Source organism: Streptococcus sp. 27098_8_22, assembly GCF_041432415.1.
Lineage (GTDB): Bacteria > Bacillota > Bacilli > Lactobacillales > Streptococcaceae > Streptococcus > Streptococcus pseudopneumoniae_M.
Genome location: NZ_JAPVZP010000003.1, coordinates 1 through 115,343, shown reverse-complemented (window position 1 = coordinate 115,343; position 115,343 = coordinate 1). Strand labels below are relative to the sequence as shown.

The following is a 115,343-nucleotide window of genomic DNA, read 5'->3' as shown; positions in this document are numbered from 1 at the left end:
GAGGAACGTACAGCCTTTCTAAAACGATTCTTCTTTGAACCAGCACTCAATATCGAAGGAATTCAGTCAGGTTATCAGGGGCAAGGAGTTAAAACGATTCTACCAGCAGAGGCTAGTGCCAAGCTAGAAGTTCGTTTGGTTCCTGGCTTGGACCCACATGATGTTTTGGATAAAATCCGGAAACAACTAGACAAAAACGGCTTTGATAAGGTAGAATTATACTATACCTTGGGTGAGATGAGTTATCGAAGCGATATGAGTGCACCATCTATTCTCAATGTTATTGAGTTAGCCAAGAAATTCTATCCACAGGGCGTATCTGTCTTGCCGACTACAGCTGGGACAGGACCTATGCATACGGTCTTTGATGCCTTAGAAGTACCTATGGTTGCCTTTGGTCTAGGAAATGCTAATAGCCGAGACCATGGTGGAGACGAGAATGTACGGATCGCCGATTATTACACCCATATTGAATTAGTAGAGGAGCTGATTAGAAGCTATGAGTAGAGATATTATCAAGTTAGATCAGATCGATGTGACTTTTCACCAAAAGAAAAGAACCATTACAGCGGTCAAGGATGTGACCATTCACATTCAAGAAGGGGATATCTACGGAATCGTTGGATATTCTGGAGCAGGGAAATCAACCCTAGTTCGTGTTATTAACCTCTTACAAAAGCCATCTGCAGGCAAAATTACCATTGACGACGATGTGATTTTTGATGGCAAGGTGACCTTGACGGCCGAGCAGTTGCGTCGTAAACGTCAGGATATCGGGATGATTTTCCAGCATTTTAACCTGATGAGTCAGAAGACGGCAGAGGAGAATGTAGCCTTTGCCCTCAAGCACTCTGGTCTCAGCAAGGAAGAAAAGAAGGCTAAAGTAGCTAAACTGCTTGACTTGGTTGGTCTTGCGGACCGTGCCGAAAACTACCCTTCACAGCTTTCTGGAGGTCAAAAACAACGTGTGGCTATTGCGCGTGCTTTGGCCAATGATCCAAAAATCTTGATTTCAGATGAATCAACTTCTGCCCTTGACCCTAAGACAACCAAGCAGATTTTGGCCTTGCTGCAAGATTTGAACCAAAAACTAGGTTTGACCGTTGTCTTGATTACACACGAGATGCAGATTGTCAAAGACATTGCTAACCGTGTAGCCGTTATGCAAGACGGTCGCTTGATTGAAGAAGGTAGCGTTCTTGAAATCTTCTCAGACCCTAAACAACCTTTGACTCAAGACTTTATTTCAACAGCTACAGGTATTGACGAAGCCATGGTCAAAATAGAGAAGCAAGAAATCGTGGAACACCTATCTGAAAACAGTCTCTTGGTACAACTCAAGTATGCAGGAGCTTCTACAGATGAGCCACTTTTAAATGAATTGTATAAGCACTACCAAGTAACAGCAAATATTCTCTATGGGAACATCGAAATTTTGGATGGTACTCCTGTTGGTGAGCTTGTGGTTGTCTTGTCAGGGGAAAAAGAAGCCTTGGCAAGCGCTCAAGAGGCCATCCGTCAGGCAGGTGTGCAACTAAAAGTATTGAAGGGAGGACAGTAAGATGGCAGAATTGATTAAAGCATACTTACCAAACGTCTACAAGATGGGTTGGTCTGGTCAAGCTGGCTGGGGAACAGCTATCTACTTGACTCTTTATATGACGGTTCTTTCCTTTATCATCGGAGGTTTCCTAGGACTGGTTGCAGGGCTTTTCCTTGTCTTGACAGCTCCAGGTGGTGTCTTGGAAAATAAAGTTGTTTTCTGGATTTTGGATAAGATTACCTCTATTTTCCGTGCGGTACCATTTATCATTCTCTTGGCAGTCTTGTCACCCTTCTCTCATCTAATCGTAGGAACAAGCATTGGTCCAAATGCGGCTATCGTACCGCTATCTTTTGCAGTCTTTGCCTTCTTTGCCCGTCAAGTACAGGTGGTATTGGCTGAGCTAGATGGTGGTGTCATTGAGGCAGCTCAAGCTAGCGGAGCGACCTTCTGGGATATCGTGGGTGTTTACCTATCAGAAGGACTTCCAGATTTAATCCGTGTGACGACTGTAACCTTGATTTCACTAGTCGGTGAAACAGCCATGGCGGGAGCGGTCGGAGCAGGTGGTATTGGTAACGTAGCTATCGCTTATGGTTTTAACCGTTACAATCACGATGTGACCATCTTGGCAACCATTATTATCATTTTGATTATCTTTACAATTCAGTTCTTGGGAGACTTCTTGACCAAGAAATTAAGTCATAAATAAAAAAGAGCCAGCTGGCTCTCAGATTGAAGAAAAAGTTCGTTGTGGACAATTTTCTTCAATCTTTTTTTTACTAGAGAAAATAAAAAAACTCTTAATACTCTTCGAAAATCAAATTCAAACCACGTCAACGTCGCCTTGCCGTACTCAAGTACAGCCTGCGGCTAGTTTCCTAGTTTGCTCTTTGATTTTCATTGAGTATAAAAATAGCATTATATCTGCATTTCTAAGAGTTTTCAAGATGTAGTAACCAAGCTCCTTTAATTACCGAAAGGGTTTGTCTACCTTCTGAGAGCTTAGTAGCTCTTTTTTTATCACATTTTATCTGCAAATTTTTTACTAAGTTTTTGTCCGATCAAGGCGCCAAGTGAAGCGCCGATGAGAATACTTGCTACAAAGAGAAGAATGGTAGTGAGATTTGCTGCGACCATAATGCGATCGATATAGTCCTGAGATTTTCCACGGGCGACTAGAGTTGCTATATAGGCTTGAGGTGCCAACCACATGAGTAGAATGGGACCAGTAGTACCAAAAGCAAAAACTAGGAAGGAAAGAAGGTTCTTGACCTTATCTTTGTAGTGGCCTAGGTGAGCGATGCCATCTGCTGCAAGACCGCAGATAATTCCTGGCAGAAAGGCTCCAGCACCATGCTTGCTCCCGAGGAAGAATAGAGAAATTACAAGCCCAATCGTTGTAATCGCTCCAAAACGAGGCACTTTTGCTAAAAAGATCATATAGACGCTACCGCCCACAAGAGCAGAAAAGGCAGGGGCGTAAAACATATTTCCAGTGTGGTCGACAAGGTTCCCTAGTAGAACCCCCACTCCGATACAGAGAAAGTAAACAAGAGCAGCTACAAGGGTTGTCAAGATATTCTTTTTCATAAGTTCTCCTTCGTATATCTGATGTTATTCATTGTATCATGCCTGGCTCAGATTGTAAATGCTGGCTTGGAACTAGTATTTATTAGGAAATGTGGTAAAATAAGAAAAAATAAAAGACGAGTGGTAAGAGTATGAAGAATTTAGGAAAAGTTTTTAAAGAGTTAAGGGAGTCCAGAAAAATCTCCTTGAGAAAAGCAACAGGTGGACGCTTTTCAGCATCCTTATTGTCGCGTTTTGAAAATGGTCAGAGTGAAATATCTGCTCAAAAGTTAATCACAGCTTTGGAGAATATTCATGCGAGTATGGAAGAATTGTTATTTTTGGCGAGAGGTTTTCATCAGAATGCCTATTCTGAATTTAGAAACAGAATAGTCGAGGCTATCGACCCTCAAGATTTGACATCCTTGCGCACTATCTACCAGAGAGAATATCAACAACTTCCTTTTTCAAAGGATAAACAGCAACACATTCTCAATGCTATTTTGATAAAATCCTATATGAAAGCTATTGATGAGACGGTTACATTGACCTCTGAGGAAGAAAGAGTCCTACATGATTATCTATTTTCTGTTGAAATTTGGGGGCTCTATGAACTTTCGTTCTTTTCTTCCTGCTCTCCTCTTTTATCAGTCCAGCTTTTGACAAAGTATACTCGGGAAATGTTGCGGAAGTCAGATTTCTTGCAAGGAGTTGGGAAAAATCGGAATATGATGCACACCTTGCTCCTCAATGGTTTTATGGCCTGTATTGAAGTTGATGATTTTACCAATGCCCTTTATTTCAAAAAACAAATTGAAAAGAACTTCTTTGAAGAAAATGAAACCTATTTTCGAATAGTCTACCTATGGGCAGAAGGTTTGCTTGATAGTAAGCAAGGAAGAGCGGAGGAAGGACAGAGAAAAATGGAGGACGCTATCCGTATTTTCGAGATGATCGGTTGTAGCAAATCTGCAGACTATTATAGAAGTGCCATGGAGTGTTGAATATTTGCAACTAGGTGAATTAAATTGAAACGATAGGACTGTGAAGATACTTATTAGTAGTAGAAAATTCTAGCGTTTTCGTTATTCGTTTAATCTGTTGCATATATTCAAAAAAATCTTCTCGTAAGATTCTTGATGCTATAATAGAGCTACCATAAAAGTAGTATGTGAGAAAGAAAGGAATCTATATGAAACTATTACTAAGAAATCAAGCATACAGAGTTTTGAGCTTATCACGATTCTTCAATGCTTTTGGTGCTTCAATTTTCAATCTAGTATTTATCGTCTATGCCTCGACTTTGCCAGAGGCTTCTGTTGCCGTTGCCATGGCGAATGTTGTGATGATGCTTCCAACTCTTTTTACAGTTTTTGTGGGAATTCGGGCAGATTATACCAAGGACAAGGTCAAATGGATGACCTATGTCGGTTTATTTCAGGCGGTTTTATTTTTTCTAGCAGCCTTAGTTGTTCAGCAAGCTAGTTTTTTTGCCTTTTCGACCCTTTGCCTCATCAATGTCATTAGTGATGTAGCCAGTGATTTTGCTGGTGGCTTGCGAATGCCTCTCGTTAAAGAAAAAGTAGCAGAAGCAGATCTGATGGAGGCCTATTCCTTTTCGCAGTTTATTACCTACATCTCTGCGATTGGCGGCCAAGCTTTTGGAGTTTGGCTATTAGGGGTGTCAACACAGAACTTTTCGCTCGTAGCGGGAATCAATGCCATATTTTTCCTAGTGTCAGCTCTCATTCTCTTTTTAGGAAGGGCTGAATTAAGCTTATCAACTCCACTTGTTGATAGTAAATCACTGAAAAATGAGAAACTTTCTATCAAAGATCAATTTTTAACGATCTACCGAAACTTACGTCTCGTTTTTCTTAGAAGTGGACAGAAAAACTTTGGTTTTATGCTCTTTGCTATCTTGATTATCAATGCTTTGGGTGGTGCCTTAGGTGGGATCTATAACATCTTCCTTTTAAATCATTCCTTACTGAATTTTTCCTACAAGGATGCATTGTTTATCTTACAATTGATTACCTTATTAGCAGTTATCATCAGTAGCCTTACGGGCAATGATTATTTTGGGAAGCAATCTCTGCCTAGATTGATGATGTGGGTTACATTAGGAGCAAGTCTAGTTGGTCTATCTAATTTGTTAAACCAAGTCTTGCTCGGGATGCTTTTCGTCTTTTTTACCATGTATGTTTCTGGGAAAATTTCTCCAAAGATCAGTGCTCTGCTCATGAAAAATCTTGCTCCAGAGGTTCTCTCTCGTACCAGTAATTTTTTAGGTTTGTTGTTTACTCTATCTATACCAGTGGGGACAGCCTGTTTTTCACTGGTGGCAGTATGGGATATACAGTTAACATGGGCTCTGTTTGTTGGGCTTTCCTTGCTTGCGATTCTCCTAGCTAGTCTTAACCTCAAAAATGAAATTTAGGTGTTAGTCTTCTTTTCACACTGTCGCTATCCCTTCATTTATGGTAAAATAGGACTATTAAGTTATAAAGAGGATTCCCTATGAAATTACAAAAACCAAAAGGAACGCAGGATATTTTACCTGCTGAGTCTGCCAAATGGCAGTACGTTGAAGGCTTTGCGCGTGAAATATTCAAACGCTACAACTACGCAGAAGTACGTACTCCTATTTTTGAGCACTACGAAGTCATCAGTCGTTCTGTTGGAGACACAACTGATATCGTAACCAAGGAAATGTACGATTTTTACGACAAGGGAGACCGTCATATTACCCTCCGTCCAGAAGGAACTGCTCCAGTCGTTCGTTCTTATGTGGAAAACAAACTCTTTGCACCAGAAGTTCAAAAACCAAGCAAGTTCTACTACATGGGGCCAATGTTCCGCTATGAGCGCCCACAAGCAGGTCGTTTACGCCAATTCCACCAGATTGGTGTGGAGTGCTTTGGCTCTAGCAATCCAGCTACTGATGTAGAAACGATCGCTATGGCAGCCCACTTCTTGAAAGAAATTGGCATACAAGGTGTTAAACTGCACCTCAACACCCTTGGAAATCCTGAAAGTCGTGCGGCTTACCGTCAGGCCTTGATTGACTACTTAACACCGCTCAAAGATAGCTTGTCTAAGGATAGCCAACGTCGTTTGGAGGAAAATCCTCTTCGTGTCTTGGACTCGAAGGAAAAAGAAGACAAGGTAGCTGTGGAGAATGCACCATCTATCTTGGATTACCTGGATGCAGAAAGCCAAGCTCACTTTGATGCTGTTCGTCAGATGTTGGAAAATCTCGGAGTAGACTACATCATCGATACCAACATGGTGCGTGGTTTGGACTACTATAATCACACGATTTTTGAGTTTATCACAGAAATCGAGGGCAATGAATTGACAGTCTGTGCAGGTGGTCGCTATGATGGCTTAGTTGCCTACTTTGGCGGTCCTGAAACTGCTGGCTTTGGTTTTGGACTTGGTGTAGAGCGCCTGCTTCTCATCCTTGAAAAGCAAGGTGTGACTCTCCCTATCGAAAACGCCCTAGATGTTTATATCGCAGTCTTGGGAGAAGGAGCAAATGTTAAGGCCTTGGAATTAGTACAGGCTCTTCGCCAACAAGGTTTCAAAGCCGAGCGTGATTACCTCAACCGTAAACTCAAAGCTCAGTTTAAGTCAGCCGATGTTTTTGCTGCTAAGACTCTTATCACTCTTGGAGAGAGCGAGGTCGAAAGCGGACAAGTGATAGTTAAGAATAACCAAACTCGAGAAGAAGTTCAAGTTTCGCTTGGTGCTATCAGTCAAAACTTCTCTCAAGTCTTTGAAAAACTTGGATTTTAATAGCAGATAAACTGGTCAGGATTTTACTCCTGATCGTTTTCTTTTGCAAAATGACAAAAATCTTAAACTTTTTGACAAATATGCTTGTCAAAAATAAAAAGATGTGTTACAATGAAATCAAGTTAAGAAAAGTATAGCAGAAAGGAACGATTATGTGGGCATTAGGATTTGTACCTCTTGTGATTATGTATTATATCTACCATTCCCAAAAGGTCAAGAAACTAGAGAATAAAATCAAAAGAATTGAGCAAAAAGAGAAAGGATATACAGATATGTCAAGATTATTAAAAGAAATGATTGGGAGAACGCCGGTCATCGTTGGACAATTATTTGGAACAGATAACTGGGAAGTTGTGGATGTTGATGAGGAATGGGTCAAACTACGTCATGTTGATAAAAAGGGAAAAGAAAAATTCAAGTTGCAACGTATTGAGGATATCCAAACCGTTGAATTTGACGGAGAGTAGGTGTGTAACATGCAACTAAAAAATCGTTTAAAAGAGCTTCGGGCTCGCGATGGTCTCAATCAAACCGACCTGGCCAAGCTAGCAGGCGTGTCCAGGCAGACCGTTAGTCTACTGGAGCGAGATGAGTACACGCCATCCATCGTCATTGCCCTGAAGATTGCTCAGATATTCCATGAGCCAGTCGAGTCAGTCTTTCGCTTGGAGGAGGATGAGTGATGAACAAGTATAAAGGGATTTATTATCTATGTATAGTTGTGTTTATCGTTAATCTTTTGGCCATGATTGGAACCCTATTTGGTTGGTTTACTATCGTTGAAAGTAAATATCTCTTCTGGATAAATTTAGTTCTACTATTGGTCTTTAGATGGGTAGAGAGAAAGATAAAGTTTAAAGAGATCGTAAAAGGAGAAAAATTATGAAAGAATTTTTAGCAGGTTTTCAAGTAGATACTGAGAACAAAGAACTTGCAGGTGTCTGTGCAGGTCTAGGAAATTATTTTAATATCCAGATCAACGTCGTTCGTTTGTTGACAGTCTTGTTGTTTCTTTCTTCGACAGAGTTCGGCATTATAACAGTGACTCTCTATGCTTATCTAGCAGGCTGGCTTGGCAATGAGCCATTAGGAGATGGAGCGAAAAAAGCAAGAAACCAAGCTATTATCTTACTTGTTGTTTGTTTGCTTTTGGTGTCACTTGGAACAGAAGGTTTAACAGCTATTTATGAATCAGGGAAAGCCTTTGGTCAGTGGTTGGCCGGATTGGTTTAGAGGGGGATGAAAATGAAAAAGAAACGAGTGCTATATTTATTATTATTGTTTATATCAGCATTTATTACAGGTATGTTTATGGGACGTGCTTTGGCAATGGGAGTCAGTTTCAATCTAACAGATTTGATTCCTTGGTTTTCTGGCTCTAGTTTATTATTGGCATTGATTAGCATCCTTTTGGCTTTCAATTTCCTAAAGAAAAGTAGGGGATTTCACTCCTTGTATCAAGAGGAAATGGATGACAATCTGAATGAAACTTATTATGTGCAAATGTATCGAAATCTTGAGTTTGGAACAATTGCTTCTAACATAGTTTCAGTTACGACTTTGTTAGCATTTTTTATATCGGCGACTGAAGTGCTTATACTTGGTAATAGTTATTTAACCTTAGTACTCTCTTTACTAGGTTTGATGTTGCTATTTGTTGTTCAAAAATATTTATTAAAGACAATTTCGATTGTTCGTCAGTTCGATTTGGCATTTTTTTCCATGCCAAAGGATGTGTTAGATTATGTAAATTCTTACGATGAAGGAGAACGACAAGCTAATTTGGAACAAAGTTTTCGGGTTTTATTCCAATTAAACCAATATGTTTTACATGGTTTGTATATTTTGATTACTATCGTTTCTGTGCTTACAAGAGAAATTCAGTTATTAGCCCTTTTAGCCGTAGCTGTAGTTCATATCTATATCAATTTAATGCAGATACCTATGATAAAACGTTATTTTAAATAGGAGAATATTATGAAAACACTTAAAAATATCGGCTGGTTTACCCTTGCCTTCTTATCGTTTATTATGGTCTATAGCTTTATTCAGAGCATGGCTCAGGTTGCTCTCGGCGCAGGCGCACCTATTTATGGTGTTCTTCCGCTTTATATTTTATTAGCAGGCGCATACTGTTATTTTGTCTATAAGTGGTATAAGATGTCACCTGTAACGATTGGAACAACTGGACTCAATCGATACATCTGGTTGCCTGCCTTGGTATGGTTTCTTGTCATTATTGCTCAATTCTTTTTGCCAGAAGATCCATCTGCCAATCAACAGATTATCACTGAATTGGCCTTAAGACAACCAATTTTCTCTTTCTTTTTAATTGTTGTTTTTGCCCCTCTGACAGAAGAGCTTATTTTTCGAGGAATGCTGGCTTGCTTCCTCTTCCCGAGACAGGATAATGTTAAGCAGACTACTCTCTTTCTACTAGTAACAAGCATCATTTTTGCACTTGTTCATTTCCCTGGAACTCCACAACAGTTCCTAGTTTATGCTTCACTCGGCTTTAGCTTGGGCTTAGCTTATGTCAGCAAGGGTGGTCTGGCCTATAGCATTGCTTTACATGCTTTAAATAATTTAATCGGATTTTTAATGATTCTCATGCTATAATAGACTCAGGAGGAAGTCATGAAACGAGTGATATTATTAGCAGTGATTCAGGCAGTTGTTCTCTTCTTCATTATTGGAGGGCTTGCCTATGCTTTAAAAGGGGATTTCTTTTATAACCATCTAGCAGTTATCTTTGCACCAATCGCAGGTATTATGCGATTTGCGACAGCCTATGCAACGGAGATTGTTCTCCCTAAAAAGGCTGCAGAGATTGCTGAAAAGCGTAAAAAATAAAGAAATACCAAGTAAAATAAGATCCAGCGAATGACTTTGCTGGATTTTTTCATTTATAGCAGGATTCTTCTCAACTTTTCTGATGATTTTCATGAAGAGCCTGCGCTTTTATGGTAAAATAGTAACAGAATAATAGAGGAGATAAAACATGAAACGTAGTATGTATGCTGGTCGTGTTCGTGAGGAGCACATCGGACAAGAAATTACCTTGAAAGGCTGGGTTGCCCGTCGTCGTGACTTAGGTGGGTTAATCTTTATCGACCTTCGTGACCGTGAAGGAATCATGCAGTTGGTTATCAACCCAGAAAAAGTATCTGCAGAGGTGATGGCAACAGCTGAAAGCCTTCGTAGTGAATTTGTCATCGAGGTGACTGGTCAAGTTGCTGCACGTGAGCAAGCCAATGATAAGTTGGCGACTGGTGCAGTTGAATTGAATGTAACAGCTCTTTCTGTACTTAACACAGCCAAAACAACACCATTTGAAATCAAGGATGGCATTGAAGCGAACGATGATACGCGTCTACGTTACCGTTACCTTGACCTTCGTCGTCCAGAGATGTTGGAAAACCTTAAACTTCGTGCCAAGGTAACTCATTCTATCCGTAACTACTTGGATGAGTTGGAATTTATCGACGTAGAAACACCATTCCTTTCTAAGTCAACACCAGAAGGGGCGCGCGACTATTTGGTGCCATCTCGTGTTAATAAAGGGCATTTTTACGCCCTTCCTCAAAGTCCGCAGATCACAAAACAGTTGTTGATGAATGCTGGATTTGACCGTTACTACCAAATCGTCAAATGTTTCCGCGATGAAGATTTGCGTGGTGACCGTCAGCCTGAATTTACTCAGGTCGACTTGGAAACGTCATTCTTGACTGAGCAAGAAATCCAAGATATCACAGAAGGCTTGATTGCGCGCGTGATGAAGGAAACAAAAGGGATTGAAGTAACCCTTCCCTTCCCTCGTATGAAGTATGATGATGCTATGGCTTTTTATGGTTCTGACAAGCCTGATACTCGTTTTGAGATGTTACTTCAAGACTTGACAGATCTTGTCAAGGGTGTAGATTTCAAAGTCTTCTCAGAAGCTCCTGCGGTTAAAGCCATTGTAGTTAAAGGTGCAGCAGACAACTACTCTCGTAAAGATATTGATAAGATGACAGAGGTAGCCAAGCAGTATGGTGCTAAAGGTCTTGCTTGGGTCAAGGTAGTTGATGGAGAATTAAATGGACCAGTTGCGAAATTCTTGACTGGTATCCAAGCAGACTTGACAACAGCGCTTGGTCTTGAAGATAAAGACTTGGTTCTCTTTGTGGCTGATACGCTTGAAGTAGCCAATGCAACACTTGGTGCCCTTCGTGGACGTATTGCTAAAGAATTAGGCTTGATTGATCAGGATAAATTTAACTTCCTTTGGGTTGTTGACTGGCCAATGTTTGAATGGTCTGAAGAAGAAGGACGTTATATGAGCGCCCACCATCCATTTACCCTTCCTCAAGCAGAAACTACTCATGAGCTTGAAGGTGATTTGGCTAAGGTTCGTGCCATTGCCTATGATATCGTCCTAAACGGTTATGAACTTGGTGGTGGTAGTCTTCGTATCAACCAAAAAGAACTCCAAGAACGCATGTTTAAAGCCCTTGGATTCTCAGCAGAAGAAGCAAATGACCAGTTTGGTTTCCTTTTGGAAGCTATGGACTATGGCTTCCCACCACACGGTGGTTTGGCGATCGGTCTTGACCGTTTTGTCATGTTGCTCGCTGGAGAAGAAAATATCCGCGAAGTCATTGCCTTTCCTAAGAACAACAAGGCAACTGACCCAATGACGCAAGCACCATCAACAGTAGCTCTTAAACAACTAGAGGAACTTAATCTACAAGTAGAACAAGATGAAACAAACGAAACTAACTAAAAAGTGGAATCATTATCTTCGCCGCTTTGCTTATCGAGTAAAGATTTTGCGTGTTTTACAAAGTATTTCTCGAGAAAAATACGATGAAAAAATCTCAGCTTCTCTGGTATATGGTTTTCTATCAGCAGTAGCTGTCAATTTCTTTTTCCAACCAGGGCACGTTTATTCAAGTGGTGCGACAGGTTTGGCCCAGATTATATCTGCTCTAAGTAACCACTGGTTTGGGTTTCATTTCCCAATCTCAGTAGCATTTTATGCCATCAATATTCCTCTCATGATTTTGGCTTGGTATCAAATTGGACATAAGTTCACGATTTTTACCTTTATCACGGTATCCATGAGCTCTCTCTTTATCCAGTTTGTGCCGGTGGTGGTCTTAACAGAGGATCCAATCATCAATGCCCTTTTTGGGGGTGTTGTCATGGGGCTTGGAATCGGATTTGCGCTACGTCATAACATCTCCAGTGGCGGAACAGATATTGTCAGCCTAACCATTCGTAAGAAGACAGGTCGTAACGTCGGAAGTATCTCTTTCTTGGTGAACGGTACAATTATGCTGATTGCTGGAGTGACCTTTGGTTGGAAATATGCCCTTTATTCCATGATTACTATCTTTGTCTCGAGTCGTGTGACAGATGCAGTTTTCACCAAACAAAAACGCATGCAGGCCATGATTGTTACTAGCAATCCAGATGCAGTCATTGAGAAGATTCATCATAAATTGCACCGTGGAGCGACTATGATCCATGATGCTGAAGGAACTTATAACCACGAACGTAAGGCTGTTTTGATTACGGTTATCACTCGTGCAGAGTTCAATGATTTTAAACTGATCATGAAGCAAGTTGATCCAACAGCCTTTGTTTCTGTTTCAGAAAATGTTCATATCCTAGGCCGATTTGTCGAAGTCGAAAACTAATCAATTATAAAAATAGATTACAAAAAACCAACTCTAAGCAAAAATGTTAGAGCTGGTTTTTCTTATTTTTCAATGATTTCATGCGCAATCACTTGACGATAGCAGATTTGACGATTTTCTTTGGTATCGCTGATGATTTGCAGGATGGTTTCAAATGAAGTACGTCCCAGAGAGAGGCTATTGATATCCACATAGGCCGCTAGGTTTAATCTTGGATTAACAGAATCAAAGCTGAGTACAGGGATATTGAGATTGTGCTCGTTGAGGTAGTTACAAACACCTTCAGCTAAGAGGCTATCTGTTGTGATAACAGCATCGGTTTTTGGATCGTATTCAAAAAGTTGTTTGCTAAATTTGTATCCCTTTTCTTCAAGAAATTCATCAGCGAAAAAGGTACGATGACTATCAAGAGATAGTTTGTGTTCTTGGAGGGCTTTCTCGTAACCTGTTAGACGATCCTGCGTAACGTAGAGTTTCTTGGTACCACCGATGAAAGCAATGCGGCTGCATCCTTTTTTGATGAAGTATTCTGTCGCATCAAAACCAGCTTGAATATTATCATTGTCAACAAGCGAAATGAAGGGTGATAGTGATTTCCCAAGGATGAGGAAGGGAAATTGTTCTTCAGTAACGAGTTTAACCAAGGGGTCATTTTCTTGGGCATACAAGAAGATAAGACCGTCTACACGCTTTCCATAGACCATCTGTGAAATTGCATTTAAGCGCTCTTTTTCGTCTTTTCCAGTTGCAATTTGGATAGCATAGTGATTTTCTGAAGCAACTTGTGCAATCCCTCTAAGGACAGAAGGGAAGAAAGGATTTTGATAGAAAACGTCTGAATCATCTGGAAGAACCAAGCCGATAACCTGCGTATAACTACTAACCAGGCTTCGGGCATTGAGGTTAGGATGGTAGTTGAGTTCCTTCATAGCCTTTCGAACTCGTTTTTTGGTTTCATCGCTAATGGTTGATTTGTTTTGAATAACACGGGTTACGGTTGAGGGTGAGACCCCTGCAGCCTTGGCCACGTCTTTAATCGTAACAGGCATAATAATCTCCTACTTATGGTAGTCTGGATCACGGAAATGCGTTTTGTAAAAGATAGTGACCAGGTATAGAACAAATAAAATATTTTGAACAGTAATCAAAGTTGCCATGTTTTGCCCCAAGAGACCGAGAATCATGGCAAGTAAGGTTGGTAATCCTAAACAGTTCAAAATGAAATGATAGCACTCTTTGTAGCTTTTAAATGAAAAGAGACGCGATTTTTTCGTGAAGTAGAGCAAGAGGCTAGCACCTAAAGCAACAATAAAAAAATTAAGTCCAAAGAGGAAGCTAGAACCAAGCACAAGAAAGAGACTAATATAGACGCGATTCTGTTGATACCAGTCTTTAGAAATGGCTTGTGTTAAGCTTTCCTTGCTTTGGAAGCTCTCAGTCGTTATCGCGTGATAGCGAATGCTGGTCAATTCTTTTCCTTGCTTGCTGATGATGAGTTTCTCAGGTTCAAAGTTCAGAAGTAATTCCTCAGGGAAGTTTGAACTAGAAGGGTCTCCGATTTGGATAGAAGCTTGATGAGGAGATGAACCTGTATAGCTCAACTTACCATCTACAATCTTTGCATTGGCAGCCAAATCCTGAACTACACTATCCGTCAAAGGAGTGTAGACATCATCGATGAAAGTTTCTAAAGGATAAGTTTCCTGAGAACTGTTCTGGATGGCAATAGGGACCATAGACAAGCTAATCAGGAAAATACTGGTAAAAATCAGTTGAAACCAGTTGAGACCAAAACGTTGAGATAGGGGCTTGCGAAATCCCCAAATACTATTAAAATAAGAAAATGGATATGGTAACATAAATCTCTTTCTATAGGCATTTTTCTATATGAGTATTATATAGAGAAATGTATTTTATTTCAAGCAGGGGAGACAAATCCTTGTTAAAAGTAGACTTTTAATAAAAATTATCAACTAGCCATGAGGGGATTTTCAATAAGTTCTTGTTTTTCATCAGACTATATCAGCACAAGTTCAAAAAAGAAAAAGGGTGGCGGGGGTATATTACCCCTTGTCGCCACCGCTTGTAAGTCCTGAAACGAAGTTCTTTTGCAAGAAGAAGAAAAGTGTACAGATTGGAAGAGCGATGAGGATAGCACCTGCTGAGAAGTAGGCGATCTTCATGTTCTTCACATTGCTAACGAAGGTTTGTAGACCAACGGCAACTGTAAAGTATTCTTTTTCACGAAGCAAGAAACTAGAGAGGATATAGTCTCCGAAAGGTCCCATAAAGGCCCAGAGTGCTTGTACAGCAACCATTGGGCGAACAAGAGGGAGAACGATTTGCCAGAAGCGGCGGAAATGTCCTGCACCATCAAGTTTTGCAGACTCATCAAGAGACATTGGCACGGTGTCAAAGTAACCTTTCATCAACCAAGCATTCATAGGGATACCTCCACCAACGTAGAGGAAGATGAGGAACCAGCTGTGGTTAAGGGCGTTCAACATAAGTGCCATAACGAAGAAGGCAGTCAAAGCGGCCATTGTTGGCACCATTTGGATAATCAAGAAGAAGACCAAACTTTGTTTACGAGCCAAGAAGTTGTAACGGCTATAAGCATAACCAGCAAGTACGATAATACTTGTTTGCACAACCATGGTAATCAAGGCAATAATCAAAGTATTGAGGTACCAAGTACCGTATAAGGTTTCAGTGAAGAGTCCTTTAAAGTTATCAAAATTAAAATCGATGTTGCTGTCTAGTTTAAAGGCTGCCACGTTACCTGCCTTGAAGGCTGACATGATAGTAATCAACAGTGGATAGATAATCACGATTGAAAGGCCAATCAAGTAAAGGTAAGTAAGGGTTTGAGTCAGTCTACGTTTGAGTTTAATTGAGTTATTCATCTTAGACGTCCTCCATATCAAATGCGTGTAGTTTCTTGAATGCGATCATAGAGATTGAGATGACAATGATAGAAATAATCAAGGTAACAGCTGCCGCCATTGAGTATTGAGGTGATGTACCTGTTGTCAAGCGGTAGATCCATGAGATCAAGATATCAGTTGAACCAGCTCCCCCTCCGACAGTACCAGGTCCTCCACCATTGAAGAGGTACATGATAGAGAAGTTGTTAAAGTTGAAGGTGTATTGGCTAATCAAAGTAGGTGCTGCAACAGCCAAGATCATTGGGAAAGTGATGTTGCGGAATTTTTGCCAAGCATTGGCACCGTCAATATAAGCTGCTTCGTAAAGGTCGTTAGGAATAGATTGCAAGATACCCAAAGTCAAAACGTAGATATATGGGAATCCAAGCCAGCCTTGCATCATAATCAAGGCAACCTTAGTCCAAGTTGGGTCTGTTTTCCAAGGAATAAGCGCCCCATCAAGGAAAGGAAGAACCTTAGCAAAGAGAGGGATAACTTGGGTATTGATTGCTCCAACACTATCGTTAAACATGTTTGAGAATGTCAAGATAGTGATGAAGGCTGGGACAGCCCAAGGAAGAAGGAAAATAACACCAAAGATACGTTTTCCTTTGATAAATGGTTGGTTAGCAATGATAGCTGTGAAGATACCAATCACGATCTGTAAAGTTGAGGCAGATAAAGCCCAAATGATAGTCCAAGAAAGAACAGAACCAAAGGCAGAACGGAAGGTGCTCAAGCTCCAAATGTTTGTAAAGTTGGTCAAACCAACCCAGTCTAACAATTTGTTTGGTGGCAAGTGTTGGAAGTCATAGTTTGTGAAGGCAATCATCAAGGTTACGACAACGGGGAAGATGATTGCAAAGGTCATGGCAATATAAGACGGAATAATCAAGAGATAAGGGAAGCCATTTTCATAGATTCCTTTGATCATATCTTTTAGCGTAAGTGGTACTGGAATTCCATTATTAATACGTTTTGCGATAGTATGTGCATCTTTAATATTTGAGAAATAAAAGAGTACATAAACGACTACAAAGATTAAATGGAAGGCACCACGAATCAGCATGAAGAGGGAATTATCACGACCTGGCTTGTCACCAAGAGTAATGAGGTTGCTCAATTCAGGTGCTGCAAGTGCTATAAAATAGAGGACAAAAACTACTGTTACAGCAAGGAAGATAAAACCTTTAGCTTTTTGTTTATTATAGATTTGCCCCAACCCAGGAATCAATGAAAGCAAGGCTGCTTTTTTTGGTTGTTGTTCCATGAGTGCTCCTTTCATAAGATACGAGCGTTGAGCTCGATGCTAATCAGTAAAACTACTGAAAACATTGTCAGTGTATCTAAAAATCAAGGGAGATGTTTGAATTATCTCCCTTGAAGCAATCAATTAGTTACCAAATTTTTGTTGGATTGTTTCTTTGATCAATGTTACAGCATCATTAGCAGCTGTTTTAGCATCTTTCTTACCACTTACAGCTTCAAATAGCATTGTTTTAGCTGGGTCCCAAACAGCTGACATTTGAGGGATGTTTGGCATTGGTTGAGCGTTTTGGAACTGTTTGATAACAGCTGTTGTCAACTCATCGTTTTTACCTTCAGCATATGAACGAGCCTCAGTGTTAGCTGGGATTTCGTTAGTTTTATCATAGAAGGCTTTTTGTTCTTCAGTTGAAACAAGGAAGTCTACAAATTTTTGAGCAGCTTCAAGGTTCTTAGTACTTGATGGGATGATCCAAGCTTTACCACCACCGAATGTTTCATAGTTTTTACCGTTTGGAAGAGTTGGGATAGTCGCAACACTGTAGTTTACTTTAGCATCTTTGAAGGCCTGAGCTTTCCAAGGACCATCAATGATAGCAGCTGTTTTACCTTCTTGGAATTGAGTTTGGATTAGGTTTGGAGCTCCTTCCGTATCTTGCATACCTTTAGGCCATTTTTCGTACCAAGTTTTAGCGTAGTTGATAGCAGTGATAGCTCCTTCGTTTGCAAGTCCGATATCTTTAGGATCTTTACCGTTGTCACCAAATACGTAACCGCCGTTACCAGCAAGAAGTCCGTATGCATAGTAGAAGTTTGTCCAGTCAGCAAGGAAGGCAGTTGTTTTACCATCTTCACCAGCGAAGGCATATTTGCTATCTTTAGCAAGGTTTTCCAAGTCAGCAAAAGTTTTTGGAGCTTCTTTAATCAAGTCTTTATTATAGTACAAAACAAGTGACTCGATAACAGCAGGAGCACCGTAAACTTTACCGTCAGCAGCTGTTACAAGAGATTTAGTTTTATCATCTGTTTTAGCACCGTCGCTCAATTTCACTTCTGAAAGTTGTCCGTCTTTACCAAGGCTACCTACTCGGTCGTATGGTGCCATCATAACGTCAGCAGCTTTACCAGATTGGTTATCTAGAGAAAGGTTATCGAGACCACCCATTTGGTCTCCTGTTTTGATAGTAACTTTTACTCCAGCTTCTTTTTCGTAAGCTTGTGCAGCTGATTCAGCAAATGCTTTATATTGGTCTTCAACGTATAAAGTAAGTTCTTTACCTTCAGATGAACCAGAATCAGCCGCTTTATCAGCAGTTTTGCTTCCGCAAGCTACCAAAAGCAAGCTAGCAAGAGTAGCAGTACCAAGTACAGCTGCGCTCTTCATGAATTTAGTTGACATAGTGTATTCCTCCTAAAGAATAACAAATTTTATAGTCTAGGGAACGCAAACGTTTTCCCTTATGACTTTAGTATAGCACAAACAGAAAACGGTTGCAAGCATTTTTTTGAAAAAATTTAAAAAGCTTGTGACTGGATAATTCTCAAAATTATTTATATAATAGAAGAAAAAGATGTAAACGTGTAAATTTCGATTCAAAAATAATTGAAGGGAAACGATTGCATGATCAGGATGATGATTAAAAGGGTATTCAAAATAAGAATATAGTAACTTGAAGATTTGTCAAAAAAGATTAAACAATAAAAAGTTTTTTAAAAACGCTTGCATTTATTTTAGAAATGGGTTATACTTTAGTTAGCGCAAACGTTTGCGCACAAATTTGAACAATTAATTAAAAAAACACTTGAGGTGCTATTATGAAGAAACGTCAAAGTGGTGTGTTGATGCACATCTCATCACTTCCAGGAGCTTACGGAATCGGATCATTTGGTCAAAGCGCCTATGATTTCGTTGACTTCTTGGTTCGTACAAAGCAACGTTACTGGCAAATCCTTCCTTTAGGAACAACCAGCTACGGAGATTCTCCTTATCAATCTTTCTCAGCCTTTGCTGGAAACACTCATTTTATCGATCTTGATATTTTGGTAGAGCAAGGCTTATTAGAAGCAGGTGATCTTGAGGGAGTAGACTTCGGTAGCAACCCAACTGAAGTTGACTACGCTAAAATTTACTATGCACGTCGTCCCCTTCTAGAAAAAGCAGTCAAACGTTTCCTTGAAGTTGGAGATGTGAAAGACTTCGAAAGATTTGCTCAAGACAACCAATCATGGCTTGAACTTTTTGCAGAGTATATGGCTATTAAAGAGCATTTTGATAACTTGGCTTGGACAGAGTGGCCAGATGCAGATATTCGTGCGCGTAAAGCTTCTGCTCTTGAAAGCTACCGTGAACAATTGGCAGACAAACTTGTTTACCACCGTGTGACCCAATATCTCTTCTTCCAACAATGGTTGAAATTGAAAGCATACGCTAACGAAAACCACATCGAGATTGTGGGGGATATGCCAATCTATGTTGCTGAAGATTCAAGCGATATGTGGGCAAATCCACACCTCTTTAAAACAGATGAAAACGGGAAAGCAACTTGCATCGCAGGTTGCCCACCAGATGAGTTTTCTGCGACTGGTCAGCTTTGGGGGAACCCAATCTATGACTGGGAAGCAATGGATCGCGATGGCTACAAATGGTGGATTGAACGCTTGCGTGAAAGCTTTAAAATCTACGATATCGTGCGTATTGACCACTTCCGTGGATTTGAGTCTTATTGGGAAATCCCAGCTGGTTCTGAAACCGCAGCACCTGGTAAATGGGTGAAAGGACCTGACTACAAACTCTTTGCAGCGGTTAAAGAAGAACTTGGTGACTTGAACATCATCGCTGAAGACCTTGGTTTCATGACTGATGAAGTCATCGAGCTTCGTGAGCGTACTGGATTCCCAGGAATGAAGGTCCTTCAATTTGCCTTCAATCCAGAAGACGAAAGTATCGACAGCCCACACTTGGCACCAGCAAACTCAGTTATGTATACAGGAACACACGATAACAACACTGTTCTTGGTTGGTACCGTGATGAGATTGATGATCCAACTCGTGAGTACATGGCACGCTACACAAACCGTAAAGAGTACGAAACAGTGGTGCATGCTATGCTTCGTACAGCCTTCGCATCAGTAAGTTTCATGACGATTGCAACTATGCAAGATTTGCTAGAGTTGGATGGTTCAGCTCGTATGAACTTCCCATCTACTCTTGGTGGAAACTGGTCATGGCGTATGACAGAGGAACAATTGACTCCTGCTGTCGAAGAAACTTTGCTTGACTTGACTACAATTTATCGCCGTATCAATGAAAATTTGGTAGAATTAAAGAAATAAGACATTATCAGGAGACATAAAAATGTTACCATTAAAAGAATTTGTACAAAATCGTTACAATAAATCTATCGCAGAATGTAGCAATGAGGAGCTTTACCTTGCTCTTCTTAACTACAGCAAACTTGCAAGCAGCCAAAAACCAGTGAACACTGGTAAGAAAAAAGTTTACTACATCTCAGCTGAGTTCTTGATTGGTAAACTCTTGTCAAACAACTTGATTAACCTTGGTCTTTATGACGAAGTTAAAAAAGAACTTGCTGACGCAGGTAAAGAGTTGATCGAAATCGAAGAAGTAGAATTGGAACCATCACTTGGTAATGGTGGTTTGGGACGTTTGGCAGCCTGCTTTATCGACTCAATCGCTACACTTGGATTGAATGGTGACGGTGTTGGTTTGAACTACCACTTTGGTCTTTTCCAACAAGTGCTTAAAAACAACCAACAAGAAACTATTCCTAACGCTTGGTTGACTGACCAAAACTGGTTGGTTCGCTCAAGCCGTAGCTACCAAGTGCCTTTTGCACACTTTACATTGACATCTACTCTTTACGATATCGATGTACCTGGTTACAAAACTGCTACTAAAAACCGTTTGCGTTTGTTTGACTTGGATTCAGTTGATTCATCTATCATTGAAGATGGTATCGACTTTGACAAGACAGATATCGCTCACAACTTGACTCTTTTCCTTTACCCAGACGATAGCGACAAACAAGGTGAATTGCTCCGTATCTTCCAACAATACTTCATGGTTTCAAACGGTGCTCAATTGATCATCGATGAAGCAATCGAAAAAGGAAGCAACTTGCATGACCTTGCTGACTACGCAGTTGTACAAATCAACGATACGCACCCATCAATGGTGATTCCTGAGTTGATCCGTCTTTTGACTGAACGTGGTATCGAACTTGATGAAGCAATTTCTATCGTTCGTAGCATGACTGCTTACACAAACCACACAATCCTTGCTGAAGCCCTTGAAAAATGGCCTCTTGAATTCTTGGAAGAAGTGGTTCCTCACTTGGTACCAATCATCAAAGAATTGGACCGTCGTGTTAAAGCAGAATACAAAGATCCAGCTGTTCAAATCATTGATGAAAACGATCGTGTACACATGGCCCACATGGATATCCACTATGGATACAGCGTAAACGGGGTTGCCGCTCTTCACACTGAAATCTTGAAGAACTCAGAGTTGAAAGCTTTCTACGACATCTACCCAGAAAAATTCAACAACAAAACAAACGGTATCACATTCCGTCGTTGGCTTATGCATGCTAACCCAAGCTTGTCTCACTACTTGGATGAGATTCTTGGCCGCGAATGGCACCATGAAGCTTCTAAATTGGAAGACCTTCTTTCTTACGAAGACAAGGCTGCTGTCAAAGAAAAATTGGAAAGCATCAAAGCTCACAACAAACGTAAATTGGCTCGCCACTTGAAAGAACACCAAGGTGTGGAAATCAATACTAACTCTATCTTTGATATCCAAATCAAACGTCTTCACGAGTACAAACGTCAACAAATGAACGCTTTGTATGTGATTCACAAATACTTGGACATCAAGGCTGGTAACATCCCTGCTCGTCCAATCACAGTATTCTTTGGTGGTAAAGCAGCTCCTGCCTACACAATCGCTCAAGATATCATCCACTTAATCCTTTGCTTGTCAGAAGTGATTGCAAACGATCCAGAAGTAGCACCACACTTGCAAGTTGTTATGGTTGAAAACTATAACGTTACTGCAGCAAGTTTCTTGATCCCAGCATGTGACATCTCAGAACAAATTTCACTTGCTTCTAAAGAAGCTTCAGGTACTGGTAACATGAAATTCATGTTGAACGGAGCTTTGACTCTTGGTACTATGGACGGAGCTAACGTGGAAATCGCTGAGTTGGTTGGAGACGAAAACATCTACATCTTTGGTGAAGATTCAGAGACTGTTATCGATCTTTACGCAAAATCAGCTTACAAATCAAGCGAATTCTACGCTCGTAAAGCGATCAAACCATTGGTTGACTTTATCGTGAGCGACGCTGTTCTTGCAGTTGGTAAGAAAGAACGCTTGGAACGTCTTTATAACGAATTAATCAACAAAGACTGGTTCATGACTCTTCTTGACTTGGAAGACTACATCAAAGTGAAAGAGCAAATGCTTGCTGACTATGAAGACCGTGATGCATGGTTGGATAAAGTCATCGTTAACATTTCTAAAGCAGGATTCTTCTCATCTGACCGTACAATCGCTCAGTATAATGAAGATATCTGGCACTTGAACTAATACTCTTCGAAAATCAAATTCAAACCGCGTCAACGTCGCCTTGCCGTACTCAAGTACAGCCTGCGGCTAGTTTCCTAGTTTACTCTTTGATTTTCATTGAGTATAAGATACGAAATTTTATAGTTATTACACTGTCTAGCAAAAAAAAGCGAGTTTCAATTGAAATTCGCTTTTTTTGAATGTTATGGATTTGAGGTTGACTGGTCTCAAAAGAAAAAATAATTTGTCAATAATTTCTAGTCTTAAAAATCAGACCTAGAGGACACTAAGAAGGCTGGTTGTACTACCATTAAGCCTAAGGTTCTTCTTAGTTGTCACCTCAAATTTCTTGTATTCGTTTACAAACGGTATTATAATAGTATTGTAGTAAAGAAAGAGGGTGTTCTTATGTGGAAAAAATATTTTTCAAAATATAAATGGACTGATTTATTTTGGATTCTTTTTGTAATTTGGGCATGCCTTTATACAGGTAATAGTAGTTCCTTTCCACTGACTCATCAAGAAATCTCTTTTCATGGATGTTGTTATGGGGCATCACTTGCCTTATATCACTTACTATTTATTGATAAATTTGTCATTTCGAATCGAAAATAAATGGAGAGGTCATAATTTTTTATACTTTTCGGAAAGACAGTGAAAAATCGCGATTTAAACCCGTATCTCGAGAAGGGGTACGGGTTTTGTAGTATCTCAAAAATTTATTTACAGTGCTTTTCCGACCAGAATCTCTGCTTCGATAGTAATCTCTGTCAGTTGGCTCCAGTCAATCTTGGTCTGGTCAACATGAAAGAGAAGGGGCGTCATGGCAAGCAAAGCTTGGCGTTGCTCAGCCGTGATAGGTTTGGTCAGAGAGGCCGTTTGGCTAGATTGAATGCTGAAATGTTCCTGGAAATGTTCTTTGATATCTTGGTTGGAATAGTCCTTCTTTGTCAGCTGATCTTGCACCATTTGGCGGATTTCTTTGAGGTGATTTTCAGTCGGGATGACCTTAATCAAGATGCCGTCTTTTGATAATACTCTTTGAAATTCTCCGTAGTTGGCAGGCGAGAAGATATCGAGCAGGATATCCATACTAGCGTCTTTTATAGGAAGACGAGCTAGGTCACCAACAAACCAATTGACTGCCCAGTTGGGTTCACTCTTAGCAGCGATTTGGACGGAATCTTTAGAAATATCAAAGGAATAGAAGATTTTGTCAGAGTGACTTTCTTGGAGTTTTCGAGAGTAGAATCCCTCGCCACAGCCGATATCTAAAATTGTTTGGTTAGTTTTAGAATTTGTAAGCAGGTCTGAGATGGTTTCTAAAATAGTTTGATAAAAACCAGCTTCTAGGATTTGTTGACGGTTTTGAAAATTTTCCTTGTCATAGTTGGTGGATTGTTTGATTTGCGGTGCCAGATTGACATAGCCGAATTTTGCCAGATCAAAAGAATGGCGGTTGCTACACTTAAGGCTAGACTCTACCAAGGTGAGATCTTCTTGGCAGATGGGGCAGGAAAAGGAACTAGCAGTAGCAAAACGTTGAAGTTTTGGTTTGAGGTTTGTATTCATAGTTTAAGTGTATCAAAAGAGGCAAATGAAAGCAACCTTAGGAATAAGTAGATGGGAGATTCAGTAGAAATAAAATTAATTCTCCAATTTATAGAATGAAATTGCTTTTATATCTAAATTGCTATATAATAATGATAAGGAGGAAATAAGTATGTTAAAAGAAGTATTAAGCGTCGCAAAAATTGCGAAAAAATCATCACTCTTTTTGGGTGGTGTAGCATTTGGCACTCTTGGTTTGAAAATCTTAGCAAGTAAGGAAGCTAAAAAAGGTTATTCTAAAGCTTTGGCTAAAGCTTACAAATTGAAAGATGAATTGGATGCATCTGTTTCCATTGTAAAACAACATGGAGACGATGTCTTGCAAGATGCTAAATATTTGTATGAGCAAGAGAAAAAAGAAGAGCAATTAGATAGCCTGATAGGGGAATAATATGTCTTTTAAAGTGCTACATAGAGGATACCAACATATCCGACTATCATCTTCTTTTTCACTCACCTTGGATATTCAAGACTATCTTCGTTCCTTGGCGAGAGATGAAAAGGGAATTGAGTCTATCCAGTTTTACATGGATCAACAGCACTTTACTCTACGTATAAAAGAAGGCTTTTCTGTATTAGATAATGCAGAAGCCTTTTTAAAAAGAATTGATAGAGGGAAAGTTTCTGAGTTGATGACTCTTCCCATTCGTAGAGAAGATAGTGCCTATTCTATTGTTTCAGGTGCAGCGATTAAGCGTGTGCTTTTTCGTAGTCTTGTACCGTCTCCTATTCGCTATATATGGACTTGTTATCAGGCTCTGGGGTATGTCAAAGAAGCTTATCAGACCCTAGCGCGTAAGGAACTAACGATGGAGGTTTTGGACTGTTCGGCGATTTTATTGTCCTTGTTCATGAATCAATCCAAGACTGCTAGCAACATCATGTTTATGCTTGATTTGGGGAATCATTTAGATCAGTGGTCCTTGAAAAAAACTGCAACAGATTTAGAACAGAGTCTTCTTGCAAAAGAGAGCGATGTATTCCTAGTACAGGGCGATACGGTTGTTAGTATCAAGAGTTCCGATGTTCAAATAGGAGATGTTTTGGTCTTATCTCAAGGAAATGAAATTCTGTTTGATGGACAAGTAGTTTCAGGTTTAGGTATGGTCAACGAAAGTTCCTTGACGGGAGAGAGTTTTCCAGTTGAAAAAAGAGAGTCTGATTTGGTTTGTGCAAATACAGTATTAGAAACTGGAGAGTTACGCATTCGTGTAACCGATAATCAGATGAACAGCCGGGTTTTACAACTGATTGAGTTGATGAAGAAATCTGAAGAAAACAAGAAAACGAAACAACGCTATTTCATCAAAATGGCGGACAAGGTCGTCAAATATAATTTCTTGGGGGCTGGACTGACTTACCTATTGACAGGTTCTTTTTCTAAGGCTATTTCTTTCCTATTGGTCGATTTCTCCTGCGCTTTGAAAATCTCTACTCCTGTAGCTTATTTGACAGCTATCAAGGAGGGGTTGAACCGTGAAATGGTGATTAAGGATGGAGATGTTTTGGAGAAATATCTGGAAGTTGATACTTTCTTGTTTGATAAGACGGGAACAATCACAACTAGCTATCCGATAGTTGAAAAGGTGTTACCTTTTGGAGACTATAGTGAGGAAGATATTCTCAGAATCAGTGCCTGTCTTGAGGAACACATTTATCATCCTATTGCTAATGCCATCGTCAAGCAAGCTGAGATAGAGGGGATTGAACATGAGGAAATGCATGGGAAACTCCAATATATCGCAAGCAAGGGGATCAAATCTCATATAGATGGCCAACCAGTTCTTATTGGGAATTATGTCTTGATGCAGGATGAGCAGATTCATATCAGTTCAGAACAAAATGCTTTAATTGAAGAGTACAAGAGTCACTACAATCTCTTATTCTTGGCTTATCAGAATGAATTGATTGGAATGTTCTGCATTCATACTCCTTTGAGAAAAGAAGCAAAAACAGCCTTGGATAAACTTAAGGCACAGGGGAAAAAATTGATTCTGGCAACAGGGGACACCTTGGTTAGGACAGAGGAATTAGTCAAAGATTTGCCCTTTGATCAGGTATATACAGACTTGAAACCTGATGGGAAATTTGAGTTAGTAGAGGAACTGCAGAAAGCAGGTCACACTATTTTGATGGTTGGAGATGGATTGAATGACTCAGCGGCTCTAACCCTATCAGATATCGGTGTGGTGATGAATGAGAGTGCAGATATTTCTAAGCAGATGAGTGATATCTTATTGTTAGATAATCGTTTGGATTTCTTCCAAGAGTTGGATTCGCTATCATCATCTTTGCAAACACTCATTAAGAAGAATATTCAAGATACCGTTGTCGTAAATAGTAGTTTGATTGGCTTTGGCTTGTTTAACTGGCTCAGTCCTTCAAATCTCTCTATCTTACATAATCTAACAACCTTACGCATTGTACTGCGTAGCCTGTCTATTAAGGGATAGGTGGGGACTATTCACAGCAAAAAGGAGTTACCTTTCTCGAGGTTAACTCCTTTGTTTATAGGTAAATGTTGAACAATTTAGTAAGTCAATACAAAGTATTTTTTCTTCCCACGACGGATAACAGTCAGTTCGTTCTCTAACTTATCTGCATCGCTCAAGACATAGTCAAGGTCTTGAATACGATTACCGTTGACGTAGATAGCTCCATTTTGAACATCTTCGCGGGCTTGGCGTTTTGAGTTAACCACACCAGAAGATACGAGAAGTTCTACGATATTGTGATTTTCGTCTGCTTGTACTTGGTAGTTTGGCACACCACGAAGTCCTTGTTTGAGTTCTTTGACAGAAAGGTTTTTGATATTTCCTGCAAAGAGTTGCTCAGTGATGTTGAGGGCTTCTTTGTAAGCTTCTTCTCCGTGTACAAGTGTCACGACTTCACGAGCCAAGACCTTTTGTGCCAAGCGTTCGTGTGGTGCAGCTTCAAACTGTTTGCGGATGTCTTCAATCTCATCTAGTGACAAGAAGGTAAAGATCTTCAAGAAACGAACAGCGTCAGCGTCCATGACGTTCATCCAGAATTGGTACATTTCGTATGGAGAAGTCTTTTCAGGGTTGAGCCAAACAGCATTCCCTTCAGATTTACCAAATTTCTTACCAGTCGCGTCTGTGATGAGTGGAACAGTGATAACGTGACCAGTTTTATCAGCCTTACGACGAAGCAATTCTGTCCCAGCTGTCATATTTCCCCACTGGTCAGAACCACCGATTTGTAGCGTTACGTTATAGTCTTGGTTTAGGACAAAGAAGTCGTAACCTTGCATGATTTGGTAGGCAAACTCAGTGTAAGAAATCCCTGTTTCGATCCGTTTCTTCACAGACTCCTTACTCATCATGTAGTTGACAGTGAAGTATTTTCCGATATCACGTAGGAAGTCAATGAAGCTGATGCTGCCAAACCAGTCGTAGTTGTTGACCATGACAGCCTTGTTTTCGCCATTTTCAAAATCAAGAAAGCGAGAAAGTTGTCCTTGGATAGACTTGACCCAGCCATCTACTGTGTCTTTTGTTTGGAGACTACGTTCAGCATCTTTGAAGGACGGATCTCCGATGAGACCTGTAGCACCGCCAACGAGCGCATAAGGTTTGTGACCTGCTAGTTGCAAGCGACGACTTGTCAAGATTGCGACAAGGTGGCCTAGGTGAAGGCTGTCAGCAGTTGGATCGTAGCCAGTATAATAAGAAACTTGACCTTCTTCTAGGGCTTTACGCAAAGCTTCTTCATCAGTCGTTTGAAAAATCAAACCACGCTCTTTTAGCTCATCAAAAATGTGCATGTGTCTTTTCTCCTTTTTAAAATATTGTTTCTACCTATTTTACCACAAACTTGGCAAATAACCTAGTAAAATCGGGAAGAAAGTTGCTACTTGGACTTTTTTGGAAACGAGTGAAATATGGTATAATAGCACTAGCTTATTTTCAGAGAAATAGATAAAAATCGTTGAGAAAGGGGCTGAAAGATGTCTCATATTATTGAATTGCCAGAAGTCTTGGCCAACCAGATCGCGGCAGGAGAAGTGATCGAACGTCCTGCCAGCGTAGTTAAAGAGTTGGTTGAAAATGCTATCGATGCTGGCTCAAGCCAGATTATCGTTGAGATCGAAGAAGCTGGTCTTAAGAAAATCCAAATCACCGATAACGGGCACGGGATTGCCCACGATGAAGTCGAGTTGGCTCTCCGCCGTCATGCGACTAGTAAGATTAAGAATCAAGCGGATCTCTTTCGGATTCGGACCCTCGGTTTTCGTGGTGAAGCCCTGCCTTCTATCGCTTCTGTTAGTGTACTGACTCTTTTGACAGCAGTGGATGGAGCAAGTCACGGGACCAAGCTAGTGGCTCGTGGGGGAGAAGTAGAAGAAGTTGTGCCTGCGACCAGTCCTGTTGGGACCAAGGTTTGTGTGGAGGATCTCTTTTTCAACACACCAGCCCGTCTCAAGTATATGAAGAGCCAGCAGGCAGAGTTGTCTCATATCATCGATATCGTTAACCGTCTAGGCTTGGCCCATCCGGAGATTTCCTTTAGCCTGATTAGTGATGGTAAGGAAATGACACGGACAGCTGGTACGGGTCAACTGCGCCAAGCCATTGCTGGAATCTATGGTTTAGCCAGTGCCAAAAAAATGGTTGAGATTGAGAATTCGGACCTAGACTTTGAGATTTCAGGTTTTGTCTCATTGCCTGAATTGACACGGGCTAATCGTAACTACATCAGTCTCTTTATCAATGGCCGTTATATCAAAAACTTCCTGCTCAATCGAGCTATTTTAGATGGTTACGGCAGCAAGCTCATGGTGGGGCGTTTTCCACTAGCCGTTATTCACATTCATATCGATCCTTATCTGGCGGATGTCAATGTGCATCCAACCAAGCAAGAAGTGCGAATTTCTAAGGAAAGAGAACTGATGGCGCTGGTTTCAGAAGCTATCGCAAAGAGCCTCAAAGAGCAGACCTTGATTCCAGACGCCCTGGAAAATCTTGCCAAGTCTACCGTTCGCAATCGTGAAAAAGTAGAGCAAACCATTCTCCCACTCAAAGAAAATACGCTCTACTATGAAAACCCGGAGCTGACTAGATCGACTCAAGCTGAGGTAGCAGATCATCAGGTAAACTTGACTGAAGAGAAACAGGATTTGAGTCTCTTCGCCAAGGAAACATTGGATCAGTTGACCAAGCCAGCTAAACTGCATTTTGCAGAGAGAAAATCGGTCAGCTACGACCAACTAGATCATCCAGAGTTAGATATGGCTAGTTTGGATAAGGCTTATGATAAGCTAGAGCGAGAAGAGTCTTCGAGCTTCCCAGAGTTGGAATTTTTCGGTCAGATGCACGGCACCTATCTCTTTGCCCAAGGTCGAGATGGGCTTTACATCATAGACCAGCATGCGGCCCAGGAGCGGGTTAAGTATGAAGAATACCGCGAGAGCATTGGCAATGTTGACCAGAGCCAGCAGCAACTCCTAGTGCCCTACATCTTTGAATTCCCAGCGGATGATGCCCTTCGTCTCAAGGAAAGAATGCCTCTCTTAGAGGAAGTCGGCGTCTTTCTAGCAGAGTACGGGGAGAACCAATTCATCCTTCGGGAACATCCTATTTGGATGGCAGAAGAGGAAATCGAGTCAGGTATCTATGAGATGTGTGATATGCTCCTCTTGACCAAGGAAGTTTCTATCAAGAAATACCGAGCAGAGCTGGCTATTATGATGTCCTGCAAACGTTCAATCAAAGCCAATCATCGAATCGATGACCACTCAGCTAGACAGCTTCTATACCAACTCTCTCAATGCGACAACCCCTATAATTGTCCACACGGACGCCCTGTTTTGGTCCACTTTACCAAGTCAGATATGGAAAAGATGTTCCGTCGCATTCAGGAAAATCACACGAGTCTACGAGAACTAGGAAAATACTAATACTCTTCGAAAATCTCTTTAAACTGCGTCAGCCTTACCTTGCCTAACTCAAGTTATGCCTACGGTTAGCTTCCTAGTTTACTCTTTGATTTTCATTGAGTATAAATTGAAGGGAAAATTATGTACGAATATCTAAAAGGTATCATTACCAAAATTACTGCTAAATACATCGTTCTAGAAGCAAACGGCATCGGCTACATCCTACACGTAGCCAACCCTTATGCCTACTCAGGACGAGTCAATCAAGAAGCACAAATCTATGTCCATCAAGTTATTCGCGAAGACGCTCATCTACTTTACGGTTTCCGTTCAGAAGATGAGAAGAAGCTCTTTCTCAGCTTGATTTCGGTGTCGGGCATTGGTCCAGTATCAGCTCTGGCTATCATTGCAGCTGATGACAATGCAGGTCTCGTTCAAGCCATCGAGACCAAGAACATTACCTACTTGACTAAATTCCCTAAAATTGGGAAGAAAACAGCCCAACAGATGGTCTTGGATCTAGAAGGTAAGGTGGTTGTGGACGGTGACGGCCTCCCTGCTAAGGCTGCAGTTCCATCTAGCAACGACAACAAAGAATTGGAAGAAGCCATGGAGGCCATGTTGGCACTGGGCTACAAGGCGACCGAGCTTAAGAAGATCAAGAAATTCTTTGAAGGAACTTCTGATACAGCTGAAAACTACATTAAATCTGCCCTTAAGATGTTGGTGAAATAGGAGATTTCTATGCCCAAACGCTGTGGCTGGGTTAAAATGAACAACCCTCTATATGTAGCCTACCACGATGAGGAATGGGGCCAGGCCCTCCATGATGACCGAGCGCTTTTTGAGTTGCTCTGTATGGAGACTTATCAGGCAGGTCTTTCTTGGGAAACGGTGCTCAATAAACGGCAGGCTTTCCGTGAAGCTTTTCATGGGTATCAAGTTCAAGCTGTTGCAAAGATGACCGATTCTGAATTGGAAGCTTTGATGGATAATCCAGCTATCATCCGAAATCGAGCTAAGATTTTTGCGACGCGGGCCAACGCTCAGGCTTTTCTACAAGTTCAGGCAGAATTTGGAACTTTTGATGCTTATCTTTGGTCTTTTGGCGGTGGGAAGACGATTGTGAATGATGTACCTGACTACAGCCAGGTGCCTGACAAAACAGCTCTATCTGAGAAATTATCCAAAGATCTCAAAAAACGAGGCTTTAAGTTCACTGGGCCAGTTGCTGTCTTATCTTTTCTACAGGCTGCAGGTCTGGTTGATGACCATGAGAATGATTGTGAATGGAAAGGAAATTAAATGATGTCTAACAAAAATAAGGGAATTCTGATTTTTGCAATTCTCTATACAGTTCTCTTTGTGTTTGATGGTGCTAAATTGCTGTCTTATTTGATGCCATCTGCCATTGCGAATTATCTAAAATATCTAGTCTATGTAGTATTAGCTCTATATGGCTCTTTCTTGTGCAAGGATAGATTGATCCAACAATGGAAGGAGATTAGAAAGACGAAAAGAAAATTCTTCTTTGGCGTTTTAAAAGGCTGGCTCTTTCTCATTCTGATGACTGTTATCTTTGAATTTGTATCAGAGATGTTGAGGCAGTTTTTGGGACTAGACGGACAAAGTCTAAATCAGTCGAATCTTCAAAGCACCTTTCAAGACCAACCTCTACTGATAGCAGTTTTCGCCTGCATCATTGGACCTTTGATGGAAGAACTCTTATTTCGTCAAATTCTATTGAGATATTTGAGAAAAAGTCTGCCAACTTGGCTGAGTATCTTCATAGTCGGCCTTGCTTTTGCCTTAATCCATATGCACAGTTTGTCTTTGTCAGAGTGGGTCGGTGCAGTCGGATACCTAGGTGGGGGCCTTGCCTTTTCTATCATTTATGTGAAAGAAAAGGAGAATGTCTACTATCCCCTACTTGTTCACATGTTAGGCAATAGCCTCTCCTTTATTATTTTAGCTATCGGTAGTATGTGATGAAAATGCTAGTAACGATACTGAAAAAAGCTGAGAAATTCATCTCAGCTTTCTTTGTTATAGTCAAAGCGAATGACTTGCTTCTTTGCATCTACATGGGCGTGGACTCCAAAGGGAACAATGGCTCTTGGCGTTGCGTGGCCGACATTTAGATTATAGACAATCGGGATATTGCTGTCAATGATGTCCAGTAGTGCTTCCTTATAGTCGTCATAAAAGGTTTCATCCATTGGCTTTCCGACCAAGAGTCCACTGATAACCTCGAATAGACCAGTGTCCTTCAAAGTCCGCAACATCTTTTTGAAGTCTTCTGGCTTAGGCTTTTCTTCGCTGGTTTCTAGCAAGAGGATTTTTCCTTCCCAGTCTGACAAGTCAGGGAAAAGTTTGTATTTTTGGCAGAGCTCCGTGCTGTCTGCGTATCGAGAGTTGTCAAAGATATCGTAGAGAGATTCGAGGCAACCACCGAGAATTTCTCCCTCAAACTGAGCATTTCCTTGCAATAAGTCAAAACCTGTATTTACATGACTGATACGAGCTGTTCCCAGGGCCTTTGGACTAAAGTCAATCCGTTCCTCATACCAAACGTCGCTAGGGCGGATTTCTGAGATTTTTCCAGTCTCAATCAATTCTTTAAAGTAGTGGCGGCTATATGGCAACATTTCTTTGTCTAATTCACAAATGTCTGCTAAAAAGGATTGACCATAAAAAGTTTTAACACCTAGTTTATGCAACATGAGATGGTTCATGGTTGTATCCGAGAAACCAAGAAAAATCTTTTGTTTGATAACTTTTTCTAGTTGGTCATTTTCAAAAAGGTAGGGCAACAAACGATAGGTATCATCTCCACCGATGGCGCATAGGATCATGTCGATACTATCATCAGAAAAGGCTTGCATCAAATCCTCCGCACGTGCTTCAGGATGGTCCTTGATAAAGTCTAAGCCTTTTAACGAATGGGGCAAAAAGATAGGATTGAGTCCTAGATCCTTGAGACGTTGAATACCCAAGTCCACTTCGTGTTTGACAAAGTCTTCTCCGATAATACCACTAGACAAACTAACAATACCAATAGTAGAAACCATATCTCATCCTCCTAGAAATAAATTGATGCTATTGTATCACAAAAGATGAGGAGAAACAACAAGAATTAGAATCAGAAAAAGGCTTTTAAATCAAGAAAGTAAGCAAAAAAGCAACCGCTCGATGTGGTTGCTATTATAGTAGTTAATTTCTTATAGAGCAGTAAGGAAGGTCAGTCCGCCAAGGACAACCCCGGCCGAGTTTGGAATGATTAGAATCCAATCTTTCTTAGGCTCTTTTGTCCATCCATAAATGACCCAGATTAAGCAAGAGATTGCTGCTGATAAAGGTTGAAATGGTTGAGCTTTGTTCCCTTGTAAATTGGCAAAAATTTGGGGGATGTAGGCTATAAATACAATAATTCCGATAAAGGCACCAATTGAACCGACAATTTGATTAATTCTCTGTTTAGTCATATATATTTCTCCTTATTATTTTATTAGTATAACAGAAAAACAACTTGGATTCAAGGATAAAACCTCGGGATTCCAAGGGAAGACTTTACATTGAAGTAAATTTAGACAAAATGTCTATTTATGATTTTGACGAATCAATAAATGATTTGGAACTACAAAAAAAGTAGTCTGTCTACAAAACACACTACTTTCATTGTTTATCTTAATATCTAGCAGGTCCTGCACTTGCGCTCTTGATGTTGAAACGTTTTTTGAGGTAGAAACGTAGGGCAAGGAGAGCTCCTCCGATAACCATCAAAACAAGAGGTTGTAGGCTGATGTTGATGGCTTGTGGAAGGAAGTTACTCAAGAAGAGGATGAAGACCCAGGCAAACATGGTTGCTAACATAACCAAAAGTGATTTCCAGAATGGAGGACGTTGGCTACGGTCAGTATCTGGTCCGTAGTAGCGGTAGATGAAGTGGTAGAGAAGGTAGAAGGCAACTCCTCCGAAGGCCCCTACACTGATGAGTGTTACCAACCCGTAAGCCACTGGTTGGTTTGAGAAGAAGCTCATCAAGGCACTAACTACTGCAAACAGTCCTGTAATGAAAAGGGCTGAATCCAACATCATCAATTTTGGATCGTCGTTTTCCTTTGGATGTTCTTTCTCGTATTGCTCTTTTTCGCTAAAGCTGTGAGCCCAGTGAGTTGGTGCTCCGTAGATAGAACGAGCTGTCACTCCCTTTGGTTGTTCTTCAAGGATATGAGGAATGACTTCTTCAAGGATAGCCTTGATTTCAGCGTCGGTTTTTCCATCTTTAAGAAACTGCTGGGTTGCAATGTGGATAAATTCTTGGTTTTTCTTGGTTAATTCTTTTAAATCAATCTGTGACATAATAACTCCTGTTTAGAACCATTTTTTATGGATGAGGTAAAGAGTGAGAGAAACACTCATAGCAAAGGCGATAAAGACGATGAGCCAAAAAGCATGCGGTTCTCCGTTTAAAGGAATTTCATTATCCTTAAAGTTCATTCCGTAGGCTGAGAAAATCATGGTCGGGATGGACATAACGATGGTCACGAGGGCCAAGGTTTTCATGATATTGTTCTGGTTGTTTGAAATGATAGAAGCGAAGGTCTCTGTCATAGAGTGAAGGACGTTTCCATAGATGTCCGCCATCTCGATGGCCTGTTGCGTTTCAATCAAGGTATCTTCCAGTAAGTCTTCATCTTCAAGGTATTTCTTGATATTGCTAGTTGCGCTGGTCAATTTTTTTATCACGCGCTCATTAGTCTTCAGAGAGGCCTTGAAGTAGACGATAGTTTTCTCCAACTCCATGAGTTCAATCAATTCTTCGTTTCGAGTAGATTTATGAAGTTGACTCTCAATTTGCTCACTCTTACGTTCGATTGAACGGAGGGCAGTCAGGTAAATCTCCGCATTGCGGTAGAGGATTTGGAAGATGAAGCGCGACCGCATGAAGGTATAGAAATTCCGAAGCCTACGATTGATAAAGATATCAAGAAGTGGTAAAGGCTCCAAACAGGTAGTGATGATAGCCTCTTCTGTGATGATAATCCCCAAGGGAATAGTCACGTAGTAGGTCTGGTTATTTCTTTCCTCTGTGATTGGGACGTCTACGATGATCAAGGTGTACTCATCTTCGATGGTGATACGAGACATCTCTTCTGCATCGAGCGGTGCACGGAGATCGGCAATATCAATATCAAAGGCCGAGGCGATTTCCATCGATTCGCTTTGAGTAGGATTGACGAGATTGATCCAAGTGCCCGGCTGGAGCGTATCAATCTCTTTAAATTCAGTTGTTGTTGAGAGAAAGACTTGCTTCATATCTCTTATCCTTTCCTAATCTAATCCGTGTTCCAGTGATTTTTGACACCGTACTATTATACTACAAAATCGGCTTTTTTGGTAATAGAATTTCACTTTTTTTGGTATAATGGAAAGCAACAATGGACTAGAAAGAAGTAATATGCAAGATAAGATTGTCATCCATGGGGCACGCGCCCATAATTTAAAAAATATTGATGTGGAAATTCCACGAGACAAGCTAGTTGTGGTGACGGGACTATCTGGATCAGGAAAGTCTAGTTTGGCCTTTGATACCCTTTATGCAGAAGGGCAACGCCGCTACGTTGAAAGTCTGTCAGCCTATGCTCGTCAGTTCTTGGGCAATATGGAAAAGCCAGACGTGGACTCTATCGATGGACTCAGCCCTGCCATTTCCATTGACCAGAAAACGACCAGTAAAAATCCTCGTTCGACGGTTGGGACAACGACGGAAATCAACGATTATCTACGTCTTCTTTATGCACGTGTAGGGACACCCTACTGTATCAATGGACATGGGGCTATCAAGGCTTCGTCTGTCGAACAGATCGTAGACAAGGTTTTGGAATTGCCAGAGCGCCAGCGTCTGCAGATTTTGGCTCCTGTCATTCGTAAGAAAAAGGGTCAGCATAAGACTCTGATTGAAAAGATTCAAAAGGATGGTTACGTCCGTGTCCGTGTCGATGGAGTTGTCTACGACGTGACTGAAGTTCCTGAACTTGAAAGGAATAAACAACACAACATTGACGTGGTGGTAGACCGTATCATCATCAAGGAAGGTATCCGTAGTCGTCTCTTTGATTCCATCGAAGCAGCCCTTCGCATCGCTGAAGGTTATGTGGTTATTGATACTATGGATGATTCGGAGTTACTCTTTTCAGAACATTATGCCTGCCCAGTCTGTGGTTTTACAGTTCCAGAACTAGAACCTCGTCTCTTCTCCTTCAATGCACCGTTTGGTTCTTGTAGTGAGTGTGATGGTTTGGGGATTAAGCTGGAGGTTGATACTGACTTGGTAGTGCCAGATGCCAGCAAAACGCTACGTGAGGGGGCTTTGGCACCTTGGAATCCTATCTCATCTAACTACTATCCAAATATGCTAGAGCAGGCCATGACAGCCTTTGGAGTGGATATGGATAAGCCCTTTGAGGACTTGTCAGAAGAAGATAAGAACTTGATTCTCTACGGCTCGGATGGCAAAGAATTTCATTTCCACTATGAAAATGAATTTGGTGGTGTGCGCGATATTGACATTCCTTTTGAGGGAGTTGTCAATAATATCAAACGTCGTTACCATGAGACTAACAGTGATTACACGCGCACCCAGATGCGTCTCTACATGAATGAGCTGACCTGCGGGACTTGTCACGGCTACCGTCTCAATGACCAGGCCTTGTCTGTCCGTGTGGGTGGTGAGCAAGGACCACATATCGGTGAAATCTCAGACCTGTCTATCGCAGACCACTTGGACTTGGTGAGCCAGCTGACCTTGTCTGAAAATGAAGCGATTATTGCTCGTCCAATTCTCAAGGAAATCAAGGACCGTTTGACCTTCCTTAATAACGTGGGTCTTAACTATCTGACCCTTTCTCGTTCAGCAGGAACATTATCAGGAGGGGAGAGCCAACGTATTCGCTTGGCAACCCAGATTGGTTCTAATCTCTCAGGTGTCCTCTATATCCTAGATGAGCCATCGATTGGTCTTCACCAAAGGGACAACGACCGCCTAATTGCCAGTCTAAAAAAGATGCGTGACTTGGGGAACACCTTGATCGTGGTAGAACATGATGAAGACACCATGCGAGAAGCCGATTATCTGATTGACGTTGGCCCTGGTGCAGGTGTCTTTGGTGGAGAAATTGTTGCTGCAGGAACGCCTAAGCAAGTAGCTCGCAACAGCAAATCCATTACAGGACAGTATCTGTCAGGGAAACGCGCGATTCCAGTGCCGTCAGAACGTCGTGTAGGAAATGGACGCTTTATCAAAGTGACAGGTGCGCGTGAGAACAACTTACAAAACATCACCGCTCGCTTCCCACTCGGGAAATTCATTGCAGTGACAGGTGTATCTGGTTCAGGGAAGTCTACCCTCATTAACAGCATCCTCAAAAAGGCTATTGCACAAAAGCTCAATCGCAATTCAGACAAGCCTGGTAAGTTTAAATCCATTACAGGGATTGAACATATCGACCGTCTGATAGACATTGACCAGAGTCCAATTGGACGAACTCCGAGGTCCAACCCTGCGACCTATACAGGTGTCTTTGATGACATTCGAGACCTCTTTTCTCAGACAAATGAAGCCAAGATTCGTGGCTACAAAAAGGGTCGTTTCAGTTTCAATGTCAAGGGTGGGCGCTGTGAAGCCTGCTCGGGTGATGGGATTATCAAGATTGAGATGCATTTCTTGCCAGATGTTTACGTAGCCTGTGAAGTCTGCCATGGAACTCGTTACAATAGCGAAACCCTGGAAGTTCACTACAAGGAAAAGAATATCTCGCAAGTCTTGGATATGACCGTCAACGATGCGGTGGAATTTTTTAAACACATTCCGAAAATTCAACGCAAACTCCAGACTATCAAAGATGTTGGTCTAGGTTATGTAACCTTGGGACAACCAGCTACGACACTTTCTGGTGGAGAGGCGCAGCGTATGAAGTTGGCAAGTGAACTCCACAAGCGTTCTACAGGCAAGTCCTTCTACATTTTAGATGAACCGACAACAGGTCTCCATACCGAGGATATCGCTCGTCTACTCACCGTTTTGTCCCGCTTTGTCGATGATGGCAATACAGTTCTCGTCATTGAGCACAATCTGGATGTCATCAAAACAGCAGACCATATTATCGACTTAGGACCAGAAGGTGGTGTTGGCGGTGGTACTATTATCGCAACAGGAACTCCAGAAGAAGTAGCTGCTAATGAAGCTAGCTATACAGGACAGTATTTGAAAGGAAAGTTACATCATGAATAAACGTGTGCAAGCATTTCTCGATAAAATGCAAGAAAAAGAATTAGATGGAATCATTATCAACAACCTTAAAAATGTCTACTATTTGACAGGATTTTGGGGTTCAAATGGAACAGTCTTCATCAGTCGTGACCGTCAGGTCTTGGTGACAGATGCTCGCTATATTATTGCTGCCAAGCAAGAAGTTACTGGTTTTGAGATTTTTGCAGAGCGTGACGAGTTGGCTACTATTGCAAAGATTGCGAAAGACATGGGCCTTACTCGTATCGGGTTTGAAGATGAAATCTCGGTTTCTTATTACAACCGCATGCAAGCCGCTTTTGAAGGTTTGGAATTAATTCCTCAGACACAGTTTGTTGAAGCGCTTCGCATGATTAAGGATGAAACAGAGATTGCGACTATTCGCAAGGCATGTTCCATCTCAGACCAAGCTTTCCACGATGCCCTTGAATTTATCAAGCCAGGGAAGACTGAAATTGAAATTGCCAACTTCCTTGATTTCCGTATGCGTGAATTAGGCGCTGCCGGTTTGTCTTTTGATACGATTCTAGCGAGTGGAATCAACTCTTCTAAACCTCATGCCCACCCAATGCACAAGCCAGTAGAACTAGGCGAAGCTATCACTATGGACTTTGGGTGCCTTTACGAGCATTATGTGAGTGATATGACTCGGACCATCTACCTCGGTCATGTCAGTGACGAGCAGGCAGAGATTTACAATACAGTTCTAAAAGCCAATCAAGCATTGATTGACCAAGCTAAGGATGGTTTAGGTTTCCGTGACTTTGATAAGATTCCTCGTGACATTATTGTGGAAGCAGGTTATGGACAATACTTTACACACGGTATCGGACACGGTATCGGGCTTGATATCCACGAAGAACCTTACTTCAGTCAAACTTCCAAAGAAGTTATCAAAACTGGTATGGTCTTGACTGATGAACCGGGTATTTATATTGAAGGTAAATACGGGGTTCGTATCGAAGACGATATCCTGATTACAGATACCGGTTGTGAGTTATTAACCCTTGCTCCAAAAGAATTAATCGTAATCTAAGAAAAATGAGATAAATCGTTGACTTTTACTAGTTAAAGGTTTATACTGAAAGGCGAAAACGGTAGGTGAGGCTACCATAGGGATACGGATGACTACCGCAAAGCAGTGGAGACACTACTCGTTGGTTAACAGTCCTGGTCGCGAAGGTCAAGACTAAGCTCATTACATCGCCCTATGGAGTTAAAGCTTGAACGAAAACAGATAATAAGTTTTTAGTCCTGCCATTTTATGGTAGGATTTTCTGCTGTTTTAGAACAAAGAAAGGAGACAAACGATGCAAATTGACGATCATCCAGAACCGCGCATACACAGCCAATCACTGATTTGTGTCGTTCTACCCTCATAAAGTGATTGGTCCCTGTGTATGATACTCTTCGAAAATCAAATTCAAACCACGTCAACGTCGCCTTGCCGTACTCAAGTACAGCCTGCGGCTAGTTTCCTAGTTTGCTCTTCGATTTTCATTGAGTATGAAATCACCATTCATACAGATAGGAGAAACCAATGAAAACTACAAAAGAAAGACTAGCAGCAGCTATTCAAACTCCATTTAAAGATAGTCTAGCTTTTTACCATACAAGTCTAAAAGGCTTAGACCAAGAACAAGTCGAAGAAAACCGTGACCTGTATGGTGAAAACACCATTACCAAGGGTCAAGAGGATTCCATCTTTAAGAAGATTTATGAGTCCATTATCAATCCTTTCACAATCATTTTGCTTGTGATTGCCTTTATCTCTCTCGTTACAAACGTCTGGCTTGCCAAACCTGGTCAAGAGGATCCAACAACCTCTATCATTATTGTTGTCTTGGTTTTGATTTCAGGAGGTATCCGTTTTGTCCAAGAGTTGCGGAGTGACAAGGCAACAACCAATCTTTCGAAGATGATTATCAACACGGCAACTGTTATTCGTGATGGTCTTGAACAAGAGTTGCCAATCGATGAGTTGGTTGTGGGAGACCTCGTGAAATTGAGTGCTGGAGATATGATCCCAGCAGATGTCATCTTGTTCGAATCCCGCGACTTTTTCGTTCAACAGTCAGGTTTGACTGGAGAAAGTGATGCAGTTGAAAAGCTAGCTTTAAATAAAGCCACTGGTCAAAATGTAGATAGCCTCTTAGAAGCAGAATCCTTGGCCTTTATGGGGACAAACGTTATCTCAGGAAGTGCTACAGCGATGGTCTTAGCAGTTGGGGATGACACCATGATGGGAGCTATTGAACAAACTCTCAACACCTATGATGAGCCAACTTCTTTTGAACGTGAAATGAACAGCATTTCCTGGCTCTTGATCCGCTTGATGCTTGTCATGGTTCCGATTGTGTTTTTCGCAAATGGTTTGACCGATGGTGACTGGCTAGAGGCTGGAGTATTTGCCTTGAGTGTCGGTGTCGGACTGACACCAGAAATGCTTCCGATGATTATTACAGCTAGCTTGGCCAAAGGTTCCATTATCATGGCCAAGGAAAAAGTGGTCATCAAAAAACTCAATGCTATTCAAGACTTAGGAGCGATCGATATCCTATGTACAGATAAAACTGGAACTCTAACGCAAGATGAGATTGTCTTAGAATACCCTTTGGATATCCATGGTGATTTGGATATGGCGGTCTTAAGAAGAGCTTATCTAAATTCACATTTTCAAACAGGTTTGAAAAACTTGATGGACCGTGCCATTATCAGTAGAACTGAAAAAGAAGCCAAAGAACACGCTATCCTACAAAATCTAGATATCAGTTTTCAAAAAATTGACGAGCTTCCATTTGACTTTGAGCGCAGACGTATGAGTGTTATCGTCAAAGATGACAGCAATGTTGTTAGTATGGTGACCAAAGGCGCTTTAGAAGAAATGTTGAACATTTCGACACATGTGGAATATCGTGGAGAAATAATCCCTATTACGGAAGGTATTCGCCAAGAAGTACTGGCAGAAGTTGGTCAATTAAACCGTCAAGGCTTGCGTGTATTAGGTGTTGGTTACAAGTCAGGTCTACGTGAAGACTATGCCTATGCTGTGGATGATGAAAATGATATGATCCTTACGGGTTACCTTGCCTTCTTGGATCCACCAAAACCATCTGCAGCACCCGCTATCCAAGCTTTGCTTGAGCATGGTGTCAGAACAAAAATTTTAACTGGAGATAACGAAAAAGTAACCCAAGCCATCTGTGAAAAGGTTGGATTGGACGTTGAACATATGCTCTTAGGTGCTGACATTGATCAAATGACAGACCAAGAATTGGCAGAAGTGGTTGAAAAAGTAACAGTCTTTGCCAAATTATCTCCTGATCAAAAAGCGCGGATTATTCTACAGTTAAAGAAAAATGGTCACGGTGTTGGTTATATGGGGGACGGTATTAATGATGCTCCATCCATGAAGGTGGCAGATGTCGGTATTTCTGTAGATACAGCAGTCGATATCGCCAAGGAAACAGCGGATGTTATCTTGCTAGACAAGGATCTCATGGTTCTTGAAACTGGTATCGTTGAGGGCCGTAAGGTCTACGCCAACATGACAAAGTACATCAAGATGACCGTTAGTTCAAACTTTGGGAATATCTTCTCACTCCTTGTTGCGAGTATCTTCTTGCCATTTTTACCAATGGCCCCTGTTCATCTCATTGTCCTAAACCTAGTCTATGATTTGTCTTGTGTGGCATTGCCATTTGATAATGTGGATCAAGACTTCCTCAAACAACCCCATACATGGGAAGCAAAATCCATTACGCGATTTATGGTTTGGATGGGACCAATCTCATCTGTCTTTGATATTTTGACCTTTATCTTCCTCTACTTTATCATTGTTCCTTTGGTGACTGGCCATCATTATGTTCATGGGTCAGAATCTGCCCTTCAGTTTATTATCTTGTTCCAAACAGGATGGTTCATCGAATCTATGTGGTCTCAAACCATGGTCATCCATATGCTTCGTACAGCAAAAGTTCCTTTTGTGCAAAGCAGACCAGCTTGGCTTGTGATTTTGATGACACTGGTTGCAGCCTTTTTCGTAACCAGTCTACCTTATGGACCGCTAGTAAATATCCTTCGTCTAGCACCCTTAGGGCTTCCTTACTTCTTATTCTTAATCTGTATTATTTTCTTGTATATGTTTAGCGTCACAGTTATTAAGAAATTTTACATTAAGAAATATAAAGAATGGTTATAGTTCGTATTTTGTCAAGAAAAAAGTTCAAAAATTGCCAAAAAAGTTAAAATTTTTTAAAAATAGGTCGCAAGTCCGATGTTTTTTATGGTATAATAGTCTAAACTGATAGTAACATGTAGCGAAAGGGGTAGGTACATGATCAAAATTTATACAGTCTCAAGTTGTACTAGCTGTAAAAAAGCGAAGACCTGGCTCAATGCCCACCAGTTAAGTTATAAAGAACAAAACCTCGGTAAGGAAGGAATTTCGAGAGAAGAACTACTTGATATTTTGACAAAAACAGACAATGGAATTGCAAGTATCGTATCATCGAAAAATCGTTATGCAAAGGCCCTTGGTGTTGATATCGAAGATTTGAGTGTGAATGAAGTGCTCAACCTGATTATGGAAACACCACGTATCTTGAAAAGTCCGATTCTTGTAGATGAGAAACGCCTACAAGTCGGCTATAAAGAAGACGATATCCGTGCCTTTTTGCCACGCTCTGTCCGTAATGTGGAAAATGCAGAAGCGCGCTTACGTGCGGCTCTATAAAACATCAAGGCTAGGAGTGACTCCTGGCCTTCTCTAATATTTAAATTGGATAACATGTGAGGATTTATGAAAAAGTTAGTCATTGGAACATTCGCAGCACTATTTTTGCTCGTTGGATGTGGTCAGAAAAAAGAAACAGTAGCTTCAACTACTGAGAGTTCTCAGGAAGCTCTACAGTCTACCTTGCCCGTATTAGAAAATGCAACCAAGAATACAGTTGTTACCAAGACCTTGGTTTTGCCAGCTGATGAGAGTGGAGCACAGCAAACTCAAATCATTACTTACAAAGGCAATCAATTTTTAAGCTTGACCATTCAGCAGAAACGTCCTGTATCAGAAGATTTAAAAAATTATATTTCTGAACGTGGATTAGACGAAGCTAAAAAAGCTCTTAAAGAAGCTGAGGACAAGGATGAGTCTGTTCAAGCAGCTCGAAAAATTTCAGGCTTTACCATTGAAACGACTCTTTTAAATGAGAAAGAAATGGAAACCAAGACTAGCTATGATTTCCAAACGATGGATATTAAAAAAGCCAGTGAAAACGAATACTTGAAGAATGTTGGACTGGAAAATCTATTGAAAAACGAACCAGAGGACTATATCGCAAATCGTGTTGCAAATGGGGCAACAGTCCAGTAAAAAGTCAGAGAAAATCAGCAGAATCAGACTGTGTGATTTGTAGAACGACCGCGAATGTGCTATAATAGTACTATTCTAAGGAAAGAGGGTGTTAGAATGGGATTTACTGAAGAAACCGTACGTTTTAAATTGGACGATTCCAATAAAAAAGAAATCAGTGAAACATTGACAGATGTCTATGCTTCTTTGAATGAAAAGGGCTATAACCCTATTAACCAGATCGTGGGCTATGTTCTCAGTGGAGACCCAGCTTACGTTCCTCGTTATAACAATGCACGAAATCAAATCCGTAAGTATGAGCGAGATGAAATCGTTGAAGAATTGGTTCGCTACTACCTTAAAGGACAAGGAGTCGATCTATAATCTATGAGAATTATGGGATTGGACGTTGGCTCCAAAACGGTAGGTGTAGCAATTAGCGATCCGTTAGGGTTTACAGCACAAGGGCTCGAAATCATCCAAATCAATGAAGATCAAGGAGAGTTCGGCTTTGAACGACTCAAGGAATTGGTTGAAGCCTATAAAGTGGAGCGTTTTGTTGTTGGATTACCTAAAAACATGAACAATACCAGTGGACCGCGGGTAGAAGCCAGTCAAGCCTATGGGGCCAAACTAGAAGAACTCTTTGGTCTACCAGTAGAGTATCAAGATGAACGCCTAACTACGGTCGCTGCAGAGCGTATGTTGATTGAGCAAGCGGATATTAGTCGTAATAAGCGTAAAAAAGTTATTGATAAACTAGCCGCTCAGTTGATTTTGCAAAATTATTTAGATAGAAAATTTTAAGACAGAGGAGAAACTATGTCACACGATCACAACCACGATCACGAAGAACGTGAACTTATTACACTTGTAGATGAGCAAGGAAACGAAACTTTGTTTGAAATCCTTTTGACCATTGACGGAAAAGAAGAATTTGGTAAAAACTATGTTCTTCTTGTACCAGTTAACGCAGAAGAAGATGAAAACGGCGAAGTCGAAATCCAAGCATATTCATTCATCGAAAATGAAGATGGAACAGAAGGTGAATTGCAACCAATCCCTGAAGATTCAGAAGATGAATGGAACATGATTGAAGAAGTCTTCAACAGCTTTATGGAGGAGTAAAAACGTTCGGGGAACGTTTTTAGCCTTACGCTAAAAATAAAGACCGTAAGTAAGTCTGGTAGACTGTATCAGCCCAGTTCCTTGAAATAAGAGAGAACTGGTGACTCTAGTGGATGTTTTTACCCCAACTCCCAGAAACTGGAGAGAGTTGGAACGTCCAGTGGACGTTTTTAGCCTGACGCTAAAAATAAAAACCGTCAGTAAGTTCGGGATATGTTTTTACCCCAACTCCTAGAAACTGGAGAGAGTTGGATCATCCGGGGGATGTTTTTACTCCTGCTTCTAGAAATAAGAAAAAGCAGGAACGTTCGGGGAACGTTTTTACCCCAACTCCCAGAAATTGGAAAGAGTTGGTAAGGCCGGGGGACTTTTTTAGCCCGTATTGAAATAAAATATAGCTAAGTACTAGCTAATTCAGTGAAAAGCGAAGAGAATCTTCGCTTTTTTGTTAAGGATTAAGGAGATTAAGCGTGTTTGAAGTAGAAAAATGGCTTCATAGTCGAATCGGTTTGAATTTTAGATCAGGTTTGGGGCGAATGCAGAAGGCAGTAGATTTGTTGGGAAATCCTGAGGAATCTTACCCCATTATCCATGTTACAGGAACTAATGGCAAGGGGTCAACCATTGCCTTTATGAGAGAACTCTTTGTTTCTCATGGTAAGAAGGTGGGGACCTTTACTTCACCCCATATTGTTAGCATCCATGATCGGATTTGTATCAATGGTCAACCCATATCGGACGCAGACTTTATCCGTTTGGCAAATCAAGTTAAGGAAATGGAGCAAAGGCTTCTAGAAACCCACGATCAGCTATCTTTTTTTGAATTGTTAACTGTGATTGCTTTGCTTTATTTTAAAGAACAAGGGGTGGATCTAGTTTTATTAGAAGTTGGAATTGGTGGCTTGCTTGACACGACCAATGTGGTGACTGGAGAGATTGCAGTTATTACTTCAATCGGCCTAGATCATCAGGAGACCTTGGGCAATAGTCTGGAAGAAATCGCTAAACAGAAAGCAGGAATTTTTAAGCCAGAAAGAGCAGCAGTGATTGCAAACTTAGCTCCTGAAGCCCAGCTCGTTTGTCAAAAGATAGCAGAAGATTTAGATGTAACTCTCTACCAAGCTGACCGAGATTTTTCTTTCAAATCAGGAAATTTTTCTTCTTTTCTAGCGGATTTGACCCAATTAAAACTAGGATTGGAAGGAGCTTATCAAGAGGAAAATGCCGCCCTTGCTTTGCAGGCATTTCTGTTGTTTATGACAGAGAGAGGTGAAAAGGTCAATGAGAAAGCTGTCCGGTTTGCTCTGAAAACAACCAGCTGGGCTGGGAGGCTAGAAGTTGTTACGGAGCATACCTATCTGGATGGAGCCCATAATCTACCAGCTTTAGAACGATTGGTTGAATTTATCCAGGAAAAAATTCAGCAAGGATATCAACCTAAAATCCTTTTTGGAGCTTTAAAGCGTAAAGATTACAGTGGCATGTTGGCTTATCTGACCGATCATTTGCCTGATACAGCTCTCTATGTGACGAGCTTTGACTATCAAGGGTCTTTGGAGGAGGAAGATTTGAGTGACTATCATAGAGTTGCTTCCTATCGAGACTTTATAGATGATTTTGAAAAGTCTGCAGGTGAGAAAGACTTACTGTTTGTTACAGGTTCCCTCTATTTTATATCTGAAGTTCGTGCCTACCTTATAAAAACATAGTTGCTTGATTGACCTTGTTTCCTTTATTTGATATAGTATAAGTAGAATAGTTCTGCAGTTTTTCTGCCTTTAGCTCCTGAAAGAAAGGAGACATTATGTCACTAAAAAAATTTACACTTTCTCTTGCTACTGTGGCAAGTCTTAGTCTCTTAACTGCTTGTTCGTCAACAACGAAGCCGGCGCCGTCATCCCAAGCAAGCTCTAGCTCTGAAGCGAGCACTAGTCAAGTATCAGAAACCAGTGCTTCTAGTTCTACTACTAGTGCAAAGACTGACACAACTACTAATATAGATGGGACCTACAAGGGACAAGACGAGGGTGATAGCATTACTCTTGTAGTCACTGGAAATACCGGAACGTGGACAGAAGTTGAAGCGAACGGAGATAAAGAGGTGAAGAAGGTGACCTTCGAACCAGAAAGTCAGAGAGTCTTTATTGGAGACGATATCAAGATTTATGTGGCAGAAGAGAACCAGATTATTATTGATGACATGGACCGTGAGGCTTCAGATCGTATCGTTTTAAAGAAATAGACATCATTTGTTGGGATTTGGATCTGTAAAAGACGGATTCAAATCCTTTTTTCATTGACTTTGAGCTCAAAAAAAATTCCATACTTTTAAGGTCGCTAATGTCTACCCAAAAAGTATAGAATGAGTGAAATTAAAGAAATCGTTCCTGTAAAAAGTGAGCGACGCCATCTTCTTCGTTGGTCAATGGTAATTGCTCGTCTGCGAAAGGTAACAGAGCAGGATTTGCGTTTTTCATAGCATAGCCTTTACCTGCAAAAGAAAGCATTTCTTGGTCATTGTGTTCGTCACCAAAAGCAATCAAATTCTGTTTGTCCATATTCATGACATTGAGAAGATATTCAAGGGCAAAGGCCTTGTGAACTCCTTTGGGAGTACATTCAAGGATATTTAAGGGACCACCCCAAGTATTAATATTGAGTTGGTGCTTGTAAAAGCTGTTCATCTCTTCAGCCAGTGCATATTTATCGTCTGCCCTAGTTTGTAATAAAATACAGTTAGGCCCCTTGGTCACTAAATCAGACTGGAATTGATTTTCAGGGAGAAAGTTTTCAACACCAAATAATTTAGGGTTGGCAATTTCTTTGTCTGGAGCCGTAATGTAAAACTTTTTACGGTATTCACCTGCGATAAAGTCTGCCTCAATCTCCTCTTTTCGTTTCACAATATCCAAGAGGTATTTTTTGTCCACAGTCAGACACTTTTCATGTTTCCAAGTCTTACCTGGCAGATGAGTGAGTGAACCGTTGAAGTTGATCATAGGGGTTTCAAGTTCAAGTTGATCATAAAAATCTTTGGCCATACGGTAAGGGCGACCAGTTGCGATAACAACTTGGTGGCCTTTTTTAGAGATTTTCTTAATCGTTTCAATAGTAAAATCAGAAAGTTTGCTTTCAGAGTTGAGTAAGGTTCCGTCCAAATCGACGGCAATCATTTTTTTAGTCATAAAATCCTCCCGAATCTAGTTTCAGATAAGATGTTTTCTATTATATCAGAAAGTGACTAGAAAAGCTGATAATAAGCGAAAATAGGAAGAATAATATCTCATAAGAATTTTTAAAATTAGAAAAAACATCTTGAAAAGATGAATGATTGGTGATATAATGGTAGTATTGTTCGTAAAATGACAAAGGAGATTAAAAATGGACAAACTATTTAAACTAAAAGAGCACGGGACAGATGTCCGTACAGAGGTTCTTGCTGGTTTAACAACTTTCTTTGCAATGAGTTATATTCTCTTTGTAAACCCTCAAATGCTTTCACAAACAGGAATGCCTGTTCAAGGTGTGTTCTTGGCTACAATCATTGGTTCTGTTGTGGGGACTTTGATGATGGCCTTCTATGCTAACTTACCATATGCGCAAGCTCCAGGTATGGGACTCAATGCCTTCTTCACATTTACCGTCGTATTTGGGATGGGCTATACTTGGAAAGAAGCACTTGGGATGGTCTTTATTTGTGGAGTTATTTCACTGATAATTACATTGACCAAAGTTCGTAAAATGATCATTGAGTCTATTCCTACAACTCTTCGTTCAGCGATTTCAGCTGGTATTGGGGTTTTCCTTGCTTATGTTGGGATTAAGAATGCTGGTCTCTTGAAATTCTCGATTGACCCGGGTACTTATACAGTAGCAGGTGAAGGAGCAGATAAGGCTCAAGCAGCACTTACTGCAAACTCAGCAGCTGTTCCAGGATTGGTAGACTTCAACACTCCAGCTGTCTTGGTAGCTCTTGCAGGTCTTGCCATTACTATCTTCTTCGTTGTTAAGGGGATCAAAGGCGGTATCATCCTTTCTATCTTAACAACGACAGTCCTTGCTATTGCGGTTGGTCTTGTTAATTTGTCAGGAATCGATTTTGCTAGCAACAATCTTTCAGCAGCAGTTAACGACCTAGGAACTTTATTTGGTGCTGCTCTTGGTTCAGAAGGATTGGGATCTCTGATTTCAAACACCTCTCGTTTGCCAGAAACCTTGATGGCCATTCTTGCTTTCTCATTGACAGATATTTTTGATACTATCGGTACTCTTATTGGTACTGGTGAAAAAGTTGGTATCATTGCGACAAGTGGTGAAAACCACGAATCAGTTAAATTGGATAAGGCTCTTTACTCTGACTTGGTTGCAACTTCAGTAGGTGCCATTGCAGGTACTTCAAACGTTACGACTTATGTTGAGTCTGCAGCGGGTATCGGTGCTGGTGGGCGTACTGGTTTGACAGCTTTGGTTGTTGCCATCTGTTTTGCTCTATCAAGCTTCTTTAGCCCACTTCTAGCAATTGTTCCAACAGCTGCAACAGCACCAATTTTGATCATCGTTGGAATTATGATGCTCTCTAACTTGAAAAACATTCCTTGGGATGATATGGCTGAAGCTGTTCCAGCTTTCTTCACATCTATCTTTATGGGATTCAGCTACTCAATCACACAAGGGATTGCCGTTGGTTTCTTAACTTATACTTTGACGAAGGTTGTCAAAGGTCAAGTGAAAGATGTGCATGTCATGATTTGGATTTTGGATGCCTTGTTTATCTTGAACTACATCAGTATGGCTCTTAACTAATGACAAAAACTAAAAAAAGCTAAATTCCCAAACTAAGTTCCACAGCTAATCCAAGTGGAAGTTAGTCTGATAAAAATCGTAAAAACCAGTGGAAATCCGTTTTAGACTAATTTCCACTTTGGTCAGAAAAGTGGAAGTTACTTTGAGAAGTTACCAAAAACTAAAAAAGAGGGGAGTCTCCCCTTTTTTTGTTGATGGAAATATCACAAAATAAAACTTTTTGGTATAATAAGTACATGTACACAAAAAATGAAGATGAGTTGATTGCACTTGGGGAAAAGCTAGGGCACTTGTTAGAAAAAAATGATGTATTGATTTTGACTGGTGAATTAGGTGCTGGGAAAACAACACTAACAAAAGGTCTAGCTAAAGGATTGGACATTCATCAAATGATTAAGAGTCCTACCTATACCATTGTTCGAGAATATGAAGGACGTCTACCCCTGTATCACTTGGATGTTTATCGTATCGAAGGGGATGCAGATTCTATCGATTTGGACGAATTTCTTTTTGGTTCAGGTGTAACGGTTATTGAGTGGGGACATCTATTGGGTGAGGATCTTCCAGCTGACTATCTAGAATTAGAAATCCTTAAAGATGATGAGGGCCGTGAAGTTATCTTTCATACCCACGGTCAAAGGGCGACAGAACTTTTGAAAGGATTGACGGATGGAGTATGATCTTTTAATCCGTGAAGCGGAAACCCAGGATGCTTCAGAAGTCATTGCTCTCTTAGATCAAATTGGTCAAGAGTCTAATTTTACTAGTCTGGATGAAAACGGGATTGCAATGAGTGGGTCTGAGATGCAACATTTTTTGGATAAGCAGGCCCAGTCGGATAATCAAATTACCCTACTCGCTTTTTTGACTGATGAGTTAGTAGGAATCATCAATATAACAGCTGATCAACGTCCGCGAGTCCGTCATATTGGAGATGTCTTTTTAGGAATAAAAAAAGCTTACTGGGGAAATGGTCTCGGTAGTGTCCTGATGGAAGAAGCTATTGAATGGGCCAAATCAAGTGGAAGTATTCGACGTCTACAATTGACAGTTCAAAAAAGAAATCTTGCTGCGGTGCATCTGTATGAAAAAATGGGTTTTATCATAGAAGGATTACAGGAACGTGGTGCTTGTATAGAAGGAGGAGAGTTTCTAGATGTTTACCTGATGGGTCAACTGATAGATGAATAAAAGTATGGCAAAAAAGATAATCGGAATGTTTTTAGGCTTTGTTCTTGTGACAGTACTTGGTGTGGGAGCTTATGCCTATACGATCTACCAACAGAGTACACAGACTTTGGCTAAAACCTATAAAAAAATCGGTGAAGAAACCAAGGTCATTGAAGCGACCGAACCTCTGACGATTTTACTTATGGGCGTGGACACAGGGAATGTTGAACGTACAGATCCATGGGCTGGTAATAGTGATTCAATGATCTTGGTGACGGTGAATCCTAAAACTAAGAAGACAGTCATGATGAGTTTAGAGCGAGATATTCTCACACAAATCCAGCAGCCAGATGGTAGTGTAATAGAGGCTAAACTCAATGCTGCCTATGCCAATGGTGGAGCAGAGTTGTCTATTTCAACGATTCAAAAAATGATGAATATCCATATCGACCGCTATGTGATGGTCAATATGCATGGACTTCAAAGAATGGTTGATGCTGTGGGTGGTATTACAGTGAACAACACTCTAGGTTTCCCAATCTCTATCCAAGATCAGGAACCATTTAATACGATTTCTATCGGTGTTGGCGAACAGAAGCTAAATGGTGAAGAAGCCCTTGTTTATTCACGTATGCGTTATCAGGATCCAGAAGGAGACTATGGTCGTCAAAAACGCCAGCGTGAAGTGATTCAAAAAGTTGTCGAGAAGATTCTTAGTTTGAATAGTGTGAGTCACTATCAAGAGATTCTGAAGGCTCTTAGCGATAATATGCAGACAAATATCGAAATTACAACGACAACGATTCCTCAGTTGATGGGTTATCAAGATTCATTTAAAAATATTGAGTCTCAACAATTGCGTGGAGAGGACGCAATGCTTCAAGGGACATCTTACCAAATCGTGACATCTGAGCATATGTTAGAGATGCAAAATCTTTTACGCCGTTCGCTCGGGCAACCAGAGGTTACGAATTTGGAGACTAATGTAGTCTTGTATGAGAATCTTTATGGTCAGGGTCAGTTGCCTCAATCTACTAGTGTTGCAGTAGAAGAATTAGAATAATAGGAAACTATTCATCAAATCGTAGGAATTATCCTGCGATTTTTTCAAAGAAATCCGAATAGGTAAGTAGGAGGAAAAAATGAAAGCAGAAATTATAGCTGTTGGAACAGAGATTTTGACAGGTCAGATTGTCAATACCAATGCGCAATTCTTGTCTGAAAAGTTGGCTGAAATCGGTGTAGATGTCTATTTTCAGACGGCCGTAGGAGATAACGAGGCTCGTCTCTTATCCTTGTTAGAAATTGCTCAGAATCGCAGTAGTCTAGTTATTTTAACAGGTGGCTTGGGGCCAACGGAAGATGATTTGACCAAGCAAACTTTAGCCCAATTTTTAGGACGTAACTTGACTTTTGATCCTCAGGCTCAGGCTAAGCTGGATGACTTTTTTGCTCACCGACCAGACTATGCTAGAACTCCAAATAATGAACGCCAGGCTCAAATTGTTCAAGGTTCAACTCCATTACCAAACGAAACAGGGCTAGCAGTAGGTGGCATGATTGAAGTGGCTGGGTTAACCTACGTCGTTCTACCAGGTCCTCCAAGTGAATTGAAACCTATGGTCTTAAATGAGCTGCTTCCGAGATTGACAACGGGCTCTAAACTCTATTCACGTGTGCTGCGTTTCTTTGGGATTGGCGAGAGCCAGTTAGTGACCATTCTATCAGATTTAATTGACCAGCAGACAGATCCAACCTTAGCACCTTATGCTAAAACTGGGGAAGTGACCCTTCGCATATCGACCAAGGCTAAGAGTCAAGAAGAAGCGGATCGTGTTCTAGATACTCTAGAACAAAAAATCCTTGAAAGAGAAACCTTTGAGGGTGTTTTACTTCGAGAAATTTGCTATGGCTATGGGGAAGAAACCAGCTTGGCTAGCCTGGTAGTAGAAGAGTTGAAAAAGCAAAAGAAAACCATTACCGCAGCAGAAAGCTTGACTGCAGGTCTTTTTCAAGCTACTTTGGCAGATTTTTCAGGTGTATCTGCTATTTTTAAAGGTGGTTTTGTGACTTATAGCCTTGAAGAAAAAGCAAAAATGCTTGATATTCCACAGGCTGAATTGGAAAAATATGGAGTTGTATCGGCTTTTACTGCTGAAAAAATGGCTGAACAGGCGCGCATCAAAACCCAGTCAGATTTTGGAATTAGTTTGACAGGAGTGGCTGGACCAGACAGCCTAGAAGGACATCCAGCAGGTACAGTCTTTATCGCTTTGGCACAAGCTTCGGGTACAGAAGTTATCCAGGCAAATATCGCAGGTAGAAGTAGAGCAGATGTGCGAGAAATTGCAGTCCTACATGCCTTTAACCTAGTTCGCAAAGCTTTATTAAGTGCTGGAGATTTGTTATAATAGAAGAAGGTCTTAGGACTATTAGAATATAGGAGAACAAAATGGCGAAAAAACCAACAAAAAAATTAGACGAAATTGGCAAAAAATTTGGTGCTGATCGTGAAAAAGCCTTGAACGATGCCCTTAAATTAATTGAAAAAGACTTTGGTAAGGGATCAATCATGCGCTTGGGTGAACGTGCAGAGCAAAAAGTCCAAGTGATGAGTTCAGGATCTTTGGCTCTGGATATTGCTCTTGGATCAGGTGGTTATCCAAAGGGACGTATTATTGAAATCTACGGACCAGAGTCATCAGGTAAGACAACAGTAGCCCTTCATGCGGTAGCGCAAGCCCAAAAAGAAGGCGGAATTGCTGCCTTTATCGATGCAGAGCACGCTCTTGATCCAGCCTATGCAGCAGCGCTTGGAGTTAATATCGATGAATTGCTCTTGTCACAACCAGACTCAGGGGAGCAAGGTCTTGAAATTGCTGGGAAATTGATTGACTCAGGTGCGGTTGACCTTGTTGTTATCGACTCAGTTGCAGCTCTTGTGCCTCGTGCGGAAATCGATGGTGATATCGGAGATAGCCACGTTGGTCTTCAAGCTCGTATGATGAGCCAGGCTATGCGTAAACTCGGGGCTTCTATTAACAAGACAAAGACAATTGCTATCTTCATCAACCAATTGCGTGAAAAAGTAGGGGTTATGTTTGGTAATCCAGAAACAACTCCTGGTGGACGTGCTCTTAAATTTTACGCTTCTGTCCGTTTGGATGTTCGTGGAAGCACACAAATCAAGGGAACTGGTGACCAAAAAGATACGAGCGTAGGTAAGGAAACCAAGATTAAGGTTGTTAAAAACAAGGTAGCTCCACCATTTAAAGAAGCCTTTGTTGAAATCATGTATGGTGAAGGGATTTCAAGAACTGGTGAGCTTTTGAAGATTGCAAGTGATCTTGACATCATCAAGAAAGCAGGAGCATGGTACTCTTATAAAGACGAAAAGATCGGACAAGGTTCTGAAAATGCTAAGAAATACTTGGCGGATCACCCAGAAATTTTTGACGAGATTGACCACCAAGTTCGTGTCAAGTTTGGCTTGATTGAAGATGATGCAGTGGCCGATGAAAAAGTTGCACCTGTGGAATCAGAAGTAGCTAATCAAGAAGTGACTCTTGACCTTGGCGATGATCTTGAAATCGAAATTGAAGATTAAAAAGTAAAAGTGGTGGAGGGATCCCCACTTTTTCTGTTATCGTGGACTAATACTCAATGAAAATCAAAGAGCAAACTAGGAAGCGATCCGCAGGCTGTACTTGAGTACGACAAGGCGAAGCTGACGTGGTTTGAATTTGATTTTCGAAGAGTATAAAGAACTGAAACAATGAGAGTATATAGTTTGCTAAAACTAGCATCTTCTGATAAAAAGTAGAAAGACTATTAAAAAAGATTTGATTTGATGATAAAATAAATTAAAAGAAAAATTAGTATAAGGAGATTCTTATGGAAAAACGTTTAGTTCGTAATGTTCAAGATAAAAAAATTGCAGGTGTTTGTGCAGGTCTTGCCGACTATTTTGATATTGACCCTACTCTGGTTCGTGCACTTTGGATCCTCTTCACTTTGTTAGGTGGTTCAGGAGTGCTTGCTTATATCATTCTATGGGTTATTATGCCAGAAGCTGGAACAGAAGCGTAAACTTAGTGCATCTTTATAAGATAAATCATGATAAGGCTGGGACAAAATTGTTTCAGCCTTATTTATGATGTGCTGGGGAAAGTTTTGTCAAATTTTCATCTTATTTCGGAATCACAAAAAATCACCTGCGACAGGTGATTGTATATTGGTTACAGAGAAAATTACAAATCTTTAATGGAGACTCAAGGTTGCTATCCAGACTAGTGTTCACTAAAGCGACGGTACTCGATGTGGAAGTCAAAGTAATTTTCTTCTTGTAATTTTTGGAAGATATCACGGTAGGCTTCTTCATCAAAGTGGTCGCCACGATATAGAATCTCAAAACTAAGACCTTCGTACTCCAAAAAAGCATTGGCTGTTTTGAAGCCATTTTGTTGATAGAAGCTCATGCGAGCTTTTCGCTGTTCGAGGTTATCGCATTCCTCATCCAAACGTTCAACTTCAAGAATCATGGTACGCTGGTAAAAATCAATCAGTTTTTCAATAATTTCTCTCCCGTAGCCATGACTGCGGAGATGGGGCATAATAGCAAAAAAGCTGATGTAGAATGCTTTTTGATTGGCAATAGCAAAAGCGAAGCCAACAAATTCTTCCTCGTTATAAAAAGCGAAAAAGTGAGCGTCATCCCTATCTTGGTAACGTAAAAATTCATCCAAAGGTACCCTTTCTTCTTCAGGAAAAGCTTCCTTGTTTAATTGGTCAACTTTTTCAAGATCTGGGAATACATCTGTAATTAATTGGCTGGTTAAGGTCATACCTAACCTCCTTTTCTGTTATGATTATACCAGATTGTCTGTATATAGGCAACGCTTTCTTATCCAAACTCTCTTGTTCCCCTACTAGAAAGCTGATATAATAAGCCTTATGAATAAAAAATCAACGGTGGACTTGATTTATGGTCCCATCCTTCCCGCGCTACTTAGTTTCGCATTCCCGATTTTACTGTCCAATATTTTTCAGCAACTTTATAATACGGCTGATATTTTGATTGTTGGACGTTTTCTAGGGCCAGACTCTTTGGCGGCTGTTGGGGCAACAACGGCTATCTTTGACTTGATTATCGGTTTTGCTCTCGGAGTTGGCAATGGAATGGGAGTGGTGATTGCCCGCTATTATGGAGCCCGTAACTTTTCGAAGATTAAAGAAGCTGTCGCAGCCACTTGGATCTTAGGAGCCCTTTTAAGTGTGATTGTTATGACGATAGGCTTTTTCGGCCTCTATCCACTTCTCCAATATCTGGAAACTCCTACAGAGATTCTCCCCCAGTCTTATGAATACATCTCAATGATTGTCAGTTGTGTGGGAGTTAGCTTTGCTTATAATCTCTTTGCAGGATTACTACGCTCGATTGGTGATAGCCTTGCGGCGCTTGCCTTTCTTGTCTTTTCAGCCATTGTTAACGTCATTCTAGATTTGTATTTTATTACACAACTGCAGTTAGGTGTTCAATCTGCTGGTCTTGCAACCATCATCTCGCAAGGTTTGTCCGCTATTCTCTGTTATTTCTATATCCGAAAAAGTGTTCCAGATCTTCTTCCAGAACTTAAACATTTCAGGTGGAATAAGGATCTCTATGTCGATCTCTTGGAGCAGGGGCTAGCTATGGGCTTGATGGGTTCAATCGTCTCTGTCGGAAGTGTTATTTTGCAATCCTCAGTCAATAGTTTTGGAGCAGTCATTATCAGTGCTCAGACGGCAGCACGCCGAATCATGGCCTTTGCCTTATTGCCAATGACGGCTATTTCAGCCTCTATGACCACATTTATCTCTCAAAACTTTGGGGCAAAACGTCCAGAACGTATTGTTCACGGTCTTCGACTAGGGAGTTATATCAGTATGGCTTGGGCGAGCTTTGCCTGTATTTTCCTATTTTTTGCAAGTCCTACTCTAGTTTCTTTCCTGGCAAGTTCGACAGACGGCTACTTGATTGAAAATGGGACTTTATACCTACGCATCAGTTCTGTATTCTATCCATTTTTGAGTCTTTTATTGATCTATAGAAATAGCTTACAAGGGCTAGGTCAAAAGTTCCTACCTCTCGTATCTAGCTTTATCGAGTTATTTGGGAAAATCGTGTTTGTGGCTTGGATTATTCCTTGGACAGGCTATACAGGTGTGATTCTATGTGAGCCCCTTCTCTGGCTAGTTATGACTGCTCAACTTTACTTCTCACTTTCCAAACATCCATGGATCAAAGAAGGCAAGAAAATCTTGGTTGCTGGTGGGAAATCCTAGCTTGATTTACAAAAGAAAAATCCATTTCCTCTAGTGAAAATCAGGTAGACTTGTGTTATAATAAGAAAGATTAAAATGTGAAAAAAGGAGATTCCTAATGGGACGTAAATGGGCCAATATCGTAGCTAAGAAAACAGCTAAAGATGGAGCTAACTCTAAAGTATATGCAAAGTTTGGTGTAGAAATCTATGTAGCAGCTAAAAAAGGTGAACCAGATCCAGAACTAAACACTGCTTTGAAATTCGTTATCGATCGTGCCAAACAAGCGCAAGTGCCAAAACACGTTATTGATAAGGCTATCGATAAAGCAAAAGGAAACACAGACGAAACCTTTACAGAAGGTCGTTACGAAGGTTTCGGACCAAATGGTTCTATGTTGATCGTTGATACTTTGACTTCAAACGTTAACCGTACAGCTGCCAACGTGCGTGCTGCCTTTGGTAAAAACGGCGGAAATATGGGAGCTTCAGGTTCTGTATCTTATCTCTTTGACAACAAGGGTGTTATCGTATTTGCAGGTGACGATGCTGATGCTATTTTTGAACTCTTGCTTGAAGCAGATGTTGATGTAGATGATGTAGAAGCAGAAGAAGGAACAATCACTGTCTACACTGCACCAACTGACCTTCACAAGGCTATCGTTGCTTTGCGTGAGTCTGGTATTGAAGAATTCCAAGTAACTGAATTGGAAATGATTCCTCAATCAGAAGTTGAGTTGTCAGGTGAAGATTTGGAAACATTTGAAAAACTCTACGGAGTCCTTGAAGACGACGAAGACGTACAAAAAATCTACACAAACGTAGACGGATTCTAAGAATAAAAATAACCCCTTTGAAAATTCAATATTTTCAAGAGGTTTGTTTATCTTGTGATGACAAAAGGGGCAAGAAAGAGACAAAAATCTCTTTTGCCCAAAACGTTATTAGTTATCTATAATCGTCCATAATCCAATGGATTGTGGAAATATCGTGGTGCTGGGATTTAGAGATCGAGACTTGGTCTACCGATTGCTATTCCCAGCACCTTTTTAGTTATGTTAAATTTTCACTCCAGAATCAAATTGTTCTTTGCGATCTAGTCCGATGGCGAATTTACGGATCAGAAGAAACTGGCCATTTTCTTGTTTTACGAAGGTGAGCACAACTGTCTTAGGATCTGAACTGATGGAGAGATAGGTGATTCTTTTTATTTCATAGTCTCCCATAATTGAATCTGTTTCTGAATCTGGGATTCCGTGTTTCCTGATAATATCTTTGTAGTTGCTGCCTCCCTTCCCGCTATCAGAAGTGTCCCCTTCTACCAAGGCATCGAACTGTTCCTGACTCCAAGTGAAGAATTCGGTATCCTCTTCGTCATCTTCCTCAGCTGTACTACTATCAGGAAGTTCATCATACTCCCCAGCATTAGTTGAAAAAGTGATGTTTCTATAGGGGTGACTAAAGGTTCTGGCAAGGTCAGTAAAGATATTAGTAGATAGAACTTGAGTTATCAAAACAATGACAATGGAAATAACACCTAAGGTTGTTCCAATAATAGCCAATGTTTTACGGTTTCTGAGATTGAGGACAATGCCAAAAATTCCTAAAATCAAAGAGGCAATGGCAAGGAAAAATGATAGGATGTTTACAATAGGTATCCAAGAACCAAGAAGGGCCAGGGTTCCAAAGATGATGGCAAGGATTCCTAAGATTTTCTGTTCTTTTTGCTTCATTTGTGAATGACTCATTTCTAGTAAACTGGATTTGTGTTCGTGTGAGATAGTGTTTATTATAGATAAAATAAGAGCTGATGTCAATTTATACCGAGATAGTTCCCATAGAAACTTTTTTCTTGACATCTTTTCTGAAAATGATAAAATAGTTCTCATGGAAACTTAATTGTTCTCAAGAGAACTATTTTTATTTAGAAGGGAGATAGCATGGATAAACCGATGTTGGTCTTTAAACGTTTTGGTCACCAGTTACATCTGATGGTACAAAAGGAAGCCAAGCGTTGTGGTATTGAATTTATGGGTGGTCCGCAAGGGCAGGTCATTCGTTTTTTAGATCGTCGTGAGCATGAACAAGAATTAACACTCATCAAGGATATTGAACAAGAATTCAAGATTACCAAGTCAGTTGCTAGTAATTTGGTCAAGCGTATGGTGCAAAATGGTTTGGTAGAGTTGGAGGTGAGTCCAAGTGATAAACGGGCGAAATTTGTTCATTTGACCGAAAAATCACGCTCTCAGATGAAACAAATCAAATCATTCTTTGATCGAATGAACCGTAGTTTGCTTGATGGCATTTCCAAAGAGAATCTCGCTATTTTTGAAGAAGTCATGGGCCAACTACAAGCAAATGTAGAAAAAATAGGAGGTAAGAATGAAGAAACTCGCTAAGCGTATCACAGGAAAAGAGTGGGGCATGATTCTAATAACTGTTCTCTTTACCTGTTGCTCGGTCTATCTAGAGTTAGAAGTACCGACTTACGTTTCAAAAATAACAGAATTACTCGGAACGCCAGGTACGGAGTTGGGAGACCTTTGGCCGCCAGCAACTAAGATGATGGGTTTGTCATTCTTAGCCTTCCTATCATCTGTAACAGTTGGATTTTTTGCCGCTCGAGTTGCAGCATCCTATACGGCTCATCTACGAAGCGATATTTTTAATCGTGTTTTGGATTACTCCCAGACAGAAATTAAACGTTTTTCAATTCCCAGTCTATTGACTCGGACGACTAATGATATCACGCAGATTCAGATGCTCTTTACCATGGGACTTCAGGTAGTCACTCGCGGACCAATCATGGCATTCTGGGCTATTGGGAAAATTCTTGGCAAGTCAGAGTACTGGATTTGGGCAGTAGTGGTGGCAGTCATTGTCAATGTTCTGATGACAACTGTCTTGATGACTTTGGCCTTTCCTAAACAATCTGTCATCCAAAAATTGACAGATAAACTCAATAGCATCACCCGTGAAAGTTTGACTGGGATTCGGGTTGTTCGTGCTTACAATGCTGAGGATTACCAAGATAAGAAATTTGAAGAAGCCAATGATGAAGTCACACGACTCAATCTCTTTGTCAGTCGCTTAATGGCCATTATGAATCCTATTATGATGGCGATTTCTAGTGGCTTGGTCCTTGCCATTTACTGGATTGGTGCTTATCTTATCAACGACGCTAGCTTGACAGAGCGTCTACCCCTCTTTAGCGATATGGTGGTCTTCATGTCCTATGCTATGCAAGTGGTAATGGGCTTCTTACTCATGGGTGCTCTCTTTATCGTCTTGCCTCGTACCTTGGTTTCTGCAGGTCGTATCAATCAAGTCTTGGACCTTCATTCCACTATTGAAAATCCTAGTCACCCACAGACAGCAAACTCTTCTGTAATTGGTCAAGTGGAATACCGCGACGTAACCTTCCGCTACTCTAAAAACTCAGAAGCAGTAGTGGAACATGTCAGCTTCAAGGCAGAAGCAGGGCAAACCATTGCCTTTATCGGCTCAACTGGTTCTGGTAAATCGACGCTTGTGAATCTCTTACCTCGTTTTTACGATGTGTCAGATGGAGAAATCTTGGTGGACGGCGTCAATGTGCAAGATTATGACTTAGAAGACTTGCGTAATAAAGTTGGCTATATCCCTCAAAAAGCTGTGCTCTTTTCTGGAGATGTTAAGGGCAATCTCGACTTTGGTAAGAGTCAAGAAAGGCCACTAAGTGAGACGGCCATGTGGCAAGCTCTGGAATTGGCCCAGTCTAAAAACTTTATCGAGGATAAGGAAGCAGGTCTTGACTCAGAAGTGGCTCAAGGTGGGACCAATTTCTCAGGTGGACAGAGACAACGTTTGGCCATTGCACGCGCCTTGGCTCGTAAACCAGAGATTCTCATTTTTGATGATTCATTCTCAGCCTTGGACTATAAGACCGATCGTATCTTGCGTCAAGTATTAGCTGAAAAAACACAATCCATGACCAAGTTAATCGTTGCCCAACGCATTTCAACCATTATGGATGCAGACCTAATCTTAGTCTTGGATCAAGGTAAAGTCGTGGGACAAGGCACCCACAAGGAACTTCTTGCAAGCAATGAAGTTTACCAAGAAATTGCCTATTCACAACTATCGAAGGAGGAATTGGAACATGGAAAATAAGAAAATGTCCTTATGGAAACAGTGTAGACCTTTTCTAGCAGGTCTCCAACTTCCCCTACTAATCGCAGTTGTGGCGGCTATATGTTCAAGTATTATAACGGTTTATGGACCAACTAAGATCAAAGAAATTACCAATTTGATTTCAGATGGGTTAATGACAGAGATTGACCTAGAGGCTGTCTCAAGTATTGCTAGCTTTTTGGTTATCCTCTATGTGCTTGGGATTATCCTGAACTATACGCAAGCCTACATTTTTTCAACTAGTATCCAACATTTCTCAAAACGTTTGCGGACAGCTATTGCTGAGAAAATCAATCGCTTGCCACTTGCTTATTTTGACCGTCATTCTCAAGGGGACACCCTTTCTCGTGTGACTAATGACGTTGATACAGCAGCTCAGTCTCTTAACCAAAGCCTTGGGACAGTTCTTTCAGCTAGCTTCTTGCTAATCGCTGTTTTGATTACCATGTTCGGCATGAACTGGATTTTGGCATTGGTAACAGTTGTTTCAACCCTTGTAGGTTTTGCTGCGGTTTCAGTGATTATGGCTAAGTCACAGGGTTACTTTAAAGCCCAACAAAACAACCTAGCAGCTGTAAACGGCTATGTGGAAGAAATGTACTCTGGCCACAATGTGGTGACCAGCTATAATGCTGTGGATACCACTAAAGAAACATTCGCAGGATTGAATCAAGACCTACATGATAGTATCTGGAAATCTCAGTTTATTTCAGGGATCATGATGCCCGCTATGTTCTTTGTCGGAAACTTTAGTTATGTTTTGGTTGTTATCGTCGGTGCTGCCTTGGCTCTTGAAGGCCATATCAGTATTGGGATTATCGTAGCTTTTATGGTTTATGTTCGTACCTTCTCACAACCCTTATCACAAATTGCTCAAGGGATTACCAGCTTGCAACAGGCTAGTGCAGCTATGACTCGTGTTTTTGAGTTTCTAGGAGAAGCTGAGATGGAAGACGAATCTCATAAGGAAACACAATTGTCTGGTATGAAGGGTGAAGTAGTCTTTGATCAAGTTTCCTTTGGTTACACACCTGAGCGAACCATCATTCATGACTTTTCTGCGACAGCTCATGCAGGGCAAAAGATTGCCATTGTTGGACCAACTGGAGCTGGGAAGACGACCATTGTTAATCTCTTGATGAAGTTCTATGAGATTGATAAGGGAAGCATTCGCATTGATGGTGTGGATACCAAGTCTATGAAACGTTCAGAAGTACACGATGCCTTCTCAATGGTCTTGCAGGATACTTGGCTCTTTGAAGGAACCATTCGTGATAATCTTATCTACAACCAAACAGGGATTAGTGATGAACGAATGATTGAAGCAGCCAAAGCAGTAGGGATCCACCACTTTATCACAACCTTACCTGATGGATACGATACTGTTTTGGATGATACAGTGACCTTGTCAGTCGGGCAGAAACAACTCTTGACCATTGCTCGTGCTCTGCTCAAGGATGCTCCGCTCTTGATTTTGGACGAAGCAACATCCTCAGTCGATACTCGTACGGAGGAGTTGATTCAAAAGGCTATGGACCGTTTGATGGAGGGACGCACATCCTTTGTTATTGCCCATCGCTTGTCAACGATCCGCAATGCTGACTTGATTCTGGTCATGAAAGATGGAAATATCATCGAGCAAGGCAATCATGAGGAACTCATGGCTCAAGGTGGTTTCTATGCCGACCTCTACAATAGTCAATTTATAGAAGACCAAGTAGAAGAATAGTAATTCAAAAGAAGGCTTGACGGCCTTCTTTTTCTTCTTTATACTGGTATAATAGAAAGAGGAGAGTATGAGTCAGAAATTATACAATATGAAATTCTCTGCGGTCTATCAAGCCTTGAGCGCAAAGGTTGAGCGAAAGGGTGGAAGGGCAGAGTCCGTTCACCAAGTGACCAGTTGGCTAACAGGTTATGAAGTGAGTGACATCCTTGCTTGTCTGGATAGGGACCTTACCTACGGAGATTTTTTTCGACAGGCACCGTCTTATGTGCCTGAACGGATGGCGATTACAGGGAAGATTTGTGGGATTCGTATTGAGGAAATTGACGATCCTCTGATACAGGAAATCCGCCGTCTGGACAAATTAGTAGACTGGCTTGCCAAGGGGAAAACAGCCCAGCAGGTCCTAGAAAAGTATGAGAAATAGATATGAAAAACTATCAAGAGTGGTACGATAAAAGGAAATCAAGTCTCCTTCAACATCCACAGCTATTACACTTGATGCGAGTTTTTAATCGCATGATGACAGTTCTGATGCCCTTAGCTTACTTGACCTTGTTGGGAACAAACTTTGTAAGTAAAGGGATCGGGAAAGACCTTTCTGCCTATATTTTGGTGCCAGCTTTTGGCTTTGTCCTATTGACATTAGTTCGTAAGTGGATCAATCAACCGCGTCCTTATGAGACTTGGGAAATTGTCCCGCTACTAGATAAAGACAGCTCTGGGAATTCAATGCCCAGCCGCCATGTTTTTTCGGCAACCATTATCTCCATGGCTTGCCTGCATGCAAATCTACCTGCAGGGTTGATGTTATTGGTCTTGTCAGCTTTTCTCGGCTTTGTGCGGGTTTTAGGTGGTGTTCATTATCCCAAGGATGTCTTAGTCGGCTATGCCTGTGGTCTAATCTGGGGAATTCTTTTCTTTATTTTTTGAAATTCAAAGCAAGTGGGCTTGGCCTCGTAACCACTTACAGGTCAAAAGTGACCACTTGCTTTTTTGCCCTTGTAAAGTCTTTTAGGCTTTGGTATAGTAGATGCAGAAAGGAGATAGGATGAAGTTACGAATCGAGATTGATAGTGAATTAACTGAGACAGAGATTGTCATCAAGGCTGCAGCCCTGACAGATGAGATAGCTGACTTGCAACGACTCTTGCAAGAAACCAAGGCTCCTAGGTTGATCTTTTATAAGGGGACGGGTGAATATTACTTAGACTTGGCAGAAATCCTCTTCTTTGAGACGGAAGGTAGCAAGATTTACGCCCATACCCAGAAAGAGGCCTACGAGGTTCGGCTCAAGCTTTATGAGTTAGAGTCCATCCTGCCACGCTATTTCAGTCGGGTATCCAAGTCGACCATTGCCAATATCCGGCAAGTTTACTCGGTTGACAAGTCCTTCTCAGGGACAGGCACTATTTCCTTTTATCAAACCCACAAGGAGGTTCACGTGTCACGGCACTATCAATCCCTCCTAAAAGAAAATCTAAGAAACATGAGGTAAGAACATGAAAAAGAAAGCATTTGGTATTGTGTTGCTAGTATTGGCAGCTTTAGTGTTATTGCAGGGGAATTTTGGAATCCCTTCTCTGGGAGGGCACATTTGGCCTTTGATTGGTATTGGATTTTTTGCCTACCAATCAATTGAGGCTTTGCTTCGTCGTCATCTGACATCAGCCTCTTTTACAGCTCTAGTGGCCCTCATGATTGCTAATCATTTTTATGACATTTTACCGATTCCCAATCAGTCATTGTTCTGGGCAAGTATTTTAATCGTAATGGGTGTCAGCGCACTCACTCATTCTAACAGAACTTGGAATGGAAAAAAATGGTGGTATGACGGTGAAAAGACCATTCTGACAGACAAGGAAGTCGCTTTTGGGGCGGGTACATTTTACAAGCAAGACCAAGAATTGGTAGAAGATGAGTTTGAGGTCGGTTTTGGGAATGCCAAAATCTATTATGACAATGCAGAGATGTTAGGTGATTTTGCTACTCTGAATATCGAAGTCGGTTTTGGGAATGCGGTTATCTACGTGCCTCAACACTGGAGAGTAGATCTAAAGGTGGAAACTTTTTGTGGTGCGGCCAAGGCAGATGCTCCTGTAGCCCCAACCAGCAAAACTTTGATTATCCGTGGGGACGTTGCTTTTGGGAAATTAGGAGTTGTTTACGTTAAATAAAAAAATCTTCCAATCCCCTTGCCAAAAAAGAGAAAGTGTGATAACATAGTACAGTATGTGGTGCTAGCACATCCGCTATATTAGATCTAATAGGAGGAAAACACAAATGGCTAAAGTATGTTACTTTACAGGTCGTAAGACTGTATCAGGAAACAACCGTTCACACGCGATGAACCAAACAAAACGTGCCGTAAAACCAAACCTTCAAAAAGTTACTGTACTTATCGATGGTAAACCTAAAAAAGTTTGGGCTTCAGCTCGTGCTTTGAAATCAGGTAAAGTAGAACGCGTTTAATAAAGAGTAAAAGGCCATCAGGTCTTTTTCTTTTGCTCTAAGCTCAAAAAGTCTCGTCAAAGGAGCAAATATCCGCCGATACAGTATTCTGCTTTTACACTTGGCTTGAAATATGATAAAATAGAGTATCAACTAGTTGAGGTAGAAAAAATGACTGTAAAAATTAATACAAAAGATGGTCAAATCGAACTAACAGATGAGGTGATTGCTACCGTTGTAGGCGGTGCAGCAACTGAGATTTTTGGTGTGGTCGGTATGGCAAGTAAGAAAGCCCTCAAAGATAATTTCCAAGCCCTCCTTGGGAAGGAAAATTATTCTAAAGGTGTCGTTGTAAAAGCGGCCGAAGATGGTAGCATTGCAGTTGATGTATATACCGTGTTGAGTTACGGAACAAAAATCAGTGAAGTCTCAAAAAATATCCAAGAGCGTGTTCGCTTTAGTTTGGAAAACCAACTTGGCATCACTGCTCAAACTGTGAATGTCTACATTCAAAATATCAAAGTTGTAGGAGAATAATCGTGTCAAATATTACTACAAGCTTATTTCAAGAAATGGTACAGGCTGCATCTACTCGTTTGAACAAGCAAGCCGAATATGTCAACTCATTGAACGTCTTCCCGGTTCCAGATGGAGATACAGGAACAAACATGGGAATGACTATCGAAAATGGTGCCAAAGAAGTAGCAGACAAACCAGCTTCAACTGTTGGTGAGGCTGCAAGTATCTTGGCTAAAGGTCTTTTGATGGGTGCGCGTGGGAACTCAGGAGTTATCACTTCTCAGCTTTTCCGCGGATTTTCGCAAGCTATCAAGGAAAAAGATGAATTAACAGGAAAAGATCTAGCTCTTGCCTTCCAATCTGGTGTTGAGGTAGCCTATAAGGCTGTTATGAAGCCAGTTGAAGGAACAATCTTGACCGTATCACGTGGTGCTGCCATCGGTGCTAAGAAAAAAGCCGAGCAGACAGACGATGCCATTGAGGTGATGCGTGCAGCCTTGGAAGGAGCTAAAGCAGCTCTTGCTAAAACTCCTGAAATGCTTCCAGTCTTGAAGGAAGTTGGAGTTGTAGACTCAGGTGGTCAAGGTTTGGTCTTCATTTATGAAGGTTTCCTTTCAGCTCTTACTGGTGAATACAGCGCTTCTGAAGACTTTGTAGCGACTCCAGCCAACATGAGTGAGATGATCAATGCAGAACACCACAAGTCTGTAGCTGGACATGTGGCAACAGAAGACATTACTTTTGGTTACTGTACTGAAATCATGGTTGCCCTCAAACAAGGCCCAACTTATGCTAAAGACTTTGACTACGAAGAATTCCGTAACTACTTGAACGATCTTGGAGATTCTCTACTTGTTGTCAATGACGACGAAATCGTTAAAGTTCACGTCCATACAGAAGATCCAGGACTTGTCTTGCAAGAAGGTCTTAAATACGGTAGCTTGGTTAAGGTTAAAGTCGATAACATGCGTAACCAACACGAAGCGCAAGTAGAAAAAGAAGCAGCTCAAGTCAGCAAGCCAGCTGAAGAAAAAGAATATGCCCTTATCGCAGTAGTAGCTGGACAAGGCTTGGCAGACATCTTCCGTGCACAAGGTGTGGACTATGTCATCGAAGGTGGACAAACCATGAACCCTTCTACAGAAGACTTTGTCAAGGCTGTTGAGAAAGTCAATGCCCGTAACATCATCTTCTTGCCAAACAACAAAAACATCTTCATGGCAGCTCAATCTGCAGCTGAAGTATTGGAACAACCAGCTGTTGTGGTAGAAGCTCGTACAATTCCTCAAGGATTGACTAGTCTTCTTGCCTTTGACCCAAGCAAATCAATCGAAGAAAACCAAGAACGCATGACTGCAGCCCTTGGCGATGTCATCAGTGGTAGTGTAACAACAGCCGTTCGTGACACGACTATCGATGGTTTGGAAATCCATGAAAATGACAATCTTGGTATGGTTGATGGTAAGATCCTCGTATCAAACCCTGACATGCACCAAACTCTGACTGAAACCTTGAAACATATGTTGGATGAAGACAGTGAAATCGTAACCTTCTATATCGGTGAAGATGGAAGTGAAGAATTGGCTAACCAAATCGCCCAAGAAATCGCAGAAGAATTCGAAGATGTAGAAGTAGAAATCCACCAAGGTCAACAACCAGTTTACCCATATCTTTTCAGTGTGGAATAAAGATTAAATAAAAAACGAAAGAGGTCGGGAATCTTTGTCCCGACCTTTTTTGATTTGGAAAGAATTCTATTTTCATAGCTGAGTAGACTTTTTGTGACATTTGTCATATCTCCTCATGACAGAAGCTTCTAGTGACACAACCTTCAAAGAATTATAATAGATGTATCAAATGGAGGAAGAAAAAATGAAACATAAAGTAATTGTCGCAATGAGTTTAGTAGCAGCAGGAGTCATGACTTATCTCATGTTTTCAGGATTGGACGAAGGCTTCTATCATTTTCCTTGGGAGCTATTTGCAGGATTTGGCATGATGTCTTGGTTGATCCGAGAAGGTTTGAAGTTAGTCTCAGATGTGAAAAAGGAGTTTGAAAAATGAAAAAAGCGATTCTCTATCTCTTTATTGCACTATCACTAGTGGTATGGTTGGTCGAAATGTTTACAGGGTGGTTTGACCAAGCCTTCCTTCACCAAGTTATTCGAGGTGCTTGGGGTCTAGGATTTATGATTTTTATCGCCTTTCCGATGGGAAAGGAGTGGCTGAAAGGAGAATATCATGAACATGATTAAGGTAGAAAGCCTAAATAAAAGCATCAAGGGCAAGGCTATTTTGAAGGATATTTCCTTTGAGGTGGCTGAAGGTGAATGTGTCGCCTTGATTGGTCCAAATGGTGCCGGTAAGACAACACTCTTGGACTGTTTGCTTGGAGATAAACTGGTCACCAGCGGTCAAGTATCCATCCAAGGCTTGCCAGTGACGAGTTCTCAGTTAGACTACATTAGAGGCTACCTCCCTCAAGAAAATGTCATTGTTCAGAAATTAAAGGTCAAAGAGTTGATTGCTTTCTTTCAAAGCATTTACCCAAATCCCTTGAGCAATCAGGAAATCGATCAACTATTACAGTTTGACAAACAACAAAAAGAGCAATTCGCAGAAAAATTGTCAGGTGGGCAAAAGCGTCTCTTTTCTTTTATCTTGACCTTGATTGGCGGACCAAAGCTAGTCTTTTTAGATGAGCCAACTGCGGCCATGGATACCTCTACCCGCCAACGTTTTTGGGAAATTGTCCAAGATCTAAAAGCGCAGGGAGTTACCATTCTCTATTCGTCCCATTATATCGAAGAGGTAGAGCATACAGCGGACCGAATCTTGGTCTTGAATAAGGGAGAGTTGATCCGCGATACAACACCTCTAGCCATGCGCAGTGAGGAGATTGAAAAGCACTTTATCCTTCCTCTAGCATACAAGGAAGTTGTCGAACAGTCAAACTTGGTTGAAAACTGGGTACAAAAACAAGATGCTTTGCAAGTAGTCACACGTGAAGCGGATGCTTTTTGGCAACTGTTAGTTCAGGCAGGATGTAGGATTCAAGAAATTGAAGTCAATAATCGTAGCTTGTTGGATACAATCTTTGAAGAAACACAAAAGGGAGATGACTAAGATGAAACGATGGATCGCACTAAACAAGATAGAATTTCTATTGACCAAACGGCAACTAGTCTATTATTTATTATCAGTAGGGATGCCGACAGCCTTCTATTTATTCTTTTCAGGCATGTACCAGGAAACACCAGGTGGACCGGCTAATTTTATGCGCGACTACCTCATCTCCATGACGGCTTTTTCCATGATGTCGACAGCTATCTTTTCATTCCCAGTTGTTTTACATACCGACAAGATCAACAACTGGCAGAAAATATTACGTCATAGCCCTGTAAATATGGTAGAATATTATCTATCAAAGATAACAAGTATGATGGTTGATTATTTGGTCTCAATCCTGGTTGTTTTCTCAGTTGGGCATTTTGTAAGAGGTGTGGATATGTCTCTTGGAAACTGGATTGGGGCTGCGTTCTTGCTGATAGTAGGAAGTGTAGCTTTTGTAGCGCTTGGCTTGATCTTGACACTCTTGCCTTCTAGTCAGCTGATGTCTGTCGTGGGCAATCTTCTCTATCTAGGCTTGGCTGTTTTAGGCGGACTCTGGATGCCCATCTCTTTATTTCCAGACTGGATGCAAGCAATCGGAAAGTGCTTACCAACTTATCAGTTGATGGAGTTGCTCAAGACCTTCTTAAACGAGGGTGGCATCAATTTATCAGCCACAGTTTATCTACTTGTTTTTTCAACAGTTTTGTTTGGTTTGACCATTTACCTTCAAGGTCATAAGGAGAATACTTAATGCTTGAAAGACTAAAAAGCATACACTATATGTTTTGGGCCAGTTTGATTTTTATGGTTTTCCCTATCCTCTCTGCAGTGATTGGGGAGATTCCTAGCTGGCATTTACTAGTTGATATTCTATTTGTGGTGGCTTATTTAGGCGTTTTAACCACCAAGAATCAGCGCTTATCCTGGCTCTTTTGGTTCATCATGCTAGCTTATGTGGTTGGGAATACCGTCTTCATTTATGGGAACTATGTGTGGTTCTTCTTTTTCCTTGCCAATCTTTTGATTTATCATTTTAGAGTTCGTAGCCTACGTTCTCTTCATGTCTGGACTTTTCTCCTTGCTCAAGTTCTTGTTGTTGGTCAACTCATGATGTTTCAGTCAGTCGAAACTGAGGTTGTAGCCTTTGAGCTTGGGATTCTTACTTTTGTCGATTTGATGACATTGGGCTTGGTTCGGATTCGTATTGTGGAGGATTTGAAAGAAGCTCAGGCCAAGCAAAATGCCCAGATAAATCTATTGCTTGCTGAAAATGAACGTAGTCGTATCGGTCAGGATTTGCATGATAGCTTGGGACATACCTTTGCTATGCTGAGTGTCAAGACAGATTTAGCCTTGCAGTTATTTCAGATGGAGGCTTATCCACAGGTTGAAAAGGAATTAAAAGAAATTCACCAGATCAGCAAGGATTCCATGAATGAAGTGCGAACTATCGTGGAAAATCTGAAATCACGGACCCTAGCTTCAGAACTTGAAACTGTTAAGAAGATGCTGGAAATTGCTGGGATTGAGGTTGAGGTTGAGAATCAATTGGACAAGGCTAGCTTGACTCAGGATGTGGAGTCGACGGCTGTTATGGTTTTGTTAGAACTGGCGACCAATATCATCAAGCATGCCAGCGCTAAAAAAGCCTACCTAAAACTGGAACGTACAGATCAGGAATTGGTCCTGACAGTCAGAGATGACGGGAAAGGATTTGCAACTGTAAAAGGAAATGAACTTCATACAGTCCGTGATCGTGCAACAGCCTTCTCAGGTCAAGTAGATCTGGTCAGTTTGAAAGATCCCACAGAGGTGCGCGTGCATCTGCCTTATAAGGAGAGAAAGTAGATGAAAGTATTAGTTGCAGAAGATCAAAGTATGCTTAGAGATGCCATGTGCCAGCTCTTAAGCTTTCAACCAGATGTGGAGACTGTCTTGCAGGCGAAAAATGGAGCCGAGGCTATCGAGGTTTTGGGGAAAGAAGCAGTAGATATTGCCATCCTTGACGTCGAAATGCCAGTCAAGACAGGACTAGAAGCGCTCGAGTGGATCAAACAAGAAGTGCCTGAAACAAAGGTGGTTATCGTTACGACCTTTAAACACCCAGGTTATTTTGAACGAGCGGTCAAAGCAGGAGTCGACGCCTATGTCTTGAAAGAGCGAAGCATCGCCGAGCTCATGCAAACCCTGCATACGGTGTTAGAGGGACGCAAGGAATATTCTCCAGAGCTGATGGAAGTCATGATGACCCATCCCAATCCCTTGACCGAGCAAGAAGTTGCTGTTCTACATGGAGTAGCCCAAGGTCTCTCCAACCAAGAAATTGCGGATAATCTCTACCTCTCAAACGGCACCGTCCGTAATTACATGACCAATATCCTCTCTAAACTCAATGCCAGCAATCGAACCGAAGCAGCCAAAACTGCCGAAGAAGAAGGTTGGTTGTGAGGGGGAGGAAGAAAGAAAAAATCTCTTAGAAATGAACCTAAGAGATTTTTGGTGTTATGTGACTATTATAGTAGATTAAAATAAGGTATGAACAAATCGATTAGGAAAGTCAAACTCATCCTCTATAGGTAGTATAGAAGTTTAAGCCTTATCCAATTGCAATAGAGCTTCAATCTCAGCCAGTGTGCTTGCTTGTGAGATAGCTCCACGAAGTTTAGCTGCACCTGATGTTCCACGGAGGTAGTGAGGAGCGAGTCCACGGAATTCACGGACCGCAACCTTTTCTCCCTTGAGGTTGATTAAGCGTTTCAAATGCTCGTAGGCGATGTTCATCTTATCTTCAAAGGTTAAATCAGGCAGGATTTCTCCAGTTTCAAAGTAATGATTGATTTGATTGAAGAGGTAAGGATTTCCCATAGCGGCACGCCCAATCATAACGGCGTCGGCACCGACTTCTTCGATACGCTGTTTGGCTTCTTGAACCGTACGGATGTCTCCGTTAGCGATAAATGGAATCTTGGTCAGAGCTTGTGCAACCTTATGAAGAGTCTCAAGGTCTGCGTGACCTGTGTACATTTGCTCACGTGTACGGCCGTGCATGGCAAGGGCAGAAACACCTGCAGCCTCAGCAGCTAGAGCATTCTCAACTGCCAGGGATGGGTCAGACCAGCCTGTACGCATTTTGACAGTGAGAGGGATATCAAGGACTGATTGAACTTTGTTAATGATAGAGTAGATCTTGTCTGGATCCTTGAGCCACATAGCGCCAGCTTCGTTTTTTACAATTTTATTAACTGGGCAGCCCATGTTGATATCGACAATATCGGTCTTGGTATTTTCTTGGATGAATTCTGCTGCGCGTGCAAGGCTATCTTCATCGCTACCAAAAAGTTGGATAGAGACTGGGTTTTCGCCTTCATCGATATGAAGCATGTGAAGAGTTTTTTCGTTGTTGTATTGGATACCTTTATCAGAGACCATTTCCATGACAACGAGTCCAGCTCCGAGTTCTTTAGCAATGGTACGAAAGGCTGAGTTGGTCACGCCGGCCATGGGTGCTAAAACGGTACGATTGGGAATCTCAACATTGCCAATCATAAAAGGTGTATTAAGATTTGTCACGAATGAGTTCCTCCAGGTCGTTTTCATCAAAATTATAAGTAGTTTGGCAGAATTGACAAGTGATTTCTGCCCCGTGGTCTTCGTCCTTCATTTCCTGCAAGTCTGAGCTTGGAAGACTAGAAAGAGCCTTCATGAATCGTTCTTTGCTACAGTCACATTGGAAACGAATCACTTCTTCAGACAAGCGTTTGTATGGCTCGTCGCCATAGATGGCTTTGAGAAGAGCTTCGATATGGTCTTCGCTTTCGAGAAGGGTTGAGATAGCTGGCATTTCTTGGATACGTTTTTCAAAACGAGCAATCTCTTCTTCCTTGGCTCCTGGCAAAACTTGAACAAGGAAACCGCCTGCGACTTTAACCTTGTCATCTTTGTCCAAAAGGACATTGAGACCAACTGCTGACGGCGTTTGTTGGCTTTCAGTCAGGTAAAAGGCAAGGTCTTCTCCGATTTCTCCAGAGATGAGGGGAGTCATGGAGTTGTAAGGATTTCCAGTACCGTAGTCCGTAATCACTAGAAATTGACCATTGCCGACAAAAGGCCCAACCAGGACTTCACCTGTTGCAGTCTTTTTGATGTCAACACCAGGATTTTGAACGTAACCTTTGACGTTCCCCGTGGTATCAGCTACGGTGATGATGGCACCTAGAGAGCTAGTTCCAAGAACTTTAACCGTTAGTTTGGTATTTCCTTTTTCATTGGCAGCAAGAATCTGACTGGCAATCAAAGTACGGCCAAGTGCTACAGTTGAGCTAGCTTGGGTTTGATGTTTTTCTTGAGCAGTGCGGACGGTTTCAGTACTATCAAGAACATAAGCACGAAAAGCCCCGCTTTCTGATATAGTTTTAATAATTTTATCCATAGCTACTATTTTAGCATAAAAATGCCCAAAGGGGGAGTGGGGTGCCTACTATCGTTTTAAAGTGATTTATTTATATCAGTAAAATTATGAAGAAAGAACTAAAATAGGCTAAAATGTACTCTTTAAAAATGGTAAACAGTTGAAAATAAAGAGACTAAAGTGGTAAAATGGGAACAAGAAAAAATAGTAATTGTATATTTGCATAAAATTATTGAAAATTCACAAAAAGAAGTTAATTATGGATAAAAAGAAACCAATCTATGTTTTTTTAGGACAAACTGTCCTGTATTTTATTGTTCTACTTGGTTTGCTTTACTTTTTTAGTTACCTAGGACAAAGTCAGGGAAGCTTTATTTACAATGAATTTTAGTTTAAAGGAGAAGAATCATCGTGTCTAATAAGCCGATAAAAGATATGATTGAAGCGATTGAATATTTCGCCCAAACTCAACCTACCTTTCCAGTATATAATGTCTTAGGGCAAGAGCACACTTATGGTGATTTGAAGGCTGATTCAGATAGCTTGGCTGCGTCCATCGATCAATTAGATTTACCTGAGAAATCTCCAGTAGTCGTTTTTGGTGGTCAGGAGTATGAAATGTTGGCTACCTTTGTAGCTCTGACTAAGTCAGGACATGCCTATATTCCAATCGATAGCCATTCGGCCTTGGAACGAGTTTCAGCTATATTGGAGGTTGCAGAACCAAGTTTGATCATTGCTATTTCAGAGTTTCCAATCGAAACTCCAGCTGCTCCAATCATGTCCTTTGAGCAGGTGCGTGAAGCTTATGCGGCTCAAAAAGCTTATGATTTGCAGTATCCGATCAAGGGGAATGATAACTACTACATCATCTTTACATCAGGGACAACTGGAAAACCAAAAGGGGTGCAAATTTCGCATGATAATTTGCTCAGCTTTACCAACTGGATGATTACGGACAAGGAATTTGCAACGCCAGAGCGTCCACAAATGTTGGCGCAACCACCCTATTCCTTTGACTTGTCTGTCATGTATTGGGCACCGACCTTGGCTCTTGGAGGAACGCTTTTTGCCCTCCCATCAGCCCTTACTCAAGACTTTAAGCAACTCTTTGCGACCATCTTTTCACTTCCGATTGCTATCTGGATTTCAACGCCATCTTTTGCAGATATGGCCATGCTGTCTGAAGATTTCAATGCTGAAAAGATGCCAGGGATTACCCATTTCTACTTTGATGGAGAAGAGTTGACAGTTAAAACTGCTCAAAAATTGCGCGAGCGTTTTCCAAATGCGCGTATCATCAATGCTTACGGTCCAACGGAAGCGACGGTGGCTTTGTCAGCAGTTGCTGTTACAGATGAGATGTTGGCAACCTTGAAACGTTTGCCAATCGGTTACACCAAACCTGATTCACCAACCTTTATCGTTGATGAAGAAGGCAATAAATTACCAAATGGGGAACAAGGGGAAATCATCGTATCTGGACCTGCTGTTTCAAAAGGCTATATGAATAATCCTGAAAAAACAGCTGAAGCTTTCTTCGAATTTGAAGGTTTGCCAGCCTACCACACTGGAGATGTTGGAACTATGACAGATGAAGGTCTTCTTCTCTATGGTGGACGGATGGACTTCCAGATCAAGTTTAATGGCTATCGTATTGAACTAGAGGATGTCTCTCAAAACTTGAACAAATCCAAGTACGTTGAATCTGCTGTTGCAGTTCCACGTTACAACAAGGATCACAAGGTCCAAAATCTCTTGGCCTATGTTATCTTAAAAGATGGCATCAAAGAACAATTTGAGCGCGAAATTGATATCACGAAAGCTATCAAGGAAGACTTGGAAGATATTATGATGTCTTACATGATGCCATCTAAGTTTCTTTACAGAGAGGAATTGCCACTGACTCCAAATGGTAAGATTGACATCAAAGGATTGATTAACGAGGTGAATAATAGATGATGGATTTCCTGAAACAGCTGCCTCATATTGAGCCGTATGGGAATCCGCAGTACTTTTTGTACGTGATTACTGCTACCTTGCCAATCTTTATCGGTCTTTTTTTCAAAAAACGCTTTGCTTGGTATGAAATATTGGTTAGTCTCTTCTTTATCGTTACCATGTTGACGGGTGGCAAGACCAATCAATTGGCTGCCTTAGGGATATATCTAATCTGGCAAATCTTGTTGGTTCTTTTTTACAAGCAGTATCGAAAAGTTCGAGATGGCAAATGGATTTTCTACCTAGTAAGTTTATTATCATTGCTTCCCATCGTCTTTGTCAAGGTGCAGCCGGCTATCAATGGAACGCAGTCTTTGTTCGGGTTCTTGGGAATTTCTTATTTGACATTTCGTTCGGTGGGAATCATCATCGAACTTAGAGATGGAGTCATTAAGGATTTGAAGATGTGGGAGTATTTGCGTTTTCTTCTCTTTATGCCGACATTTTCAAGTGGTCCTATTGATCGTTTCAAACGTTTTAATGAAAATTATCAGACGATACCAGAGCGCGATGAGTTGATGGATATGCTAGCCGAGTCCGTTCGGTATATTATGTGGGGATTTCTGTATAAATTTATCCTAGCTCATATTTTAGGTGAGATTTTATTACCACCGCTAAAGAATTTAGCTTTACAAACAGGTGGCGTCTTTAACTATTATGTAGTGGCCATCATGTACACATTTGGTTTGGAGCTCTTCTTTGACTTTGCAGGTTACTCTATGTTTGCTATAGCTATTTCAAATCTGATGGGAATTCGTAGTCCGATTAACTTCAACAAACCTTTCTTGTCAAGAGATTTGAAAGAGTTTTGGAATCGCTGGCACATGAGTTTATCCTTCTGGTTTCGTGACTTTGTCTTTATGCGCATGGTCATGGTAATGACGAGAAAGAAATTGTTTAAGAATCGAAATGTGACTTCAAGTGTCGCCTATATCCTGAACATGCTCCTTATGGGGTTCTGGCATGGGATAACTTGGTTTTACATTGTCTATGGACTCTTTCATGGGCTAGGTTTAGTGATTAATGATGCTTGGGTTCGAAAGAAAAAAACGCTCAATAAAGAACGTAAGAAAGCAGGGCAAGCTCCCTTGCCTGAGAATCGCTGGGTTCAGTTGCTTGGCATGGTTATAACTTTCCATGTCGTGATGATTTCATTCTTAATCTTCTCTGGATTTTTGAATGATTTATGGTTTAAAAAATAAAAGGAGTTAAAAAATGGATATCAAATCAGAAGTTATTGAAATTATTGATGAATTGTTTATGGAAGATGTTTCTGACATGATGGATGAGGATCTTTTTGATGCGGGTGTCTTGGACAGTATGGGAACAGTTGAATTGATCGTGGAAATCGAAAATCGCTTTGATATTCGTGTCCCAGTTACAGAATTTGGTCGTGATGACTGGAATACAGCTAATAAAATCGTAGCAGGGATTACGGAGTTAAAGAATGCTTAAACGCCTGTGGTTAATCTTCGGGCCTATCTTTGTAGCGGGATTATTGGTTTTTCTTCTTATCTGTTTCTATCCAAGTAGCCCAAGTCATAATCTCATGGAGGAAAAATACTCTGCAGCTTCTGTTAGTACAGAGAGCTTTAAGGAGAGAAGCCAAAAAGTGAGAGCTCTAACAGACCCTAATATGCGTTTTGTCCCTTTCTTTGGGTCGAGTGAATGGATTCGTTTTGATAGTATGCATCCGGCAGTACTAGCTGAAAAATATGACCGTTCTTATCGACCTTACTTTATGGGACAGGCAGGAGCAGCCACCCTCAGCCAGTATTTTGGGATACAACAAATCACATCCGAGCTTGAAAATAAGCAAGCGGTATTTGTAATCTCTCCACAGTGGTTTACAAAAGAGGATCATGACTCGACTATTTTTCAAACTTATTTTAACAATGATCAATTGACTGCCTTCTTGGAAAATCAATCTGGGGATGCAGCCTCTCAATATGCGGCCAATAGACTCTTAAAGCAAAATCCGAGAGTTCCGATGAAGAGCATCGTTGAGAAACTAGCCAAAGGAGAAAAATTATCAGAGTTCGACCAAAGTATGATTAATATTTCGTCGCAATTAAATGAGAAACAGTCAGCTATTTTTGGACAATTCTCGATTCGAGGTCGATTAAAGTATAAAGATCATGTTGAGAAATATTTGAGCAGTCTCCCGGAACAATTTTCTTATGAAGAATTGGAAAATATTGCGCGTAAGGATGCGGAAGAAAACACGACCAATAATGATTTGGGAATGGAGAACCACTTTTATAATACTCAACTAAAGAAGGATTTGAAAAAGTGGGAAGGGTATCAAAAAAATTACAACTTCCTCCAGTCAAGGGAATACAATGATTTGCAGTTAGTGCTCGATCAATTTGCCAAATCTAAGGTAAATGTACTCTTTGTCTTTCAACCTGTCAATAAAAAATGGATGGACTATACAGGTTTGAGTGAGGAAATGTATCAACACTCTGTCGAAAAAATTCGTTACCAGTTGGAGAGCCAAGGTTTTACCAATATTGCTGATTTTTCAAAAAACGGTGATGAACCTTATTTTGTCAAGGATACGATTCATATCGGTTGGTTAGGCTGGCTGGCGTTTGATAAGGTTGTAAATCCTTTTTTGAGCAATCCAACAACAGCACCTAGTTACCAAATGAATGACCGCTTCTTTAGCCAAGATTGGGCGGATTACGATGGTAACATCAAAGATTTTCAATAAATAGCAACAGAGCCTGAACCTTGGTTTGGGCTCTTTGTAGTCGCTGAGTTTTTGTTGATGCCTAGTATAGTAGTCGAATAGTACTAAGTAAAAAAGGTATCGAGAAGATGAAAACATAAAAAATTGTTTTCATCTTTTTTCTTGACTCCTTACTTGGATGTGATATACTTAACTAGTAAAGGAATGGTGTGATACTCAATAAAAATCAAAGAGCAAACTAGGAAGCGAGACGCAGGCTGTACTTGAGTACGCCAAGACGAAGCTGACGTGGTTTGAATTTGATTTTTGAAGAGTATGAAAACCTTGTATTTATAGAAATTCCGTTCTGAGAAAGGAGCAAATCATGAGACAGTTAGCAAAAGATATCGATCAATTTTTAAACGAGATTATTTTAAAAGCTGAAAATCAGCATGAAATTTTGATTGGCCATTGCACGAGTGATGTGGCTTTGACGAATACCCAGGAGCATATTCTCATGCTTTTATCAGAGGAGTCGCTAACCAACTCTGAGTTGGCGCGTCGTCTCAATGTCAGTCAAGCTGCCGTTACCAAGGCTATCAAATCCTTGGTCAAGGAGGGGATGTTGGAGACATCTAAGGATCCCAAGGATGCTCGCGTTATCTTCTATCAATTGACAGACTTGGCACGACCAATTGCTGAGGAACACCACCATCATCATGAGCATACCCTCTCGACTTATGAGCAGGTTGCCACTCAGTTCACACCAAACGAACAAAAAATTATCCAGCGGTTTTTAACTGCTTTAGTAGGAGAAATCAAGTAATGAGATACATCACAGTAGAGGATTTGTCCTTCTATTATGACAAGGAACCTGTGCTTGAGCATATCAATTACAGTGTTGATAGTGGGGAATTTGTCACACTGACAGGAGAAAATGGAGCGGCAAAGACTACTCTTATCAAAGCTAGTCTAGGTATTTTACAACCGAGAATTGGGAAAGTAACCATCTCAAAGACAAATATTCATGGGAAAAAATTAAGAATTGCCTATCTTCCTCAGCAAATTGCTAGTTTCAATGCAGGCTTTCCAAGTACTGTTTATGAATTTGTCAAATCAGGTCGCTACCCAAGAAAGGGCTGGTTCCGTCGTTTGAATGCCCATGATGAAGAACACATCAAGGCTAGTTTAAACTCAGTTGGCATGTGGGAACATCGGGATAAAAGGATTGGTTCCCTTTCTGGCGGGCAAAAGCAAAGGGCTGTTATCGCACGTATGTTTGCTTCAGATCCTGATATCTTTATCTTGGATGAGCCGACGACAGGGATGGATGCGGGAACCAAGGATGAGTTTTATGAACTCATGCACCACAGTGCCCACCATCATGGCAAGGCTGTTTTGATGATTACCCACGATCCTGAAGAAGTCAAGGATTACGCAGATCGCAATATCCACCTTGTTCGTGACCAAGATTCCCCATGGCGTTGCTTCAATGTCCATGAAAGTGATCAGGAGGTGGACCATGCTTAATCTATTTTCTTATGATTTTATGCAACGAGCCTTTTTAGCGGTTATTGCTATGAGTCTCTTTTCACCAGTTCTGGGGACCTTCCTTATCTTGCGTCGCCAGAGTCTTATGAGTGATACACTGAGTCACGTCTCCCTTTCAGGGGTTGCCTTTGGTTTGGTTTTGGGAATTTCTCCAACCATCTCAACCATTGTGATTGTTTTGATTGCGGCGGTTTTCCTTGAGTATCTCCGCACGGTTTATAAAAGCTTTATGGAGATTGGGACAGCCATTCTCATGTCTACAGGACTTGCAGTTTCACTTATTGTTATGAGTAAGGGTAAGAGCTCTAGTTCTATGAGTCTGGACCAATACCTTTTTGGTTCTATTGTGACTATTAGTCAAGAGCAGGTAATTGGGCTCTTTGTCATTGCAGCGGTTGTTTTAATCTTGACCTTCCTCTTTTTAAGACCCATGTACATCTTAACTTTTGACGAGGACACAGCTTTTGTAGATGGTTTACCTGTACGTACCATGTCTATCCTCTTTAACATGGTGACGGGTGTAGCTATTGCTCTTATGATTCCCGCTGCAGGGGCACTTTTGGTATCAACCATCATGGTTTTGCCAGCTAGTATTGCTTTGCGTTTAGGGAAGAACTTTAGTTCGGTGATGATTCTTGCTAGCGCCATTGGCTTTCTGGGCATGGTTGCGGGACTCTATATTTCCTATTATGCAGAGACACCACCGAGTGCAAGTATCACCCTTATCTTTGTAGTTGTCTTTTTATTAGTCAGCTTACTCAAACGTTTTATCAAATAGGAGAAAAAATGAAAAAATTAGGCCTACTTTTGGCAAGTCTTGTGACGGTATTCTTAGTGGCTTGTTCCAATCAAAAACAGGCAGACGGTAAATTAAACATCGTTACAACTTTCTACCCTGTCTACGAATTTACCAAGCAAGTAGCAGGGGACACAGCCAATGTCGAGCTCTTGATTGGGGCAGGGACAGAACCACATGATTATGAACCATCTCCTAAGGCAGTCGCTAAAATCCAAGACGCCGACGCCTTTGTGTATGAGAACGAAAACATGGAAACTTGGGTTCCCAAATTGTTAGATTCCCTAGATGCGAAAAAAGTAAAAACAATCAAGGCGACTGGAGATATGTTGCTTCTTCCAGGAAGTGAAGAAGAGGAGGACCATGACCATGGTGAAGAAGGTCATCATCACGAGTATGATCCTCACGTCTGGTTGTCTCCTGCGCGTGCCATTAAGCTTGTAGAGCACATCCGTGACAGTTTATCAGCTGACTATCCTGATAAAAAAGCAACCTTTGAGCAAAATGCAGCTGCCTATATCGAGAAATTACAAGCTCTGGACAAGGTCTATACTGAAGGACTTTCTAGCGCTAAACAAAAGAGTTTTGTGACTCAGCACGCTGCCTTTCGTTATCTAGCCTTAGACTATGGACTCAATCAAGTCTCTATCTCAGGACTTTCACCCGATGCGGAGCCGTCAGCAAGCCGCTTGGCAGAATTGACCGAATATATCAAGAAGAATAAGATCTCTTATATCTACTTTGAAGAAAATGCCTCACAAGCTCTAGCTAATACTCTTTCAAAAGAAACAGGAGTTAAGTTAGATGTTCTGAATCCTCTTGAAAGCTTGACCGAAGAGGATATGAAGGACGGCGAGAACTATATCTCTATCATGGAGAAAAATCTCAAGGCTCTCAAGCAAACAACTGACCAGGTAGGGGCAGAAATTGAGCCAGAAAAAGCTGAGGAAACTAAAACAGTTCAAAATGGTTACTTTGAGGATGCAGGTGTTAAGGATCGCACCTTGAGTGACTATACTGGTAACTGGCAGTCTGTTTATCCTTTCCTTGAAAATGGTACTCTTGATCAAGTCTTTGACTACAAGGCTAAATTGACTGGCAAGATGACCAAGGATGAGTATAAGGCCTACTATCAAAAGGGCTACCAAACAGATGTGACCAAGATTAACATTACGGATAACACCATGGAATTTATCCAAGGCGACCAAAGTAAGAAATATACTTACAAGTATGTTGGCAAGAAAATCTTGACTTATAAGAAAGGCAATCGAGGTGTTCGCTACCTCTTTGAAGCGACAGATGCAAACGCTGGACAATTTAAGTATGTTCAGTTTAGCGACCATAATATTGCCCCAGTCAAGGCAGAACATTTCCATATCTTCTTTGGAGGCACTAGCCAAGAAGCCCTCTTTGAAGAGATGGACAACTGGCCAACCTATTATCCAGATAACTTATCTGGTCAGGAAATTGCCCAAGAAATGCTAGCTCATTAAAACGAAACAATCCTTCCTACATGGGGAGGATTTTTCTTGTTTTATCAGCATTGAGCATCTGGATTGACATTGGCTGAGAAGGGAGTATAATATCTGTAACAAAAACAGTTACAACAAAGGGAGGATTTTTCTATGGTTTACCAATACAATAGTCGCATTCATTTGGCAGAGGTGGCTTTAAATGTTAGAGATTTAGCCAGTCAGACTGCTTTTTATCACCAATTACTTGGTTTGGAGATTTTGAATCAATCGGAAAAAGAAGTTCTTCTAGGTGCTGGAGGAAAACCACTGGTGAAGCTTATCCAAACAGAAGATACAAGCAATCCTAAGCAAAGTTACGATCTTTATCATATGGCTCTTCTTTTGCCGAGTCGAGAAGATTTGGCAAATGTCTTTAAACACTTGTTAGACTTAAAGATTCCGCTAGTTGGTGGAGCTGATCATGGCTATAGTGAGGCCATCTATTTAGAAGATTTAGAGGGCAATGGCATTGAGCTCTATAGAGACAAGCCTGTGGTAGAATGGGATATTCGTGAGGACGGGCGAATTATTGGTGTGACAGAAGAGCTGTCTGCCCAAGATATCTATGAACTGGGAAAAGAAATAGAACCTTTTGCCATTGCTAGTGGTACTCGTATGGGGCATGTTCATTTATCCGTTAAAAATAGTCGTGAATCTAGTGCATTCTATCAAGAGTCGCTAAATCTTGAGGATAAATTCACGATTCCACATGCCAGTTGGATCGCATCAGGTGACTATCATCATCATTTGGCTGTCAATGAATGGGGAGGTAAAAACTTAGCCCCTCGTGAGCAAGGCATGCCAGGTCTTGCCTACTATGTGGTTGAAGTTGAGAACAAGGAGTTTTTGGTCAATTTGTTTACGCAAGCACAGGATAGGCAAGGGCAACTTCAATGGATTTCCTCTTCTGAATTTTCCGTTACAGATAAAGACGGTATTGTTACGAGAGTCAGAGTGGAGAACTAGGAGGTTTTATCTTTAAGATAAGTGCTCCTTTTGACAAAGGTCTGTATTAGAGATATAATGTAGAAAAATCGTTTAAGGATAAAGATATGACAAAATCAAAGTACATTACACGCCTCAAACGCTCAGAGGGTCAATTGCGGGGTATCCAAAAAATGATGGAGGAAGAGCGTGATTGTGTCGATATCATTACTCAATTAACAGCAGTGCGATCCAGTGTTGATCGTATTATTGAACTGATGATAACGGAGAATTTAACAGCTTGTATTAACGACCCACTAGAGGATCCTCAAGCACAGAAGGAACGTTTAGAAAAAGCTGTTCAATACTTGATTAAACGCAAGTAATAAAAAACAAACGTTTCTCCTAAATAGTGAACAAATGATTAAAAGAGCAGTTGGTTTTCTTGAAATTAGACCAATTGCTCTTTTTGAATTTTATTTATTCAACATCACCAGGCCAAGCATTCATGCCACCTTCTACATTGGTAACGGTGAGACCTTGGGCACTGAGAAATTGACAGGCAGAGGCGGAGCGCACTCCACCTTGACAAATGACATGGTATTCATGGTCCGGTTTGAGTTCTTTGTAGCCTTGCTCCAAGGTACTTAACGGAAGATTTTTTGCACCTGGTGCATGTCCTGCTTGGAATTCATGTACTTCACGGACATCGATAAGATTTAGATTTTCATTTTGATATTTTTCATAAAAGTCAGCCATGCTGATATTAGTTACCATATTCTACTCCTTCTGGGTTAGCCATTTTGTATAGTGAATAAGCGCCGTCAAGGTTTTGGACGGTAAATCCTGCTTGCTTGAGGATACGCTCTGCGATATAGCTACGTAAACCGCTGTGGCAGCTAACGATGTAGGCTTGGTTCTTGTCCAGTTCGTCCAAGCGTTCCCGTAGTTCGTTTAGGGGGATGTGGATGGTATCGACTCTGAGTCGACCACTCTGGAATTCGCCACTTGTCCGTACATCTAAGAATTTCTTACCAGTAGCCAGTTCGTCTTCGAGCTGGTACCATTGAATATTGTCGCTGAGACCTTCGATAAGATTCAAGGCTGCGTAGCCCAGCATATTGACGGGATCCTTGGCAGAGCCAAATGGTGGCGCATAGGTAAACTCTAACTCTGGTAAGTCAAAGACGGTGAGATTTCCCTTGATAGCAGTTGCTAGGATATCGATTCGCTTGTCAACACCTTTCTTCCCAACACCTTGGGCACCGTAGATTTTTCCAGTGGTTGGGTCAAAGAGGAGTTTCAAGGTCATATCAGTAGCGCCTGGATAATAACCAGCGTGATCTTTTCCACTGACATGAAGTGCCTTGTAAGGGAGTTGATTCATGCGAAGGATACGTTCGCTGAGACCAGTCGAAGCGGCTGTCATATCAAAGGTACGAACGATAGCAGTGCCGATGCTGCCCTTGTTTGTACGACCGAGTCCTGCGATGACGTCCGCCACTTGGCGACCCTGACGATTGGCAGGAGAAGCGAGAGAGATGAGAGCGTCTTGGCCTGTGATTTCTTGCTTGATGACGATGGCATCTCCGACTGCAAAAATATCTTTTTGACTGGTTTCGTAATGTTCATCGACCAAGATCCCACCGCGAAGTCCCAGTTCAATTCCCGCAGCTTTGGCCAGACCGTTTTCCGGTTCAACACCGACAGAAAGGATGGTGAGGTCAGAAGTGATCTTTTGACCGTTTTCGAGAACGATGACTTTTCCTTGGTCTTCAAATCGAGTTGCAGACTGGGAAGTGATGACACGGACACCGTTTGCCAGTAATTCTGCTTGGACAAAGGCTGCCATTTCTTGATCTAATGGTGGCAAGACATGAGGTGCTTTCTCCACGATGGTAACTTGCAATCCCCGTTTCGCCAGATTTTCAGCCATTTCAAGCCCGATAAAGCCTGCACCGATAACGACAGCTTCTTTTGGATGATTGTCCAAGGCCGCCATAATTTCATCGAGATCGGGAACATTGCGCAGCGTGAAGGTATTTTTAGCTTCTGCTAAGCCTTCAATGGTAGGAATAAATGGTTTAGCTCCTGGAGAGAGGATCAGTTTGTCATAGCTTTCTGTGAATTCTTGTCCATCATGGCGAACAGTCACAGTATGCTCTGCTGGCGAAATACTGATGACCTCATGGAAAGGACGCACATCGAGATTAAAGCGTGCCTTGAGACTTTCAGGGGTTTGGACTAACAAATCTTCCCGCTTAGAAATTTCTCCTGAAACATAGTAAGGAAGTCCGCAGTTTGCAAAGGAAACAAAGGGACCTTTCTCAAAAATAGTGATTTCAGCGTCTTCTCTGAGACGTCTGAGACGGGTTGCTGCAGACATACCGCCTGCAACTCCTCCAATAATGATAATTTTCATTAATTTTCTCCCTTTAGTTCTATATGATCTTGCCTGTCCAAGCGCTCATACCACCTCGGACGTTGATAACATCATAGCCTTTTTTCTTGAGCTTTTTAGCAGCCATCTTGCTTCGAACACCAGAATGACAAATGACATAAAGTGTTTCATTTGTCGTAGGTGTGTAAGCTCCGATTTCGGTTAGAGGAACATTCTTGGCGTTTTTGATATGGCCTCTACGGAATTCCGTAGGCGTCCGCACATCCAGTAGCTGAATTGGTTCCTTGAGTTTAGCTTCTAATTCGCTAGTAGAAATACTGTCAATTTTTGTAAATAATAAGTGAAACATAGGCACCTCCAAATATACCCTTGTGGGGTATATTAAACCATGAAGTCAATCTTTTGTCAAGCAAATTGAATTGATTAGTATTGTATCTTTTTCAGTAAGTCGTTTGATTCTTTTTCGGTATAGAAGATGCCAACTTACAAACTAAAGAGAGAATTTTTTTGTTGGTCGGTAGGTTCATGAATAGAACCTGTCTTATTTATTCAACAACTACTTGTCTAGAACATTACCTTTTCTGAAAACAGGCCCCATCAATATTACAAGCAAAAAAATCGTTCAAAACCCTTGAAAAATCAAAGAAAATTAGGTATAATATGAATAATCATTTGTCGTAGGTTTTGTCTGAAATATTGTCCAGGCAAGGCTCACAGCAGTTAAATCTTCTTACAAAAGTCAGATTTAGCTGCTCTTTTTGTGCTTTTTTTCAGGTTTTCTAGTGTTTGTAACAAAGATTTAAAAATTCTGAAAATTAGTCGAGGGGGATAAGTTGATAGGGTTTTTAGAACCCTCTAACGATAATTACTAGCTTAGATCACTAAGCTTGGAACTTTATTTAAAAAGGAGAATCATCTTGGCAGGACATGACGTTCAATACGGGAAACATCGTACCCGTCGTAGTTTTTCAAGAATCAAAGAAGTTCTTGACTTACCAAATTTGATTGAAATTCAAACTGATTCATTCAAAGATTTCCTAGACCATGGTCTGAAGGAAGTGTTTGAAGATGTATTGCCAATTTCAAACTTCACAGACACAATGGAGTTGGAATTTGTTGGCTACGAAATCAAAGAACCTAAATATACGCTTGAAGAAGCTCGTATCCATGATGCCAGCTACTCAGCACCTATCTTTGTAACCTTCCGCTTGATTAACAAAGAAACTGGCGAAATTAAAACCCAGGAAGTATTCTTTGGTGATTTCCCAATCATGACTGAGATGGGGACTTTCATCATCAACGGTGGTGAACGAATCATCGTATCACAGTTGGTGCGTTCTCCAGGTGTTTACTTTAATGACAAGGTAGACAAAAATGGTAAAGTGGGCTACGGTTCAACTGTTATCCCTAACCGTGGAGCTTGGTTGGAACTTGAAAGCGACTCAAAAGATATTGCCTACACTCGTATCGACCGTACTCGTAAGATTCCATTTACGACCTTAGTTCGTGCGCTTGGTTTCTCAGGCGATGATGAAATCTTTGATATCTTTGGTGACAGCGATCTTGTTCGTAACACTGTTGAAAAAGATATTCACAAGAATCCAATGGACTCTCGTACAGACGAAGCTTTGAAGGAAATCTACGAACGCCTTCGTCCAGGTGAGCCTAAGACTGCTGAAAGCTCACGTAGCTTACTTGTAGCTCGTTTCTTTGACCCACGTCGTTATGACTTGGCCGCAGTTGGTCGTTACAAGATCAATAAAAAACTCAATGTTAAAACACGTTTGCTCAACCAAACTATTGCTGAACCATTGGTAGATCCTGAAACTGGAGAAATCTTGGTAGAAGCTGGTACAATCATGACTCGTAGTGTGATTGAAAGCATTGAAAGCCATTTGGATGGCGACTTGAACAAGATTGTCTACATTCCAAATGATGCTGCTGTAGTAACAGAGCCAGTTGTTCTTCAAAAATTCAAGGTTGTTGCACCAACTGATCCAGACCGTGTTGTAACAATCATCGGTAATGCAAATCCAGATGATAAAGTTCGTATTGTAACACCTGCAGATATCTTGGCTGAGATGAGTTACTTCCTCAACTTAGCAGAAGGTATTGGTCGTGTGGACGATATCGACCACCTCGGAAATCGTCGTATCCGTGCTGTTGGTGAATTGCTTGCCAACCAAGTGCGTCTTGGACTTTCACGTATGGAACGTAACGTTCGTGAACGTATGTCTGTTCAAGATAACGAAGTACTAACACCACAACAAATTATCAATATCCGTCCAGTAACTGCAGCAATCAAAGAATTCTTTGGTTCTTCTCAATTGTCACAGTTCATGGACCAACATAACCCACTTTCTGAGTTGTCACACAAACGTCGTTTGTCTGCCTTAGGACCTGGTGGTTTGACACGTGACCGCGCTGGATATGAAGTGCGTGACGTGCACTACACTCACTATGGACGTATGTGTCCGATTGAAACACCTGAAGGGCCAAACATCGGTTTGATCAACAACTTGTCTTCATACGGGCACCTCAACAAGTATGGTTTCATTCAAACACCATATCGTAAGGTTGACCGTGCAACTGGAAAAGTAACCAACGAAATCGTTTGGTTGACAGCCGATGAAGAAGATGAGTTCACAGTAGCGCAGGCTAACTCTAAATTGAACGCAGATGGAACTTTTGCTGAAAAAGTTGTCATGGGACGTCACCAAGGGATTAACCAAGAATATCCAGCATCAAGTGTTGATTACATGGACGTTTCTCCTAAGCAGGTAGTTGCCGTTGCGACAGCATGTATTCCTTTCTTGGAAAACGATGACTCCAACCGTGCCCTTATGGGTGCCAACATGCAACGTCAGGCTGTGCCATTGATTGATCCCAAAGCACCTTACGTGGGTACTGGTATGGAATACCAAGCAGCTCATGATTCAGGAGCTGCAGTTATTGCACAACATGGTGGTAAGGTTACCTATGCAGATGCTGACAAGGTAGAAGTTCGTCGTGAAGATGGCTCATTGGATGTTTACCACATCCAAAAATTCCGTCGTTCAAACTCAGGTACTGCCTACAACCAACGTACGCTTGTTAAAGTTGGTGATGTTGTAGAAAAAGGCGACTTTATCGCAGATGGACCTTCTATGGAAAATGGAGAAATGGCGCTTGGACAAAACCCAATCGTTGCCTACATGACATGGGAGGGTTACAACTTCGAGGATGCCGTTATCATGAGCGAACGCTTGGTTAAAGACGATGTTTATACATCTGTCCACCTTGAAGAATACGAATCAGAAACACGCGATACAAAGCTTGGGCCTGAAGAAATCACTCGTGAAATTCCAAACGTTGGTGAAGATGCCCTTAAAGACCTTGACGAAATGGGTATTATCCGTATCGGTGCTGAGGTTAAAGAAGGGGATATCCTTGTAGGTAAAGTAACACCTAAGGGTGAAAAAGACCTTTCAGCTGAAGAACGTCTCTTGCACGCTATCTTCGGAGACAAATCTCGTGAAGTTCGTGATACTTCCCTTCGCGTACCCCACGGTGCCGATGGTGTCGTTCGTGATGTTAAGATCTTTACACGTGCAAACGGTGATGAACTGCAATCAGGCGTTAACATGCTGGTTCGTGTTTACATCGCTCAAAAACGTAAGATTAAGGTCGGAGATAAGATGGCCGGACGTCACGGAAACAAAGGGGTTGTCTCTCGTATCGTTCCTGTAGAGGACATGCCTTACCTTCCAGATGGAACTCCAGTCGATATCATGTTGAACCCACTTGGGGTACCATCACGTATGAATATCGGTCAGGTTATGGAGCTTCACCTTGGTATGGCAGCTCGTACTCTTGGTATCCACATTGCAACACCGGTCTTTGACGGAGCAAGTTCAGAAGATCTTTGGTCAACTGTTAAGGAAGCAGGCATGGATAGCGATGCTAAGACTATCCTTTACGATGGACGTACTGGTGAACCATTTGATAACCGTGTGTCAGTTGGTGTCATGTACATGATCAAACTCCACCACATGGTTGATGATAAATTGCACGCTCGTTCTGTCGGACCATACTCAACAGTTACGCAACAACCACTCGGAGGTAAGGCTCAGTTTGGTGGACAACGTTTCGGTGAGATGGAGGTTTGGGCGCTTGAAGCCTATGGTGCCTCAAATGTCCTTCAAGAAATCTTGACTTACAAGTCTGACGATATCAACGGACGTTTGAAAGCCTATGAAGCTATTACAAAAGGAAAACCAATTCCAAAACCAGGTGTTCCAGAATCCTTCCGAGTTCTTGTTAAAGAATTGCAATCACTTGGTCTTGACATGCGTGTTCTTGACGAAGATGATCAAGAAGTTGAACTTCGTGATCTTGACGAAGGCATGGACGAAGATGTCATCCACGTAGATGACCTTGAAAAAGCACGTAAAAAAGCTGCTGAAGAAGCAAAAGCTGCTTTTGAAGCTGAAGAAGGTGCAAAAGCGGAAGCAACAGAAGAAGCTACTGAACAAGAATAAGTAGCTCACTTAGAATAGAAAGGGAAGAAATAGTGGTTGACGTAAATCGTTTTAAAAGTATGCAAATCACACTAGCTTCTCCAAGCAAAGTCCGTTCATGGTCTTATGGAGAAGTCAAAAAACCTGAAACAATCAATTACCGTACGTTGAAACCAGAACGTGAAGGACTATTTGACGAAGTCATCTTTGGTCCTACAAAAGACTGGGAATGTGCTTGTGGTAAATACAAACGCATTCGTTACAGAGGGATTGTTTGTGACCGTTGTGGTGTTGAAGTAACGCGTACAAAAGTTCGTCGCGAACGTATGGGACACATCGAGTTGAAAGCTCCTGTATCTCATATCTGGTATTTCAAGGGGATTCCAAGCCGTATGGGCTTGACCCTTGATATGAGTCCTCGTGCACTTGAGGAAGTTATCTACTTTGCAGCTTATGTGGTGATCGATCCGAAGGATACACCACTTGAGCACAAATCAATCATGACAGAGCGTGAATACCGTGAGCGCTTGCGTGAATATGGCTATGGATCGTTCGTTGCTAAAATGGGTGCCGAAGCTATCCAAGACCTCTTGAAACAAGTAGATCTTGAAAAAGAAATTGCTGAGCTTAAAGAAGAATTGAAGACAGCAACTGGACAAAAACGTATCAAAGCCATCCGTCGTTTGGATGTTTTGGATGCCTTTTACAAATCTGGAAACAAACCTGAATGGATGGTTCTTAACATCTTGCCAGTTATTCCACCAGATCTTCGTCCAATGTTGCAGTTGGATGGTGGGCGTTTTGCCTCATCTGACTTGAACGACCTTTACCGTCGTGTGATTAATCGTAACAATCGTTTGGCTCGTTTGCTTGAGTTAAATGCACCAGGTATCATCGTTCAAAATGAGAAGCGTATGCTTCAAGAAGCGGTTGACGCTTTGATTGACAATGGCCGTCGTGGTCGTCCAATCACTGGACCTGGTAGTCGTCCACTCAAATCATTGAGCCACATGCTCAAAGGGAAACAAGGACGTTTCCGTCAAAACTTGCTCGGTAAACGTGTTGACTTCTCAGGGCGTTCTGTTATTGCCGTTGGTCCAACTCTTAAGATGTACCAATGTGGTGTGCCACGCGAAATGGCAATCGAGCTCTTTAAACCGTTTGTTATGCGTGAAATCGTAGCTCGTGATATCGTGCAAAACGTTAAGGCAGCTAAACGCTTGGTAGAACGTGGAGACGAACGTATCTGGGATATCTTGGAAGAAGTCATTAAAGAACACCCAGTGCTTTTGAACCGCGCACCGACCCTTCACCGTTTGGGGATTCAAGCCTTTGAACCTGTCTTGATCGACGGTAAAGCTCTTCGCTTGCATCCACTAGCCTGTGAAGCCTATAATGCCGACTTTGACGGGGACCAAATGGCCATCCACGTGCCTCTTTCAGAAGAAGCACAGGCGGAAGCTCGTATCTTGATGTTGGCTGCTGAACACATCTTGAATCCAAAAGATGGAAAACCAGTCGTTACACCATCTCAGGATATGGTTTTGGGGAACTATTACTTGACCATGGAAGAAGCTGGTCGTGAAGGTGAAGGCATGGTCTTTAAGGACCGTGACGAAGCTGTTATGGCATATCGCAATGGTTATGTGCATCTACACTCACGTGTTGGTATTACGACTGATAGTTTGAATAAACCATGGGCAGAAGATCAAAAACACAAAATCTTGCTGACAACTGTTGGTAAAATCCTCTTCAACGATATCATGCCAGAAGGCCTACCATACTTGCAAGAACCAACAAACGCTAACTTGACAGAAGGCGTTTCGGATAAGTACTTCTTGCCACTAGGTGGAAATATCCATGAAGCTATTAGCGCGTTGGAAATCAATCCACCATTCAAGAAGAAAAACCTTGGAAATATCATCGCTGAGATTTTCAAACGTTTCCGTACAACAGAAACTTCAGCCTTCCTTGACCGTTTGAAGAACTTAGGTTACCATCAATCAACACTTGCTGGATTGACAGTGGGTATTGCGGATATCCCAGTTGTTGAAGACAAGGCTGAAATCATCGAAGAATCACACAAACGTGTGGAACAAATCACTAAACAATTCCGTCGTGGTATGATCACAGACGATGAACGTTATAATGCTGTTACAGCTGAATGGCGTGCAGCTCGTGAAAAACTTGAAAAACGTTTGGTTGCCAACCAAGATCCGAAGAACCCAATCGTTATGATGATGGACTCTGGAGCCCGTGGTAATATCTCAAACTTCTCACAACTTGCCGGTATGCGTGGTTTGATGGCAGCTCCGAACGGTCGTATCATGGAATTGCCAATCCTTTCAAACTTCCGCGAAGGTTTGTCAGTACTCGAAATGTTCTTCTCAACTCACGGTGCTCGTAAAGGGATGACCGATACGGCCTTGAAGACTGCCGATTCAGGTTACTTGACTCGTCGTTTGGTTGACGTTGCCCAAGACGTTATCATTCGTGAGGATGACTGTGGAACTGACCGTGGTCTCTTGATCCGCTCTATCACAGAAGGTAAAGAGATGATTGAGTCTCTTGAAGAGCGCCTCAATGGTCGTTACACTAAGAAAACGGTTCGCCATCCAGAAACTGGTGAAGTCATCATCGGCCCAGACGAATTGATTACAGAAGACAAGGCGCGTGAAATTGTCAATGCTGGTGTGGAAGAAGTCACTATCCGCTCTGTATTTACATGTAACACTCGTCACGGTGTCTGCCGTCACTGTTATGGTATCAACTTGGCGACTGGTGATGCGGTTGAAGTGGGTGAAGCAGTTGGTACAATCGCTGCCCAATCTATCGGGGAACCTGGTACACAGCTTACAATGCGTACCTTCCACACGGGTGGTGTTGCCTCAAATACCGATATCACGCAAGGTCTTCCTCGTGTCCAAGAAATCTTTGAAGCCCGCAATCCTAAAGGGGAAGCGGTTATCACAGAAGTCAAAGGACAAGTTACTGCAATCGAAGAAGATGCTTCAACTCGCACTAAGAAAGTCTTTGTTAAGGGTGAAACTGGTGAAGGCGAATATGTAGTACCATTCACAGCTCGTATGCGTGTCCAAGTTGGAGATCAAGTCTCTCGTGGTGCAGCCTTAACAGAAGGTTCTATCCAACCAAAACATCTCCTTGCTGTACGTGATGTCTTGTCAGTTGAAACTTATCTTCTTGGTGAAGTACAAAAAGTTTACCGTAGCCAAGGGGTAGAAATCGGCGACAAACACATCGAGGTTATGGTTCGTCAAATGATCCGTAAAGTTCGTGTCATGGATCCAGGTGATACAGACCTTCTCATGGGTACACTTTTGGATATCAACGACTTTACAGATGCCAACAAAGATGTCCTTATCGCAGGTGGTGTTCCAGCGACTGGTCGCCCAGTCCTTATGGGAATTACCAAAGCCTCACTTGAAACAAATAGCTTCTTGTCAGCAGCTTCCTTCCAGGAAACAACACGTGTCCTTACAGATGCGGCTATCCGTGGTAAGAAAGATCATCTCCTTGGACTTAAGGAAAATGTTATCATCGGTAAGATTATCCCAGCAGGTACTGGTATGGCTCGTTACCGCAATCTTGAACCACAAGCTGTTAATGAAGAGTCTTACCTAGCATCTTCACAAGAAGAAGCTCCAGTTGATACGACTGTAGAAAAAGTCGTTGAAACTGTTGAAGTAAGCGAATAAAATAATGCTTAAACAAAAAGAGGGTCTTCCCTCTTTTTTTGTATTATGTGACTTTCAGTCCGTCTCGCTCCGTTAGGTGTGAGACAAAAGAACCACCCGCTATGCGGGTGCGCGTCGAAGGTTATACCAAAAAAACTCCAAACGCGATACAATAAAGGTGTTCAAGCCAATTGTAAAGCGAAAGGAGAAAAATATGGCACAAAAGGCACATAGTTTATCACACACAAAGTGGATGTGTTCTATCACATTGTGTTCACCCCTAAGTATAGACGAAAAGTCATTTATAATCAATATCGAAGTAGTTTGGGAGAAATATTCCATAGATTATGTAGTTATAAAGGTGTTGAGATTATCGAGGGCCATTTAATGCCAGATCATGTTCATATGTTGGTAAGTATTCCACCTAGAATTAGTATTTCAAGTTTCATGGGATATTTAAAAGATAAAAGCGCTCTAATGATGTTCGATAAACACGCAAATCTGAAATATAAGTTTGGAAATCGACATTTTTGGGCAGAGGTCTATTATGTTAGTACAGTTGGCCTCAATGAAGCCACAATAAAAAAATACATTCAGGAACAAGAGCGAAAAAATATTGCTTTAGATAAGTTGAGTGTAAAAGAATATGAAGATCCCTTTAGGGATAGTGGCAAGTAGTACATATGCCTCTTTGAGAGGGTTGTGACGAGTCAAATGCAATAAGGCTTGAACAAAGTGAAAGCCAGCGTCTTTAGGCGCTGGCTAGTTATCTGGGCTTATAGCCCTGGTACAAACCACCCGTTTGACGGGTGGTCATGATTAAATACATAGAAAAGGTATATTGATTTTTATATGATTTACTGAATAATTTAAGCTATAAAAAGTAGAAAATTTTTCCAAAAAATTGAGCAAATTGAGCAAAATGTTTGGTATTCAAGGGCTGGCATGATAGAATATAACAGTTATTAGTTTACGAAATATAATGAATGGCAAATGTATATTTATTCTAAACTAAGTTAAATTTTATGCAGCTTGGAGGTAATGTTAGTGAAAAATGATCTGTTTAATGACCGTATTAGTCGATTTTCAATTCGTAAGTTAAATGTAGGAGTTTGTTCAGTTTTACTAGGAACTTTAGTCATGCTTGGAACGGCTACAGGAGTAGCAGCTGAAGAAGTCGCTGAGAATAAGCAAACTGACGAAGTTGCTGTGACGACTGAAAAGGAACAGCCGGAATCTCTTTCTATATCTCAAGCTGAGAAAGAAGATGTTACAACTTATCAGGCAACTCCAGTTGTTCCAGGTACAACTGAAACTAAGCTGAAACTAGATCAAACAAGATTGCAAGGCTATGTTGCTGAGATTGAAGCAAGCTTGGCAAATGGTAAATACAGTAACAAGACAGATGAGAGTGTCGAAGTTCTTAAAGCTAGTCTTGCGAACGATCAGAACGTTCTTGCATCTGCTACAAGTCAAGATGAGTTGGATGCAGCTTATCAATCACTTGTAACAACTGTCAATGCTAAACTTAAAAACAAAGAAAAAGTTGTAGCTGAAGAAAAAGTAGCAGTTACTGAAAAGACAGAAGCAACAACTGGAAAACCTGCAGAAAACACAAAACCAGCTGAAGGTACAAACTCAATTGCGAATACAGGTAAAAACGACCCTCGTAATGGTAAAGAGATTGACAAGAATACTGCCTTCCGTGCAGATACGGCAACAACTACTGGGATTGGTGCAGATGTTGAAGATGCAACTTCAACTCCTAAAGTTGAAAAACCAGGATTCACAACAGACCTTGACGCAAAATCCTTGACTAGCCAGATTACTTGGTTGGACTTTGGAGATGTAGCCAACTGGACAGGGGCAAAAACAGTCCTCGTTCCTAAAAATGACGCTTTTCCTGATAAAAATTTAGAAGAAAAATTAGCTCTTCAAGTTGGCGCTACTTATACCAAGGAAATCATGCCTGGCTATGTAGTCACTGTAAAAGTCAAATCCTTGAAGCCTTTCCAAGCAACTGAGATCTATAAAAAACGGATGGAAGAGCAAGGGGCTACAGAAGCTGAAAAAGCGACATATGATCCAAACGCAAAAAATGGATATGTAAAGGGTGTAACTTCAACAGGCGCTAAAAAAGCTTTTAACGATGGCATGGAAGCCGACATTGTCGCTGATGCGCAAAATGGTTGGACTGAAATCAGATTTGAGAACGTTGATACGAAAACCAAGAAGACTACCATGGGTTCAGCTATGAATGGTGGAAATATTGGAGTTCAGTTTGAAATCTCTGCAACCTTCCGTGGAAAGAAAGTTAAGCCAGCTATTGTTATGGCTGATGGTGAGTCTGCTAACCCTGGTGAATTTGTTATGTTCACTACCAACGGACAAGGTTGGCAGCACCTTGGAGAATGGAAAAAGTCTACCAGACCAGCCACCTCTGAAACTTACGTTCCGCAAGATACAGATAACCTTTTGGGGCCTACACCTAAATATAATAACATTAACCTAAGACAACTTCGTGATTCTAATGAAGTTGGACCAGAAAAGAAACCAGTAGCTTGGAAATATTTCGGAAACCCTGACCAAGTTACGGGTGGTCTAGGAACTGGTATCTTTGGACCAAACATTTCTGCAGGTAATTATACTGTTCCAATCGTGATGACACGTGGTGCCTCTGAAGTGGGGCTTTATATCGCTTCAGGTGGGAAACAGTCCGCTATGCTAGGATTCTTCCCACTTGATGAAGGAGATGCTCCTGAGTCATATGGTAAGGCGGTCCATACCATTGCAACTGTAGACGGTGTTACTGGTGGTAAAGTAAACCAACCCTATCTCGGACATTTGAGTCCTGATATGGATGAAAACAATACCCTTGATTGGACTGGTGACGATAAAGCGACAACGGCTGATGAAGGAATCGACCAATTGCTTCCAGATGATCTTAAAGGGAAAACCAATGAGATGATCAAGATGGACCGTACCAAACCAGGTAATTATAAGATTTCTGTTGAAGCCCATACTGATGGGGCTGCACAGGCAAATATCTACGGTTGGGTAGACTTCAATCAAAATGGAACCTTCGATGAAGACGAGCGTTCAAATTTAGCTACTATTACGAAAGATGGTATAGTTGAGTTAACATTTACAAGCAGCAAAACTTATATTGACCCTAGTGTTACTGAATTGGGGGTTCGTCTTCGTATCGCTAAGAATGCTAAAGAAATTGAAAGCCCAACAGGTATGGCCTTCTCAGGAGAAGTAGAAGACTTCAAGACTCAAATTACGCACCCACCAAAAGGGGAATTCAAGGAAACTTCTGGTCTTCAAGCTGCTAAACAAACAGCAACTGTAGCCTTTACTGCTCGAGGTTTGCAAGTCTATAGCTTAACTGAATCAGCAAAAATTGATGAAACAGTAGCACCATACATTGTCGATGCAAATGGGAACAAGGCTACTTTGGATGCTGAAGGCTACTATGTTGTACCAGGTCAAGGTAAATATAAGATTACCGCAAATGGTAAAGACGTAGATGTAGAATTCATCCCTGAAGATAATTTCTTAGGAACAGCTGATGGAATCTCTATCCGTCGTACAGATAGTAATGGCTACGACACAGGTTGGTCAACTAAATTCCCAGCTAATGAAGCTAATGTTGATACTTTGATAAATACAATGGATGGACTTTATATCCCGACTGTAACTCCAAAAAATTTGGAAGGGCTTGATAAAACTTCAACAGACGTTCAAGGAGCTAGTCAAATAGCCGCTCCAGAATTTGCTCTTGAAGGAACAAATAGTAATGGTGAGAAAGTTAAAATCACACCTGATTTTGATTATCCAGCTAAGTTTGTGAGTCCTACGACTGGCAAGGTTATCAATGACCCTGTTCTAACTGTAGAAGGGGAAGGGATTTACTACTTAGACGATTTGACTGGGAAAGTTACCTTTGTACCAGAACCAGGATTTACTGGAACTGCTTCAGGAGTAACGGTGTCAGTATCTGTACCAGTAGGTAGAGATAAGGATGGTCATGTTCAACTTGACTATATAAAGACAGCAACCGCTAAATACACACCAACGGTCACTCCAATCACAGTGACTCCTACAAACAAGGTTTCTGTGGATGTTCAAAATGTTCCTCAAACCCAAACGCCAACCTTTGATTTGAGTAGCGACAAGACTGCTAAAATCACTAGCAAGAAATTGGTAGATCCGGCAACTGGTCAACCGACTGATGCAACCTCTGTAACAGTAGCAGGTGAAGGTACATATACAATCGATCCTACTACAGGCGCAGTAACCTTCACACCTGAAAAAGACTTCGTTGGAACTGCAACTGGTGTCACAGTTCAAGCGACTGCGACGATTACCAATGCGAACGGTAAGACAGCGACCATCACATCAGATGCAACTTATACACCGACGGTTGTAGCGGCTGTTCCAACAGCTAAACCAGCTACATCTAAAGATATCCAAGGTGCGACTCAAACCGGTACACCAACCTTTGCAGGAACAACTGTTCAAGTAAACGGCAAAGATAAAGCTATTACCATTAAAGAGAATAGCTATACGCTTTTGGATCATAGTGGCAATGAAGTGACAAGTGCACCAGCTTATGCGGCTGACGGTACCACTGAAATCGGTACTTTCACAATTAATTCAGCCACTGGCCAAGTAACCTTCACACCGTCAGACAAATCATATACTGGCGCGGTAACACCAGCCAAGGTTCAAGCTGAAAGCTCAAACGGTATCAAGGTGGATACAACTTACACGCCTGAGATTGTTCCTGTCACACCGACAGCAACTCCAGCTGAAACAGAAGATATTCAAGGTGCTACACAAACTGGTAAACCTGAATTCAAGGGTGGAACAGTAACTGTTGATGGTGTTGAGAAAACTGTAGCTATCAATGAAGCCGTTCCAGCAACCTTCGATGATGGCTCAACTACTAAGACAGTTGACGGAATCGGTACATACACAGTAGCCGCAGACGGAACTGTGACATTTGTTCCTGAGAAATCATTTACTGGAACTGCTCCGGCAGTGACGGTTGTTCGCGAAGATAAGAACGGAACTAAGGCTTCAGCAACCTACACACCAACAGTAACGCCTGTGACTCCAACAACAAGTCCTGCAACTTCAAAAGATATCCAAGGTGCAACTCAGACTGGTAAGCCAGTATTTACTGAGGGTGATAGCCGTGTGCCGATGAACGATGCTGTTCCAGCAACCTTCGATGATGGCTCAACAACCAAGACAGTTGACGGCGTTGGTACATATACAGTAGCCGCAGATGGTACCGTAACCTTCGTTCCAGAACCAAACTTTGTAGGTACTGCACCAGCAGTAACCGTTGTTCGTGAAGATAAGAACGGAACCAAAGCATATGCAACTTACACACCAACTGTGACTCCAGTCACTCTTACTCCAACAAATAAAGTTTCTGAAGACATTCAAAATGTTCCTCAAACTGAGACTCCAACATTTGCTTTGAGTAATGATGAGACTGCTCAAATTACAAGTAAGAAATTGATTGATCCTGCAACAGGTCAGCCAACAGCTGAAACAACAGTAACTGTAGCAGGCGAAGGAACATATACAATTGATCCTACTACAGGAGCGGTAACATTTACTCCTGAAAAAGACTTTGTTGGAATTGCAACAGGTGTCACAGTTCAAGCAACAGCAACTATTACAAACGCAGCTGGTAAAACAGCGACAATCACTTCGGATGCAACTTATACACCAACTGTTGTAGCTGCTGTTCCAACAGCTCAACCAGCTACTTCAAAAGATATCCAAGGTGCAACTCAAACAGGCACACCAATTTTTGCAGGAACAACTGTCCAAGTAAATGGTCAAGATAAACCTGTAACCATTAAATCAAATAGTTATAAGCTCTTGGATAAAGATGATAATGAAGTTACAACTACGCCAGCTTATGCAGCTGATGGTACAACTGAAATCGGTACTTTCACGATCGATTCAGCTACTGGACAAGTAACCTTCACACCGTCAGACAAATCATACACTGGCGCGGTAACACCAGCCAAGGTGCAAGCTGAAAGTTCAAACGGTATCAAAGTGGATACAACTTATACACCTGAAATTGTTCCAGTAACTCCAACGGCTACTCCAGTTGAATCAACAGATATCCAAGGTGCGACTCAAACAGGTAAACCTGAATTCAAGGGAGGAACAGTAACCGTTGATGGTGTTGAGAAAACAGTAGCTATCAATGAAGATGTTCCAGCGACATTTGACGATGGTTCAACAACTAAGACAGTAGATGGTGTCGGTACCTACACAGTAGCTCCAGATGGAACAGTTACATTCGTGCCAGAAAAATCATTCGTCGGAACTGCACCTGCCGTGACTGTTGTCCGTGAAGATAAGAACGGAACCAAAGTTTCTGCAACATACACCCCGACAGTAACTCCTGTAACACCGACTGCAGAAGATACAACATCAACTGGTAAACAAGGTCAAACCCAAACAGGTAAGCCTGCATTCACCGAAGGTGACATCCGTGTACCAATTAACGAAGACGTTCCAGCTACTTTCGACGATGGTTCAACTACGAAGACAGTAGATGGTGTTGGTACATATACAGTAGCTGCAGATGGTACAGTAACCTTTGTTCCTGAAAAGTCATTCACAGGTAAAGCACCGGCCGTAACGGTTGTTCGTGAAGATAAGAATGGAACCAAAGCTTCTGCGACTTACACACCAACTGTGACTTCAGTAACCCCAACAGCAATTCCGGCCGAATCAACTGGACCTCAAGGTGTGGTTCAAACTGGAACAGTTACTTTCACAGAAGGTGATCCAGTTGTACCAATCGACAAGGATGCCATTACTCTTCTTGGCGAGAATGGTCAACCAGCTACATCTGTAGATGCTAAATCACCAGAAGGCAAGGTTGTTGGTACTTTCACAGTTGATAAGGAAACAGGTGTTGTAACCTTCACACCAACTGATAAATCATACTCAGGTGCTGTTGTTCCAGTTAAGGTTCAAGCAGCTGACACAAATGGAACAACAGTAGAAACAACATATACACCGAAGATTACTCCAGTCGTTCCAACATCTGAAGATGCGACATCTACTGATATCCAAGGTGCGACTCAAACAGGTAAACCTGTATTCACTGAAGGTGACATCCGTGTACCAATGAACGATGACGTTCCAGCTACTTTCGACGATGGCTCAACTACCAAGACAGTTGACGGTGTTGGTACATACACAGTAGCAGCAGATGGTACAGTAACCTTCGTACCTGAGAAATCATTTACTGGAACTGCTTCAGCTGTGACGGTTGTTCGCGAAGATAAGAACGGAACCAAAGCCTCTGCGACCTACACACCAACTGTTACACCGGTAACTCCTACAGGAACACCAGCTACAACTATTGGACCAAAAGGTCAAGAACAGTCTGGTAAACCAACATTCAAGGAAGGCGATAGCCGTGTTCCAATGAATGATGATGTTCCAGCTACATTTGAAGATGGATCAACAACCAAGACAATTCTTGGTGTTGGTACTTATACAGTAGCCCCAGATGGCACAGTAACCTTCAAACCAGAACCAGAATTTACTGGTACTGCACCATCAGTAACTGTTGTCCGTGAAGACGTAAACGGGACTAAGGCTTCTGCAATATACACGCCAACAGTAACTCCTGTTACTACATTTGTAGACAAAGAAGGTAAAGCAATTCCAGGTTATCCAACAGAAGACGGCGAACAAGCTAAGAAAGATATTCCAGGCTACCGCTTCGTAGAGACTAAGAAACTTCCAAACGGGGACACAGAGCACGTTTATGAGAAGGTTAAGACTAGTCACAAGGATAAAGACGGAAATGAAATTCCAGGTTATCCAACAGAAGACGGCGAACAAGCTAAGAAAGATATCCCAGGCTACCGCTTCGTAGAGACTAAGAAACTTCCAAACGGGGACACTGAACATGTCTACGAAAAAGTGAAGACTCCAGATCCAGAGCCAACTCCAGATCCAGAGCCGACTCCAGATCCAGAACCAACTCCAGATCCAGAGCCAACCCCAGATCCAGAGCCAACCCCAGATCCAGAACCAACTCCGGATCCAGAACCAACTCCAGATCCAGAGCCAACTCCAGATCCAGAGCCAACTTCAGATCCAGAACCAACTCCAGATCCAGAACCAGCTCCAGATCCAGAACCGACTCCAGATCCAGAGCCGACCCCAGATCCAGAGCCGACCCCAGATCCAGAGCCAACTCCAGATCCAGAGCCAACTTCAGATCCAGAACCAACTCCAGATCCAGAACCAGCTCCAGATCCAGAGCCGACTCCGGATCCAGAGCCGACTCCAGATCCAGAACCAACTCCAGATCCAGAGAAACCAGAAGTTCCAGAAACTCCTGCTAATCCAGCTCCTGTGGTCGAAGAAACAGTTAAGACTGCTCCTCAATTGCCAAATACTGGTACTGAAGATCATGCTGGTCTTGCTGCCCTTGGTTTAGTAGGTATCTTGAGTGGATTCGGACTTATGGCTCGTAAAAAGAAAGAAGACTAATCAACTCTGTAAAGTATTGATAAAAGTCAACTTTCTAATAAGAAACTAGTGCATCGTGCGATGCACTAGTTTTTTTGATGCTTGTACTAAAGATAGAACTATGCTACAATCATCTAAAAAAGCAAGGAAATTAAAACATGAAAACTGAATATCAAAAAATGATTGCGGGGGAACACTATCACCCGTTTGATCCAGAACTCCGTGCCTTAGCGCAAACAGCGCGACAAAAACAAGCTGCTTTTAATGAAGAAGTCGACCCAGTAAAAGGTATAGAAATCATCAAAAGCTGGTTTGGTTCAACTGGTGAAAATCTTTATGTCAATCCTCGATTGGTAGTAGATTACGGGTTCAATATTCATCTGGGAGAAAATTTTTATTCCAATTGGAATTTAACTATGCTAGATGTTTGTCCTATAACCATCGGTGACAATGCTATGATTGGTCCCAACTGTCAATTTTTAACACCCCTTCACCCACTGGATCCCGACGAACGAAACTCGGGACTAGAATTTGGCAAACCCATCAAGATTGGTAAGAACTTTTGGGCAGGTGGTGGTGTCATTGTCCTACCGGGTGTTACTTTAGGGGATAATGTCGTTGCAGGAGCAGGAGCGGTCATTACAAAATCCTTTGGTGATAATGTAGTTCTAGCAGGAAATCCAGCACGAGTTATCAAAGAGATTCCAGTTAAAGGAAATTAAAGGTTGTAGAAAGAGAAAGTGAAGTCTTTTTCACAAGAACTCTTTGGAAACGAAAAGCCTAACCAGTCTCAGGATCAAAAACTTATTGCTAGCAAAAAACGAGGTCGGAATTTTTATCCCAGCCTCGTTTTTCGTCTTTAGAGATTTTTTCTCTTTTTAGCTTTTTTAGTCAATGCCACATCGCACTGATCAATATTTTGTGTGAGGTAGCTAGTCACTTGGAAATCGTCTGCCTCTGTTTTTAGCTCGACTTCATAGACAATGCTAAGGTTGTCCCCTGCATTTGTGCTATTGATCGTAATCATGTCAATTTCTGAGCAGAATTGGTCAAGAGCTGATTGGATAGCTTCCTGTACCTTCTCCTGATTAGCTACCGTGATTGTCAAAAGTCTACGACGTTGATTGTCAGTTTTGACTTGTTGATTTTCCAAAAGGAACCAAACGCCCAAGATAAAGAGCGTGAAGAGAATTGCTAGGAAGATATAGCCTGTTCCACAAGCCAAACCGATAATCATGGCTAGGAAAATTGCAATCAGTTCTCTTGAACCACTAGTTGCAGAACGGAAACGAATCAAACTAAAGGTTCCGGCTACAGCAATCGAAGTACCCAAACTCCCATTGACCAGAAAAATAACTAAGGTCATAAGGCAGGGAAGCAGAGTCAAGCTGATAGCAAATTCTCTGGTATAGAGGGTCCGATATTTGTAGGTCCAAGTAAGTGCCAAACCGAGGACTAGACTGACTAGAAGTGCCAGTAGTAGTTGGAAGGGGTCTGCACTTGCAGTGGCGTTGTTGAAAATTGAGTTAAATAGATTAAGCATAAGCGGTACCTGCGCTTTCTATACTGGGACGTGGTGCATAAGGAAGCCCTTGAGATTTGTGGTAAGCACAACTGTATTTTGAAAATTTGTGATCCATCAAACCATACTTGTCTAGAATGTCTTGTAACCACTGAGGTTTGTTTCCAGGAACTTTAATCTCCATAATCACAGTATTGTCATCTAATAGAGGAGCCCCTTGATTTCCTGCGAAGAGACTGACATTTTCATCTCTATAGATTAGATTTTGGTCAATGGTGATACGAATTTTATTATAGTCGTAGCCCTCGATGTATTTTTTTTCTTTTAATGAATAACGATCGTAGTAGATGTACATACGAGGCTTGATAGCTTGCTTGTAATCTTGGTGAAGCTTTTTCACTTTTTCAATGACGACTGTATCAGTAATACTAGCATCCAAGTGCCCTTTGGTCATAAAATTAAGGATAGAAATAGGAGTTGAGAGTAGTCTAAATTTACGACCAACTCCTTCTTGGTCCTTGGTTTTTATTTCTAAAAATACTTGACTATCTGCTTTGGGTTGGCTGAGATAGGTCCGCATCCGAACCTTTTCTTTTCGATTATTTCCAAAATCATCATCTTGGAGCACAGCAAAGTCTTCCGTATCAAAGTAGATATTTGAAATAGTTGAAATTGGATAGTCATCTTCTACCAAATATTCCTTTAAGTCCCTAATCAAGTTGTCTAGATTTTCTTTGGAGACAACATATTTGGTTTCAATCCGCTTAAAAGTTGTTTCGATTGGTTTCATAAGTCCTTCTCCTCTAATCTTGGGTTATACTATTTTTAAACAAGGACGAGCTTGTTTGTCTAGGATTTTAAAGAGTTTATCTAAAACTTTTGTTAAATTTAACTTAATTGAAACTAAACTTAAGAAAACTTTCAGAAAAAATTTAGGCTTCTTTTAGGAAAGACCCGTAGACTAAGAGCATGTAAAATGAAAGACGAGGAAACGGGCATGAAAGCAAAAAAATGGACATTCCTATTAACAAGTATAACAACTCTAGCACTGGTAACAGCATGTACCCAGTCAACTTCAAATACAACAGCTAGCAATAGTACTGCAACGACAACAGTAACTACTAATAAGAAAACATCTAGTTACTTTACAGATAAGGACTATGATACTTCTTATGATGAAAAAACAGCTGCAACTGTAACTTTGTCAGGATCAACGGCGACGGTATCAGGTGACGGAGTGGCCGTATCAGGATCTACCGTTACAATCTCTAAGTCAGGTACCTATGTGATTTCTGGTCAATCTGATGGAGTTCAAATCAAGATCGAAGCTGGAAGTTCAGATGACGTACACATCGTTCTAAATGGTGTAACAATGACCAATGCCAATGCAGCTATTTCTGCAACATCAGCTGGACATGTTTACCTAACTCTAGCAGATGGCACAACCAATAGCCTTTCAGATTCAGCTTCAAATAGTGATGACAAGGCTGACGCGGCCCTCTTTTCTAAAGTGGACTTGACCATCAATGGTAAAGGAACTCTCAATGTAGATGGCAAGAAAAACAATGCTATCAAGGCCAACGACACACTTCACATCATAGGCGGTACTTACAATATCACAGCAGTCGGAGACGCTTTTAATGTCAATGATGAACTCAACATTACCGGCACAACCATGGCTATCGATGCCAAGGAAGACGGAGTTAAGGTTGATAATGATGACGATACTTCTGTTGGAACCATGTATCTCTCTGATAACACTATAACCGTTACTGCAGGGGACGATGGTATCCACGCATCAGGTGATTTGGTGATTGATAGCGGAACCTATACCGTAAAGAAATCTACAGAAGGATTAGAAGGTAAATCAATCACTATCAACGGTGGAGACATCACCATCTACTCTACAGACGATGGTGTCAATGCAGCCAACAAAAATGCCCAACAAAGTGAAATTTTCTTTACTATGAATGGTGGGAATTTGACCGTTGAAGTTGGTCAAGGGGACACGGATCCAATTGACTCAAACGGGAACATTACAGTTAATGGAGGAACCATCAAAATGACTGGTCAAACTGGTTTTGACTTTGATGGAACAGCGACCTATACAGGTGGAGATATCTACCTCAACGGTGAAAAACAAACTGAAATCGTCAATTCTATGCCTGGAGGCGGAGGAGCACCTGGCGGTGGCCCTCAAGGAAATGGAGGCCCTGGTGGACAACCATAAAAGAAAATCTCCTTTCTCGAAAGAGAAGGGAGATTTTCTTATGTTATTAGGACGAAAAAGAATTATTCCTCGTCTTTTTTAAAGATGTTTTTTACGCCAGATACTGCACCTTCGACAGCTTCTTTTGCATCTTCAACAACTTCTTTAGCTTTTGAAGCTACCTTTTCTGCAGCTCCTTCTGCTTGAGTTTTTGTATCGCCAGTTAGTTTACCAAGACCTTCTTTAACAGAACCTTTAGCTTGGTTGAATTTTTCTTCGATTGACATGGGGGATACCTCCGTTAAATTTTTGAATTATCTAAACTAAATCAGATATTAAATTAAGTATATACCTTTTATTGTTAAAAAGCAAAAAACTGATACGAAAAGCATCAGTTTATTTCTTAATAGGTTACAACATTCAATTGACCTTTATCATATTCAGCGATAAAGATATTAGAGACTTCTTCGAAACCTTCTTCTTTCAATTTTTCTGTTAGCCATTCTTCAGTTTTGCCAATGGTTTCTAGGATTTCAACTTGGACAACGCCGTCTGTAATGACTGGATACTTAGGATTTTCATCGCCCATTCTTACGACAATCAACTGCCCATTTTGCTCAATCACAGCTCTCTTGACATCCTTCAGTTGGAAGATTCCTTGAGAGCGCAATTTAAGAGCTACATCTGCGGCTGCAAGACCTTTTGAGCGACAAGCTTCTGGATCTAATGTTCCATTTTTAATGATAATCGTAGGTTTTCCGTCAATCAGATGTTTGATGAAGGAAACATTGGTATTCAACCATTTAAGGAGTAAAATGAGAATAGTCCAAATAATGAGGATAACAATGTATTGGATGATGGTAATAGAACTATTGTAGATAACCCCACCGATAATACCCCCGAGAACAAAGTTCTGGATTTGGTCCACTGCAGAACTTGGTGCTAAATTTCCTTTACCTGTTACGTTAATAACAAAAACAAGAGAAAGAAGCCCCAAGGCCAATTTAATTGCAATTGTAGCAAAAAAGCTTATCATTTTTCAACCTCCACGAGTTCCACATCTGATTTATAGAGTTCCATTTTTTCTAATAAATAGCTATCTTGGTCAGTCCCGCTAATGGCGCGATAAAAATTGTCGCCAACCTTAATAATAGCTCCATCAGTAGTAGCTGAAGTATTGACATAAATATCTTTTTTATCAACACCTAACTCTTTTGATACAATCTCGATGAAGTGTAAGGAACTACGAAATTGATTATCATTGGATTGGCTGTTTTGAAAATTCGTAATGCTAATCAAAACGAATGCGATTAAGGTCAAAATAGAAATGAGCGATAATTCACGGAACTTGCTCCCTTTTTTATCTTTGAAAGCTTTAAATGCAAAGAATCCAGTCACAATCACTAAGAGCGTCGACACAATAACCATGGCCCAATTCTGTTGACTGATCTGGCTTAGAACATAGTCATATGAATAGAATTTCATAAGATTTCTCCCTTTTTCAAATTCAATCTATTATAAACTAATTCCTAAGTTTTAGCAATTTTGTTAGTAGAGGAAAAAGCATTTAATGGTTGTTTCCTACTTAAGGTAGGTTTTTCTGATTTGATTTAGCCTCCCGTCTTGACTTTCGTTTGGCTTTTGTTATAATAGTAAAAATTTAGAGGAGGTATTCTATGATTCAAAAACATGCTATTCCTATTTTAGAGTTTGACGATAATCCTCAGGCAGTCATCATGCCCAATCACGAAGGATTAGATTTACAATTGCCAAAGAAGTGCATCTATGCATTTTTGGAGGAGGAGATTGACCGCTATGCTCAGGAAGTAGGGGCGGATTGTGTTGGTGAGTTCGTTTCTGCCACCAAGACTTATCCAGTCTATGTCATGGACTACAAAGGCGAAAAAGTTTGTCTAGCCCAAGCTCCTGTCGGTTCTGCTCCAGCGGCCCAGTTTATGGATTGGTTGATTGGCTACGGTGTGGAGAAAATCATCTCTACTGGTACTTGTGGAGTCCTAGCCGATATTGAGGAAAATGCCTTTCTCGTCCCTGTTCGCGCTCTGCGAGATGAGGGTGCCAGCTACCACTATGCAGCGCCTTCTCGTTATATGGAGATGCAGACTGAGGCTATCTCTGCCATTGAGCAAGTCTTGGAACAAAGAGGTATTCCTTACGAGGAGGTTATGACCTGGTCGACAGACGGTTTTTACCGAGAAACAGCTGAAAAAGTTGCCTATCGTAAGGAAGAAGGCTGTGCAGTTGTGGAGATGGAGTGTGCAGCTCTTGCGGCAGTAGCCCAACTACGTGGGGTTGTCTGGGGAGAGCTGCTCTTTACCGCAGATTCCTTGGCAGATCTAGATAACTACGACAGTCGTGACTGGGGGGCAGAAGCTTTTGGCAAGGCCTTAGAACTCTGTCTTGAAATCGTTAGTCATATGTGACTGCTTTAACTATTTTATGGTACAATGTAGCTATGTTATTCAAATCATTTTCGGAAAAAATAAACACGACCTTGGGGCGTTTATCACCTGCTCGTCGAATTTTTTTGAGTTTTGCTTTGGTTATTTTCGCAGGCTCTCTTCTTTTGAGTCTGCCATTTGTGCAAGCAACAAGCTCTCAAGCGACCTGTTTCGACCATCTCTTTACAGCAGTATCCATGGTCTGTGTGACAGGACTCTTTACTCAACCAGTAGCTACCACATATAACATCTGGGGTCAGTTAATCTGTATGTTTTTGATCCAGATTGGTGGTTTGGGTCTCATGACCTTTATAGGAGTCTTCTATATTCAAAGCAAGCAAAAGCTAAGTCTTCGAGGTCGTGAAACGATTCTGGAGAGTTTTAGTTTTGAAGAAACTCAGTCTTTGAAGGATTTCCTACGTTCCATCTTTTTGACGACTTTTATCGTTGAAGGACTCGGAGCCTTCCTGTTAAGTTTTCGTTTTGTTCCAGAATTTGGTTGGGGCCGGGGGATTTTTACCTCTATCTTCGTAGCTATTTCAGCTTTCTGTAATGCTGGATTTGATAATTTTGGAAGCACAAGTTTAGTAGCTTTTCAAACTGATCCTTTGATTAATCTAGTGCTTGCTGCTTTGATCATCACAGGTGGTCTAGGGTTCATGGTTTGGTTTGACCTGGCCACGCAGTTGAGCAAGAAAAAACGGCGGCTTCGCTTCCATACCAAGTTGGTTCTCTTCTTGACAGCTGGAATTTTATTTACTGGAACAGTTTCAACCCTCTTGATAGAGTGGAACAATCCGGGAACGATTGGCAATCTCAGCATCCCTGATAAATTGCTAGTCAGTTTCTTCCAAACTGTCAGCATGCGGACGGCAGGATTTGCTTCTATTGATTTTACTCAGGCTAGGCCTGTTACCTTGATGATCTATATTTTGCAGATGTTTCTGGGTGGGGCACCTGGCGGTACAGCAGGGGGACTAAAAATCACAACCTTCTTTGTCTTGTTGGTATTCGCACGCAGTGAACTTTTAGGGTTACCTCATGCAAATGTAGCTCGGAGAACGATTGAACCACGAACAGTCCAGAAATCTTTCAGTGTTTTCATTATCTTCTTGATAACTTTTTTATCGGGCTTAATCTTAGTAGGAATAACAGCCGAGGGGAATCCGCGCTTTATCTACATCATGTTTGAAACTATTTCTGCTCTTGCTACGGTCGGAGTAACTGCAAATTTGACACCAGAGTTAGGTAAGCTAGCGCTTAGTGTCATCATGCTACTGATGTTTATAGGACGGATCGGACCACTCACACTATTAGTTAGTTTGGCTGAGTATCAACCAGATAAGAAAGACATGATTCATTATATGAAAGCTGATATTACCATAGGATAAGAAAGGAAATGCTATGTCAGATCGAACAATTGGAATTTTAGGCTTGGGTATTTTTGGGAGTAGTGTTCTGGCTACTCTCGCCAAGCATGATATAAATATTATCGCTATTGACAACCATGAGGAACGAATCAATCAATTTGAACCAGTCTTGGTGCGTGGTGTTGTTGGAGATATCACAGATGAGGACCTCTTGCTATCGGCTGGAATTGATACCTGCGATACCGTAGTCGTCGCAACTGGTGAAAATCTAGAGTCTAGTGTTCTTGCAGTCATGCATTGCAAGAGTCTAGGGGTACCGACTGTTATTGCTAAGGTTAAAAGCCATACAGCAAAAAAAGTCCTTGAAAAAATCGGTGCAGACTCAGTCATTTCACCAGAGTTTGAGATGGGTCGTTCGTTGGCACAGACGATTCTCTTTAATAACAGTGTAGATGTCTTTCAGTTGGACAAGAATGTCTCAATTGTCGAGATGAAAATTCCACAATCGTGGTCAGGTAAGAGTCTTAGTCAACTAGACCTTCGAGGACGATACAATCTCAATATCCTCGGTTTTCGTGACTACGAAAATGCTCCCTTAGATGTACAGTTTGGACCAAATGATTTATTAAAACCGGATACCTATATCATGGCGGTGATTAATAACCAACATTTGGATACCCTAGCAAGCCTTAGTGAGTAGAAGAGGAATGACTATTCTTTTTTTCAACGACTATTGAGTCAATATAAGTATTTTATAAGAGGGATTTAAGAAAAATTTTAACTTTTTCTTAATCCTTTTTAATTTTAGGAGATTATACTAGAGTCATCAAATAAAGAAAAACTCTAAGGAGAATCCTATGAAATTCAATCCAAATCAAAGATATACTCGTTGGTCTATTCGTCGTCTTAGTGTCGGTGTTGCTTCAGTTGTTGTGGCTAGTGGCTTCTTTGTCCTAGTTGGCCAACCAAGTTCTGCGCGTGCCGATGTAGTCAATCCCACCCCTGCCCAAGTCTTGCCAGACGCTGCTTCGGTGAGTGAAAAGAGCGACTTACCAGCAGAACTTCTCAAAGAAGCAGTCGATACAGCTCTTCCTTCAGAACAGGCAGACTCAACACCTAAAGCAAGCTTGGATACTATAAACTCTCCAGAAAAAACAGCTGCAGGTGCTAAAGACCAAGTAGTAGCGCCCAAAGAAGAAGTGCAAGCAAAACCAGAATCTAATAAACAAACAGAAGATGCGGTTAAACCTGCGACAAATCCTGCGCCTACAGTTTCTGGACAAGACCGTGAAGTAAATGAAGCTCAACCAGCAACTACCCCAGCTGAAGTTCAAAAAGGTGTGGCTGGCAATACTAAAGATACAGTAGACGTCCCAGCCACTTACTTGGATAAGGCCAATTTCCCAGGCCCATTTACAGCCGGCGTCAACCAAGTCATTCCATACGAATTCTTCGCTGGTGATGGTATGTTGACTCGTCTTATCTTGAAAGCTTCAGACAAGGCCCCATGGTCAGACAACGGTTCAGCTAAAAATCCCGCCCTTCCACCAGTAGAAAAATTGGGCAAAGGTCTCTACTTCTATGAAGTGGATTTGGCAGGTACCCAAGGTAAATCTGATAAAGAGCTGCTTGACCTATTAAAACAAAACGGTACTCAAAGTTATAAAGCTACTATTAAAGTGTACGGTGCAAAAGATGGCAAGGCCGATTTGAGCAATCTTGTAGCGACTAAGGATTTGGATGTCAAGTTGAATGGCTTGACTACTCCAGCTGAAGTTCAAAAAGGTGTGGCTGACAACACCAAAGACACAGTAGACGTCCCAGCCACTTACTTGGGCAAGGCTAATTACCCAGGTCCATTCACAGCCGGTGTCAATCAAGTCATTCCATACGAATTCTTCGCAGGTGATGGTATGTTGACCCGCCTCATCTTGAAAGCCTCTGACAAGGCCCCATGGTCAGACAACGGTTCAGCTAAAAATTCTGCCCTCCCACCAGTAGAGAAATTGGGCAAAGGTCTCTATTTCTATGAAGTGGATTTGGCCGGCACTCAAGGAAAATCTGATAAAGAGCTTCTTGATTTCTTGAAACAAAACGGCACTCAAAGCTATAAAGCTACTATTAAAGTGTACGGTGCAAAAGATGGCAAGGCAGACTTGAGCAATCTTGTAGCGACTAAAGATTTGGATATCAACTTAAATGGTTTGACTACTCCAGCTGAAGTGCAAAAAGGTGTGGCCGACAACACCAAAGATACAGTAGACGTCCCAGCTACTTACTTGGACAAAGCGAACTTCCCAGGCCCATTTACAGCTGGCGTCAATCAAGTTATTCCATACGAATTCTTCGCTGGTGACGGTATGTTGACTCGTCTTATTTTGAAAGCCTCCGATAAGGCCCCATGGTCAGACAACGGTTCAGCCAAAAATCCCGCCCTTCCACCAGTAGAAAAATTGGGCAAAGGTCTTTACTTCTATGAAGTAGATTTGGCTGGCACTCAAGGTAAATCAGACAAAGACTTGCTTGACCTCTTAAAACAAAACGGCACTCAAAGCTATAAAGCTACTATCAAAGTGTACGGCGCTAAAGATGGTAAGGCCGATTTGAGCAATCTCGTAGCGACTAAGAATTTGACTGTTAATTTGAATGGGTATAAGCCTCTCAATCCGATGAAATCTAAAATGCCAGCTACTAGCCAGGATAAGATGATGCCTAACAAAGAGCAAGATAAAACCATGAATGCTAGTCAGCCTATGGCAACACCAAGTATGAAACAAGATCAAGTTCCAGCAGCCACAAGCAAAATGCCTGATGAAGGCAAGATGGCATCTAATAACAAGATGTCAAGTCCGATGATGGCTGATCAAATGAAAGACAAAAAAGATATGCTTCCATATACTGGTGAAGCCCAAACATCAATGGCTCCTATTGGCTTCTTTGGATTAGCTTTGGCTGGACTGTTAGGTGGTCTCGGTTTGAAAGCTAAAAAAGAGGAAAATGACTAGTTTAGCTACAGAGTTTCTATCTAGGATTTGAAAAATCCAGATATGGTTTAGAATGTTCGTAAAGCGATTAAAATAGTGTTATACTATTGTGGTATAGCACTGTTTTTTTCAAAGGAGAGACAGATGGGAAAGACCATTTTACTCGTTGACGACGAGGTAGAAATCACAGATATTCATCAACGCTATCTGGTTCAGGCAGGGTATCAGGTTTTGGTGGCTCATGATGGAGTAGAGGCCTTGGAAATCTTCAAGCGAAAACCGATTGATTTGATTATTACAGATATCATGATGCCTCGGATGGATGGCTATGATTTGATTAGTGAGGTTCAGTATCAATCTCCAGATCAGCCTTTTTTATTTATTACGGCTAAGACAAGCGAGCAGGACAAGATTTACGGCCTAAGCTTGGGGGCAGATGACTTTATTGCCAAGCCCTTTAGCCCTCGTGAGCTGGTTTTACGTGTCTACAATATCTTGCGTCGCCTTCATCGTGGGGGTGAGATAGAGGTTGTTAGTCTCGGGGATTTACGAATGAATCACGGTAGTCATGAAGCTCAAGTAGGAGATGTAGCACTTGATTTGACAGTCAAATCCTTCGATCTTTTATGGATTTTAGCCAGCAATCCAAAGCGAGTTTTCTCTAAGACAGATCTCTATGAAAAGGTCTGGCAAGAAGACTATGTGGATGATACCAATACCTTAAATGTTCATATTCATGCTCTTCGACAGGAGTTGGCTAAATATGCTAGTGCAGAAACGCCCACCATAAAAACAGTTTGGGGCTTGGGCTACAAAATTGAGAAAGCACGAGGTAGTCAATGAAATTAAAAAGTTATATTCTAGTGGGGTATATCATTTCAACACTCCTAACGATTATCGTAGTTTTTTGGGCAGTCCAACGAATGTTAATTGAAGAAAGAGAGATTTATTTCCTAGTGGGTATGACTCTCATGGCAAGTTTTGTTGGTGCTGGAATTAGTCTCTATCTCTTATCTCCGGTTTTTACTTCATTGGGTAAACTCAAGGAACATGCCAAGCGAGTAGCGGATAAGAATTTTCCTTCAAATCTTGAGGTTCAAGGGCCTGTGGAATTTCAGCAATTAGGCCAGGCTTTTAATGAAATGTCCCATGATTTACAGGCTACCTTTGATTCTTTGGAAGAAAGCGAACGAGAAAAGGGCTTGATGATTGCCCAGCTTTCGCATGATATCAAGACTCCCATCACCTCTATCCAAGCAACGGTTGAAGGAATTTTGGATGGAGTTATCAAGGAAGGAGAAGAAGCCCATTATTTAGCAACTATTGGACGTCAGGCAGAAAGACTTAATAAACTGGTTGAGGAGTTGAATTTTTTGAGCCTAAATACAACTAGAAATCAGGAGAAGACGACTGGAAAAGACAGTATTTTTCTGGATCAGCTCTTGATTGAGTGCATGAGTGAATTTCAATTTTTGATTGAGCAGGAGGAAAGAGATGTCCACTTGCAAGTTATTCCTGAGTCTGCTCGGATTGAAGGAGATTATGCCAAGCTTTCTCGTATCTTGGTGAATCTGGTCAATAACGCTTTTAAATACTCTGCTCCAGGAACCAAGTTGGAGGTAGTAGCTAAGCTGAAAAAGAACCAGCTTTCAATCAGTGTGACCGATGAGGGACAGGGCATTGCCCCAGAGGATTTGGAGAATATTTTCAAGCGCCTTTATCGTGTCGAAACTTCGCGTAATATGAAAACAGGTGGCCATGGCTTAGGCCTTGCGATTGCGCGTGAATTAGCCCATCAATTAGGTGGAGAAATCACAGTTACCAGCCAGTACGGCCTAGGAAGCACCTTTACCCTCCTTCTCAAACTTTCTAGTAGTGAAAATAAAGCTTAACCCCCCTTTACAAATCCAGCCATTCATGGTAGAATAGAGCTTGTGTGAAATATCAGCAGGAAAGCATGAAGCTCGTCAACAGGTGTCTTATAATAAGTAACCTTGGCTGTTTAGGCGAAGGGCATCTGCACGAATCAGGGCTTTCTAAGTGACTATTTCCACCGAAATATTATTTATATCAGGAGGACATTCACATGTCACGTTATACAGGACCATCTTGGAAACAAGCTCGTCGCCTCGGCCTTTCACTTACAGGTACAGGTAAAGAATTGGCACGTCGTAACTACGTACCAGGACAACACGGACCAAACAACCGTTCTAAATTGTCAGAATACGGTTTGCAATTGGCTGAAAAACAAAAACTTCGCTTCACTTACGGTGTAGGTGAAAAACAATTCCGTAACTTGTTCGTACAAGCTACAAAAATCAAAGGCGGAATCCTAGGTTTCAACTTCATGCTTCTTTTGGAACGCCGTTTGGATAACGTTGTTTACCGTCTTGGTCTTGCGACTACTCGTCGTCAAGCTCGTCAATTCGTAAACCACGGTCACATCCTTGTTGACGGAAAACGCGTTGATATCCCATCATATCGTGTAACTCCAGGTCAAGTGATCTCAGTTCGTGAAAAATCATTGAAAGTTCCAGCAATCCTTGAAGCAGTAGAAGCTACTCTTGGACGCCCAGCATTCGTATCATTCGACGCTGAAAAATTGGAAGGTTCATTGACTCGTTTGCCAGAACGCGACGAAATCAACCCAGAAATCAACGAAGCACTTGTCGTTGAATTCTACAACAAAATGCTTTAATTTTAAGAAATATCTTACAGAAAGCCTACAACAGTGGGCTTTTTGCTTTGTCTGAAAATTAGATTATGAAAAACTAGCCAGCTTTACGTGAATTACAAACTTATAATCAATAACATTAAAGACTCAAAAACACAAGACAGAAATCAAA

At 41.3% G+C, this 115,343-nt stretch carries 106 protein-coding genes, 2 pseudogenes and 1 riboswitch (1 of these 109 running past the window's edge); of the genes and pseudogenes, 83 read left to right on the top strand and 25 right to left on the bottom strand.

Features of this window, described 5'->3' with window-relative positions:
* The 3 genes in view from O3633_RS05700 to O3633_RS05690 are tightly spaced (at most 1 nt apart) and all read left to right on the top strand, a layout consistent with a single transcriptional unit that may run on beyond the window.
* Nucleotides 1–507, top strand: partial view of a M20 family metallopeptidase gene (locus O3633_RS05700; protein ID WP_371620698.1) — the 3' end only. 867 nt of this gene lie to the left of the window's left edge; the window shows 507 of its 1,374 coding nt (coding positions 868–1,374); its start codon lies beyond the left edge, outside the window; it ends in the stop codon at nt 505–507.
* Nucleotides 500–1,561, top strand: a complete 1,062-nt coding sequence (locus tag O3633_RS05695) for a methionine ABC transporter ATP-binding protein (protein WP_371620697.1) — start codon at nt 500–502, stop codon at nt 1,559–1,561. The genes O3633_RS05700 and O3633_RS05695 overlap by 8 nt, the downstream gene beginning before the upstream one ends.
* Before the next feature lies 1 nt (nt 1,562).
* Complete coding sequence (locus O3633_RS05690; protein ID WP_049495467.1) at nt 1,563–2,255, top strand: methionine ABC transporter permease; 693 nt, start codon at nt 1,563–1,565, stop codon at nt 2,253–2,255.
* 311 nt (nt 2,256–2,566) lie between these two features.
* Here the strand turns inward: O3633_RS05690 and O3633_RS05685 are convergent, their stop codons facing one another.
* Nucleotides 2,567–3,136 (bottom strand): MptD family putative ECF transporter S component, encoded by a 570-nt coding sequence (locus O3633_RS05685; protein ID WP_371620696.1) that lies wholly within the window; start codon nt 3,134–3,136, stop codon nt 2,567–2,569.
* 131 nt (nt 3,137–3,267) lie between these two features.
* Between O3633_RS05685 and O3633_RS05680 the strand changes: the two genes are divergently transcribed.
* From O3633_RS05680 to O3633_RS05625, 12 genes and pseudogenes are all read left to right on the top strand, one after another.
* On the top strand, nt 3,268–4,119 hold the full coding sequence (locus O3633_RS05680) for an Rgg/GadR/MutR family transcriptional regulator (protein WP_371620695.1): 852 nt from the start codon (nt 3,268–3,270) through the stop codon (nt 4,117–4,119).
* Between the two features lie 188 nt (nt 4,120–4,307).
* Nucleotides 4,308–5,555: an MFS transporter gene (locus O3633_RS05675; protein WP_371620694.1), complete on the top strand. Its 1,248-nt coding sequence runs from the start codon at nt 4,308–4,310 to the stop codon at nt 5,553–5,555.
* A gap of 80 nt (nt 5,556–5,635) precedes the next feature.
* Nucleotides 5,636–6,916, top strand: coding sequence for a histidine--tRNA ligase (hisS, locus tag O3633_RS05670; protein WP_371620693.1), 1,281 nt, complete (start codon nt 5,636–5,638; stop codon nt 6,914–6,916).
* Nucleotides 6,916–7,383, top strand: a pseudogene (locus tag O3633_RS05665) (hypothetical protein). The gene hisS and the pseudogene O3633_RS05665 overlap by 1 nt, the downstream one beginning before the upstream one ends.
* 9 nt (nt 7,384–7,392) lie before the next feature.
* Nucleotides 7,393–7,599: a helix-turn-helix transcriptional regulator gene (locus O3633_RS05660; RefSeq protein WP_371620692.1), complete on the top strand. Its 207-nt coding sequence runs from the start codon at nt 7,393–7,395 to the stop codon at nt 7,597–7,599.
* The gene (locus O3633_RS05655) at nt 7,599–7,802 is read left to right on the top strand and encodes a hypothetical protein (protein ID WP_320692673.1); all 204 of its coding nucleotides are present in this window, start codon (nt 7,599–7,601) and stop codon (nt 7,800–7,802) included. The genes O3633_RS05660 and O3633_RS05655 overlap by 1 nt, the downstream gene beginning before the upstream one ends.
* Nucleotides 7,799–8,149 (top strand): PspC domain-containing protein, encoded by a 351-nt coding sequence (locus tag O3633_RS05650; protein WP_371620691.1) that lies wholly within the window; start codon nt 7,799–7,801, stop codon nt 8,147–8,149. The genes O3633_RS05655 and O3633_RS05650 overlap by 4 nt, the downstream gene beginning before the upstream one ends.
* Nucleotides 8,150–8,161: 12 nt before the next feature.
* The gene (locus tag O3633_RS05645; protein WP_371620690.1) at nt 8,162–8,884 is read left to right on the top strand and encodes a DUF3169 family protein; all 723 of its coding nucleotides are present in this window, start codon (nt 8,162–8,164) and stop codon (nt 8,882–8,884) included.
* Nucleotides 8,885–8,893: 9 nt separating this feature from the next.
* Entirely contained in the window at nt 8,894–9,535 is a 642-nt protein-coding gene (locus O3633_RS05640; protein ID WP_371620689.1) for a CPBP family intramembrane glutamic endopeptidase, read from the top strand.
* A gap of 18 nt (nt 9,536–9,553) precedes the next feature.
* Nucleotides 9,554–9,769 (top strand): hypothetical protein, encoded by a 216-nt coding sequence (locus O3633_RS05635; protein WP_371620688.1) that lies wholly within the window; start codon nt 9,554–9,556, stop codon nt 9,767–9,769.
* A gap of 148 nt (nt 9,770–9,917) precedes the next feature.
* Entirely contained in the window at nt 9,918–11,681 is a 1,764-nt protein-coding gene (aspS, locus tag O3633_RS05630; protein ID WP_371620687.1) for an aspartate--tRNA ligase, read from the top strand.
* Nucleotides 11,659–12,600: a YitT family protein gene (locus O3633_RS05625; RefSeq protein WP_320692646.1), complete on the top strand. Its 942-nt coding sequence runs from the start codon at nt 11,659–11,661 to the stop codon at nt 12,598–12,600. Before aspS ends, O3633_RS05625 begins: the two co-directional genes overlap by 23 nt.
* A 62-nt stretch (nt 12,601–12,662) precedes the next feature.
* Here the strand turns inward: O3633_RS05625 and O3633_RS05620 are convergent, their stop codons facing one another.
* The 5 genes from O3633_RS05620 to O3633_RS05600 all read right to left on the bottom strand — a co-directional run bounded on the left by O3633_RS05620 (nt 12,663) and on the right by O3633_RS05600 (nt 18,192).
* Nucleotides 12,663–13,649, bottom strand: coding sequence for a LacI family DNA-binding transcriptional regulator (locus tag O3633_RS05620; protein ID WP_371620686.1), 987 nt, complete (start codon nt 13,647–13,649; stop codon nt 12,663–12,665).
* Between the two features lie 9 nt (nt 13,650–13,658).
* Nucleotides 13,659–14,459: a DUF1189 domain-containing protein gene (locus O3633_RS05615; RefSeq protein ID WP_371620685.1), complete on the bottom strand. Its 801-nt coding sequence runs from the start codon at nt 14,457–14,459 to the stop codon at nt 13,659–13,661.
* Nucleotides 14,460–14,663: 204 nt separating this feature from the next.
* Nucleotides 14,664–15,506 carry a sugar ABC transporter permease gene (locus tag O3633_RS05610; RefSeq protein WP_006146131.1) on the bottom strand — a complete coding sequence of 281 codons (843 nt, stop codon included), beginning with the start codon at nt 15,504–15,506 and terminating at the stop codon, nt 14,664–14,666.
* 1 nt (nt 15,507) lies between these two features.
* Complete coding sequence (locus O3633_RS05605; protein WP_371620684.1) at nt 15,508–16,797, bottom strand: carbohydrate ABC transporter permease; 1,290 nt, start codon at nt 16,795–16,797, stop codon at nt 15,508–15,510.
* Nucleotides 16,798–16,920: 123 nt separating this feature from the next.
* Nucleotides 16,921–18,192, bottom strand: a complete 1,272-nt coding sequence (locus O3633_RS05600) for an extracellular solute-binding protein (protein ID WP_320692642.1) — start codon at nt 18,190–18,192, stop codon at nt 16,921–16,923.
* A 416-nt stretch (nt 18,193–18,608) separates the two neighbouring features.
* Between O3633_RS05600 and malQ the strand changes: the two genes are divergently transcribed.
* The 3 genes from malQ (at nt 18,609) to O3633_RS05585 (ending at nt 23,001) form a co-directional block, all read left to right on the top strand.
* Entirely contained in the window at nt 18,609–20,126 is a 1,518-nt protein-coding gene (gene malQ, locus O3633_RS05595) for a 4-alpha-glucanotransferase (protein WP_371620683.1), read from the top strand.
* Nucleotides 20,127–20,148: 22 nt separating this feature from the next.
* On the top strand, nt 20,149–22,407 hold the full coding sequence (gene glgP, locus O3633_RS05590; protein ID WP_371620682.1) for a glycogen/starch/alpha-glucan family phosphorylase: 2,259 nt from the start codon (nt 20,149–20,151) through the stop codon (nt 22,405–22,407).
* Nucleotides 22,408–22,794: 387 nt separating this feature from the next.
* The gene (locus tag O3633_RS05585) at nt 22,795–23,001 is read left to right on the top strand and encodes a hypothetical protein (RefSeq protein ID WP_371620681.1); all 207 of its coding nucleotides are present in this window, start codon (nt 22,795–22,797) and stop codon (nt 22,999–23,001) included.
* Nucleotides 23,002–23,109: 108 nt separating this feature from the next.
* Here the strand turns inward: O3633_RS05585 and O3633_RS05580 are convergent, their stop codons facing one another.
* Nucleotides 23,110–23,958, bottom strand: coding sequence for a putative RNA methyltransferase (locus O3633_RS05580; protein WP_371620680.1), 849 nt, complete (start codon nt 23,956–23,958; stop codon nt 23,110–23,112).
* A gap of 151 nt (nt 23,959–24,109) precedes the next feature.
* Here O3633_RS05580 and O3633_RS05575 point away from each other — a divergent pair, with 151 nt between their 5' ends.
* Together O3633_RS05575 and O3633_RS05570 are read left to right on the top strand one after the other, a co-directional pair.
* Nucleotides 24,110–24,388 (top strand): DUF6110 family protein, encoded by a 279-nt coding sequence (locus O3633_RS05575; protein WP_371620679.1) that lies wholly within the window; start codon nt 24,110–24,112, stop codon nt 24,386–24,388.
* Nucleotide 24,389: 1 nt separating this feature from the next.
* Nucleotides 24,390–26,450: a heavy metal translocating P-type ATPase gene (locus O3633_RS05570; protein ID WP_009729486.1), complete on the top strand. Its 2,061-nt coding sequence runs from the start codon at nt 24,390–24,392 to the stop codon at nt 26,448–26,450.
* A gap of 77 nt (nt 26,451–26,527) precedes the next feature.
* Here the strand turns inward: O3633_RS05570 and tyrS are convergent, their stop codons facing one another.
* A complete protein-coding gene (gene tyrS, locus O3633_RS05565) occupies nt 26,528–27,784 on the bottom strand; it encodes a tyrosine--tRNA ligase (RefSeq protein ID WP_371620678.1) in 1,257 nt (418 codons plus the stop codon).
* 183 nt (nt 27,785–27,967) lie between these two features.
* Between tyrS and mutL the strand changes: the two genes are divergently transcribed.
* From mutL to O3633_RS05545, 4 genes are all read left to right on the top strand, one after another.
* Entirely contained in the window at nt 27,968–29,917 is a 1,950-nt protein-coding gene (gene mutL / locus O3633_RS05560) for a DNA mismatch repair endonuclease MutL (RefSeq protein WP_371620677.1), read from the top strand.
* A gap of 120 nt (nt 29,918–30,037) precedes the next feature.
* Nucleotides 30,038–30,631 carry a Holliday junction branch migration protein RuvA gene (ruvA, locus tag O3633_RS05555; protein WP_371620676.1) on the top strand — a complete coding sequence of 198 codons (594 nt, stop codon included), beginning with the start codon at nt 30,038–30,040 and terminating at the stop codon, nt 30,629–30,631.
* Between the two features lie 9 nt (nt 30,632–30,640).
* Complete coding sequence (locus O3633_RS05550; RefSeq protein ID WP_371620675.1) at nt 30,641–31,201, top strand: DNA-3-methyladenine glycosylase I; 561 nt, start codon at nt 30,641–30,643, stop codon at nt 31,199–31,201.
* Nucleotides 31,202–31,885 (top strand): CPBP family intramembrane glutamic endopeptidase, encoded by a 684-nt coding sequence (locus O3633_RS05545; protein WP_371620674.1) that lies wholly within the window; start codon nt 31,202–31,204, stop codon nt 31,883–31,885.
* A gap of 44 nt (nt 31,886–31,929) precedes the next feature.
* Here O3633_RS05545 and O3633_RS05540 read toward each other — a convergent pair whose 3' ends face one another.
* The 4 genes from O3633_RS05540 to O3633_RS05525 all read right to left on the bottom strand — a co-directional run bounded on the left by O3633_RS05540 (nt 31,930) and on the right by O3633_RS05525 (nt 35,215).
* Nucleotides 31,930–32,967, bottom strand: coding sequence for a S66 family peptidase (locus O3633_RS05540; protein ID WP_371620673.1), 1,038 nt, complete (start codon nt 32,965–32,967; stop codon nt 31,930–31,932).
* A 150-nt stretch (nt 32,968–33,117) separates the two neighbouring features.
* On the bottom strand, nt 33,118–33,381 hold the full coding sequence (locus O3633_RS05535; RefSeq protein ID WP_000166358.1) for a SemiSWEET family transporter: 264 nt from the start codon (nt 33,379–33,381) through the stop codon (nt 33,118–33,120).
* Nucleotides 33,382–33,583: 202 nt separating this feature from the next.
* Nucleotides 33,584–34,258: a DUF1129 domain-containing protein gene (locus tag O3633_RS05530; RefSeq protein WP_371620672.1), complete on the bottom strand. Its 675-nt coding sequence runs from the start codon at nt 34,256–34,258 to the stop codon at nt 33,584–33,586.
* A gap of 12 nt (nt 34,259–34,270) precedes the next feature.
* Nucleotides 34,271–35,215: a magnesium transporter CorA family protein gene (locus O3633_RS05525; protein ID WP_006149653.1), complete on the bottom strand. Its 945-nt coding sequence runs from the start codon at nt 35,213–35,215 to the stop codon at nt 34,271–34,273.
* Between the two features lie 142 nt (nt 35,216–35,357).
* On the opposite strand from O3633_RS05525, the gene uvrA reads away from it, so the two are divergent.
* The 10 genes from uvrA to O3633_RS05475 all read left to right on the top strand — a co-directional run bounded on the left by uvrA (nt 35,358) and on the right by O3633_RS05475 (nt 46,930).
* On the top strand, nt 35,358–38,189 hold the full coding sequence (uvrA, locus tag O3633_RS05520) for an excinuclease ABC subunit UvrA (RefSeq protein WP_371620671.1): 2,832 nt from the start codon (nt 35,358–35,360) through the stop codon (nt 38,187–38,189).
* On the top strand, nt 38,182–39,243 hold the full coding sequence (locus O3633_RS05515) for a M24 family metallopeptidase (protein WP_371620670.1): 1,062 nt from the start codon (nt 38,182–38,184) through the stop codon (nt 39,241–39,243). Before uvrA ends, O3633_RS05515 begins: the two co-directional genes overlap by 8 nt.
* A 53-nt stretch (nt 39,244–39,296) precedes the next feature.
* Nucleotides 39,297–39,450: riboswitch (M-box (ykoK) riboswitch) on the top strand.
* A gap of 297 nt (nt 39,451–39,747) precedes the next feature.
* The gene (gene mgtA / locus O3633_RS05510; protein ID WP_371620669.1) at nt 39,748–42,408 is read left to right on the top strand and encodes a magnesium-translocating P-type ATPase; all 2,661 of its coding nucleotides are present in this window, start codon (nt 39,748–39,750) and stop codon (nt 42,406–42,408) included.
* A 135-nt stretch (nt 42,409–42,543) separates the two neighbouring features.
* Complete coding sequence (gene spx, locus O3633_RS05505) at nt 42,544–42,942, top strand: transcriptional regulator Spx (protein WP_000591164.1); 399 nt, start codon at nt 42,544–42,546, stop codon at nt 42,940–42,942.
* Nucleotides 42,943–43,008: 66 nt separating this feature from the next.
* Complete coding sequence (locus O3633_RS05500; protein WP_061863674.1) at nt 43,009–43,581, top strand: SP0191 family lipoprotein; 573 nt, start codon at nt 43,009–43,011, stop codon at nt 43,579–43,581.
* A gap of 96 nt (nt 43,582–43,677) precedes the next feature.
* On the top strand, nt 43,678–43,944 hold the full coding sequence (locus O3633_RS05495) for an IreB family regulatory phosphoprotein (RefSeq protein WP_000507060.1): 267 nt from the start codon (nt 43,678–43,680) through the stop codon (nt 43,942–43,944).
* Between the two features lie 3 nt (nt 43,945–43,947).
* Nucleotides 43,948–44,367: a Holliday junction resolvase RuvX gene (ruvX, locus tag O3633_RS05490; protein ID WP_371620668.1), complete on the top strand. Its 420-nt coding sequence runs from the start codon at nt 43,948–43,950 to the stop codon at nt 44,365–44,367.
* A gap of 15 nt (nt 44,368–44,382) precedes the next feature.
* Nucleotides 44,383–44,688: a DUF1292 domain-containing protein gene (locus O3633_RS05485; RefSeq protein ID WP_000017624.1), complete on the top strand. Its 306-nt coding sequence runs from the start codon at nt 44,383–44,385 to the stop codon at nt 44,686–44,688.
* Nucleotides 44,689–45,158: 470 nt separating this feature from the next.
* Entirely contained in the window at nt 45,159–46,397 is a 1,239-nt protein-coding gene (locus tag O3633_RS05480) for a bifunctional folylpolyglutamate synthase/dihydrofolate synthase (protein ID WP_371620667.1), read from the top strand.
* A 95-nt stretch (nt 46,398–46,492) separates the two neighbouring features.
* The gene (locus O3633_RS05475) at nt 46,493–46,930 is read left to right on the top strand and encodes an SP_0198 family lipoprotein (protein WP_371620666.1); all 438 of its coding nucleotides are present in this window, start codon (nt 46,493–46,495) and stop codon (nt 46,928–46,930) included.
* A 130-nt stretch (nt 46,931–47,060) separates the two neighbouring features.
* Here O3633_RS05475 and O3633_RS05470 read toward each other — a convergent pair whose 3' ends face one another.
* Complete coding sequence (locus O3633_RS05470; protein ID WP_371620665.1) at nt 47,061–47,873, bottom strand: Cof-type HAD-IIB family hydrolase; 813 nt, start codon at nt 47,871–47,873, stop codon at nt 47,061–47,063.
* 196 nt (nt 47,874–48,069) lie between these two features.
* Here O3633_RS05470 and O3633_RS05465 point away from each other — a divergent pair, with 196 nt between their 5' ends.
* The 7 genes from O3633_RS05465 to O3633_RS05435 all read left to right on the top strand — a co-directional run bounded on the left by O3633_RS05465 (nt 48,070) and on the right by O3633_RS05435 (nt 54,750).
* Nucleotides 48,070–49,491: an NCS2 family permease gene (locus tag O3633_RS05465; protein ID WP_371620664.1), complete on the top strand. Its 1,422-nt coding sequence runs from the start codon at nt 48,070–48,072 to the stop codon at nt 49,489–49,491.
* 236 nt (nt 49,492–49,727) lie between these two features.
* Nucleotides 49,728–50,171: a tRNA (adenosine(37)-N6)-threonylcarbamoyltransferase complex ATPase subunit type 1 TsaE gene (tsaE, locus tag O3633_RS05460; RefSeq protein WP_371620663.1), complete on the top strand. Its 444-nt coding sequence runs from the start codon at nt 49,728–49,730 to the stop codon at nt 50,169–50,171.
* On the top strand, nt 50,161–50,682 hold the full coding sequence (locus O3633_RS05455; protein ID WP_371620662.1) for a GNAT family N-acetyltransferase: 522 nt from the start codon (nt 50,161–50,163) through the stop codon (nt 50,680–50,682). Before tsaE ends, O3633_RS05455 begins: the two co-directional genes overlap by 11 nt.
* A 4-nt stretch (nt 50,683–50,686) precedes the next feature.
* Nucleotides 50,687–51,724: a glycopolymer--peptidoglycan transferase LytR gene (lytR, locus tag O3633_RS05450; protein ID WP_049502894.1), complete on the top strand. Its 1,038-nt coding sequence runs from the start codon at nt 50,687–50,689 to the stop codon at nt 51,722–51,724.
* A gap of 79 nt (nt 51,725–51,803) precedes the next feature.
* Complete coding sequence (locus tag O3633_RS05445) at nt 51,804–53,072, top strand: competence/damage-inducible protein A (protein ID WP_371620661.1); 1,269 nt, start codon at nt 51,804–51,806, stop codon at nt 53,070–53,072.
* A 41-nt stretch (nt 53,073–53,113) separates the two neighbouring features.
* Nucleotides 53,114–54,268, top strand: a complete 1,155-nt coding sequence (recA, locus tag O3633_RS05440; protein WP_049502853.1) for a recombinase RecA — start codon at nt 53,114–53,116, stop codon at nt 54,266–54,268.
* 287 nt (nt 54,269–54,555) lie between these two features.
* On the top strand, nt 54,556–54,750 hold the full coding sequence (locus O3633_RS05435; RefSeq protein WP_000415530.1) for a PspC domain-containing protein: 195 nt from the start codon (nt 54,556–54,558) through the stop codon (nt 54,748–54,750).
* A gap of 200 nt (nt 54,751–54,950) precedes the next feature.
* On the opposite strand, the gene O3633_RS05430 is transcribed toward O3633_RS05435, so the two are convergent.
* Nucleotides 54,951–55,505 (bottom strand): GNAT family N-acetyltransferase, encoded by a 555-nt coding sequence (locus O3633_RS05430; RefSeq protein WP_371620660.1) that lies wholly within the window; start codon nt 55,503–55,505, stop codon nt 54,951–54,953.
* A 109-nt stretch (nt 55,506–55,614) separates the two neighbouring features.
* On the opposite strand from O3633_RS05430, the gene O3633_RS05425 reads away from it, so the two are divergent.
* Both O3633_RS05425 and O3633_RS05420 read left to right on the top strand, forming a co-directional pair.
* Complete coding sequence (locus O3633_RS05425) at nt 55,615–56,985, top strand: MATE family efflux transporter (RefSeq protein WP_371620659.1); 1,371 nt, start codon at nt 55,615–55,617, stop codon at nt 56,983–56,985.
* A gap of 97 nt (nt 56,986–57,082) precedes the next feature.
* A complete protein-coding gene (locus O3633_RS05420) occupies nt 57,083–57,799 on the top strand; it encodes a YebC/PmpR family DNA-binding transcriptional regulator (RefSeq protein WP_000532896.1) in 717 nt (238 codons plus the stop codon).
* A gap of 222 nt (nt 57,800–58,021) precedes the next feature.
* On the opposite strand, the gene O3633_RS05415 is transcribed toward O3633_RS05420, so the two are convergent.
* A complete protein-coding gene (locus O3633_RS05415; protein WP_371620658.1) occupies nt 58,022–58,696 on the bottom strand; it encodes a CD20-like domain-containing protein in 675 nt (224 codons plus the stop codon).
* Between the two features lie 207 nt (nt 58,697–58,903).
* Between O3633_RS05415 and O3633_RS05410 the strand changes: the two genes are divergently transcribed.
* The 16 genes from O3633_RS05410 to O3633_RS05335 all read left to right on the top strand — a co-directional run bounded on the left by O3633_RS05410 (nt 58,904) and on the right by O3633_RS05335 (nt 71,397).
* Nucleotides 58,904–59,365, top strand: coding sequence for a MarR family winged helix-turn-helix transcriptional regulator (locus tag O3633_RS05410; RefSeq protein ID WP_371620657.1), 462 nt, complete (start codon nt 58,904–58,906; stop codon nt 59,363–59,365).
* A complete protein-coding gene (locus tag O3633_RS05405; protein ID WP_371620656.1) occupies nt 59,349–61,118 on the top strand; it encodes an ABC transporter ATP-binding protein in 1,770 nt (589 codons plus the stop codon). Before O3633_RS05410 ends, O3633_RS05405 begins: the two co-directional genes overlap by 17 nt.
* Complete coding sequence (locus O3633_RS05400) at nt 61,108–62,868, top strand: ABC transporter ATP-binding protein (RefSeq protein ID WP_371620655.1); 1,761 nt, start codon at nt 61,108–61,110, stop codon at nt 62,866–62,868. Before O3633_RS05405 ends, O3633_RS05400 begins: the two co-directional genes overlap by 11 nt.
* A 67-nt stretch (nt 62,869–62,935) precedes the next feature.
* Nucleotides 62,936–63,292, top strand: a complete 357-nt coding sequence (locus O3633_RS05395; protein ID WP_371620654.1) for a DUF2200 domain-containing protein — start codon at nt 62,936–62,938, stop codon at nt 63,290–63,292.
* Nucleotides 63,293–63,294: 2 nt separating this feature from the next.
* Entirely contained in the window at nt 63,295–63,798 is a 504-nt protein-coding gene (locus tag O3633_RS05390; protein WP_371620653.1) for a phosphatase PAP2 family protein, read from the top strand.
* A gap of 118 nt (nt 63,799–63,916) precedes the next feature.
* On the top strand, nt 63,917–64,363 hold the full coding sequence (locus O3633_RS05385; RefSeq protein ID WP_004250544.1) for a LytTR family DNA-binding domain-containing protein: 447 nt from the start codon (nt 63,917–63,919) through the stop codon (nt 64,361–64,363).
* 4 nt (nt 64,364–64,367) lie between these two features.
* Nucleotides 64,368–65,042, top strand: a complete 675-nt coding sequence (locus O3633_RS05380; RefSeq protein ID WP_049502863.1) for a LiaF transmembrane domain-containing protein — start codon at nt 64,368–64,370, stop codon at nt 65,040–65,042.
* Nucleotides 65,043–65,148: 106 nt separating this feature from the next.
* Nucleotides 65,149–65,337, top strand: coding sequence for a 50S ribosomal protein L28 (gene rpmB, locus O3633_RS05375; RefSeq protein ID WP_001140948.1), 189 nt, complete (start codon nt 65,149–65,151; stop codon nt 65,335–65,337).
* Between the two features lie 150 nt (nt 65,338–65,487).
* Nucleotides 65,488–65,853, top strand: coding sequence for an Asp23/Gls24 family envelope stress response protein (locus O3633_RS05370; protein WP_000216431.1), 366 nt, complete (start codon nt 65,488–65,490; stop codon nt 65,851–65,853).
* 2 nt (nt 65,854–65,855) lie between these two features.
* A complete protein-coding gene (fakA, locus tag O3633_RS05365) occupies nt 65,856–67,523 on the top strand; it encodes a fatty acid kinase ATP-binding subunit FakA (protein ID WP_371620652.1) in 1,668 nt (555 codons plus the stop codon).
* 169 nt (nt 67,524–67,692) lie between these two features.
* On the top strand, nt 67,693–67,899 hold the full coding sequence (locus O3633_RS05360) for a hypothetical protein (protein WP_025170070.1): 207 nt from the start codon (nt 67,693–67,695) through the stop codon (nt 67,897–67,899).
* Nucleotides 67,896–68,090, top strand: coding sequence for a hypothetical protein (locus O3633_RS05355; RefSeq protein ID WP_000709296.1), 195 nt, complete (start codon nt 67,896–67,898; stop codon nt 68,088–68,090). Before O3633_RS05360 ends, O3633_RS05355 begins: the two co-directional genes overlap by 4 nt.
* The gene (locus O3633_RS05350) at nt 68,077–68,961 is read left to right on the top strand and encodes an ABC transporter ATP-binding protein (protein ID WP_371620651.1); all 885 of its coding nucleotides are present in this window, start codon (nt 68,077–68,079) and stop codon (nt 68,959–68,961) included. Before O3633_RS05355 ends, O3633_RS05350 begins: the two co-directional genes overlap by 14 nt.
* A 1-nt stretch (nt 68,962) precedes the next feature.
* Nucleotides 68,963–69,700 carry an ABC transporter permease gene (locus tag O3633_RS05345; protein ID WP_371620650.1) on the top strand — a complete coding sequence of 246 codons (738 nt, stop codon included), beginning with the start codon at nt 68,963–68,965 and terminating at the stop codon, nt 69,698–69,700.
* Nucleotides 69,700–70,797: a sensor histidine kinase gene (locus O3633_RS05340; protein WP_371620649.1), complete on the top strand. Its 1,098-nt coding sequence runs from the start codon at nt 69,700–69,702 to the stop codon at nt 70,795–70,797. Before O3633_RS05345 ends, O3633_RS05340 begins: the two co-directional genes overlap by 1 nt.
* Nucleotides 70,798–71,397: a response regulator transcription factor gene (locus O3633_RS05335; protein WP_371620648.1), complete on the top strand. Its 600-nt coding sequence runs from the start codon at nt 70,798–70,800 to the stop codon at nt 71,395–71,397.
* 141 nt (nt 71,398–71,538) lie between these two features.
* On the opposite strand, the gene dusB is transcribed toward O3633_RS05335, so the two are convergent.
* A complete protein-coding gene (gene dusB, locus O3633_RS05330) occupies nt 71,539–72,519 on the bottom strand; it encodes a tRNA dihydrouridine synthase DusB (RefSeq protein ID WP_000183319.1) in 981 nt (326 codons plus the stop codon).
* Nucleotides 72,506–73,378, bottom strand: a complete 873-nt coding sequence (gene hslO / locus O3633_RS05325) for an Hsp33 family molecular chaperone HslO (protein WP_371620647.1) — start codon at nt 73,376–73,378, stop codon at nt 72,506–72,508. Before hslO ends, dusB begins: the two co-directional genes overlap by 14 nt.
* 238 nt (nt 73,379–73,616) lie before the next feature.
* Between hslO and dltX the strand changes: the two genes are divergently transcribed.
* From dltX to O3633_RS05270, 11 genes are all read left to right on the top strand, one after another.
* A complete protein-coding gene (dltX, locus tag O3633_RS05320) occupies nt 73,617–73,748 on the top strand; it encodes a teichoic acid D-Ala incorporation-associated protein DltX (protein WP_000358457.1) in 132 nt (43 codons plus the stop codon).
* Nucleotides 73,749–73,768: 20 nt separating this feature from the next.
* Nucleotides 73,769–75,319 carry a D-alanine--poly(phosphoribitol) ligase subunit DltA gene (gene dltA, locus O3633_RS05315; protein WP_371620646.1) on the top strand — a complete coding sequence of 517 codons (1,551 nt, stop codon included), beginning with the start codon at nt 73,769–73,771 and terminating at the stop codon, nt 75,317–75,319.
* A complete protein-coding gene (gene dltB / locus O3633_RS05310; protein ID WP_371620645.1) occupies nt 75,316–76,560 on the top strand; it encodes a D-alanyl-lipoteichoic acid biosynthesis protein DltB in 1,245 nt (414 codons plus the stop codon). Before dltA ends, dltB begins: the two co-directional genes overlap by 4 nt.
* A 13-nt stretch (nt 76,561–76,573) precedes the next feature.
* On the top strand, nt 76,574–76,813 hold the full coding sequence (dltC, locus tag O3633_RS05305; RefSeq protein ID WP_000351968.1) for a D-alanine--poly(phosphoribitol) ligase subunit DltC: 240 nt from the start codon (nt 76,574–76,576) through the stop codon (nt 76,811–76,813).
* Nucleotides 76,806–78,074 carry a D-alanyl-lipoteichoic acid biosynthesis protein DltD gene (gene dltD / locus O3633_RS05300; protein WP_371620644.1) on the top strand — a complete coding sequence of 423 codons (1,269 nt, stop codon included), beginning with the start codon at nt 76,806–76,808 and terminating at the stop codon, nt 78,072–78,074. Before dltC ends, dltD begins: the two co-directional genes overlap by 8 nt.
* Nucleotides 78,075–78,417: 343 nt before the next feature.
* The gene (gene adcR, locus O3633_RS05295; RefSeq protein ID WP_049548547.1) at nt 78,418–78,858 is read left to right on the top strand and encodes a zinc-dependent transcriptional regulator AdcR; all 441 of its coding nucleotides are present in this window, start codon (nt 78,418–78,420) and stop codon (nt 78,856–78,858) included.
* Nucleotides 78,858–79,562: a metal ABC transporter ATP-binding protein gene (locus O3633_RS05290; protein WP_371620643.1), complete on the top strand. Its 705-nt coding sequence runs from the start codon at nt 78,858–78,860 to the stop codon at nt 79,560–79,562. Before adcR ends, O3633_RS05290 begins: the two co-directional genes overlap by 1 nt.
* Complete coding sequence (locus tag O3633_RS05285; protein WP_049504346.1) at nt 79,555–80,361, top strand: metal ABC transporter permease; 807 nt, start codon at nt 79,555–79,557, stop codon at nt 80,359–80,361. The genes O3633_RS05290 and O3633_RS05285 overlap by 8 nt, the downstream gene beginning before the upstream one ends.
* Before the next feature lie 8 nt (nt 80,362–80,369).
* Nucleotides 80,370–81,872, top strand: coding sequence for a zinc ABC transporter substrate-binding protein AdcA (locus O3633_RS05280; RefSeq protein ID WP_371620642.1), 1,503 nt, complete (start codon nt 80,370–80,372; stop codon nt 81,870–81,872).
* 132 nt (nt 81,873–82,004) lie between these two features.
* Nucleotides 82,005–82,859, top strand: coding sequence for a VOC family protein (locus tag O3633_RS05275; RefSeq protein ID WP_371620641.1), 855 nt, complete (start codon nt 82,005–82,007; stop codon nt 82,857–82,859).
* A gap of 86 nt (nt 82,860–82,945) precedes the next feature.
* Entirely contained in the window at nt 82,946–83,203 is a 258-nt protein-coding gene (locus O3633_RS05270) for a metal-sensitive transcriptional regulator (protein ID WP_049531233.1), read from the top strand.
* 94 nt (nt 83,204–83,297) lie between these two features.
* Here the strand turns inward: O3633_RS05270 and O3633_RS05265 are convergent, their stop codons facing one another.
* From O3633_RS05265 to O3633_RS05255, 3 genes are read right to left on the bottom strand one after another with little or no spacing between them, the layout of a single operon-like run.
* The gene (locus tag O3633_RS05265; RefSeq protein WP_049531234.1) at nt 83,298–83,594 is read right to left on the bottom strand and encodes a rhodanese-like domain-containing protein; all 297 of its coding nucleotides are present in this window, start codon (nt 83,592–83,594) and stop codon (nt 83,298–83,300) included.
* Nucleotides 83,584–85,239 (bottom strand): FAD-dependent oxidoreductase, encoded by a 1,656-nt coding sequence (locus O3633_RS05260; protein WP_371620640.1) that lies wholly within the window; start codon nt 85,237–85,239, stop codon nt 83,584–83,586. Before O3633_RS05260 ends, O3633_RS05265 begins: the two co-directional genes overlap by 11 nt.
* A gap of 19 nt (nt 85,240–85,258) precedes the next feature.
* Nucleotides 85,259–85,567, bottom strand: a complete 309-nt coding sequence (locus O3633_RS05255) for a rhodanese-like domain-containing protein (protein ID WP_371620639.1) — start codon at nt 85,565–85,567, stop codon at nt 85,259–85,261.
* Between the two features lie 568 nt (nt 85,568–86,135).
* Between O3633_RS05255 and rpoB the strand changes: the two genes are divergently transcribed.
* From rpoB to O3633_RS05230, 5 genes and pseudogenes are all read left to right on the top strand, one after another.
* Nucleotides 86,136–89,738, top strand: coding sequence for a DNA-directed RNA polymerase subunit beta (rpoB, locus tag O3633_RS05250; protein ID WP_371620638.1), 3,603 nt, complete (start codon nt 86,136–86,138; stop codon nt 89,736–89,738).
* Between the two features lie 32 nt (nt 89,739–89,770).
* Nucleotides 89,771–93,433: a DNA-directed RNA polymerase subunit beta' gene (rpoC, locus tag O3633_RS05245; RefSeq protein ID WP_371620637.1), complete on the top strand. Its 3,663-nt coding sequence runs from the start codon at nt 89,771–89,773 to the stop codon at nt 93,431–93,433.
* A gap of 193 nt (nt 93,434–93,626) precedes the next feature.
* Nucleotides 93,627–94,090, top strand: a pseudogene (gene tnpA, locus O3633_RS05240) (IS200/IS605 family transposase).
* A gap of 369 nt (nt 94,091–94,459) precedes the next feature.
* A complete protein-coding gene (locus O3633_RS05235; RefSeq protein WP_371620636.1) occupies nt 94,460–101,974 on the top strand; it encodes a CshA/CshB family fibrillar adhesin-related protein in 7,515 nt (2,504 codons plus the stop codon).
* A 137-nt stretch (nt 101,975–102,111) separates the two neighbouring features.
* On the top strand, nt 102,112–102,675 hold the full coding sequence (locus tag O3633_RS05230; protein WP_371620635.1) for a sugar O-acetyltransferase: 564 nt from the start codon (nt 102,112–102,114) through the stop codon (nt 102,673–102,675).
* A 137-nt stretch (nt 102,676–102,812) separates the two neighbouring features.
* On the opposite strand, the gene O3633_RS05225 is transcribed toward O3633_RS05230, so the two are convergent.
* Entirely contained in the window at nt 102,813–103,496 is a 684-nt protein-coding gene (locus O3633_RS05225) for a DUF4956 domain-containing protein (protein WP_371620634.1), read from the bottom strand.
* Entirely contained in the window at nt 103,489–104,265 is a 777-nt protein-coding gene (locus O3633_RS05220) for a polyphosphate polymerase domain-containing protein (protein ID WP_371620633.1), read from the bottom strand. The genes O3633_RS05225 and O3633_RS05220 overlap by 8 nt, the downstream gene beginning before the upstream one ends.
* Before the next feature lie 207 nt (nt 104,266–104,472).
* Here O3633_RS05220 and O3633_RS05215 point away from each other — a divergent pair, with 207 nt between their 5' ends.
* On the top strand, nt 104,473–105,705 hold the full coding sequence (locus O3633_RS05215; protein ID WP_371620632.1) for a carbohydrate-binding domain-containing protein: 1,233 nt from the start codon (nt 104,473–104,475) through the stop codon (nt 105,703–105,705).
* A 62-nt stretch (nt 105,706–105,767) separates the two neighbouring features.
* Here the strand turns inward: O3633_RS05215 and O3633_RS05210 are convergent, their stop codons facing one another.
* The 3 genes from O3633_RS05210 to O3633_RS05200 all read right to left on the bottom strand — a co-directional run bounded on the left by O3633_RS05210 (nt 105,768) and on the right by O3633_RS05200 (nt 107,169).
* Nucleotides 105,768–105,971, bottom strand: coding sequence for a CsbD family protein (locus O3633_RS05210; protein WP_371620631.1), 204 nt, complete (start codon nt 105,969–105,971; stop codon nt 105,768–105,770).
* A 116-nt stretch (nt 105,972–106,087) separates the two neighbouring features.
* Nucleotides 106,088–106,720: a DUF421 domain-containing protein gene (locus O3633_RS05205; protein WP_371620630.1), complete on the bottom strand. Its 633-nt coding sequence runs from the start codon at nt 106,718–106,720 to the stop codon at nt 106,088–106,090.
* Entirely contained in the window at nt 106,717–107,169 is a 453-nt protein-coding gene (locus O3633_RS05200; protein ID WP_371620629.1) for a DUF3290 family protein, read from the bottom strand. The genes O3633_RS05205 and O3633_RS05200 overlap by 4 nt, the downstream gene beginning before the upstream one ends.
* 191 nt (nt 107,170–107,360) lie before the next feature.
* Here O3633_RS05200 and O3633_RS05195 point away from each other — a divergent pair, with 191 nt between their 5' ends.
* The 7 genes from O3633_RS05195 to rpsD all read left to right on the top strand — a co-directional run bounded on the left by O3633_RS05195 (nt 107,361) and on the right by rpsD (nt 115,195).
* Complete coding sequence (locus O3633_RS05195; RefSeq protein ID WP_371620628.1) at nt 107,361–108,125, top strand: nucleoside phosphorylase; 765 nt, start codon at nt 107,361–107,363, stop codon at nt 108,123–108,125.
* A 32-nt stretch (nt 108,126–108,157) separates the two neighbouring features.
* Entirely contained in the window at nt 108,158–109,534 is a 1,377-nt protein-coding gene (locus tag O3633_RS05190) for a TrkH family potassium uptake protein (RefSeq protein WP_371620627.1), read from the top strand.
* A gap of 13 nt (nt 109,535–109,547) precedes the next feature.
* On the top strand, nt 109,548–110,213 hold the full coding sequence (locus O3633_RS05185; RefSeq protein WP_049530153.1) for a potassium channel family protein: 666 nt from the start codon (nt 109,548–109,550) through the stop codon (nt 110,211–110,213).
* 157 nt (nt 110,214–110,370) lie between these two features.
* On the top strand, nt 110,371–112,518 hold the full coding sequence (locus O3633_RS05180) for an SSURE domain-containing protein (RefSeq protein ID WP_371620626.1): 2,148 nt from the start codon (nt 110,371–110,373) through the stop codon (nt 112,516–112,518).
* 123 nt (nt 112,519–112,641) lie between these two features.
* Nucleotides 112,642–113,340, top strand: a complete 699-nt coding sequence (locus O3633_RS05175; RefSeq protein ID WP_371620625.1) for a response regulator transcription factor — start codon at nt 112,642–112,644, stop codon at nt 113,338–113,340.
* Nucleotides 113,337–114,389, top strand: a complete 1,053-nt coding sequence (locus O3633_RS05170) for a HAMP domain-containing sensor histidine kinase (RefSeq protein WP_371620624.1) — start codon at nt 113,337–113,339, stop codon at nt 114,387–114,389. The genes O3633_RS05175 and O3633_RS05170 overlap by 4 nt, the downstream gene beginning before the upstream one ends.
* A gap of 194 nt (nt 114,390–114,583) precedes the next feature.
* A complete protein-coding gene (gene rpsD, locus O3633_RS05165; protein ID WP_000092756.1) occupies nt 114,584–115,195 on the top strand; it encodes a 30S ribosomal protein S4 in 612 nt (203 codons plus the stop codon).
* Nucleotides 115,196–115,343 lie beyond the last annotated feature (148 nt).

Coding starts and splice junctions, on each gene's coding strand:
- O3633_RS05395 (WP_371620654.1), top strand. CDS start 62,936: ATGAGTCAGAAATTATACAATATGAAATTCTCTGCGGTCTATCAAGCC.
- O3633_RS05185 (WP_049530153.1), top strand. CDS start 109,548: ATGTCAGATCGAACAATTGGAATTTTAGGCTTGGGTATTTTTGGGAGT.
- O3633_RS05225 (WP_371620634.1), bottom strand. CDS start 103,496: ATGCTTAATCTATTTAACTCAATTTTCAACAACGCCACTGCAAGTGCA.
- O3633_RS05370 (WP_000216431.1), top strand. CDS start 65,488: ATGACTGTAAAAATTAATACAAAAGATGGTCAAATCGAACTAACAGAT.
- O3633_RS05405 (WP_371620656.1), top strand. CDS start 59,349: ATGAAGAAACTCGCTAAGCGTATCACAGGAAAAGAGTGGGGCATGATT.
- O3633_RS05690 (WP_049495467.1), top strand. CDS start 1,563: ATGGCAGAATTGATTAAAGCATACTTACCAAACGTCTACAAGATGGGT.
- O3633_RS05640 (WP_371620689.1), top strand. CDS start 8,894: ATGAAAACACTTAAAAATATCGGCTGGTTTACCCTTGCCTTCTTATCG.
- O3633_RS05355 (WP_000709296.1), top strand. CDS start 67,896: ATGAAAAAAGCGATTCTCTATCTCTTTATTGCACTATCACTAGTGGTA.
- O3633_RS05685 (WP_371620696.1), bottom strand. CDS start 3,136: ATGAAAAAGAATATCTTGACAACCCTTGTAGCTGCTCTTGTTTACTTT.
- O3633_RS05470 (WP_371620665.1), bottom strand. CDS start 47,873: ATGACTAAAAAAATGATTGCCGTCGATTTGGACGGAACCTTACTCAAC.
- O3633_RS05410 (WP_371620657.1), top strand. CDS start 58,904: ATGGATAAACCGATGTTGGTCTTTAAACGTTTTGGTCACCAGTTACAT.
- O3633_RS05205 (WP_371620630.1), bottom strand. CDS start 106,720: ATGATAAGCTTTTTTGCTACAATTGCAATTAAATTGGCCTTGGGGCTT.
- O3633_RS05390 (WP_371620653.1), top strand. CDS start 63,295: ATGAAAAACTATCAAGAGTGGTACGATAAAAGGAAATCAAGTCTCCTT.
- O3633_RS05280 (WP_371620642.1), top strand. CDS start 80,370: ATGAAAAAATTAGGCCTACTTTTGGCAAGTCTTGTGACGGTATTCTTA.
- mutL (WP_371620677.1), top strand. CDS start 27,968: ATGTCTCATATTATTGAATTGCCAGAAGTCTTGGCCAACCAGATCGCG.
- recA (WP_049502853.1), top strand. CDS start 53,114: ATGGCGAAAAAACCAACAAAAAAATTAGACGAAATTGGCAAAAAATTT.
- O3633_RS05335 (WP_371620648.1), top strand. CDS start 70,798: ATGAAAGTATTAGTTGCAGAAGATCAAAGTATGCTTAGAGATGCCATG.
- uvrA (WP_371620671.1), top strand. CDS start 35,358: ATGCAAGATAAGATTGTCATCCATGGGGCACGCGCCCATAATTTAAAA.
- O3633_RS05385 (WP_004250544.1), top strand. CDS start 63,917: ATGAAGTTACGAATCGAGATTGATAGTGAATTAACTGAGACAGAGATT.
- ruvX (WP_371620668.1), top strand. CDS start 43,948: ATGAGAATTATGGGATTGGACGTTGGCTCCAAAACGGTAGGTGTAGCA.
- O3633_RS05485 (WP_000017624.1), top strand. CDS start 44,383: ATGTCACACGATCACAACCACGATCACGAAGAACGTGAACTTATTACA.
- O3633_RS05255 (WP_371620639.1), bottom strand. CDS start 85,567: ATGTTTCACTTATTATTTACAAAAATTGACAGTATTTCTACTAGCGAA.
- O3633_RS05550 (WP_371620675.1), top strand. CDS start 30,641: ATGCCCAAACGCTGTGGCTGGGTTAAAATGAACAACCCTCTATATGTA.
- O3633_RS05635 (WP_371620688.1), top strand. CDS start 9,554: ATGAAACGAGTGATATTATTAGCAGTGATTCAGGCAGTTGTTCTCTTC.
- O3633_RS05465 (WP_371620664.1), top strand. CDS start 48,070: ATGGACAAACTATTTAAACTAAAAGAGCACGGGACAGATGTCCGTACA.
- mgtA (WP_371620669.1), top strand. CDS start 39,748: ATGAAAACTACAAAAGAAAGACTAGCAGCAGCTATTCAAACTCCATTT.
- O3633_RS05655 (WP_320692673.1), top strand. CDS start 7,599: ATGAACAAGTATAAAGGGATTTATTATCTATGTATAGTTGTGTTTATC.
- O3633_RS05220 (WP_371620633.1), bottom strand. CDS start 104,265: ATGAAACCAATCGAAACAACTTTTAAGCGGATTGAAACCAAATATGTT.
- O3633_RS05660 (WP_371620692.1), top strand. CDS start 7,393: ATGCAACTAAAAAATCGTTTAAAAGAGCTTCGGGCTCGCGATGGTCTC.
- O3633_RS05585 (WP_371620681.1), top strand. CDS start 22,795: ATGTGGAAAAAATATTTTTCAAAATATAAATGGACTGATTTATTTTGG.
- O3633_RS05340 (WP_371620649.1), top strand. CDS start 69,700: ATGCTTGAAAGACTAAAAAGCATACACTATATGTTTTGGGCCAGTTTG.
- O3633_RS05270 (WP_049531233.1), top strand. CDS start 82,946: ATGACAAAATCAAAGTACATTACACGCCTCAAACGCTCAGAGGGTCAA.
- dltX (WP_000358457.1), top strand. CDS start 73,617: ATGGATAAAAAGAAACCAATCTATGTTTTTTTAGGACAAACTGTCCTG.
- O3633_RS05620 (WP_371620686.1), bottom strand. CDS start 13,649: ATGCCTGTTACGATTAAAGACGTGGCCAAGGCTGCAGGGGTCTCACCC.
- O3633_RS05350 (WP_371620651.1), top strand. CDS start 68,077: ATGAACATGATTAAGGTAGAAAGCCTAAATAAAAGCATCAAGGGCAAG.
- O3633_RS05175 (WP_371620625.1), top strand. CDS start 112,642: ATGGGAAAGACCATTTTACTCGTTGACGACGAGGTAGAAATCACAGAT.
- O3633_RS05650 (WP_371620691.1), top strand. CDS start 7,799: ATGAAAGAATTTTTAGCAGGTTTTCAAGTAGATACTGAGAACAAAGAA.
- O3633_RS05380 (WP_049502863.1), top strand. CDS start 64,368: ATGAAAAAGAAAGCATTTGGTATTGTGTTGCTAGTATTGGCAGCTTTA.
- O3633_RS05570 (WP_009729486.1), top strand. CDS start 24,390: ATGTCTTTTAAAGTGCTACATAGAGGATACCAACATATCCGACTATCA.
- O3633_RS05540 (WP_371620673.1), bottom strand. CDS start 32,967: ATGGTTTCTACTATTGGTATTGTTAGTTTGTCTAGTGGTATTATCGGA.
- O3633_RS05180 (WP_371620626.1), top strand. CDS start 110,371: ATGAAATTCAATCCAAATCAAAGATATACTCGTTGGTCTATTCGTCGT.
- O3633_RS05435 (WP_000415530.1), top strand. CDS start 54,556: ATGGAAAAACGTTTAGTTCGTAATGTTCAAGATAAAAAAATTGCAGGT.
- adcR (WP_049548547.1), top strand. CDS start 78,418: ATGAGACAGTTAGCAAAAGATATCGATCAATTTTTAAACGAGATTATT.
- O3633_RS05610 (WP_006146131.1), bottom strand. CDS start 15,506: ATGAATAACTCAATTAAACTCAAACGTAGACTGACTCAAACCCTTACT.
- rpmB (WP_001140948.1), top strand. CDS start 65,149: ATGGCTAAAGTATGTTACTTTACAGGTCGTAAGACTGTATCAGGAAAC.
- O3633_RS05285 (WP_049504346.1), top strand. CDS start 79,555: ATGCTTAATCTATTTTCTTATGATTTTATGCAACGAGCCTTTTTAGCG.
- ruvA (WP_371620676.1), top strand. CDS start 30,038: ATGTACGAATATCTAAAAGGTATCATTACCAAAATTACTGCTAAATAC.
- O3633_RS05675 (WP_371620694.1), top strand. CDS start 4,308: ATGAAACTATTACTAAGAAATCAAGCATACAGAGTTTTGAGCTTATCA.
- O3633_RS05400 (WP_371620655.1), top strand. CDS start 61,108: ATGGAAAATAAGAAAATGTCCTTATGGAAACAGTGTAGACCTTTTCTA.
- hslO (WP_371620647.1), bottom strand. CDS start 73,378: ATGGATAAAATTATTAAAACTATATCAGAAAGCGGGGCTTTTCGTGCT.
- O3633_RS05475 (WP_371620666.1), top strand. CDS start 46,493: ATGTCACTAAAAAAATTTACACTTTCTCTTGCTACTGTGGCAAGTCTT.
- O3633_RS05495 (WP_000507060.1), top strand. CDS start 43,678: ATGGGATTTACTGAAGAAACCGTACGTTTTAAATTGGACGATTCCAAT.
- dltD (WP_371620644.1), top strand. CDS start 76,806: ATGCTTAAACGCCTGTGGTTAATCTTCGGGCCTATCTTTGTAGCGGGA.
- malQ (WP_371620683.1), top strand. CDS start 18,609: ATGAAGAAACGTCAAAGTGGTGTGTTGATGCACATCTCATCACTTCCA.
- O3633_RS05420 (WP_000532896.1), top strand. CDS start 57,083: ATGGGACGTAAATGGGCCAATATCGTAGCTAAGAAAACAGCTAAAGAT.
- O3633_RS05425 (WP_371620659.1), top strand. CDS start 55,615: ATGAATAAAAAATCAACGGTGGACTTGATTTATGGTCCCATCCTTCCC.
- O3633_RS05345 (WP_371620650.1), top strand. CDS start 68,963: ATGAAACGATGGATCGCACTAAACAAGATAGAATTTCTATTGACCAAA.
- O3633_RS05360 (WP_025170070.1), top strand. CDS start 67,693: ATGGAGGAAGAAAAAATGAAACATAAAGTAATTGTCGCAATGAGTTTA.
- O3633_RS05530 (WP_371620672.1), bottom strand. CDS start 34,258: ATGTCACAGATTGATTTAAAAGAATTAACCAAGAAAAACCAAGAATTT.
- O3633_RS05575 (WP_371620679.1), top strand. CDS start 24,110: ATGTTAAAAGAAGTATTAAGCGTCGCAAAAATTGCGAAAAAATCATCA.
- O3633_RS05290 (WP_371620643.1), top strand. CDS start 78,858: ATGAGATACATCACAGTAGAGGATTTGTCCTTCTATTATGACAAGGAA.
- O3633_RS05645 (WP_371620690.1), top strand. CDS start 8,162: ATGAAAAAGAAACGAGTGCTATATTTATTATTATTGTTTATATCAGCA.
- O3633_RS05210 (WP_371620631.1), bottom strand. CDS start 105,971: ATGTCAATCGAAGAAAAATTCAACCAAGCTAAAGGTTCTGTTAAAGAA.
- O3633_RS05230 (WP_371620635.1), top strand. CDS start 102,112: ATGAAAACTGAATATCAAAAAATGATTGCGGGGGAACACTATCACCCG.
- dltB (WP_371620645.1), top strand. CDS start 75,316: ATGATGGATTTCCTGAAACAGCTGCCTCATATTGAGCCGTATGGGAAT.
- glgP (WP_371620682.1), top strand. CDS start 20,149: ATGTTACCATTAAAAGAATTTGTACAAAATCGTTACAATAAATCTATC.
- lytR (WP_049502894.1), top strand. CDS start 50,687: ATGGCAAAAAAGATAATCGGAATGTTTTTAGGCTTTGTTCTTGTGACA.
- O3633_RS05260 (WP_371620640.1), bottom strand. CDS start 85,239: ATGAAAATTATCATTATTGGAGGAGTTGCAGGCGGTATGTCTGCAGCA.
- O3633_RS05170 (WP_371620624.1), top strand. CDS start 113,337: ATGAAATTAAAAAGTTATATTCTAGTGGGGTATATCATTTCAACACTC.
- O3633_RS05535 (WP_000166358.1), bottom strand. CDS start 33,381: ATGACTAAACAGAGAATTAATCAAATTGTCGGTTCAATTGGTGCCTTT.
- O3633_RS05680 (WP_371620695.1), top strand. CDS start 3,268: ATGAAGAATTTAGGAAAAGTTTTTAAAGAGTTAAGGGAGTCCAGAAAA.
- O3633_RS05455 (WP_371620662.1), top strand. CDS start 50,161: ATGGAGTATGATCTTTTAATCCGTGAAGCGGAAACCCAGGATGCTTCA.
- O3633_RS05200 (WP_371620629.1), bottom strand. CDS start 107,169: ATGAAATTCTATTCATATGACTATGTTCTAAGCCAGATCAGTCAACAG.
- O3633_RS05600 (WP_320692642.1), bottom strand. CDS start 18,192: ATGTCAACTAAATTCATGAAGAGCGCAGCTGTACTTGGTACTGCTACT.
- O3633_RS05415 (WP_371620658.1), bottom strand. CDS start 58,696: ATGAAGCAAAAAGAACAGAAAATCTTAGGAATCCTTGCCATCATCTTT.
- O3633_RS05445 (WP_371620661.1), top strand. CDS start 51,804: ATGAAAGCAGAAATTATAGCTGTTGGAACAGAGATTTTGACAGGTCAG.
- aspS (WP_371620687.1), top strand. CDS start 9,918: ATGAAACGTAGTATGTATGCTGGTCGTGTTCGTGAGGAGCACATCGGA.
- O3633_RS05525 (WP_006149653.1), bottom strand. CDS start 35,215: ATGAAGCAAGTCTTTCTCTCAACAACAACTGAATTTAAAGAGATTGAT.
- O3633_RS05695 (WP_371620697.1), top strand. CDS start 500: ATGAGTAGAGATATTATCAAGTTAGATCAGATCGATGTGACTTTTCAC.
- O3633_RS05195 (WP_371620628.1), top strand. CDS start 107,361: ATGATTCAAAAACATGCTATTCCTATTTTAGAGTTTGACGATAATCCT.
- O3633_RS05625 (WP_320692646.1), top strand. CDS start 11,659: ATGAAACAAACGAAACTAACTAAAAAGTGGAATCATTATCTTCGCCGC.
- O3633_RS05515 (WP_371620670.1), top strand. CDS start 38,182: ATGAATAAACGTGTGCAAGCATTTCTCGATAAAATGCAAGAAAAAGAA.
- dltC (WP_000351968.1), top strand. CDS start 76,574: ATGGATATCAAATCAGAAGTTATTGAAATTATTGATGAATTGTTTATG.
- O3633_RS05580 (WP_371620680.1), bottom strand. CDS start 23,958: ATGAATACAAACCTCAAACCAAAACTTCAACGTTTTGCTACTGCTAGT.
- tyrS (WP_371620678.1), bottom strand. CDS start 27,784: ATGCACATTTTTGATGAGCTAAAAGAGCGTGGTTTGATTTTTCAAACG.
- tsaE (WP_371620663.1), top strand. CDS start 49,728: ATGTACACAAAAAATGAAGATGAGTTGATTGCACTTGGGGAAAAGCTA.
- hisS (WP_371620693.1), top strand. CDS start 5,636: ATGAAATTACAAAAACCAAAAGGAACGCAGGATATTTTACCTGCTGAG.
- O3633_RS05615 (WP_371620685.1), bottom strand. CDS start 14,459: ATGTTACCATATCCATTTTCTTATTTTAATAGTATTTGGGGATTTCGC.
- O3633_RS05265 (WP_049531234.1), bottom strand. CDS start 83,594: ATGGTAACTAATATCAGCATGGCTGACTTTTATGAAAAATATCAAAAT.
- O3633_RS05215 (WP_371620632.1), top strand. CDS start 104,473: ATGAAAGCAAAAAAATGGACATTCCTATTAACAAGTATAACAACTCTA.
- O3633_RS05430 (WP_371620660.1), bottom strand. CDS start 55,505: ATGACCTTAACCAGCCAATTAATTACAGATGTATTCCCAGATCTTGAA.
- rpsD (WP_000092756.1), top strand. CDS start 114,584: ATGTCACGTTATACAGGACCATCTTGGAAACAAGCTCGTCGCCTCGGC.
- O3633_RS05275 (WP_371620641.1), top strand. CDS start 82,005: ATGGTTTACCAATACAATAGTCGCATTCATTTGGCAGAGGTGGCTTTA.
- O3633_RS05545 (WP_371620674.1), top strand. CDS start 31,202: ATGATGTCTAACAAAAATAAGGGAATTCTGATTTTTGCAATTCTCTAT.
- O3633_RS05190 (WP_371620627.1), top strand. CDS start 108,158: ATGTTATTCAAATCATTTTCGGAAAAAATAAACACGACCTTGGGGCGT.
- spx (WP_000591164.1), top strand. CDS start 42,544: ATGATCAAAATTTATACAGTCTCAAGTTGTACTAGCTGTAAAAAAGCG.
- O3633_RS05605 (WP_371620684.1), bottom strand. CDS start 16,797: ATGGAACAACAACCAAAAAAAGCAGCCTTGCTTTCATTGATTCCTGGG.
- O3633_RS05500 (WP_061863674.1), top strand. CDS start 43,009: ATGAAAAAGTTAGTCATTGGAACATTCGCAGCACTATTTTTGCTCGTT.